75 protein-coding genes and 2 tRNA genes are annotated in these 82,148 nt (G+C 36.4%); 45 read left to right on the top strand and 32 right to left on the bottom strand.

Features of this window, described 5'->3' with window-relative positions:
- The first annotated feature begins 612 nt into the window (after positions 1-612).
- From B3P23_RS02060 to B3P23_RS02050, 3 genes are all read left to right on the top strand, one after another.
- Positions 613-1,905 carry a hypothetical protein gene (locus B3P23_RS02060; protein ID WP_293924122.1) on the top strand — a complete coding sequence of 431 codons (1,293 nt, stop codon included), beginning with the start codon at positions 613-615 and terminating at the stop codon, positions 1,903-1,905.
- A gap of 119 nt (positions 1,906-2,024) precedes the next feature.
- On the top strand, positions 2,025-2,561 hold the full coding sequence (locus B3P23_RS02055) for a dihydrofolate reductase family protein (protein ID WP_045754701.1): 537 nt from the start codon (positions 2,025-2,027) through the stop codon (positions 2,559-2,561).
- A 328-nt stretch (positions 2,562-2,889) separates the two neighbouring features.
- Positions 2,890-5,301 (top strand): TonB-dependent receptor, encoded by a 2,412-nt coding sequence (locus tag B3P23_RS02050; RefSeq protein WP_293924120.1) that lies wholly within the window; start codon positions 2,890-2,892, stop codon positions 5,299-5,301.
- 155 nt (positions 5,302-5,456) lie between these two features.
- On the opposite strand, the gene B3P23_RS02045 is transcribed toward B3P23_RS02050, so the two are convergent.
- The 6 genes from B3P23_RS02045 to B3P23_RS02020 form a co-directional block, all read right to left on the bottom strand.
- The gene (locus B3P23_RS02045; protein ID WP_293924118.1) at positions 5,457-5,717 is read right to left on the bottom strand and encodes a hypothetical protein; all 261 of its coding nucleotides are present in this window, start codon (positions 5,715-5,717) and stop codon (positions 5,457-5,459) included.
- A gap of 188 nt (positions 5,718-5,905) precedes the next feature.
- Positions 5,906-6,745 carry a glycine betaine ABC transporter substrate-binding protein gene (locus tag B3P23_RS02040; protein WP_293924117.1) on the bottom strand — a complete coding sequence of 280 codons (840 nt, stop codon included), beginning with the start codon at positions 6,743-6,745 and terminating at the stop codon, positions 5,906-5,908.
- Between the two features lies 1 nt (position 6,746).
- Positions 6,747-7,574 (bottom strand): ABC transporter permease, encoded by an 828-nt coding sequence (locus B3P23_RS02035; protein ID WP_248755735.1) that lies wholly within the window; start codon positions 7,572-7,574, stop codon positions 6,747-6,749.
- Positions 7,575-7,576: 2 nt separating this feature from the next.
- Complete coding sequence (locus tag B3P23_RS02030; protein ID WP_248755734.1) at positions 7,577-8,818, bottom strand: quaternary amine ABC transporter ATP-binding protein; 1,242 nt, start codon at positions 8,816-8,818, stop codon at positions 7,577-7,579.
- A gap of 602 nt (positions 8,819-9,420) precedes the next feature.
- Positions 9,421-10,560 carry a sensor histidine kinase gene (locus B3P23_RS02025; RefSeq protein WP_045754697.1) on the bottom strand — a complete coding sequence of 380 codons (1,140 nt, stop codon included), beginning with the start codon at positions 10,558-10,560 and terminating at the stop codon, positions 9,421-9,423.
- 416 nt (positions 10,561-10,976) lie between these two features.
- A complete protein-coding gene (locus B3P23_RS02020; RefSeq protein ID WP_045755626.1) occupies positions 10,977-12,281 on the bottom strand; it encodes an ammonium transporter in 1,305 nt (434 codons plus the stop codon).
- Positions 12,282-12,609: 328 nt separating this feature from the next.
- Between B3P23_RS02020 and B3P23_RS02015 the strand changes: the two genes are divergently transcribed.
- From B3P23_RS02015 to B3P23_RS02000, 4 genes are all read left to right on the top strand, one after another.
- Complete coding sequence (locus B3P23_RS02015) at positions 12,610-13,665, top strand: outer membrane beta-barrel protein (protein WP_293924113.1); 1,056 nt, start codon at positions 12,610-12,612, stop codon at positions 13,663-13,665.
- Positions 13,666-14,061: 396 nt separating this feature from the next.
- Positions 14,062-14,538, top strand: a complete 477-nt coding sequence (gene ybaK, locus B3P23_RS02010) for a Cys-tRNA(Pro) deacylase (RefSeq protein WP_293924110.1) — start codon at positions 14,062-14,064, stop codon at positions 14,536-14,538.
- A 193-nt stretch (positions 14,539-14,731) separates the two neighbouring features.
- Complete coding sequence (locus B3P23_RS02005; protein ID WP_293924108.1) at positions 14,732-15,925, top strand: dicarboxylate/amino acid:cation symporter; 1,194 nt, start codon at positions 14,732-14,734, stop codon at positions 15,923-15,925.
- Between the two features lie 340 nt (positions 15,926-16,265).
- Positions 16,266-17,084: a ZIP family metal transporter gene (locus B3P23_RS02000; protein WP_094771377.1), complete on the top strand. Its 819-nt coding sequence runs from the start codon at positions 16,266-16,268 to the stop codon at positions 17,082-17,084.
- Positions 17,085-17,477: 393 nt separating this feature from the next.
- On the opposite strand, the gene B3P23_RS01995 is transcribed toward B3P23_RS02000, so the two are convergent.
- Together B3P23_RS01995 and B3P23_RS01990 are read right to left on the bottom strand one after the other, a co-directional pair.
- Positions 17,478-18,827: an acyl-CoA dehydrogenase family protein gene (locus B3P23_RS01995; protein WP_293924106.1), complete on the bottom strand. Its 1,350-nt coding sequence runs from the start codon at positions 18,825-18,827 to the stop codon at positions 17,478-17,480.
- Between the two features lie 222 nt (positions 18,828-19,049).
- On the bottom strand, positions 19,050-19,313 hold the full coding sequence (locus tag B3P23_RS01990; RefSeq protein ID WP_248755731.1) for a hypothetical protein: 264 nt from the start codon (positions 19,311-19,313) through the stop codon (positions 19,050-19,052).
- A 125-nt stretch (positions 19,314-19,438) separates the two neighbouring features.
- Here B3P23_RS01990 and B3P23_RS01985 point away from each other — a divergent pair, with 125 nt between their 5' ends.
- The 10 genes from B3P23_RS01985 (at position 19,439) to B3P23_RS01940 (ending at position 27,950) form a co-directional block, all read left to right on the top strand.
- Complete coding sequence (locus B3P23_RS01985; RefSeq protein WP_094771375.1) at positions 19,439-19,657, top strand: hypothetical protein; 219 nt, start codon at positions 19,439-19,441, stop codon at positions 19,655-19,657.
- Between the two features lie 126 nt (positions 19,658-19,783).
- Positions 19,784-21,133, top strand: coding sequence for an adenylosuccinate lyase (gene purB, locus B3P23_RS01980; protein ID WP_045753005.1), 1,350 nt, complete (start codon positions 19,784-19,786; stop codon positions 21,131-21,133).
- Positions 21,134-21,207: 74 nt separating this feature from the next.
- Positions 21,208-21,762, top strand: coding sequence for a NifU family protein (locus tag B3P23_RS01975; protein WP_045753006.1), 555 nt, complete (start codon positions 21,208-21,210; stop codon positions 21,760-21,762).
- Between the two features lie 362 nt (positions 21,763-22,124).
- Positions 22,125-22,973: a transketolase gene (locus B3P23_RS01970; protein ID WP_293924100.1), complete on the top strand. Its 849-nt coding sequence runs from the start codon at positions 22,125-22,127 to the stop codon at positions 22,971-22,973.
- Positions 22,974-23,087: 114 nt separating this feature from the next.
- Positions 23,088-24,041, top strand: a complete 954-nt coding sequence (locus B3P23_RS01965) for a transketolase family protein (RefSeq protein ID WP_045753007.1) — start codon at positions 23,088-23,090, stop codon at positions 24,039-24,041.
- A 25-nt stretch (positions 24,042-24,066) separates the two neighbouring features.
- A complete protein-coding gene (locus B3P23_RS01960; protein WP_094771427.1) occupies positions 24,067-24,612 on the top strand; it encodes an RNA polymerase sigma factor in 546 nt (181 codons plus the stop codon).
- A gap of 34 nt (positions 24,613-24,646) precedes the next feature.
- Positions 24,647-25,480 carry a hypothetical protein gene (locus tag B3P23_RS01955; protein WP_045753008.1) on the top strand — a complete coding sequence of 278 codons (834 nt, stop codon included), beginning with the start codon at positions 24,647-24,649 and terminating at the stop codon, positions 25,478-25,480.
- A 23-nt stretch (positions 25,481-25,503) separates the two neighbouring features.
- On the top strand, positions 25,504-25,908 hold the full coding sequence (locus B3P23_RS01950; RefSeq protein WP_228115940.1) for a hypothetical protein: 405 nt from the start codon (positions 25,504-25,506) through the stop codon (positions 25,906-25,908).
- 56 nt (positions 25,909-25,964) lie between these two features.
- Positions 25,965-27,152: an aspartate aminotransferase family protein gene (locus B3P23_RS01945; protein ID WP_248755729.1), complete on the top strand. Its 1,188-nt coding sequence runs from the start codon at positions 25,965-25,967 to the stop codon at positions 27,150-27,152.
- Between the two features lie 36 nt (positions 27,153-27,188).
- Positions 27,189-27,950 carry an SGNH/GDSL hydrolase family protein gene (locus B3P23_RS01940; protein ID WP_045753011.1) on the top strand — a complete coding sequence of 254 codons (762 nt, stop codon included), beginning with the start codon at positions 27,189-27,191 and terminating at the stop codon, positions 27,948-27,950.
- A gap of 52 nt (positions 27,951-28,002) precedes the next feature.
- Here B3P23_RS01940 and B3P23_RS01935 read toward each other — a convergent pair whose 3' ends face one another.
- The 5 genes from B3P23_RS01935 to thrA all read right to left on the bottom strand — a co-directional run bounded on the left by B3P23_RS01935 (position 28,003) and on the right by thrA (position 35,364).
- Positions 28,003-29,205: an MFS transporter gene (locus B3P23_RS01935; RefSeq protein ID WP_045753012.1), complete on the bottom strand. Its 1,203-nt coding sequence runs from the start codon at positions 29,203-29,205 to the stop codon at positions 28,003-28,005.
- 45 nt (positions 29,206-29,250) lie between these two features.
- Entirely contained in the window at positions 29,251-30,438 is a 1,188-nt protein-coding gene (locus tag B3P23_RS01930) for a class I SAM-dependent rRNA methyltransferase (protein ID WP_045753013.1), read from the bottom strand.
- Between the two features lie 128 nt (positions 30,439-30,566).
- Positions 30,567-31,874 carry a threonine synthase gene (gene thrC, locus B3P23_RS01925; protein ID WP_293924092.1) on the bottom strand — a complete coding sequence of 436 codons (1,308 nt, stop codon included), beginning with the start codon at positions 31,872-31,874 and terminating at the stop codon, positions 30,567-30,569.
- Positions 31,875-31,881: 7 nt separating this feature from the next.
- On the bottom strand, positions 31,882-32,862 hold the full coding sequence (locus B3P23_RS01920; protein WP_293924090.1) for a homoserine kinase: 981 nt from the start codon (positions 32,860-32,862) through the stop codon (positions 31,882-31,884).
- A 54-nt stretch (positions 32,863-32,916) separates the two neighbouring features.
- Entirely contained in the window at positions 32,917-35,364 is a 2,448-nt protein-coding gene (gene thrA / locus B3P23_RS01915) for a bifunctional aspartate kinase/homoserine dehydrogenase I (protein WP_293924087.1), read from the bottom strand.
- Between the two features lie 529 nt (positions 35,365-35,893).
- Between thrA and B3P23_RS01910 the strand changes: the two genes are divergently transcribed.
- Together B3P23_RS01910 and B3P23_RS01905 are read left to right on the top strand one after the other, a co-directional pair.
- Positions 35,894-36,478 carry a C40 family peptidase gene (locus tag B3P23_RS01910; protein WP_045753017.1) on the top strand — a complete coding sequence of 195 codons (585 nt, stop codon included), beginning with the start codon at positions 35,894-35,896 and terminating at the stop codon, positions 36,476-36,478.
- Positions 36,479-36,582: 104 nt separating this feature from the next.
- Entirely contained in the window at positions 36,583-37,095 is a 513-nt protein-coding gene (locus tag B3P23_RS01905; protein WP_045755329.1) for a phosphoribosyltransferase family protein, read from the top strand.
- A 77-nt stretch (positions 37,096-37,172) separates the two neighbouring features.
- On the opposite strand, the gene B3P23_RS01900 is transcribed toward B3P23_RS01905, so the two are convergent.
- The 5 genes from B3P23_RS01900 to B3P23_RS01880 all read right to left on the bottom strand — a co-directional run bounded on the left by B3P23_RS01900 (position 37,173) and on the right by B3P23_RS01880 (position 42,980).
- The gene (locus tag B3P23_RS01900) at positions 37,173-38,639 is read right to left on the bottom strand and encodes a lytic transglycosylase domain-containing protein (protein ID WP_248755725.1); all 1,467 of its coding nucleotides are present in this window, start codon (positions 38,637-38,639) and stop codon (positions 37,173-37,175) included.
- Between the two features lie 155 nt (positions 38,640-38,794).
- On the bottom strand, positions 38,795-38,995 hold the full coding sequence (locus tag B3P23_RS01895; RefSeq protein ID WP_045753019.1) for a twin-arginine translocase TatA/TatE family subunit: 201 nt from the start codon (positions 38,993-38,995) through the stop codon (positions 38,795-38,797).
- Positions 38,996-39,090: 95 nt separating this feature from the next.
- Positions 39,091-40,386: a murein hydrolase activator EnvC family protein gene (locus tag B3P23_RS01890; RefSeq protein WP_045753020.1), complete on the bottom strand. Its 1,296-nt coding sequence runs from the start codon at positions 40,384-40,386 to the stop codon at positions 39,091-39,093.
- Between the two features lie 103 nt (positions 40,387-40,489).
- Positions 40,490-41,293 (bottom strand): DUF4292 domain-containing protein, encoded by an 804-nt coding sequence (locus tag B3P23_RS01885; protein ID WP_293924082.1) that lies wholly within the window; start codon positions 41,291-41,293, stop codon positions 40,490-40,492.
- On the bottom strand, positions 41,271-42,980 hold the full coding sequence (locus B3P23_RS01880) for a tetratricopeptide repeat protein (protein WP_293924079.1): 1,710 nt from the start codon (positions 42,978-42,980) through the stop codon (positions 41,271-41,273). The genes B3P23_RS01885 and B3P23_RS01880 overlap by 23 nt, the downstream gene beginning before the upstream one ends.
- 272 nt (positions 42,981-43,252) lie before the next feature.
- Here B3P23_RS01880 and rplM point away from each other — a divergent pair, with 272 nt between their 5' ends.
- The 4 genes from rplM (at position 43,253) to tsf (ending at position 45,942) form a co-directional block, all read left to right on the top strand.
- Positions 43,253-43,696: a 50S ribosomal protein L13 gene (gene rplM / locus B3P23_RS01875; protein WP_045753023.1), complete on the top strand. Its 444-nt coding sequence runs from the start codon at positions 43,253-43,255 to the stop codon at positions 43,694-43,696.
- Between the two features lie 11 nt (positions 43,697-43,707).
- On the top strand, positions 43,708-44,094 hold the full coding sequence (rpsI, locus tag B3P23_RS01870) for a 30S ribosomal protein S9 (RefSeq protein ID WP_021188575.1): 387 nt from the start codon (positions 43,708-43,710) through the stop codon (positions 44,092-44,094).
- Positions 44,095-44,112: 18 nt separating this feature from the next.
- Positions 44,113-44,910 (top strand): 30S ribosomal protein S2, encoded by a 798-nt coding sequence (gene rpsB, locus B3P23_RS01865; protein WP_045753024.1) that lies wholly within the window; start codon positions 44,113-44,115, stop codon positions 44,908-44,910.
- Between the two features lie 195 nt (positions 44,911-45,105).
- Positions 45,106-45,942: a translation elongation factor Ts gene (tsf, locus tag B3P23_RS01860; RefSeq protein ID WP_045753025.1), complete on the top strand. Its 837-nt coding sequence runs from the start codon at positions 45,106-45,108 to the stop codon at positions 45,940-45,942.
- A gap of 73 nt (positions 45,943-46,015) precedes the next feature.
- On the opposite strand, the gene B3P23_RS01855 is transcribed toward tsf, so the two are convergent.
- Positions 46,016-46,846, bottom strand: coding sequence for a hypothetical protein (locus tag B3P23_RS01855; protein WP_281046821.1), 831 nt, complete (start codon positions 46,844-46,846; stop codon positions 46,016-46,018).
- Positions 46,847-47,135: 289 nt separating this feature from the next.
- On the opposite strand from B3P23_RS01855, the gene B3P23_RS01850 reads away from it, so the two are divergent.
- From B3P23_RS01850 to B3P23_RS01795, 12 genes are all read left to right on the top strand, one after another.
- The gene (locus B3P23_RS01850; RefSeq protein WP_045755962.1) at positions 47,136-48,017 is read left to right on the top strand and encodes an SDR family oxidoreductase; all 882 of its coding nucleotides are present in this window, start codon (positions 47,136-47,138) and stop codon (positions 48,015-48,017) included.
- Between the two features lie 86 nt (positions 48,018-48,103).
- On the top strand, positions 48,104-49,663 hold the full coding sequence (locus tag B3P23_RS01845) for a serine hydrolase domain-containing protein (RefSeq protein ID WP_293924073.1): 1,560 nt from the start codon (positions 48,104-48,106) through the stop codon (positions 49,661-49,663).
- Entirely contained in the window at positions 49,647-49,874 is a 228-nt protein-coding gene (locus B3P23_RS01840; protein ID WP_045755959.1) for a VF530 family DNA-binding protein, read from the top strand. The genes B3P23_RS01845 and B3P23_RS01840 overlap by 17 nt, the downstream gene beginning before the upstream one ends.
- 222 nt (positions 49,875-50,096) lie before the next feature.
- A complete protein-coding gene (locus tag B3P23_RS01835; protein ID WP_045752217.1) occupies positions 50,097-50,951 on the top strand; it encodes an NAD(P)-dependent oxidoreductase in 855 nt (284 codons plus the stop codon).
- Positions 50,952-50,959: 8 nt separating this feature from the next.
- Complete coding sequence (locus B3P23_RS01830; RefSeq protein ID WP_248755718.1) at positions 50,960-51,418, top strand: SRPBCC family protein; 459 nt, start codon at positions 50,960-50,962, stop codon at positions 51,416-51,418.
- An 18-nt stretch (positions 51,419-51,436) separates the two neighbouring features.
- Positions 51,437-51,979, top strand: coding sequence for an SRPBCC family protein (locus B3P23_RS01825; protein WP_293924061.1), 543 nt, complete (start codon positions 51,437-51,439; stop codon positions 51,977-51,979).
- A 259-nt stretch (positions 51,980-52,238) separates the two neighbouring features.
- Positions 52,239-52,814 carry a pentapeptide repeat-containing protein gene (locus B3P23_RS01820; RefSeq protein WP_248755717.1) on the top strand — a complete coding sequence of 192 codons (576 nt, stop codon included), beginning with the start codon at positions 52,239-52,241 and terminating at the stop codon, positions 52,812-52,814.
- 56 nt (positions 52,815-52,870) lie between these two features.
- Positions 52,871-53,248: a hypothetical protein gene (locus B3P23_RS01815; RefSeq protein WP_045752214.1), complete on the top strand. Its 378-nt coding sequence runs from the start codon at positions 52,871-52,873 to the stop codon at positions 53,246-53,248.
- Between the two features lie 253 nt (positions 53,249-53,501).
- The gene (locus tag B3P23_RS01810; RefSeq protein ID WP_045752213.1) at positions 53,502-54,278 is read left to right on the top strand and encodes an ABC transporter ATP-binding protein; all 777 of its coding nucleotides are present in this window, start codon (positions 53,502-53,504) and stop codon (positions 54,276-54,278) included.
- 60 nt (positions 54,279-54,338) lie between these two features.
- Positions 54,339-55,958 (top strand): hypothetical protein, encoded by a 1,620-nt coding sequence (locus tag B3P23_RS01805; protein ID WP_293924054.1) that lies wholly within the window; start codon positions 54,339-54,341, stop codon positions 55,956-55,958.
- 13 nt (positions 55,959-55,971) lie between these two features.
- Positions 55,972-56,916, top strand: coding sequence for a hypothetical protein (locus tag B3P23_RS01800; RefSeq protein WP_293924051.1), 945 nt, complete (start codon positions 55,972-55,974; stop codon positions 56,914-56,916).
- Between the two features lie 47 nt (positions 56,917-56,963).
- Positions 56,964-57,377, top strand: a complete 414-nt coding sequence (locus B3P23_RS01795; RefSeq protein ID WP_045752210.1) for an SRPBCC domain-containing protein — start codon at positions 56,964-56,966, stop codon at positions 57,375-57,377.
- A gap of 483 nt (positions 57,378-57,860) precedes the next feature.
- Here the strand turns inward: B3P23_RS01795 and B3P23_RS01790 are convergent, their stop codons facing one another.
- The 4 genes from B3P23_RS01790 to B3P23_RS01775 all read right to left on the bottom strand — a co-directional run bounded on the left by B3P23_RS01790 (position 57,861) and on the right by B3P23_RS01775 (position 65,740).
- Positions 57,861-59,555: a hypothetical protein gene (locus B3P23_RS01790; RefSeq protein ID WP_293924044.1), complete on the bottom strand. Its 1,695-nt coding sequence runs from the start codon at positions 59,553-59,555 to the stop codon at positions 57,861-57,863.
- The gene (locus tag B3P23_RS01785) at positions 59,536-61,455 is read right to left on the bottom strand and encodes a hypothetical protein (RefSeq protein ID WP_293924041.1); all 1,920 of its coding nucleotides are present in this window, start codon (positions 61,453-61,455) and stop codon (positions 59,536-59,538) included. The genes B3P23_RS01790 and B3P23_RS01785 overlap by 20 nt, the downstream gene beginning before the upstream one ends.
- A 480-nt stretch (positions 61,456-61,935) precedes the next feature.
- A complete protein-coding gene (locus B3P23_RS01780; protein WP_293924038.1) occupies positions 61,936-63,915 on the bottom strand; it encodes a UvrD-helicase domain-containing protein in 1,980 nt (659 codons plus the stop codon).
- On the bottom strand, positions 63,899-65,740 hold the full coding sequence (locus B3P23_RS01775; RefSeq protein ID WP_293924036.1) for an ATP-dependent nuclease: 1,842 nt from the start codon (positions 65,738-65,740) through the stop codon (positions 63,899-63,901). Before B3P23_RS01775 ends, B3P23_RS01780 begins: the two co-directional genes overlap by 17 nt.
- 225 nt (positions 65,741-65,965) lie before the next feature.
- On the opposite strand from B3P23_RS01775, the gene B3P23_RS01770 reads away from it, so the two are divergent.
- The gene (locus tag B3P23_RS01770) at positions 65,966-67,453 is read left to right on the top strand and encodes a recombinase family protein (RefSeq protein WP_293924033.1); all 1,488 of its coding nucleotides are present in this window, start codon (positions 65,966-65,968) and stop codon (positions 67,451-67,453) included.
- 336 nt (positions 67,454-67,789) lie between these two features.
- Here B3P23_RS01770 and B3P23_RS01765 read toward each other — a convergent pair.
- Positions 67,790-67,863: transfer RNA gene (locus B3P23_RS01765), tRNA-Met, on the bottom strand.
- A 310-nt stretch (positions 67,864-68,173) separates the two neighbouring features.
- Positions 68,174-68,247: transfer RNA gene (locus tag B3P23_RS01760), tRNA-Met, on the bottom strand.
- A gap of 60 nt (positions 68,248-68,307) precedes the next feature.
- Here B3P23_RS01760 and B3P23_RS01755 point away from each other — a divergent pair.
- The 5 genes from B3P23_RS01755 (at position 68,308) to B3P23_RS01735 (ending at position 73,443) form a co-directional block, all read left to right on the top strand.
- Positions 68,308-68,685, top strand: a complete 378-nt coding sequence (locus B3P23_RS01755; RefSeq protein WP_094771368.1) for an START-like domain-containing protein — start codon at positions 68,308-68,310, stop codon at positions 68,683-68,685.
- A 92-nt stretch (positions 68,686-68,777) separates the two neighbouring features.
- Complete coding sequence (locus tag B3P23_RS01750; RefSeq protein WP_045754378.1) at positions 68,778-70,253, top strand: LptF/LptG family permease; 1,476 nt, start codon at positions 68,778-68,780, stop codon at positions 70,251-70,253.
- A 77-nt stretch (positions 70,254-70,330) separates the two neighbouring features.
- Positions 70,331-71,545 (top strand): bifunctional 3,4-dihydroxy-2-butanone-4-phosphate synthase/GTP cyclohydrolase II, encoded by a 1,215-nt coding sequence (locus B3P23_RS01745; RefSeq protein WP_045754379.1) that lies wholly within the window; start codon positions 70,331-70,333, stop codon positions 71,543-71,545.
- 53 nt (positions 71,546-71,598) lie between these two features.
- On the top strand, positions 71,599-72,000 hold the full coding sequence (locus tag B3P23_RS01740) for a thiol-disulfide oxidoreductase DCC family protein (RefSeq protein WP_045754380.1): 402 nt from the start codon (positions 71,599-71,601) through the stop codon (positions 71,998-72,000).
- Between the two features lie 12 nt (positions 72,001-72,012).
- The gene (locus B3P23_RS01735) at positions 72,013-73,443 is read left to right on the top strand and encodes an NAD-dependent succinate-semialdehyde dehydrogenase (protein ID WP_293924028.1); all 1,431 of its coding nucleotides are present in this window, start codon (positions 72,013-72,015) and stop codon (positions 73,441-73,443) included.
- A gap of 79 nt (positions 73,444-73,522) precedes the next feature.
- Here the strand turns inward: B3P23_RS01735 and B3P23_RS01730 are convergent, their stop codons facing one another.
- Positions 73,523-74,413, bottom strand: a complete 891-nt coding sequence (locus tag B3P23_RS01730; RefSeq protein WP_293924025.1) for a sugar phosphate isomerase/epimerase family protein — start codon at positions 74,411-74,413, stop codon at positions 73,523-73,525.
- A gap of 369 nt (positions 74,414-74,782) precedes the next feature.
- On the opposite strand from B3P23_RS01730, the gene B3P23_RS01725 reads away from it, so the two are divergent.
- The 3 genes from B3P23_RS01725 to B3P23_RS01715 all read left to right on the top strand — a co-directional run bounded on the left by B3P23_RS01725 (position 74,783) and on the right by B3P23_RS01715 (position 75,975).
- Positions 74,783-75,070: a putative quinol monooxygenase gene (locus B3P23_RS01725; protein WP_248755711.1), complete on the top strand. Its 288-nt coding sequence runs from the start codon at positions 74,783-74,785 to the stop codon at positions 75,068-75,070.
- A gap of 61 nt (positions 75,071-75,131) precedes the next feature.
- Complete coding sequence (locus B3P23_RS01720) at positions 75,132-75,458, top strand: low molecular weight protein tyrosine phosphatase family protein (RefSeq protein WP_045754384.1); 327 nt, start codon at positions 75,132-75,134, stop codon at positions 75,456-75,458.
- Between the two features lie 55 nt (positions 75,459-75,513).
- Entirely contained in the window at positions 75,514-75,975 is a 462-nt protein-coding gene (locus B3P23_RS01715; protein WP_293924021.1) for a hypothetical protein, read from the top strand.
- 99 nt (positions 75,976-76,074) lie between these two features.
- Here the strand turns inward: B3P23_RS01715 and B3P23_RS01710 are convergent, their stop codons facing one another.
- From B3P23_RS01710 to B3P23_RS01685, 6 genes are all read right to left on the bottom strand, one after another.
- On the bottom strand, positions 76,075-77,217 hold the full coding sequence (locus tag B3P23_RS01710) for a DEAD/DEAH box helicase (protein ID WP_293924018.1): 1,143 nt from the start codon (positions 77,215-77,217) through the stop codon (positions 76,075-76,077).
- 158 nt (positions 77,218-77,375) lie between these two features.
- Positions 77,376-77,921, bottom strand: coding sequence for a CopD family protein (locus B3P23_RS01705; RefSeq protein ID WP_094771364.1), 546 nt, complete (start codon positions 77,919-77,921; stop codon positions 77,376-77,378).
- 121 nt (positions 77,922-78,042) lie between these two features.
- On the bottom strand, positions 78,043-79,080 hold the full coding sequence (gene hemE / locus B3P23_RS01700; protein WP_045754388.1) for a uroporphyrinogen decarboxylase: 1,038 nt from the start codon (positions 79,078-79,080) through the stop codon (positions 78,043-78,045).
- Positions 79,080-79,598, bottom strand: a complete 519-nt coding sequence (locus B3P23_RS01695; RefSeq protein ID WP_228115869.1) for a hypothetical protein — start codon at positions 79,596-79,598, stop codon at positions 79,080-79,082. The genes hemE and B3P23_RS01695 overlap by 1 nt, the downstream gene beginning before the upstream one ends.
- A 6-nt stretch (positions 79,599-79,604) precedes the next feature.
- Entirely contained in the window at positions 79,605-80,312 is a 708-nt protein-coding gene (locus B3P23_RS01690) for a response regulator transcription factor (protein ID WP_045754389.1), read from the bottom strand.
- Positions 80,302-81,177, bottom strand: a complete 876-nt coding sequence (locus B3P23_RS01685; protein ID WP_045754390.1) for a sensor histidine kinase — start codon at positions 81,175-81,177, stop codon at positions 80,302-80,304. The genes B3P23_RS01690 and B3P23_RS01685 overlap by 11 nt, the downstream gene beginning before the upstream one ends.
- A 133-nt stretch (positions 81,178-81,310) precedes the next feature.
- Here B3P23_RS01685 and B3P23_RS01680 point away from each other — a divergent pair, with 133 nt between their 5' ends.
- Positions 81,311-82,015 carry a YjjG family noncanonical pyrimidine nucleotidase gene (locus B3P23_RS01680; protein ID WP_045754391.1) on the top strand — a complete coding sequence of 235 codons (705 nt, stop codon included), beginning with the start codon at positions 81,311-81,313 and terminating at the stop codon, positions 82,013-82,015.
- Positions 82,016-82,148: the final 133 nt, after the last annotated feature.

The raw sequence follows: 82,148 nt of genomic DNA, 5'->3' as shown, positions 1-82,148 counted from the left end.
TAACTTTTTGGGGGCACTGCATACTGGCAGCCTTTTAAATCTATCCTATAATCTATATCATGAAAAAAGTATTTTTCTGGACAGCTATTGCAATTTGTGTATATATACTAATCAGTATTTTAAATATCCTATTTGTCGGCAATACTCCGATGAGCAGTTTTGATTATGGTTTTTTGGCAGGCAAAATTCTGTTATTGACCATCCTCATTTTTATTATCATAACAATACGCAAAAGAAATTAAGTCCTATATCAGCCTACCTCTATTTCAGTTTTAACACGCTATACCTGACTTGTACCTATCAAAAATAAATTTTTAAATTTAAAATTCTTCTGCACTCCGCGTACTTCACTTTAATAATCCTATTATCTAATTACTTCAAAATCAAACGGTGCAACATCAAGATATCTATTAAGTAATAAACATAGTATATCTTCAGATAAGTATCATTACATCCCCAGCACCCGAAAAAAAAGAAATAGGCTATAAATGTGGCTTGATAAATACGAAGAACTGAAGTGCTTCTATTTTTTTACATTTTTATTATCTTAGATAAAAATTAAATGAGTGAATATTTAACGCCCTTTTTATCTTTTTTATAGTAAAAATGCACATGAATAAACAAACTCTTATACTCGTACTTAATCTGCTTCCTTTTATAGCACTTTGTCAAAAAATGATTGCACCTGGCAGTCCTGATATTAATACGTCTTATCTTAAACCTCAAAAATCTTTATACACGGTATACTATGTAAAGGATACTAGCTGGACAAAGAAAGGAACGATGACTTATGACATCTCTTACGAAAACAATCAATTGATATTCCATTACAAATACACAGACAAAAGTAATGAGTGGTCTAATATCCGAACGTCTGTTGCAGATGCTAAGACCCTAAGATCGATCAGTTACCAATCTGAAAGCAGCGGAAGTAAATTCAACCTCGATTTTGGAGAAACCATAAGAGGGAATTATTATTCAAAAAAAAACAAAAAGGATAAAATATTGAATTTAAAATCACCAGGTTCATTTATTGATTTCAACCTAGCTGATAATATGATGACCACCTTACCTCTCACTGTAGGCTATAAAGGAACTTTTTCGCAGTTTTATTACGATGACAACTCGGATACTTTAACTTCCAACTACATCATCAAAGAGGTTAAAAGTTATGCTTATCGTTCACCTAAAACCGGAAACCATGATACGTGGTTAGCCTCCGTATTGGAAGAAAGCACAGGAGCGATCTACAACTATGTGATTGACAAAAAAGATCACCGTTTATGGCAACGGGAAATGTCCTTGGGCAATGGCATGTGGGAAATCTGTACCAATGAAGAACTAGACTACCAACCGATAAAAAGTCAGTTCAATAAAGAACAGGCGGTACAGCAGATTACAACAGGTAGTAGTGTCATTACAGGAACAGCCTATGCAAAAGATAACACGGGCAAGAAACTGGGCGGACTGGTCAATACGGCCAAAAAACAGTTTGCTCCAAAGGGTACAGAAATCACACTTTTCCCAAATTCTGCATACTACGAAGAGTGGACCGCCGTTAATAAAAAGATAAAAAAACAAGGGAAAATACCTGAGGTACCATTAGATTCAAATTTTGGAGCAGGAATTAAGAAAGCGAAGGTTTATGATGATGAGGGACATTTTGAATTTGCGGATCTTCTCCCTGGGACATATGTGATCATGGCCAGTTTTGATTTTACCAACTCGTATAACTATTCGTATGTAACTGGATATACTAATTATTATAATTACTGGGGATATACCGGATCTAATACTAACTATGCCTCTGCTAGACAGCATTACAGGGATCAGGCTCATATAGAAAAACGAGTGACCATAGACAAAAATGGAGAAAAAAAAGAGGTCAACTTAAAAGATAACTAAGTCCATGATCAAATATAGAAGTTCGTGATTCAACCTACTATGCTAGATCAAAGTAGTGAAACCTGACTTCCATTGTATGTAAATGAAAGAAGTATAATTTTAAAATAAAGAAACAGCATATGGCAGACAGAAAAGTAATCCTATATATTGCCATGAGTTTAGATGGCTATATCGCTAAACCAAATGATGACCTGGGTTTTTTATCCCTAGTAGAACAGGAAGGTGAAGACTACGGTTATGCAACGTTTATAGCATCTGTAGATACGGTAGTGATGGGGAGAAAAACATATGATTGGATCATGAGGCACGTTCCGGAATTTCACCATGCAGATAAGCGATCTTACATCATAACGAGAACTCCAAAACCAGCTATTGGCAACACCAGTTTCTACACAGCGGATCTAAAGGACCTCATATTAAAATTGAAAAGTGAAGCCGGAAAAAAAATTTTTATTGATGGTGGAGCTGAAATCGTCAATGCGCTTTTAAGGGACAATTTAATTGATGAATTTGTGATTTCGATTATTCCGATCTTAGTTGGAAATGGAACCAAACTCTTTCAGGACGGGAGACCGGAGCAAAACCTAAAACTTGTCTCAACCAAACAGTTCAAAACAGGATTAACGCAACTGCATTACAAAAGCATTGGAGTGTAATTGAGTTACTTGCGATATTCTGATTAGATCGTTCATTAAAAAGTAGAGTCAATTTATCTTCCATAGATCATATTGACTCTATTTTCATAGACGACAACAAAATATGAGTATCTTAAATAAAATGATTTTCAACGTATCATCACACTCATTATCTCCATATTAAGCTTTTCGCGCATCTCATACAGCACGATTGTAATCAACCAAAAACTTTATAAACTATCTTTTTTCAATAAAAATAAAGGATAATAAAATTACGCTTTGAAAAGTGTAACATGAATAATATATTTGCACTGTTTATAATTAATCTAAATAAAAAATGATAAACACTATGAATAATATTATCATCTACCTCATGCTGCTGCTTCCATGCGCTCTCCAAGCGCAGGCGCAACAAAAAACAGAAATATATGGGAAGATATTCTCCGCGGATGGAAAGCCAGTTGAAGGCATCACGGTCAAACTACTTCCTCAGGACATCAGCGTTTCTACTAGAGCCAACGGTTCTTATCTCATAAAATCAGTAAAACCCGGTCCTGCACAAATCTATATCTCAGCCATTGGCATTCAATCTCAGACCCGAGAGATCCAGATAGAAGAAAAAAGAAATACCATTGCTGACATCTATCTTACCGAGAACCAATCCACACTAGAAGAAATAGTGATCAATGGCACTAACAAGAATAAGTATACGCGCAAACAAAGCTTATACGTATCTAAAATGCCTCTTCGCAATATGGAAAACTCGCAATCTTATGCTGTTGTTACCAAAGAATTGCTAAAAAGTCAAGTAAATACAAATTATGACGATGCATTGGCCAATGTTTCGGGTATTGACAAATTATGGGCAGCGACCGGTCGCCCCGGAGATGGAGTCTCCTACTACACCTTACGTGGATTTACGACACAGGCAGCGATGGTCAATGGAGTGGTCAGCATTGCCAGCACGAATCCTGATCCCGCTAATTTAGAAACAATCGAGGTGATTAAAGGTCCTTCAGGTTCTTTGTATGGTGGTGCTGCAGTTGGCTTTGGTGGATTGATCAATAACATCACTAAAAAACCGTTGGATACTATAGGTGGACGTGTCAATTATATCTTTGGTAGCTATGCACAACATCGCGTGACAGCAGATGTTTACGGCCCTTTGACAGCAAACAAAAAACTTCTCGGCCGTATCAATACAGCATATTCGCACACTGGGACATTCCAGGACGCAGGATTTAATAAATCATTTTTTGTTGCACCTTCTTTACTTTACAGACCAAATGACAAATTAGACATTCAACTGGATGCGGAAATTTATCAGAGCAAAGCGACTAATCCTATGATGGTATTCCTCAATCGTTCCCGTCAATTGTTTGCAAGAACGCCTGATGAATTACAATTTAACTTTAACAAGTCTTACACCAACAATGATGTAACGTTTAAAAACCCAAGTACCAACTTGCGTGGAAATGTGACCTACCGTATCCATGAGAAGTGGACATCCAACACAACTGTCAATTATAACAGACGTAAATCTGATGGTTACTTTCAATACATTATGTACTTGCAAAATACCAACGACACCTTGATTAACCGATATGCAGCTCTTCAAAATTATGTAGCAACTAACTTCAATGCACAACAAAATTTTACAGGTGATTTTCATATCGGTGGTATGCGCAATAGATTACTTGTGGGCCTAGATTTTCTTTCTCAAAAAACAGAAACGCACAACTCTCCTTATGTACAGACGGATCAGATCAATACTTCATACGACGATCCGGATTACTACAAATTTAACGCTGCTTTTATTGACGCCGCAATTGCTGCTTCCAATGGTTCAAAAACCAACAATCGCGGCCGCACCGAAGTATTTGGTGCATATGTTTCCAATGTATTGGACATAACTTCACAATTGCATTTAAACCTTGCTTTACGCATGGATTATTTCAATAACAAAGGAACTTATAACATCGATAAGGATACGACTACCGGAGCATTTAACCAAACAGCCTTTTCGCCACGCGCCGGTCTCGTTTATGAAGCGATCAAAGATCAGGTTTCCTTCTTCGCAAACTATCAAAATGGTTTTAAAAACGTATCACCTGTGGTACAACCACACCCTAGTATATCTGGTGATTTCAAACCTCAACAGGCTTCGCAGTGGGAAGCTGGTGTAAAATTCAATCTACTTGAGGATAAAATCGGTCTTACTGCCAGTTACTACGACATCAGTGTCGACCACATGATCCGTCCTGAAACAGTAGAAATCGACGGACAAAAATACAACATCAGTGTACAGGATGGAACACGCCTAAGTCGCGGTATTGATTTTGATTTCACTGCAGCTCCTATTCAAGGCCTTAATATCATCCTAAGCTATAGTTTTAATGATAGTAAAACAAAAAAAGCTGCTGCTACTGTGAATAACCTTCGTCCTACTGAAGCTGGCCCAAAACATCTATCGAATATCTGGGCAAATTATACTTTACAACAAGGAACGTTAAAAGGTATAGGTATTGGTTTTGGAATTAATCACGCTAGTGAAAATATCATTACCAACAGTATCCCTACAGGAACTTTTGTACTGCCGTCTTATACATTACTGAACGCCAGCCTGTCTTATGGTTACAAACATATGGAGTTTGCTGTTAAAGCAAATAATCTGACCAACCAAACTTACTTTAAAGGTTGGACAACGGTCAATCCGCAAATGCCAAGAAATATCTTAGGTAGTATCGCCTACCGTTTTTAGTATTAAAACATAGAGGCTGCCAAAGTGCAGCCTATATGTTTTAATACTATCCAATAAAAAAATACGAATACAAAATAAGCATTTTTATGCATTAATAATGAAAATCCAATCTTCATACAAAAAGATCTTTATGCGAAAACACCATAAAAGTATCCTTATGCCGTATCAGCTTTCCTATTTTCAACTATAAATCGATCCAAGAAATCAATTTTAATGTCATGAATTTGTAGAAGACTTATTAATCGATCCATACAACATCCTTCGGTTTCTATACGAAAGATAGAATCTTCGTCATCCAGATCCAAGGTTGCAGATTGTACTTCCGGCATATTAACCTTTAAGATCTGCATTAAAAAGTTTTTCTTTTCGTTTGTTTTTACTGAGCTTTTAAAAATTAATACCTGCTTGACCATCATTATTCTTAATTTAAGATATAACCATACCGCATTATTAATCATCATACATTAACGATGCTGCTAAACAAATCTAGTCTTTAAGGTAGGAAGAAATTTTAATATTATACGAAAGTACTTGCTTTTTATATGAAATTCAAAAATCCAAAGATTAAACAAAATTCAGTCCATTAAAATCATCAAGATCTTTACTATCGCAACCAACTATTGACCAAAGATCGATGGTCTGCAACCCATTGTTTTGCGGTAGATTCTTTATCTTTACTTTCTTCCATTTTCATCAATAAATTGGCCATAGTGCCCATATCAAAATGAACCTGAGAAAAGAAACGTGTCAACTCGGGCTGCTCAGCAGGAAATTCCTTGCGCGTAAAAATCTTGATCTGCTCTGCGGTTCCTAAAGATGCTCTCGGATCTTCTAGAAATTTCAACTTCATCTTGCCAAACATCCAGTGTGGCTGCCATGCCGCGACGACAATCCAGCGTTTTTCTTTAATCGCATTCTGCAATTCAGTGATCATCGCTACGGTGGATGAATTGACCTGTCGATAGTTTAAATCATAGTCTTTTATGGTACGATCTACCGCAGCCGTGATACCAGCTCCTTTTTCAATACCCATGATCTGATGATTAAATTGACCTTCGTGTGTTCTTAACTCTTCTATCGAATTGATAGGCACATAATCGGGTACAACCAGACCATTTCTGGCATGCGCATAACTCGTACCGATATCAACAAGATTGGGAAATTTTGCAATTTTAGAACCATGAGTCAAAGGAAGCCAAACATCCATATAAAGATCTGTATCGCCATTGTTCATGGATGCTAATATCATATCGGGTGTAGCGCGCTGGATCACCAGTTGATAATCCATTTCTTCTAGAACCGCCTTTGCTACATAGGTCATGGCAACACCTTCTGCCCAGCCATCCACCATACCTACATTGATATATTTTTTGTTGCCATCTGGCTGACAAGCGCTTAGCAATAAGATAATGCCCCAGATTAACGCTAATTTTATGTTCTTCATATTATTTTTTATTCTGTACAAAACCCTGTGTTATCCTATCTAAGATAATGGCTAAGATGACGACAGACAAACCACTTTCAAATCCAAGTCCTATATCCAGATTATTGATTCCTTCAAGTACTTTTTCTCCTAAACCTCCTGCTGCGATCATTCCGGCAATCACGACCATGGATAGGGACAATAATATAGTCTGGTTTATACCTGCTAAAATAGTTTTCATCGCTAAAGGCAGTTCCACCTTAAACAAGATTTGTCGATTGGTAGCTCCAAAAGCACGTGCTGCTTCAACAATATCCTTTGGCACAGCATCGATACCCAGAGTCGTCAAACGAACAGCTGGCGGCATAGCGAAAATAATAGTCGCAAATGCTCCAGGAACTTTACCAATACTAAAAAATAACACTGCCGGTATCAGATAAACAAAAGCAGGCATCGTCTGCATCAAGTCTAACATGGGGCGGATAATCTTCGCAGCTAGTTTATTTTTTGCAGCCCAAATACCCAAGGGAACAGAAAGTATCAAAGCTGTAGCCGTTGCAACCAAAACCAATGATAAAGTCTCCATCGTCTCCTTCCAAAACCCCATCATGTAAATCAGCGTCAGTCCTAATAAAGTTGTGATCGCAACTCCTTTGCCGGATTTCCACCATGCCAAACCTGTAAAAAGTGCAATCACCACAAAAAATGGTATCGCTAAAAATATCCACTCTAATCCGATAATGGATGAATTACCCGTATGTTTTATAAAATCGAATAAAGGCTTAAAATTTTCTGTAAGCCAATTAATTGCAACTTCAATATATTGACCTATATCTATTATTTTACTCATTGTTATTGATTATTTGCTTTTTCTTTTAATTCGTTAATTTCCTCTTCGTTAAACTTTGTTGCTTCGATAATGAGCGACGTTTGTGTCACTATGCCCAACAATCTATTCTGATCATTGACCACCGCTATTGGAGATCGTGTCTCAGAAATCAATGGCAACATCTCTTCCACCGTCACATCTTTTGATACAGACGGCACATTCATATGAATAATAGACTCTACAGTTGGATCTTTACGCTTGGCAGCTTGAATAACCTCATTAATATTGACAAAGCCTAAGAAAGTATCATGAATATCCACAACAGGTAATATTTCCAATCCAGTTGTTCTCATCTTACGGAGCGCTCCTTCAGGGCCATCTTTTTTAAATCTGACCAATGTCGGCTTCTCAGTCATCAATGAACCCGCAGTGATAATAGATTTTCGATCGACTTTATCCACAAAAGCTTTCACATAATCACTCGCAGGGTTGGTTAAAATATCTTCTGCCGTACCAATCTGCTCAATTATACCATCTTTCATAATCACGATACGGTCACCAAGCTTGATGGCTTCATCCAAATCATGCGTAATGAATACAATAGTTTTTTGCAAAGTATCCTGAAGGTCCAATAGCTGATCCTGCATCTCGGTTTTGATCAAAGGATCTAGTGCTGAAAATGCTTCATCCATTAACAAGACTTCCGGATCATTTGCCAAAGCACGAGCCAAGCCTACTCGTTGTTGCATCCCACCCGACAGCTGGATTGGAAACTGCTGTTCAAAACCATTCAGACCGACGATGTCAAGCGCTTTTTGAGCTTTCGCTTCACGAGACATTTTGTCCTCGCCTCTAATTTCTAAACCAAAAGCAGCGTTGGTCAAAACGGTATGATGAGGCAATAATCCAAATTTCTGAAAGACCATACTCATTTCAGTTCTCCGCACTTCTAAAAGCTCTTTGTTATTCTTACTGGTGATATCATCATTATTGATAAAAACTTTACCCATAGTAGGCTCGTTCAATCGGTTCAGGCATCTTAGTAAAGTCGATTTACCACTTCCAGAAAGTCCCATAATGACAAAAAACTCTCCTTCATAGATCTCAAAATTAGCTTCATTAATACCGATCGTACAACCGGTTTTTTCTAGAATCTCTTTTTTTGTACAACCTTCACCCAGTAATTTTAGAGCCAACTTCTTTTGTTTACCGAACACAATTGTCAAGTCTTCAACTTTTATCTTAACTTTTCTGTTTTTATCCATTTTTATTTTTTTTGATATGAAACAAATTGTCACGTCACATTGGGCATATTTTAAATAGCAAATACATTCATGTTATTTTTAATAACACAAACATATCCCTAAAGTTGAGTTCGATCGTAGACCTACTTCTTGTTCAATCAACTTGATAATAAATACATTTTACTCTTAGTTCGATGAAGAGCAATCATGAAAAAGAAATGAATCTTTTAAAAGACGAGATATAAAAAAATAATACCTCTTTTATACTTAACAAGTATATGGCGAACAACTCAGACAGAGCTCCAAAAAGGAGACTGTCTTAACGGAAAAAAACATGGCCTCCGTGTCATATGACGGCACAAAGGTACGAAAAATAAAATAAATGACATTTTATGCCATTAAAACACTGGCTTACAGAGCACCCAATATAGCACTAATAATCACCAATTTAAAAAATCAAAACGGTATCAAAACAGTTTTACACCCCGTTTTTTAAACACTATTCCTAAGCTCATCCAAATCAATTCAGCTCTCCATATTTTAATATAGAAATTCCTGTTTGGGTTCAATATTTGAATTGATCTGACCGACGGCAACATCCTGTAACCCGTGCAACCATATACCTATGTATGTTCACTATCATAGGTTACCAATTGGATACTCACGCGAAAAGTATGTTGATCTCTGGTCACCTCTGGAACTTGTTCTCCCAGCAACTGAAAACGGCTTGTAATATTATTAAGCCCTATACCAGTCGATGTAATTTCCGAATGATCAAGAGGTGATAACGTATTTTCGATAACAACCTTGCCGACTTCGGCATTAGAAATATGAATCATTAAAGGACGTCGCTTATTGGTAGAATTGTGTTTAATTGCATTTTCAATGAGCAATTGTAAAGTCAATGAGGGAATATACATATGACGACTATGATCTTGGATATCAATCGTAAAATTGACACCACTACCAACGCGATGTTCTATTAGAAATATATAGGCATTTAAAAATCTAATTTCCTCATCTAGCGTTATCATATTTTTTTTACTATTCACTAATAAAAACCGATACACTTTAGCAAAATTTTCAGAATATTCGAATCCAAGCTGTTGATCTTCCAATATCAATTCGGAAAGTACGCTGAGATTATTAAATATAAAATGAGGATCCAATTGCATCTTCAATGCATTAAGCTCAGCTTCTACAGATGCTTGTTTTAATTCAGCAGCTTTTATTTTATGGGCAGACATTTCCGTAGCTGTTTCAATCCAATTGTTGATCAGATAACTCATGGTATTGATGGAAATAATCATAAAAGAAATCACTAAACTCACGACGATCCATTGCAAAATATCTTTTATTTCCTCCATAGAAGGAACTGATTCTATTTGAGCAGACTGAGGATCTATGATCGCATAGCAAATCATATTCATCAAAATAAGCGTCAGTACAGCGATGAAATTAAGGGTGATTTCAAGGAAAAGCCTTTTCGATTTATTTTGTGTCCAAGGAACGCGCATGTTCAACTTTCGATGGATAAAAATACTTACTTCAGAAATCAGAAAACAAAATAAAAAAGAAACCGCCCATTCTGCTACAATCTCAGAGATGCTTCTTTTAAAATAATCTTGCCAATAGGCAGAATACGGATCGAGGATGTAAGAAACTAAATAATGCAAAACAAATGCAAATACGACCAAAAACATCCGTTTAAAACGGGTAGGCACTAGTCGTCTATTTTTATCAGAATAATTGATTTCTTCCATTTTCCGCAAAGTCTAGATCACACACCATCACATAATAGGGTAATCTTTGAACAAAGTTATCTGAAATTTTCTATTCAAATCGTTTCACCTACCTGAAATTTTATAATTAACAATAACAACAGACATGCTCAAGCGAAAAAGGAAGCAGAAGAAATGTCTCAATGGCGCTTACTGTTGGTTTCTCACAGGGATGTAGATAAAAAAAATAAACTTGGTAAGTTCACCTCCTATAAAAAATATTGGAGCAAGATTAGACCATTAATCAAAGCTATAGAAAAGAAAGATTAATGATGGTCTGTGAGGACTGAAAATTAAAAAAAGGATGATATTAAATTAATAACTGACCTAAAAACAAGTAAGGTGCAGCAAATACTGCACCTTTACAAGAGTTAATATTGGTTCAAATAATGTTAGTGTTACAATTCCTCATCATGTTGAGTAATATCCAATCCAAGTTCTTCTTCCACTTCATGTACACGAAGCGGCGTGATTAGATCTGTTATTTTAATCAAAAGAAGAGATCCGAAAAATGCAAATACAGACACAGCAATAAGCGCCACTACATGCGCGATAAACAAACCCGTTTCACCGAAATATAAGCCATTTGTCGTCACGACACTGTTGACACTGCTATTAGCAAAAACACCTGTAAGGATCATACCAACCATACCACCGACTCCATGACAAGGAAATACATCTAAGGTATCGTCAATACTTGTTTTGCTACGTAAGAACACAACTAAATTACTGACTAAAGCAGCTACAAGTCCAATAACAATGGAATGTGAAATGGTAACAAAACCCGCTGCAGGTGTAATGGCCACCAATCCAACAACAGCTCCAATACAAGCGCCCATAGCAGATGGTTTTTTGCCACGAATGATATCTACAAATATCCAAGCAATAGCCGCTACAGCTGATGCGGTTGTTGTTGTAGCAAAAGCATATGCTGCAAGACTATTTGCACCACCAGCAGAACCAGCATTAAATCCAAACCAGCCAAACCACAGCAAAGCTGTTCCTAAAATCACATAACTAATACGAGCTGGAGAGTGTGTTGGCTTTTTACGCCCCTTAAGATATATAGCTGATGCTAACGCTGCCCATCCAGCAGACATGTGCACAACAGTACCACCCGCAAAATCTAAAACACCAAATTTAGCTAGTATACCTTCTGGATGCCAAGTAGCATGTGCCAAGGGCATATAAATAAAAATACTGAACAAAATAATGAATACCATAAACGAGTTAAAGCGAACACGTTCGGCAAAAGCCCCTGTAATAAGTGCGGGCGTAATAATGGCAAATTTCAGTTGAAACATCGCAAATAATACGAGCGGGATCGTAGGCAGAGCTGACCAAGACACATTACCCAACATGCCTTTCATCATATAAAAAGTTCGAGGATCTCCAATAATACCCCCAATATCCTCTCCAAAAGCTAAACTAAAGCCGAAGATGACCCACAGCACAGAAATAATACACATACAGATGAAACTTTGCATCATCGTGGAGATTACATTCTTCTTACTGACCATCCCACCATAAAAGAATGCTAAACCTGGAGTCATAATCAATACCAAAGCAGACGATGCTAGCAACCAGGCGGTATCACCTGTGTCAATTTCCACACCTGCTACATTAGTGACTTCTAATGAAGGTGTAAGTAAGCCGACAATTGCTAAACATACCAAAATAATAAGAGGAATGAATTTTTTCATAATATTCAAAGATTTAAGTTTAATAATTTCATAAATAATACTATTTTTTGTTACAAAATAACCAAAAACAAATGTAATTGATTTTATTTTATTCAAATATAACTTCAAATAATTAAAAAATCAATAAAATATAAAAAAAATCATATATTTACATTAGGATCCTAAACATAATCAACCTAAAAACACAAAAACAACTAGAATAAATGCTAAAAACTATAAATTTTAATTAAAAAAAATCTACATGCAGCACAAATACATATAACAACTAGAGGTTTTAGTGATTTTAAATGAGTAAAAATTAAAAACAAACATTTAAAAACATTAAAAAATGAAAAAAATCATCTCAGCAACATTATTTTTAGTCATATTTTTTGGAAAAATATACGCGCAAAGTAAAAAATACGACTTATTAGACTTGGAAATATCAGGGTCGGTAGATACATATTGGAAATATGATTTTCAAAAACAACCGAATATCAATACCTATTTTACAGAAGACAACAATTCTGTATCCATTGGAATGGTCGACCTTGCTCTTAAAAAAACGACTGGAAAAGCATCATTCGTAGGTGAACTATCCTTTGGACCAAGAGGCCAGTATCGATCTATATTGAATGGAGATGGTCAAGATGGAGATGACAAAAACAGTTTTCATATTCAAAATCTTTATATATCGTACGCACTTACGGAAAAACTTAGTCTGACAGCTGGATTTATGGGTACGTTTGTGGGCTACGAGGTTATTTGCCCTTCATTCAATTTTCATTATTCTACTTCTTATCTTTTTGGCGCCGGACCTTTTCAAGATGCCGGAATAAAAGCGCAATACGCTTTTTCTGACAAAGTGGGGCTGATGGTTGGAATCTTTAATGACTGGAATGTATACCAAGATCTAAATGGCGTATCGCACATTGGATCGCAATTATCAGTAACACCAAATGAAAAATCAAGTTTTTATCTAAACTTTCTTACGGGTTCTTCACAAGGTGGCGCAGCTAATTATAGCTCGGGAACCTTGATTGATTTCGTAGGAAACTATTCATTCTCCCCTATGTTTTCATTAGGAGCAAATGCGACAAATTACAATAGAAAAGGTGAAGGTGGATATGCGGGAGTAGCACTATATCCAAAGGTGAATATCAATGAAAATATTGGCATAGGTATTCGTGGAGAATACTTCAAAACAAAGGAAATGCCCGCAACCGAAACAAGCAGTAATAAAATTATCGCAACCACTCTAACAGCAAACTTCAAACATCATGGATTTACATTTATCCCCGAAATTAGATTGGACAACAGCGATTCACAAATGTTTGTCAAGCAAGACCTTTCTCCAACAAAAAATGCTGGACAGTTTTCACTTGCACTTGTATATGCATTCTAAAAAATAACATAACCAGACTGTCAACCATACAAAAATCCTTATTTAAAATATAATAGGTTATGTTTTTCGGAATAGTCAGGAGGCTTATGTGAACAATTAAGCATTCCGAACAGGACATATTATTTTGACAATGAAGTAAGATTTTAAATAAAAAAGGGATTGTTCATTTTATTTGTTCAATCCCTTTTTTGTTAATAATTCACAAAAACAATACGATTACTTTTCATAAAACAAACGCTTAGTATTTCAATAAAAACCAAAACACCATAATCATCAAAGTCCAATTTTTAAATTTCACACCATAGATTTACAAATTGTTTTTTTACAAAAACATCGTTACATTCATTTTTTATTACATGGCGCTTATTAGATTATAGAAAAACACATCTCAAAGAAATGGTAAAAACTAACGCTGCTCGCATCCTCGACAACCTGGACATTACTTATGAATTAAAGACTTATGAAGTAAAAGATGAGCACCAAAGTGCAACGGAAGTGGCGAAAACTTTAGGAATTCGAGTAGAAATGATCTACAAGACCCTAGTGCTAACTGGACAGAAAGATCCCTATATCGTCGCTGTTATACCAGGAAATGCACAGGTAGACTTAAAAAAATTAGCTCATATCTCTGGTAATAAAAAATGTGAAATGCTCCCGATGAAAGACCTGCAGCATGTAACGGGCTATATCAGAGGTGGCTGTTCTCCTATAGGAATGAAAAAAGCATTTCCAACATACCTAGAAGAACTCGCCTCCTTAGAAAATAAAATAATCATTAGCGCCGGCAAAAAGGGCCTACAGATTGAAATCAACCCCCATGACTTGATCAAAGTAACACATGCTAATTTTGCTGATATCATCTGTATCGCCTAATGCAATTCAACTGTATAAAAATACAAAAAAAATATTGAAGGATTTCATTTTAAGCCTATAATAGCAACCAATATCGACCACTCATTCCAAAAAGAATAGCAACCTTTTCAATTATAAATTCCTATTTTCGTGACTTCGCCTTTGATTTCTACAACAGGAAAACGGGATAAATGAATATATAATTATGAATCAAATGAAAAAAATTACGGAGAATCTTCTTTTTAAAGTAATCATTGCTATTATTTCTGGAATTCTACTAGGGCTCTATCTTCCTGAATCATTAGGGCGCATATTGATAACATATAACTTTCTCTTTGACCAATTTTTGAAATTTTTGATCCCATTGATTATCGTTGGATTAATTATCCCATCAATTGCCCAACTTGGAAAAACTGCAGGAAAACTATTACTAACGACTGTACTGATCGCATACGGATCTACGTTATTTGCCGGACTTTTTTCATACACAGTCAGTATGAGCATATTTCCATCTTTGCTCCAAAATCAGATCAATACCGAGCTCATTACCGAAAGCACGAAAACACTTAGCCCATATTTTACCATTGAATTTCCACCGCTATTTGATGTCATGTCTGCATTGGTGCTTGCATTCTGTATTGGCATCGGTTTATCAAAATTGGAAAACTCGGCATTAGAAAAAGTATTTATTGATTTTGAAAAAGTGATCAGTTTTATCATTGAAAAAATGATCATACCACTACTCCCCTTTTTTATTCTTGGTATTTTTTACGATATGACTTATACCGGTAAAGTATTCACGATATTACATGTCTTTATTAAAATCATCGGTATTATATTCGTCATTCATATTCTTTTACTTGTCATTCAATTTATCATAGCAGGTATAGCTTCTAAACAAAATCCATTCAAATTATTGATCGGTATGCTACCTGCTTATTTCACTGCCTTAGGAACACAATCTTCCGCAGCAACGATTCCCGTAACGCTAAAACAAGCAAAAAAACTAGGTGTTGATGAGGATATTGCCAATTTCAGTATCCCTTTATGCGCGACAATACATCTTGCGGGTAGCACACTAAAAATAGTTGCATGTGTACTTGCACTCATGATGATGCAAGGCATTCCTATAGATTTTGTACAAATGATGGGATTTATCTGTATGCTGGGGGTCACGATGATTGCAGCTCCAGGTGTACCAGGTGGAGCCATTATGGCGGCTATAGGCATTATCGGCAGTATGCTTGGATTCAATGCTGAAAATCAAGCTTTAATGATAGCTTTATACATCGCCATGGATAGTTTCGGTACTGCCTGCAACGTAACTGGAGACGGCGCAATAGCAATTGTATTAAATACCATTTTTAAAAAAGGAAAAATAGACCAAGCACAGGAAGCAGCTGCTTAAAAAAGCAACTCGGTCAAAACGTGGGACATGGATATTTTAAAAATCAATTCAACACAATGAGACCTCTAAAGGTAATGCAATTGCATGCTAATAATAGCTGAATTAATTATTATTAGCACAAACTAACAAAAATGTTAGAAATATATTTGTTAGTTCAATCTAACTTATTACTTTTGTTAAATACCATCTCGGACTTATTATATTTTTAAGCTTGAAGTTTTAAAACACAGTTAAACTAAAATGTCCAGCAAAATCAATAGATTTTCGCCTTGTTAAAGCGCTGTTGCACCCATAAACGAATAGATCTTAAGATGGATAAAATAAAGAATTAGCATATACTATGATTGAATCAATTATCTCCTACCTTGAAAGCATCGACCCGATTTTAGCAGCTTTGTATGCAACATTGTTTACTTGGCTAGTGACTGCTTTAGGAGCTGCCTTTGTGTTTCTTTTTAAAGAAATGAATAAGAATGTGCTGGACGGCATGCTGGGATTTACGGGCGGGGTTATGGTAGCTGCAAGTGTCTGGAGCCTTCTCATACCGGCGATCGACATGAGTGAGGGAACAGGTTTTATACAAGTTGTCCCAGCTGTCGTTGGATTTCTCATCGGTGCCGCATTCCTATTTAGCATAGACAAGGTTTTACCGCATCTACATATCAATTTTAAGAAAGTAGAGGGTGTAAAGACCCCATGGCAGAAAACGACGCTAATGATTTTAGCCATTACACTTCACAATATTCCTGAGGGACTTGCCGTGGGTGTCCTTTTTGGGAGTGTTGCAGCAGGTGTTCCAGAAGCGACAATTGCAGGCGCAGTTATACTGGCAATAGGAATCGGACTGCAAAATTTCCCAGAAGGTATTGCTGTCGCTATGCCTTTAAGAAGAATGGGACTGAGCAGACGTAAAAGTTTTTTCTACGGACAAGCATCGGCAATCGTAGAACCTATTGCTGGTGTTTTAGGAGCAATGGCTGTAGTCACCTTTACTCCGATACTTCCATACGCACTGGCATTTGCGGCAGGAGCCATGATTTTTGTCGTAGTAGAAGAAGTAATTCCAGAAGCACAACAAAATAAAAATTCAGATATTGCAACAATAGGATTTATTGGAGGATTTATTTTAATGATGACATTGGATGTCGCTTTAGGATAATAATGTCCTGCGTATACAGAAATGACCAACCATTATTTCAGGCAGAAATTTGTTTTTAATTAAAGATTTGTAATAAAATCGACACGATCTACAGAAAATGAACATCATTCAAGGAGTCCTTATCTAAATCGTACATCTGTCAATAAAAAAAGATCAGAGCTTATTAGCCTGATCTTTTTTTATTGATAGAGAATCGCCTAAGTACGCAATCATATAACATTTCTAATCCAAGAACAAATGTGTACAGCCTGATTCTCACTTTCTTTCAGTATTTCTATTTTTTGACAAAAGAATGCAGACTGACAAATTTTACAATTCAATTATACCTAGCAAACTTTTAAGCAATCACAAAAACACTAAAATTATTTTAAGTTTTATTTCATAAATAATGTGTTAGACAAATGCACTGAAACCCGTTATGCTTCGCCCTACAATTAGAGAATTAATTTCTTTTGTTCCTTCATAAGAATATATTGCTTCGGCATCGGCCAAAAATCGAGCAACATTATATTCTAATAAAATTCCATTTCCGCCCATTACTTCTCGTGCTTTGGATACAATATCTCGTGTTCTTAATGAACAAAAAACTTTAGCTAGAGAAGCATGTTCATCTTTTAAATCACCGTTATCTTGCATTTCAGATAAACGATAAACTAAGGTTTGCATTGCCGTTAAATTAGAGAGCATTTCGACCAAATGGTTTTGAATCAATTGAAATGAGGCAATCGGTTTTCCAAATTGTTCACGCTTGCGCGTATAATCAAGTGCATTTTCATAAGCTCCTCTTGCACAACCCACTGCCATCCAAGCCACACCCGCTCTTGTCATCTGCAACACTTTAGCTGTGTCTTTGAAACTATTGGCGTTTTGCAATCGGTCGGATTCTGGTACCACACAATCAGTCAACGTAATCAAGCCATTCTGAACAATACGCAGTGCCATCTTTCCTTTTATCTTTTCTACGGCAAAACCTGGATTTTCCTTACGCACGATAAAACCCTTCACCTGTCCATCATCCAGATCTCGTGCCCAAATAATGGTGATATCTGAAAAAGTACTATTTCCAATCCACTTCTTTTGTCCATTCAAAACCCAACCAGATTCGGTTTTTTTACAGGTACAAGTCAATCCTCCTGCCGCACCGGATCCGACTTCGGGCTCTGTTAAACCAAAAGCACCAATAACTTTCATCTGCTGCATACGCGGCAACCATTCTTCTTTTTGCGCTTCTGAACCACAAATATAAATAGAGCCCATAGCTAAGCCACTTTGCACACCGAAAAATGTCGCTATCGATGCATCTACTCGAGCGATCTCTGCAGCGATCACTCCCTCCATCAAAGAGCTCCCGCCTGCACAACCATAGCCCTCATAGGTATATCCGCAAATATTTAATGCCGCAAACTTTTCAATAATTTCAAACGGAAACTCATCTCTTAACCAATAATTATTAACAATAGGGCTGATTTCTTTCTCCATAAAATCACGCACTTTCAGTTGGATGATCTTGTCTTTAGTAGATAACTTATCTTCAATATGATAGAAATCTCCGTTAATAGGAGGCAACTCTTTTTTCTTACCGGATGCGGTTAGCAGCTTCATCGCTCCCCTCAACTGATGATCGTCCATCTTGGATACCGCATTCAATACCTGACCTAAATCAATTTTTTGAGAAATTTCGTTCAGTTTTTCTAAATCAACGACCTTCAAGAGGTCTAAAATATTTTTCATTTTATCAAACATAGTCTCCTTCTTTAAAATTAACTGTCAACAATTTGTCTCTTCAATATACGGTATTTAAAATAAAAAGTTCTTTCAACAGAAAATCAACAGATAAATTACAAAAAACATAAAATATAAATAACTGATAATCAACGTATAAATATTTAATAAAAAAATAATCCATTTTGAAGGTTACCTTTTATCATTCTAAGTATTAATGTTTAAATAACAATTTTGTTTCCATTAATTTAGAAAAATCAAAATGAAAAATTCATTCAAATTCGCTTTCTTAGGATTAGCTTTAACTGTAGCTTTCGCTTCTTGTGGTGGTGCTGAAACTAAAACTAACGCTTCTGCTGATTCTGCTGCTGCTTTAGTTGATTCTGCTGCTACTGTATTAGATTCAGCTGCTAACAAAGTTGACTCTGCTGCTGCAAAAGTTGATTCTGCTGCTGCGAAAGTTGATTCTGCTGTTACTAAAAAATAATTTAGTACTGTTGACAACATAAAAGCTTACATTTTAGTGATGTAAGCTTTCTTTTAAAAAAAAATAAAAATAAATGGGTTACCTTTTCATATTTAAGGTATAAACCTATGAATAAAAAAATTTAATAAAATTTAATAACATCAAAATGAAAAATTCATTCAAATTCGCTTTCTTAGGATTAGCTTTAACTGTAGCTTTCGCTTCTTGTAATGGTACTGCTAACAAATCAGAAACTACTTCTGATTCATTAGCTATTGATTCAGCTAACACTGTTATTGATTCAGCTAACACAGCTATCGATTCAGCTAAAACTGTAGTTGATTCAGCTAAAGTTGCTATTGATTCAGCAAAAGCTGCTCACTAATTTCAGGGAACTGATTTTAAAAATATTAAAAGCTCCACTTGTTGGAGCTTTTTTTTGTTATATACCTCTGATTTAAATTGATAAGCTCCCCTCATTTTTTTACCTTTGCACAAACAAAAACGTATTATGGCCTTATCATCACTTACCGCCGTATCTCCAGTAGACGGTCGTTATCATAACGCAACTCAAGAATTAGGGGCTTATTTTTCAGAATTTGCCTTAATCAAATATCGAGTTTTAGTAGAAGTTGAATATTTCATCGCACTTTCTGAATCAGGAATTGAACAATTAAGTCATTTTGATGGCTCGTTAAATGAAAAATTACGTGACCTTTATAGAAATTTTACAGAAGAAGATGCAACTTGGATTAAAAATACTGAAAAAGTAACTAACCATGATGTAAAAGCAGTTGAATACTTCTTGAAAGATAAATTTGAAAAATTAGGATTGCATGATTCTTTGGAATTTATCCACTTTGGATTGACTTCACAAGATATCAATAACACAGCAATCCCATATTCATGGAAAGATGCTATTGCACATGTTTACACACCTGCGATTGAAGAATTGATTCAAGAATTAACACAATTGTCTACAGATTGGTCAAACGTATCCATGTTGGCACGTACGCATGGTCAACCCGCTTCCCCAACGCGCTTGGGTAAAGAAATTAAAGTTTTTGTAGAACGTATTGAACGTCAGTTTGAGCAACTGAAAGCAGTGCCTTACTCGGCCAAATTTGGTGGAGCAACGGGTAATTTTAATGCGCACCATGTCGCATATCCACAAACCGACTGGGTCGCTTTTGGAAATAAATTTGTCAATGAATCACTTGGTTTGAGCCGTTCGCAAACAACCACTCAAATTGAACATTATGATAACTTTGCTGCAAGTTGTGATGCATTCAAACGTATTAATACAATTCTGATCGACTTGTGTCGCGATATCTGGACCTATGTATCCATGGAGTATTTTAAGCAAAAAATTACAGCTGGTCAAATAGGATCTTCAGCGATGCCGCATAAAGTCAATCCTATTGATTTCGAAAATGCTGAAGGAAACTTAGGGATTGCAAATGCACTATTTGAACATTTAGCTGCAAAATTGCCGATCTCTCGTTTACAACGTGATTTAACAGACTCAACCGTATTACGTAATATTGGTGTTCCATTTGCGCATACGTTAATAGCAATAAAATCTACATTACGAGGTCTACGCAAATTGATTTTAAATGAAACTGCGCTACAGGCGGATCTTAATAACAATTGGGCTGTCGTTGCTGAAGCGATACAAACAGTGTTGAGAAGAGAAGGATATCCAAAACCTTACGAGGCTTTAAAAGATCTGACACGTACCAATACGCACGTAACGGAAGTTACTATAGCCGAATTTGTGGACAACTTAAAGGTGACAGACCAAGTAAAGGCAGAATTAAAATCAATCAGCCCTGCTAACTATACCGGTGTAAGTCTATAAGCTTTTACGCTTTAATGACTAACATCACCTGATATTTAGCTTATATTTGTTTTTTGAAATAGACACTGATTAATATGGCAACAATTAACGTATATACAGAATCCACTCCGAATCCATCTACGATGAAATTTTTGGTCAATAAATTGTTGATCAACGGTAGTTTGGATTATCCGGATAAGGATAAAGCACAAGAATCTGCTTTCGCAAAGGAATTATTTAAATTTAACTTTGTAAACGGCGTATTTTTCGCAAGTAATTTTGTGACCATTACGAAGAGTGATGATGCTGAGTGGACTGATATCGAAGCGCTATTAAAAGACTTCATAAAAGGTGCTATAGAATCTGAACTTGCTGTAAAACCAATCGAACATACAGAGGATGTTACTTTTGAAGGGTCGGATATCGAAATCAAGATCCAACAGGTATTGCATGATTATGTACGTCCTGCAGTAGAGCAAGATGGTGGTGCTATTGCATACAAATCATTTGATAGTGGTATTGTGACAGTAGAGCTACGGGGATCATGTAGTGGTTGCCCTTCTTCAAGTATCACCTTAAAATCTGGTATAGAAGGTTTATTAAAACGTATGGTGCCAGAAGTTGAAGAAGTTGTTGCTGAATCGATGTAAGTATAAAACGATATCAAATATAAAGCCGTTCCATCTTGTGAACGGCTTTTTTTATGGATTGAAAATACCTTTGGACACCTCTCCCTTGCGCTAATTTTAACCGCCATATATTGGGCTCGGATATGAACAAAAGAAATCATATGGAGGAAGAAATCAAGAAAATCCCAATCAAAGTTATTCCATGGACATTTTTTTGGAAGACTTTTTAATGCCATGTTTTCAAAAAAAATATATGTTGTTCTTATAGGGATCCAGAAGACGTTATTTGAATAGCTATTTTATCCTTAAAATTTACAATTTATAACCCCTACTCTGTTAAAAATGACTAACTTTACGGCTAATTGTGAAATCAATATATTAAAATGAGTGCAGATATCAATAAACTAGAACAAATTGCATCACAAGTAAGACGTGACATCGTACGCATGGTACATGCTTGTCAATCTGGCCACCCAGGTGGATCATTAGGTTGTACGGACTACTTAGTTGCTCTTTATTTCAATGCAATGAAACGTAATCCATCTTTTGATATGGATGGCATCGGTGAAGATTTATTTTTCTTATCAAATGGTCACATTTCGCCCGTTTTCTACAGTACACTTGCACGTGCAGGATACTTTGAAGTAAGCGAATTAGCTACTTTCAGAAAAATCAATTCTCGTCTTCAAGGACACCCGACTACTCACGAAGGTCTTCCTGGAATTCGTATTGCTTCTGGATCTTTAGGTCAGGGACTTTCTGCTGCAATTGGTGCTGCTCAAGCTAAAAAATTAAACAAAGACACAAATTTAGTGTATGTTTTAATGGGTGATGGTGAATTGCAAGAAGGTCAAGTTTGGGAAGCAGCAATGTATGCTCCTCATAATAAAGTAGACAATCTGATTGCAGCGGTTGATTATAATCGTGCTCAAATTGATGGTTCTACAGATCAAGTTCTTTCATTAGGCGATCTTCGCGCGAAATGGGAAGCTTTTGGATGGGATGTACTAGAAGTAGCAAAAGGTAATGATATGACCTCTGTAGTTGCTGGACTTGAAGAAGCGAAATCGCATACAGGTAAAGGTAAACCGATTATTATATTATTACATACTGAAATGGGTAATGGTGTTGATTTCATGATGGGATCTCACAAATGGCACGGTGTTGCTCCAAACAATGATCAATTGGCTTCGGCTTTAGGTCAGTTAACAGAAACTTTGGGCGATTATTAATTATATTAGATATTAGTATTTAAGACATTAGTATTTAGAAATTGACCATCAAACGTCATTAAAAAAAATCTATATACTACCTATTCCATACTAACTACTCCATACTAGTAAAAAATGAAAAAATATACTTTCACAGAATCAAAAGATACCCGTTCAGGATTTGGTGCTGGATTATTAGAAGCAGGTAAACAAAACGAAAATGTTGTTGCTTTATGTGCTGATTTAATCGGTTCATTAAAAATGAACGATTTTATAAATGAATTCCCAGAGCGTTTTTTCCAAATTGGTATTGCTGAAGCAAACATGATGGGAATTGCTGCTGGTTTGACAATTGGTGGTAAAATTCCTTTTACAGGTACATTTGCCAACTTCTCGACGGGTCGCGTTTACGATCAAATTCGTCAATCTATTGCATATTCAGACAAAAATGTTAAAATAGCTGCTTCACACGCTGGATTAACATTGGGTGAAGATGGTGCTACTCACCAAATATTAGAAGATATCGGTTTGATGAAAATGTTACCAGGCATGACAGTGATCAATCCTTGTGATTTCAATCAAACTAAAGCTGCAACAATTGCTGCTGCAAAATTTGAAGGTCCTGTTTACTTACGTTTTGGACGTCCTGTTGTTCCTAACTTTACCCCTGCTGATCAAGAGTTTGTAATCGGAAAAGCGGTAACATTAAATGAAGGAACTGACGTAACGATTATCGCTACAGGTCATTTGGTATGGGAAGCAATCCAAGCTGGTGAGCAATTAGCAGAATTGGGCATTGATGCTGAGATCATCAACATCCACACGATCAAACCATTGGATGAAGAGGCGATCTTAAAATCTGTTGCTAAAACAAAATGTGTAGTAACTGCTGAAGAACACAATCGTTTAGGCGGTTTGGGTGACAGTGTTGCTCAAGTATTAGCGAAAAACTTACCAAGTCCACAAGAATTTGTTGCAGTTGATGATAGCTTCGGTGAATCAGGTACTCCCGCTCAATTAATGGAAAAATATGGTTTGAATGCTGCTGCAATTGTTGCGGCTGCACAACGTGTTATTAATAGAAAATAAAAAACAACGATCACAACGTCACTATATGGAAGATGCTTTAATTATTTCAAAATTTGCTAACGAAAGTACGCGTGAAGAAGCATTTAATCATCTGCTGACTAAATATCAGCAAAAAATATATTGGCATGTGAGAAGAATGGTCATTGATCATGATGATGCGGATGATGTTGTACAAGACATATTTATCAAAGTATGGCGCAATTTGGCAAACTTCAGAGAGGATTCCCAATTGTATACATGGCTTTACCGCATCGCAACCAATGAATGTATCACATTCTTGAATAAGAAAAAACTGAAGCAGAACGTATCGTTGGATGACGATAGTTCTGCTTATTTAGCTGACTCTTTATCAAGTGGTAGTTACTTTAGTGGTGATAAAGCACAAATGAAATTGCAACAAGCTTTATTAACATTACCAGAAAAGCAAAAACTTGTTTTCAACATGAAATACTTCGATGATATGAAATATGATGAGATCTCACAAGTATTAGGAACAAGTGTCGGTGCCTTAAAAGCATCGTATCATTTAGCAGTAAAAAAAATAGAAGCTTTTTTTCATAACAACGATTAAACCTTTTTTGATTAAGATACTCTAATGATTTACTATGAAGGAAAATAACACATATCATGAGGGAATGGAAGCCAATAATCTACCCGATTCACTACGTGTAAATCCTTTTGATGTGCCTGAAGGATACTTTAAAGATCTCCATGAGTCTCTAATTTCCCAGGTCAAATTGGAATCATTACAGAAAAAAAATCTCGATGTACCTGTTGGCTATTTTGAAAAACTTCAACAAAATATTTTAAGTAAAGTATCTGAAGAAAAATTAAAAGATCAGGTTAAAACCGATGGTTTTAGTCATCCAGATCATTACTTTTCTTCTTTACAAAATGATATATTAATAAAAGTAGCGGAAGATAACTTAAAATCGAAAGTAACTCAAGATGGATTTGTAACCCCGTCTTTATATTTCAATGAATTCAATGATCAACTATCCGCTAAAATAACTACGGACAATTTAAGGCAAATCGTTTCTACAGATGGCTTTGAAGCTCCTAAGGGTTATTTTGAAGCATTAAATGCTACAATTACTAAAACGATTCGTGCAGATTTGGATTTAGATATTCCTGTTGAGACTTCTACTGTTCGTTCTATCAAAAGAAAAATTTCTTGGAACAAATATGCGGTAGCTGCATCTCTGGCAGCCGTTTTAAGTATAGGTGGTTACTTTGGAATACAAAATAACAACGTTCAAGATGAACAAAAAAACCTGAGTCATGTTTCTGATCAGGAAATTATTAATTACTTGGCACAAACAGGAAATAGTGACGATCTACTCTATGTTGCTAAATATATCGACGATGAAGATATAGTAGGAACAAATAGTAAAGTTAAGGACGAAGATATTGAGGATTATCTTAAATATACGTTATAATGATGTCGAAAATTAAGAATATAATGATCATATTTTGTTTCTGTATCATAGGTTTATCAACAACTTATGCACAGGACAATGAACGTTTTCAAATCATTGAAAATGAAAAAATTGCTTTTATTACAAGAGAGCTAAATTTATCACGCAAAGAAGCTCAAGATTTTTTTCCTATTTATAATGAATACTCCAAGGAGATGTGGAGCGTTAAAAAAGCTAAAACGGGAAACAGTCCTTCCCGAAATAATCTAAGAGGAGGGTCTCGAGATGTCATCGCTTATGATGCCAAAGAATTGGAGATCAAGAAAAATTACCGTGAGAAATTTTCTAAAGTTATTGGAACTTCGCGATCCTCTCAATTTTTTCAAGTAGAGCAGGAGTTCCGAGAATATTTGATCAAATCTCTCAATAATCGAAAAAACAATAATTAATACGCATATGAGAAGAAGTCCAAAAGACTTCTTCTTTTTTTTAAACAAATCATAAGATGCTAAATAACCGCCAACTTTTTCTTCTCAATACCGCTCAGACATCTAATTCACCTAGAATGATTGAAATAGCTAAAGCAGAAGGAGTTTATTTATATGGACCCAATGGTGAAGAATATATGGACTTGGTGTCTGGTTTCAATGTCAGTAATATTGGACATAGAAATCCTAAGGTAATCCAAGCGATCCAACAACAACTGGAGAAGTACCTACATGTGACTGTATATGGTGAATTTGTACAAGCCCCACAAGTTGAATTTGCAAGCGATTTATTAGCCGTTCTTCCAAAACACTTTGAATCCGTATATTTTACAAATTCAGGAGCTGAAGCTGTTGAAGGAAGCATGAAGGTCGCAAAGCGTTTTACAGGTAGAAGACAAATTATCGCTGCAAAAAAAGCGTACCATGGTAGTACACAAGGAGCCTTAAGTCTTATCGGTAATGAAGAATACCATACGGCTTATGCACCGCTACTTCCGGAGATTGAATTCATAACTTTCAATGATATCGCAGACCTAGCGCATATTACAGATAAAACGGCCGCAGTCATTATTGAAGCCATTCAAGGAGAAGCTGGAGTACGTGTACCAGATGTTGCCTATATGCAGGCTTTACGTAAACGATGCGATGAAACAGGAGCATTACTGGTATTCGATGAAATCCAAACTGGCTTTGGTAGAACCGGCAGATTATTTGCTTTTGAACACTATGGTATAGTTCCTGATATTTTAATGCTTGCCAAAGGTATTGGCGGTGGCATGCCACTAGGTGCATTTGTAGCAGCTAAGCAGGTGATGGATGTGATCAAAGATAATCCTATGCTGGGCCATATTACGACCTTTGGTGGACACCCCGTAAGTTGTGCGGCAGCAAAAGCTTCTTTAGAAGTAATCCTAGAAGATCAATTAGTGGAACAAGTAGCTGAAAAGGAACAATTATTTAGAAACCTCCTGCAACATCCTAAAATTAAAGAAATTAGAGGTAAAGGATTGATGATGTGCCTGCAGCTTGAAAACTTTGAACAAGTATATAATGTCAGCAATTATTGTGCACAACAAGGAATCATGATTGATTGGTATCTACACTGTGAAACAGCGTTGCGCGTCGCTCCCCCTTTGACCATTTCAAACGAAGAAATTGAGAAGGCATGTAAAATTATCCTTGACGGTATTGAAAAGTATGGTTAGTTTTTTTATATTTAAGCTATCAACGTATAACCAAATATGAAAACTAATAGGAGATCATTTATTACCAAAAGTATTGTTGGCGCCACCTTATTAACGAACGCTAATTTGTTTTCTGCTCAGGCTGAAAGTATGACCAGTTTAAAGAAATCAAAAAAGATTACTATAAATCAGAACGATATTATCCTATTTCAGGGAGACTCGATCACCGATAATGGTCGAGATCGAAACAATAAAAATGTGAATGATAATGGTGCCCTAGGATCAGGTTATGTCAATCTTGCTGCTGCAAGTCTGCTTGAAAAATATGCGGACAAAAATCTAAAAATATACAATCGCGGTATCAGTGGCAACCGAGTACCTGACTTGCAAAATAGATGGCAGCAAGATACCATCGATCTTCAACCTACTATTTTAAGTATCTTGATTGGGGTGAATGATTTTTGGAGAACAAAAGATAGTGGAGCAACAAATACACCTGAACTGTTTAAAAAACAATATCAAGATTTATTGCAACAAACACTATCCAAATTACCTCAAGTGAAATTGATCATTGGAGAACCATTTGGAGTAAAAGATGTAAAACATGTTACTGACGATTGGTATCCAGACTTCTTAGCTTATCAAAATGCTTGTGTTGAGATTTCCAAAGAATTTGATGCGGCACTAATTTCGTACCAATCGATTTTTGATCAAGCACAGCGTAAAGCTTCTGGATCTTATTGGACAACAGACGGTGTCCATACTTCATTGGCAGGCGCTAGTCTAATGGCCAAGGGTTGGCTTGATGTTATAAAATAAATAAAGCGCTCTATAGAGCGCTTTATTTATTTTATATAACTGCTAAGCTGATTTACAAAACTTCTTTATATGGAGTCTTTTGCAGATTGGGCAAGAAATAGGCAACTACACCTATCAAAGGCAAATAAGAACAGATATGATAAATAAACTCAATCGATGTGTGATCGGCCTGCCATCCTAACAATGCAGAACCTAAACCTCCCATACCAAAAGCAAAACCATAGAACAATCCAGATACCATACCTAATTTCTTGGGCAACAACTCCTGTGCATACACAATAATGGCAGGAAAAGCGGAAGACAAAATTAAACCAATAATCACAACTAAAACCCCTGTCATGGTATAATCAACATAAGGCAGCAGTAAAGAAAATGGTGCTACTCCCAATACCGAAAACCATATGACGTATTTCCTTCCAAAACGATCGCCAAATAAACCACCTAATAAGGTGCCAGCTGCGACAGCAATTAAGAAGTAAAATAAATATACTTGTGCTTGAATCTCTGTTATACCGAACTTTTCCATGGTATAAAACTGAAAGTAATTGGTAATACTAGCAATATAAAAATACTTAGAAATAATTAATAGCATCAATATAATAACAGTTGACACCACTCGGGCTTCCGAGAGATCAGGTATTTTGATAGCATTTAAAGCATTTTTGGCTCTATTTTTCAGCCTCCTACTATACCAGTTTCCAATGTAAAACGAAACAACCTGACCGATAAGCCCAATCGCACAAAACCAAGCAATAGAAGACTGTCCTTTTGGTAAAACCAAATAAGCAACAATAATAGGAGCTAATGCTGTTCCTGCATTTCCTCCTATCTGAAAAATCGACTGCGCCATACTTCGTTTACCTCCTGATGCCATATAGGCCACACGTGAGGATTCAGGATGAAAGATAGATGATCCTATTCCAACTAGAAATACAGCACATAAAATCAGTGCGTAGCTAGGTGCATAAGCAAACAGCGCCATACCCGCAATTGAAAAGGTCATACCGATAATTTGGGAATAAGGAATCGGATTTTTATCGGTAAAAGAACCAACGACAGGTTGGAAAATCGATGCTGCAATTTGATACACAAATGTGATCATACCAATTTGTGAAAAACTTAATTGATGTTCTTCTTTCAATAAGGGATAAACTGATGGAATGACTCCCTGAATCAAGTCATTTAATAAATGTGCAAAACTAACTGCGAGTAAAATAGAAAACTCAGGTCTGATCTTATTATTTTGTACTTCCATAACGTAAAAAAGAGGTCCCTCATATTAGAAACCTCTTTTGTTTTTTTAAATAACTCTTACTAATAATCCTTTTAAATATTCCCCTTCTGGGAATGATGCTCTCACCGGATGATCATCTGGTTGATGAAATTGTCTGATAAATTGTATTTCTTTGCCCGCATCCAATGCTGCCCATGCCAATACTTGTTTAAAAGTATCGATATCCATGGCTGAAGAACATGAAAAAGTGGCCAATAAGCCTCCTGATTCTAAAAGCAATAAACCTCTCCGATTAAGATCCTTATATGCACGTGATGCACGTTCCAGTGAAGATCTGGAAGGAGCATATTTTGGTGGATCTAAGACAATGACATCAAATTTTTGATGCTCTTCAGCAAAAACTTTCAATTGCTTATTCACATCCGACTGGATCGCGATATGGTTCTCTTCACTATAGCCATTTAACAGTATATTGCGTCTTAACGTTTCAATCGCTAAAGCAGAGCTGTCTACAGATGTAACACTTGCCGCACCTTCATGGAAAGCATTTAACGTAAAACCTCCTGAATAACAAAAGCAATCCAAGACCTTTTTACCTTTCACATATTGAGCTGTTAACGCCCTATTCTCTCGTTGGTCACAATAAAAACCTGATTTTTGGCCATCAATAATATTGACCTGATAACGGATACCATTTTCAATAATTTCTACAAATTCAGGAGGGAGTTCACCAAAAAGTAAACCATTTGTATCGGGCAATCCCTCATGTTCACGCGACTTCAGATCTGAACGCTCATATATTCCCTTAGGACTTAATAATGTATTAAGTTCATCTATAACCACATCCTTGATTTTTTCAATACCAGCTGCATGCACCTGTATTGAAATAAAATCAGCATACTTATCGACAATCAATCCCGGCACAAAATCTGCTTCAGCAAAGATCAACCTTGCCGTATCATTCTTTCCCTCAATTAATAAATGGCGGCGTGCGTCTACAGCTTTTTGAATACGCTTTCTCCACCATTGTTCGTTGATTTGCTGATCAGGGTGCCATTCTAATAAACGAACAGCTACACGAGATGAATCGTGAAAAAGTCCGAAAGCAATAAACTCATTTTCTGCATTAAAAACAGTAACAACATCCCCATTATCGGGTGTACCATCTATCCGTTTTATTGCACCAGAAAACACCCAAGGATGAAGTTGCCAAGCTGCCTTATCTTTCCCCTTATTCAGAATAATTTTTTTCATCGCAACAAAAGTACAGGTTTTCAAGTTATTTGAAACATCTTGCTAATTAAATTTATCAGAAAATTAAATCCAAATTCATCACGAAGAGCATGTGAATTGAAAAGGCCCATCTCAATGGGCCTTTTCAATTATTTATGCGTAATTAAGTAATTCTTAAAAACAGCATAATCAGCAGAAAAAGCTTCTACAACTTTAGGTTTGTTGTGTAACTGTTCTACCCCTACAGGCAATTTAATTTTACTGAATACCTGCTCAGAAATAGCATCCGGAAATTTACAAGGATGCGCTGTGGATAAAAACACCGATCCATAAGAACCTGGATATTCGCCGCGGTAGGCTTGTGAACCTAACCAAGCAATAGCGGTATGTGGGCAAGCAACATAATGATAAGTATGATGTAACTGTTCCATAGCAGCCTTAGTTTCCTTATCCGTATAGGTATAAGTAGTGATCATGCTCTTTAAGTCATCGAGATTATTATCAAATAAATCTTGAATACGAACCCAATTACTAGGATCACCAACATCCATAGCATTGGCTAATGTTTGTACAGATGGCTTGGGTTCATATTTTCCAGATTTAATAAAACGGGGCACGGTATCGTTCGCATTGGTAGCAGCAACAAACTGCTCGACCGGAAGACCCATCTTGAAAGCCAATAACCCGGCACCGATATTACCAAAGTTACCACTTGGAACCGTAAAGACAACTCGATCTGAACCCTGTGCCTTCAACTGTGCATAAGCATAAAAATAGTAAAATGTCTGTGGGATCAAACGTGCGATATTAATGGAATTAGCGGAAGTTAATCTCAGATGTTCATTAAGCTCCGGATCGTTGAAAGCACGTTTAACCAATGCTTGACAATCATCAAACGTTCCATCAATTTCAATGGCTCTTATATTCTGTCCATTGGTGGTCAACTGTAATTCCTGAATTTCAGAAACCTTACCTTTTGGATATAAGATGGTGACACGTGTACCTGCTACCCCCAAGAAACCTAACGCAACGGCTCCACCCGTATCTCCAGATGTCGCGACCAGAACATCCAATAAAGCATCATCTACACCCGAAAAATAAGCCATTACACGACTCATAAACCGAGCTCCAAAATCTTTAAAGGCGTACGAAGGACCGTGAAATAGTTCTAATACCGCAGTATCTGGGCTCAAAAACTTGACAGGTGCTTCAAAATTAATAGCATCCGCGATAATATCCCTCAACACATCTGCAGGAATATCATCTTCAATAAAAGCCTGCGCTACTGTAAATGCAATTTCCTGCAGCGAATATTGCTGTATATTTTTTATAAAATAAGGATCCAGTTGAGGAATGGCCTCAGGCATATAAAGTCCTTTATCGGCAGGCAATGAATTAAAAACTGCTTCTTTGAAAGAAACACGTAATGCTTTATTATTGGTACTGTAAAATTTCATAATAATCTTAATTTAATACTTTAGGGCCATCAACATTTACACCCGATACATAACCATAACTTTCAATTTCTGATTCGGAGAGATGCGCTTTAATCTGATCAACAATCTGCTTAGCAACCTCCTTATCTCGTGTAATAGCTACAACTGAAGGTCCAGAACCCGATATTCCAAAACTCAACGCACCATTTTCTAATGCAATTTGCTTCATCTCATAAAACTGAGGGATCAAGATCGCTCGTGTTGGCTCGATGAGTACATCCTGCATACTTCGCGATATGAGATCATAATCATTTTTAAACAATCCTGCTATTAGTCCTGCAATATTTCCCCATTGGATGACGGCATCTTTTAACAGCACCTTTTCTTTAATCAGTTGACGCGCATCACGTGTGGGAACATCAACCTGCGGAAACACCACAGCAGCAACAAGTTCTTCTGGTACAGGTAAAGGAATTAGATCCAATGGGTCATGTCCTCTGATCAATGTAATGCCACCAAATAACGAAGGCGCTACATTATCTGCATGACCATGTCCACATGCCAGTCGTTCGCCTTCCACACAAAAAGGCAATAGTTCTTCTTTTGAAAGTGGATCACCCAACATTTTATTAATAGCAAATAGACCTGCAACGGTACTTGCCGCACTTGATCCCAAACCTGATCCTATAGGCATATGTTTATGCAGTTCTATTTCCACTCCCACCTCATCATGTAACTCCAGATGCTGCAGTAGAAACTGTACACATGCAGACACTGTATTTTTGTCTGCATCCATAGGAAGACGACCGTCATCACCCGTAATTTTAGTGATGACAACACCTGCAGTACTTTTTCTCCGCATGATTACTTCATCTCCTGGTTCATCTAAAGCGAACCCCAAAATATCAAAACCACAAATCATATTCGCTACGGTTGCTGGAGCGAAAACATGAACGTGATCCAACATATTATCCAGATTTATCTTTTTCTTCGATAGAGAAGTTTTCATATTTAATTTTTATGACTGTTATCCAAAGCAATAACAGGTCTGTGAAACTTTTGATTAAGCGCCTACATTTACTAAATCTGCAAATACTCCTGCAGCTGTTACTTCAGCACCGGCACCAGGTCCTTTAACCACCAATGGTCTTTCTTTGTAACGCTCTGTGGTGAACGAGATAATATTATCACTTCCCGACAGGGCATAGAAAGGATGCTTGTCATCTACGATCTGTACAGAAATAGACACAACTCCATCTTCCAATTTCCCGATATAACGGATCACTTTATTTTCAAGACGAGCCTTTTCTTTTAAGGCCTCAAAATAACTGTTCTCATTTTTAAGTTCTTCATAGAAAGATTCTACTGAATCTGCTTTCAAACATGCCTCAGGCAATATGGCGCCTAAATTGACATCCTCCGCTTCGATGGTATAACCTGCGTCACGCGCTAAAATCAACATTTTACGCATAAAATCGACTCCACCTAAATCGTCACGAGGGTCTGGCTCCGTATAACCCAAATCTTGTGCTTGTTTTACCACATCATAAAAAGATACATCGTCTTTAAAATTATTAAAGATATAAGAGATCGTTCCAGAAAGAATAGCTTCGATTTTAACGATACGGTCACCACTTAACATCAGGTCTTTCAAAACACGCACGATAGGCAGACCAGCACCAACATTGGTTTCATAAAAGAAGTCCACACCATGCTTATGGGCAGTTTCACGTAGTGTTTTATATTGTTCGTACTTTCCAGAATTAGCAATTTTATTACACGTCACGATCGAAATATTAGATTGAAAAATTCCCTCGTAATAAGTAGAAGGCAATCGACTTGCTGTATTATCTATAAATACACAATTTGGAAGATTAAAGCCTTTCATACGTTCTACAAAAACGGCTAGGTCAGCATCTTCCCCTTGCTCCATTAGTTCCGTATCCCAGTTTGCTAAATCAACACCATCTAGTTTAAACAACATTTTCTTGCTATTTGAAATACCGACAACCTTGATCTCAAGATCGTTTTTACTCAACAAGAAATCATATTGACTCTCCAATTGCTTAAATAAAGTAGAACCAATATTTCCTGTTCCCAAATTAAACACATAAAGCGTTTTTTTAAGTTCCGCAAAAAAGGCATCATGCACAGCATTCAGTGCTTTTGATAAATCACTCTTTGAAATAATAACAGATATATTATACTCCGAAGATCCCTGAGCTATAGCACGTACATTGATCCCATTTCTTCCCAAAGAGGAAAATAACCGGCCAGACATTCCTGGAGTTTTTTTCATATTCTCACCTACTATGGCTAAAACAGATAAATTGTTTTCGATCTCTGGTTGGATGAGTTTATTAACTTGTATTTCCAATTCAAACTCATTCTCGATCAAACTCTTGGCGCGTAATGCATCCTCAGGATTGACTGCAAAAGTAATACTGTGCTCAGACGAAGACTGCGTAATCAAAACCACATTGATCTGCTCTCGCGCTAATAAAGTAAATAATCGACCACTAAATCCAGATTTACCAATCATACCCGAACCCGTAAGATTGATAACAGATATTTCTTCGATCGAAGAGATACCTTTTATTGGTAAAGTTGTTTTACCACTTTCAAATTGAATAAAAGTACCTGCAAAATCAGGTTCAAAAGTATTGCGGATAACAATTGGTATTTTCTTTAGAAAAGCAGGAATCATAGTGGGCGGATAGATGACCTTAGCACCAAAATAGGACAACTCCATAGCCTCTGTATAGGATAGAACGGGCAATGAAAATGCTTTTTTAACAATACGTGGATCCGCTGTCAGCATACCATTTACATCTGTCCATATTTCGATCGCTGTTGCATTTAAAATAGAACCAAAGATTGCAGCTGTATAATCTGACCCACCTCTACCTAAAGTTGTCATTCGTCCGTTCTCATTAGATGCTATAAACCCGGTTACAAACATGAGTTTATCGTTATTTGTTAAATACAAAGATTTAACAAGTTGCTCTGTCAACTGGTCATTGACATGTGCATGTCCAAAATGAGAATCGGTTTTAATATAATGCGATGCATCGACAAATAGTGATGCCGCCAAATCTTGTTCCGAAATCTTAGATACCATAAAAGTCGAACAACGTTCGCCATAACTGACGATCAAATCCTTACTTTGTTCGCTCAGCTCCCTTAGCGCATAGATCCCCTGCAATAACTCTTCAATTTCATTGAAAAATAATTTTAGTTTCGTGAATACTGGATTTTGATATTTAACTGTGATTAATTTCTTGATCACCTCAAAGTGCTTGGTTTCGATTAATGCTAAATCTTCATGAAATGATTTTCCTTCAGAAGCATCTACGGCCATTTTACATAATAAATTTGTGACTCCCGACATGGCCGATAAAACTACCAACGGTTGTTCCCCGGAATCATACGATTTCTTCACAATACGAAGTACTGCTTTGATGCTATCTGCAGAGCCTACCGACGTTCCTCCAAATTTTAAAATTTTCATAATGTATACTGTTTAGTTGTTTGTTTTAGAGCATAAAAAAAAACGCCTTCACTCAGAGAGGAAGGCGTTTGCGAAATATCTTGTCTACATTTCTATACAACGAAACTACCTCCTCCTAAGTTTTATCCCGGTGGTAATAATAATCGATGTAATAATTGTAGTCGTTTTCATTCTTTTTTATTTTACTTTCGTAAATATAAGGGATTATTTATCAAGTATCAAAATAAATTAATGTTTTTTTTGATATTTCTTAAGAAAAGATCATCTTATATATAAATAACATATTATTAAGTACTACATGTAATTTTTATAATACACATATACCTGTCGTTGGATGCTTACAATTTATTCTGCCTCGATAAATTGCGTTTCAATAAAAAAAGTGTTAAAAACGTTAAAACTTCGTTAAATACTTGTCATATTTTTTGCAAAGTAAGATGAGTTGTATTATATTCGCAACAGTGATGTCCAAAATAGTTAACATCTAATAATAAAAGAATAAGTTAAAGTTGTACATAAAAGCGATTTAATGAAAACAAAGAAAATATTAGCTTCAATGCTATTTATAGGCTTATGTCTAGTGTCGCAGGCACAATCAACCAAAACCCAATCTAAACCGGAATCAGACCCGGACAATCTCGCTAAAGAATACTTCTCCCAAATCATGGGTGTTGCGGTTTCAGCAACTACAAACACAAAATTATATCAATTTGTTTATGAATGGTTAGGAACTCCTTACCGCTTAGGAGGTGACTCCAAAAGAGGTATCGATTGTTCAAAATTCTCTTTTGAATTGTACGACAAAGTTTTTAATACAACTTTAGGCTATAATAGTCGTAACCAATATTCTCAAATAAAACCAGTAAAGAAAGATGATTTAAAAGCTGGTGACTTGGTGTTCTTTAAGATCAGAAGTAAAAGTATTACGCATGTTGGGGTTTATATTGGTGATAATAAATTTGCCCATGCTTCTTCAAGCAAAGGTGTTATGATTAGCAACTTAGGAGAAGCATATTGGAGACGTTATTATTATGATGGTGGTAGATTACCTGATGATAACAAATCACTTACTGCTGAGATATTAAATGGTGAAAAAGCAGATAAATTCAATTAATTTGATTTTTTCACGCCACGATAAGGAGTCCGAATGTATTGACATTCGGACTTTTTTTTGCAAAGATTTTAGTACTTTTACGCTTAAATAAATTTAATACCATTATGTCGTCAAAGAAAACGCTCATACTAGATAAAGAACAAATCAAACAAAAATCGATACGTATCGCTTATCAGATTTTAGAAGATAATTTTGAAGAAAATACGTTGGTGTTAGTAGGTATTGCGGATAGAGGTTATGTTTTTGCACAACGCTTGCAAAAAATATTAGAAGAAATATCAGATAAAAATATTGAGCTCTTAAAGGTGACGATGAGTAAAACAAGTCGTTCATTAAAAGCAGAGACCGATCAACCCATTGAAGGTGCTAAAAATAAAACCTTAATCTTAGTTGATGATGTATTGAATAGCGGAAGAACGCTTGCTTATGGATTAGGGGTATTCTTAAACGTTCCAATTAAGAAAATGCGTACTGCCGTACTTATTGACCGAAGTCACCCAAAATTCCCTATTGTAAGTGATTATTATGGATTAAAACTATCGACCATCTTGAAGGAACATGTAGAAGTTAATCTGCAAGGTTTTGAAGCAGAAGATGATGCAGCGTGGCTTGTATAAGAGCATAAAACGATATAAAAAATTAAAAGCCTTCCGTATGGAAGGCTTTTAATTTTTTATAAATTGACATCTTGATGCTAACCCTTATTGATTTTCAATTTCATTCCAGGCTTTAGTTTTGTGTGTGATAAATTATTATCCGCTTTCAATTTAGATAGAGACACCCCCTTATTATTCGCTATTTCAGAAAGTGTATCACCTTTCTTGACAGTATATACCAGAACAGTTGACTTTTTGGACGAGCTTGCAGTAGCCTTCTGAGCTAATCGGCTATTTATTCCATTGCTATTGACAACTAAAGAAGTTCCGGCCTTTACAGAAGATCCGCTCACGTTATTCCAAGCTTTTAAATTTTGAACACTAACATCATACTTTCTCGCAATTATAGCCAAGGTTTCTCCTCTACGCACTTGATGGCGACTAGGCTGGGCACTACCTTTACTATTCTTACGAATATCAGCGTCTACAGCCGCAATGGATTGAACAGGAGCTTCTACTGTTGTATTGAGCGCTAGATAAAGTTGATCTTTATTGATGCCGTCACCCAGTGCAGGAATAATTAAACGGCGATGAATTTCATCGGAGCCATTGACTACTCCTTTCTTATAAGCCGGATTAAGCAGTTTTAAGCTCTCTTCTGACACATTTATTGCCTTAGCAACCTCAGCTATCGAAATAAACTTATCAACTTCTAACACCTGCGTATTCAAAGCGATTTCACTTTCCTGAGCTTCGATGCCATGTTCCTGTGCATAGCCTAAGGTATAAGTCATCGCGATGTAAGCAGGAATATAATTTCTGGTTTCCTTAGGTAGATAAGGTGCGACTTCCCAAAATGTAGGTTGAATCTTTCCAGATCTTAAAATCGCACGTTTGACTCCACCCTTTCCACAATTGTAGGAAGCAATCGCTAACAGCCAATCACCAAATTCGGCATAAGCTTCTTTCATATATTTGGCAGCAGCATAACTGGATGCAATAGGATCCTTACGTTCATCAACATACGTATCCATCGTTAAGTTATAAATCTTAGCAGTACCATACATAAATTGCCACGGTCCTGTTGCTCCAACACGTGATACGTCATGAGGATTTAAAGCAGACTCAATAATCGACAGGTATTTTATTTCTTTAGGAACGCCCACTTCAGCCAAAATACGTTCGTAAAGCGGAAAATAATATTGCGCCAGTCCCAGCATTCGGGACATATGCCCAGAATAATTTTTGGAATTGTAAAGATCAATATACTTGCGAACATGTTGGTTGTAGTCTAAGGGGACTTCACGTTCTAAGGAATTTAGTTTTCGAACAACATTGACATCTTCAATATCAAAGACGATCGATTGGGCGTCTTTCTCTCCTATATTAACAAATTTAATGCTGTCAAGCTGTTGTAAGATCGATGCATTTTCACGATCAATACTCGCAGACATAATTGCTTGCGTAGAATTTCTCATCTCATCTATAGACCTTTCTTGTGCACACAAACAATACGTCGTGATGGCTAAGCCTATGGTGAATAGAGTCCTCTTTTTTTCAATCATCTTTTTTAATTATGGTTGACAATTAGAACTAAATCGTCCTAAGAATAAAGTATAATTTTTTTCAAATACGCTTTTCTTTTACAAGATTAGAAATGGTAAAAAATGAAATAAGATTTTACGAAGAGGTAAAATCTTATTTCTAACACACAGCAGAATTATTTATTCTCTGTTGTTTTCTCTTTAGTATCATCTGTAGAATCCTCTTTCTGTCCGTCTTTGAATTCTTTTACACCTTTACCTAATCCACGCATCAATTCAGGAATTTTTTTACCGCCAAATAATAGTAATAATATTACAACGATTATAATTAATTCCTGACCCCCAATACCCATTATTAATAACCCTGATGTCAACATAACTTATGATTTACTGTTTTTCAATATTCTCTTTGAGTATATACACTTATACCTTAAAAACAAATGTACATAATAATTTTTATTTCTATATTTTTTTAATTTGCTAACCAAGATTGTGGATTCATCGGAATTTGACCCTGCCAAACTTGAAAATCCAGTACCGGCGCATCCAGATCAGGATCGTTAGCAACAGTTCCAATAGACTGACCTGCAGACACTTTCTGTCCTTTCGAAACACTAAAACTTGCTAAGTTGCTATACACCGAGAAGAATTCACCATGTGAAATGATGATCACCTTAAGTCCATTCAACGTTAACGTACTTGTTACAGTTCCAGAAAATACCGACTTAACCGTAGCGCCACTTGCTGTTTGTAATTTCAAGGACTCATGGCTCACAGACACGTTTCTTCCTGTCCTATCTGTACCAAAACTTTGTAATATTTTAGCATTGGAAACTGGCCATGGCAATCGTCCGCGATTAGATCTAAAATCAGCCGATAGACGGGCTGCTTCTGGAGTAGCGCGCAACACCTCTGAATCCGACTTACGGGCAGTAGATTTAGATGACTCTTTTTCTTCTACTTTAGTGTCGTTTTTCTTAGCACTTCTTGCCGCAGCAGCTTCTGCAGCTCTACGAGCAGCTTCTTGTCTTCTACGCTCGGCTTCAATCTCTCTTTTAATGATTGCTTGAATGGCAGATCTTAACTTACGCTCCTCTTTTTGTTTCTGCGTAATATCGCGTTTTACACCTCTTTCAGTGGTAATCAAAGAATTTAATTCATTCGAGAAAATAGCACGTTGCTGAGCGATCGTTTTCTTCTCTTGTTCTTGTTCGTTCAATAACTGTTTATGTTTATTACGATCAGCCTGAAGCTGTGCGATCTTTTGTTCAATTTGTTTTTTAGTCCCTTCAATCTCACTCGCCTTTAACTTCCGTGAATCATTGAATTGTTGCAAATATTTTACACGTCGAAACCCTTGATTAAAATCTTTTGAAGCGAAAATAAACATCAATTTATTATAAGCATTACGGTTTCGAAACGCAAACATGATCATTTTCTCATAATCGTTGCGCATCTTTTCCAACTCAGCCTTCAATTTATCAACAGCAGCAGTATTGACATTAATCTGGCGATTAATCAAACTGAGTTCAGAACTAATGGTAGTAATTTTTTCTTGACGAAGATTAATCTGACTACTCAGCGCACTCACCTGCTTCTGCGTCAATATCTTTTCCGTCGTAGTCTCCTTAAGCGTCTTTTGAAGTTCCGCTATTTCACGATTTATTTTTTCACGTTTCTTTTCAAGCTCCGCCCGGGTTTGTGAAAAACCGATTCCAAGCATCAAAAAAAACGCAAGTAGACTTAGTATTATCTTTTTTAAATTCATCTATAGTAATCTTTTACTAGCAGTTGAGTCCGAATTAACATCTTTTCATTAAAAACAGTCCCAGATGCGAAAGTAATAAATCTTAAGGATTATCGTGCTAACATTAATGAATTACTTTGTATTTGTTGGAGATTGTAAAAGGCATTTCCAGTGCCTCATTGAACGATACTCTGCTATAATTAAAGTTAGCGCTTATAGCGGTATCACCTCCCGAAATCAGTAATTCAAGTGCCATCGGAAACAACATCCCTCCGTTATTTGAATAGCCTGCATAATTTGCTTCCAATTTTTGTCCCTTAGCAACTTGTTCTAAGCTAAACGAGTCCAATTTATTTTGTTGGTTCACTACATACCTATAAGTAAGTTCATTCTTTTGACCCTTCAATTGCATCGGTATACTTTTTTGATCCACTTCAAAATTATTGGCATTTAACAGATTTGTAGAAAAATTCGCCAAAAGCAGATCTTGTACATTTGCAAAAGTCAAATCCTCACTTGCATATTGGTACAAGTAACTAAATGGTTTTCCAGTATATTCACCTTGAAATTTATTTAATATCTGAACACTATCCGGTGTAATCAAAACTCGCCCAACCTCAATACCTAACAATGCAGTAATAGAAATCCATATTTTCTTATCTTTCTCTATTCTGATATTCACCGTTGCATCTTGAGAAGATTTTCCAATGCTTATTTTACTCTTAGCTTTGCCCGAGAACGTCGTAAACTCCAAGTTAGATAATAAAAATTTTTGCGCAATTTCGGTCTTAGAATCTTCCTTATCTATCGTCAGAATCTCCACAGGATCACTCTCCACTTTCGCAACTTTCTTCTTCGTACTACAAGACGCAAATATTAAAAGCACGGCCATTATAGCAATAGATCTACTCCACATAAGCTTTCGCATTTATTTTTTCTTTTAACTTATCCAAGTCTATTTCTGATTGACCACCTCTACTTAACGCTAGTTTCCATTGCTTCATTGCTTCTGCAGGTTTTTTATTTTTAATTAGAATATCACCATAGTGCTCTAATAAAACTGCAGAAATCGTATTTGAATTTTTAATAGCTTTTTCGATCCAGACCAAAGCATCAGCATACTTACCCTGTTTAAATAGCACCCAAGCATACGTATCCTCTAAGGTTGCATCATTTGGTCTCAACTTATTTGCAGTTTCAGCAAAATGGGCCGCATCTTCTAAATCCTGATTTCTTAACGACAAATAATAGGCTAAATTGTTCATAGCACTTACATTTGTACTATCTAGATGAATCGCTTCTCTATAGGCCACATCCGACGCTGATTCCATTTTAAGTGAATGGTAGATATCACCCAGTCCGCTATATATATTGGATTGAAAAATAGCATTTTCATTTTGCCCATTATTCAGTGCAGCTTCCATCAAATTACGAGCAAGCTCATAATTACCCTTTAATGTATAGGCAATCGAACTGAAATACAAGATAACAGGATTGTTTGGGATATTGTGTAAAGCCTCTCCCCCATGCGCTATCGCTTGATCATACTGCTCCATGGCCAGATCGACATTGATCAACATCCGCCAAGCGTCAATTTGATAGGGATTGATCCCTACGGCAATCGAAAATGATGATTGTGCACCAACAAGGTCATTACGCATCCAGTTTACTTGCCCTTTTGCGACATGGCTTTCTGCTACACGCGGATGCATATCTACTAAAATATTCGCCAGCTCTTGCGCCTGATCGAGTGTGAAGCTGCTATTCGGAGCCAAGAGGGATAAAATAATTCTATTTTTTTCCGAAAAATCAATAGTTTTAGACGAAAAAGCCTGTTTTAAGTATTCAAATGAAAGTTTTCCTTTACCCGATAAACGATATTCATCAGCTAAATCCAAAAAAAGATAATCATCCTTAGTATTTAAAACACCCGCATTCAAAACAGCAAGTGATTTTTTAGGCTCTTTATTTTCACGATACGCCTGCGCCAATTGACTATATACTTGTGCTAAAGGAGATTTTTTATTAGCCCAAGGTTCCAAAACATTGATTACAGCAGGAAAATCGTTTTTATCCAATAACAAAGTAGCCCCAATGACATCCAATGTATCAGTAGCACCGGCCGATTCACGGACATTTTTATAACGTGCAAAAGCCTCTTCCTTTTGTTCATTATTGAACAATAACATGATTTTTTCCCTATTTAATGCAGCGATATTGACATGATCCTTATTCATTAACATATCCAATGACCGGATTGCACTTGCTAGGTCGCCTTTACCCTTATTGACATCAATACTAAAACTTAAATATTCGTTTTTAGGATCTATTTCGAGCGCTTTATTTACTTCCTCCAGAGCACGATCAGCATTTCTCATCTGTCCAAATAATACTGCCTTCGTAAAATAAACGTCATCTGCTTTGGGATAACGCGTTGTAATCGCATCTAACGAATCCATCGCCTGTTTATAATCACCCTTTCTTAAAAAAGCTTCTATATTTTTTAATTGTTGCGAATAAGGTTTTTCTGGGATACTATTTTGTGCTAATGCTGTTTCTCCAGCTGCAGATAACATTGTTACTAATAGCGCATACTTCAAATATTTTTTAAACATAAATAATCCTTCTCGTTCACCAATTACTGTGTTAATTATGTTGCAATATACTAATAAACGACAATTGTAAATAACGGTATTGCAATTCAATGGGTTATTTTTGACGATCTCCTTATTTTAAACTAGAGTAAAACATACTTTGGATAATGAAAGTCCCTAAAATAAAGTAAAATAGATTTTCGTAATCAAAAAATTAAAAGTACCTTTGCAGACCCTTGAGATACAGGGAAAAGAAGTGAATAAAATATTATTAATTATTTAATTAAAAGCAAGTGAATACGTTAAGTTACAAAACTGTCTCTGCCAACAAGAACACCATCAACAAAGAATGGATCGTTGTTGATGCTGAAGGCGAGATTTTGGGGCGCTTGGCAAGCGAAATTGCGAAAGTAATTCGCGGAAAGCACAAGCCATCGTTTACCCCTCACGTAGATTGCGGAGATAATGTTATCGTTATCAATGCAGAAAAAATTAGATTGACAGGTAATAAATTGGGCGACAAAACTTACGTTCGCTACACGGGATACCCGGGTGGTCAACGTTTCATCACTCCAAAAGAATTATTGGCAAAACACCCTGAGCGCATCATTGAGAAAGCTGTTCGTGGTATGCTTCCTAAAAACCGTTTAGGTCGTCAATTGTTTAAAAATCTTTATGTTTATGCTGGAACTGAGCACAAACAAGAGGCTCAAAATCCAAAACCAGTTAAATTTTAAGGAGAATCGACATGTCAACAACTAATACTTCAGGAAGAAGAAAAACTGCTGTTGCCCGCATTTACTTAACTGCTGGTAGCGGAGTCCTTACTATTAATGGTAAAGACTACAAAGAATATTTCCCAACATTGCCATTGCAATACATTGTTACTCAATCATTAGAAGTAGCAGGTCAAGCTGGGAATTTTGATGCGAAAGTGAACGTTAATGGAGGTGGTGTAAAAGGACAAGCTGAGGCTGTTCGTTTGGCTATTGCGAAAGCATTAGTTGAATTAGACCCAGAAGTTAAACCAGCTTTACGTGCTAAAGGTTTAGTAACACGTGATGACCGTATGGTTGAGCGTAAAAAACCAGGACGCAAGAAAGCTCGTAAGAGATTCCAATTCAGTAAACGTTAATCAAAGGAGGATCAAAAAATGGCAAGAACAACTTATCAAGACTTATTGGATGCAGGTGTGCACTTTGGTCACCTTACTCGTAAATGGGATCCGAAAATGGCTAAGTACATTTTCATGGAACGCAACGGGATCCACATTATTGACTTGAACAAAACGCTTACGAAATTGGAAGAAGCTGCATCAGCTATCAAACAAATCGTAAAATCAGGTCGTAAGGTTTTATTCGTAGCAACGAAAAAACAAGCAAAAGAAATTATCGCTCAACAAGCGAAGGCAGTTAACATGCCTTTCGTTACGGAAAGATGGTTAGGTGGTATGCTTACAAACTTCACAACAGTGCGTAAGTCTATCAAAAAAATGTCTACTATTGACAAAATGCAAAAAGATGGTACATATGATGTATTATCTAAAAAAGAGAAGTTGATGATTCAACGTGAGCGTATCAAATTAGAATCTCTATTAGGAGGTATTGCTGATTTGAACCGTTTACCGGCTGCTTTATTCATCATCGATGTGAAAAAAGAACACATCGCTGTAACTGAAGCAATCAAGTTAAACATCCCTACTTTTGCAATGGTAGATACAAACTCTGACCCTTCAAACATTGATTTCCCAATCCCTGCAAATGATGACGCTAGTAAATCGATTAGCTTAATCGCTGGAATCATTGGTCAAGCAATCCAAGAAGGTTTGGACGAACGTAAACGTGATAAAGAAGACGAAGCAGAAAAAGAAGCAGCTGCAGCTAAAGCTAAAGTTGATACTACTGAAGCTTCAGAAGCTAAACGTCCTCGTAAAGCGAAAGACGGAGAATAATATTTTTTATTCCAAACCGGATAGCGTAGCGTTGGTTTCTGGAAAAGAATTCTTTTCTTGGACTAACCTATCTGTCCGGTTTTTTGGTTTAACATTGCTCTAAAAAGAAATGGTAAACTTTATATTAACTTAACAAGAGTTAGGTTAATATTGTCAAGAAAATAATAAGTCAAAAATTTAAAAAAGAAATATATCATGTCAGTACAAATTTCTGCATCAGATGTAAACAAGTTGCGTCAACAAACAGGCGCAGGTATGATGGATTGTAAAAAAGCGTTAGTAGAAGCAAACGGTGATTTTGAAGCTGCTGTTGATTACTTACGTAAAAAAGGAGCTAAAGTTGCTGCTAGCCGTCAAGACCGTGATTCTAACGAAGGTGTTATCATTGCTAAAGCTGCTACTGATGGTAAATCAGGTATCGTAGTTGAAGTAAACTGTGAGACAGATTTCGTAGCTAAAAATGCTGATTTCGTAGCTTTCGCTGAGTCAGTTGCTGAAGTTGCTTTGGCTAACAAACCTGCTTCTTTAGAAGACTTAAAAGCGTTAGAAATCGGTGGTACTAAAATCGCTGATTTATTAATCGATCAAACAGGTAAAATCGGTGAGAAAATTGACGTTTCTAAATATGAAACTATTTCTGCTGAGAAAGTTGTTGCTTATATCCACGCAAACTACCGTTTAGGTGTTTTAGTAGGTTTATCAGCTGCTGCTGATGGTGTTGAAGAAGCGGGTAAAGATGTAGCTATGCAAATCGCTGCAATGAACCCTATCGCTATCGATAAAGATGGTGTAGATTCACATACTATTGAGCGTGAAATGGCTATTGCTAAAGAACAAATCATCGCTGAAGGAAAACCTGCTGAAATGGCAGAAAAAATCGCTGCTGGTAAATTGAATAAATTCTACAAAGAAACAACTTTGTTGAACCAAGAATTCGTTAAAGATAACTCTAAATCTATCGCACAATTCTTAGATTCAGTTTCTAAAGGTTTAACAGTTACAGCGTTCAAACGTGTTCAATTAGGAGCATAATTAACGCTATTCAATAAAGAAGACCTATTTCCAAAAGAGATAGGTCTTCTTATTTTAATTCAAAACTATATCATTAAAATTCATTTGCAGAAAACCAGTTTTTCAACATCTGCATCTCCTTTTCCTTATTTTCCATCATCACCCGTTCCATTTCTTTCCTATCTTCCTCTCTTAAATTTTTTAAAAACGGATGCTGAACAAAAACATTCAAATCATCTGCTTTTATAGAATCAACCGTTTTAAAATACTTAATCATTATCGGGGTAGCCTCAAAATAGAAATACTCACTCACAGGAATAAAATTTCTTAACATTTTATAGTAAATTTTATTACAGCCCAGATCTTTCAGTAAAGGATATAAAATCTTATCTTTTGATGAATTTATAATTCTAATTTTATAAACATCATCATAAACCCGCTCCCCATACCGGATATATAATCCAAGTAAAAATGAATATTTCCTACTTTCATCTTTATCAAAATTTTCGTCAATCAAATGACCATCATCGGTATAAAACGTATTAAAATGTTGAGCCAATTGTGGATTATTCAATTCGCTTTGAATATCATTATATATTTTTTTTTCAATTTTCACCTGATAATTATCTTCTAAAAATGCAGCTAAATACGTGAACAATGCTTTTTCTGAAGAACCATATTCATCAATATTAATTTCCTTATTACGACCATTAAACCGATCCAAATAATCACTAAAAGTGCCCAACATAAAATAATCAGGTATCACATTTAATTTATAATTAGTAGAATCTTGCCATTTATGTAAATTAGATCTCATTCCAGGTATCGTATTTTTTGCACCTGATCCAAACAGCTGCCGTACATGCTGTCCAAAACTAGGTAGCCCAATAAGCAGGATAGCCATGATAAAGATATACTTCTTCATAATTTTAAAATTTAGGTCAAACAAATATACTTTTTATTTTATATCAATCCATTACAATCTACCTCTTCAATCTACATGATTCACAGTTGCTTATTTCAATTTATTTACCTTTCAAAAACTCATTAAAATGAAGTAAGCTATGTTAAATAGAATAAACAGAATTAATCAAAATCAACTTTAGAAATTAAAGAGATCAAATTATTACGTTTAAAATAAATAGTACCAAAAGCACATATTTTTTGTAAATTGGTTGATAACATTGATTATACATCACTAAATGATATCCAAAATGAGTACGACACAAGGCATGCTTCGTGATGATGCATTAAAAGGAAAAAACATTTTAATTACCGGCGGTGGTACTGGGCTTGGTAAAGCCATGACCAGATATTTTTTACAATTAGGTGCCCAATGCCTGATCACGAGCCGCAAAGATGATGTCATACAGCAAACCGCAACAGAACTAAGTCAAGAAACAAAAGGTAGGTGCATCGCTATAGCATGCGATGTCCGTGATTATGAATCTGTAGAGAAAGTCATCGCTTTTGGTATTCAAGAACTAGGTTCCATTGATGTTCTGGTCAATAATGCTGCTGGAAATTTCATATCCCCTACAGAAAGACTAAGCCACCGTGCATTTGAATCTGTCTTAGGAATTGTCCTACAAGGTACCATTAACTGCACCTTAGCTCTTGGAAAAATCTGGATTGCCAATAAAGATCAAGATAAAACGATTTTGAATATTGTGACTACCTATGCAAGTACAGGTTCAGGATATGTAGTTCCTTCAGCTTGCGCCAAATCAGGCGTATTGGCGATGACAAGATCATTAGCCGTAGAATGGGGACGTAAAGGGATTCGATTGAATGCCATTGCACCAGGCCCCTTTCATACCACTGGCGCTTTTGACCGTCTTTTTCCAAGCAACCTAAGTGAAACCCTCAACCCTATCAATAGAATTCCATTAGGTCGCACGGGCGACTTACAAGAACTGGCCAATTTAGCGGCATATCTCGTATCTGATTATTCAGCTTATGTCAATGGTGATGTCATCACGATAGATGGTGGAGAATGGCTAAAAGGTGCCGGAGAATTCAATGGACTCGATGCGGTGACTGATGAACAGTGGGATACGGTAGAAAAATTGACCCGAGGAGCAAAAAGCACTTAAACTAGCGCGAATAAATACGATTGTTTTTTATACAAAGGCTAGACAATTGTTGTTTTATTTAGATATTTGACAATAATAACACAGGAATGAAAAAAATAGCCTTCATAACACTCCTATTTTTTAGCGGATCGTCTTTATCTGCCCAGCAAATAGCAGAAAATACCGTAGACTCTCTCGTTCAAAAAGCATTGTCCGCTTTTAATGTACCCGGAATTGCAGTAGGTATTGTCAAAGACAATCAAGTCATCTTGGCCAAAGGATACGGTATTGCAGATTTAAACAGAAAAAACAAGGTTTATGCAAGTACAAATTTCGGTATTGCATCTAATTCCAAAGCTTTTACAACATCTGCACTAGCGATCTTGGTTGATGAAGGGAAAATTAATTGGGATGATCGAGTTCAAAAATATATCCCCGAATTCAAATTATATAATGACTACGTCAGTCAAAATTTTACGATTCGAGATTTGCTGACCCATAGAAGTGGTTTAGGCTTAGGAGCAGGAGATTTAATGATCTGGCCAGACGGACATGACTTTAGCCCAAAAGACATCGTCCATAATATCCAGTTTTTAAAACCAACTTCCGCCTTTCGTACAAAATATGATTATGACAATCTTTTATACATCATCGCTGGAGAAGTATTAGAAAAAGTATCTGGACAACAGTGGCAAGAATTTATTCAACAAAGAATTTTTAAACCACTAGAGATGAATCATTCAGCTCCAAACTGGAACTTATTAATGGATCGAGACGATGTCATTTCCCCTCACGTACCGATAGATGGAAAAAATCAAGTTAGCACACGATATACCAATACAATCTTAGATGCGGCTGGTGGAATATACTCAAATGTTGAAGACCTCAACAAATGGATGATCTTTCATCTAAATAATGGGGAGCATCAAGGAAAACAATTGATATCTAAAAAACAACTGAAAGAATTGACGAGTCCCCAGACCATTATGCCGGTGCGGACCACTGCACCATACCACTCCCTATTTAAGAATTACGGACTAGGATTTGTCCTTACAGATGTAGCAGGAAAATTGGAAGTTTCGCATACCGGAGGTTTAGAAGGGATTGTCACTCAAATCGTTATGATTCCACAATTAAAGCTAGGCATTGTCGTATTGACCAATCAACAAGAAGGTGCTGCATTCACTGCCATAAGCAACAGTATAAAAGATTTCTACCTAGGTATTCCAGATCAACATTGGATCACGACCTATCAAGATCTGATCGCAAAAAATAATGCCGATGCCGATCTCATCACGCAAAAAACATGGCAGATCGTAGATGAGCATAAAAATATAAAAAATCAGCACCATCAAACCATAGAAGGCACATATAATGATAATTGGCTTGGGGAAGTAGCCATTCATATGAATAAAAATGGACAGTTAGAATTTATTTCTAAACGTTCGCCACAGCTCACTGGGGAACTATTCTATTATCAAGACAACACCTATGCTGTCAAATGGTATAATCGCTTTATGTATGCTGATGCATTTGTATATATGGACATTCAAGACAATCAGGTCGCTGGATTTACAATGAAACCGATTTCTCCGCAGACAGATTTCAGTTTTGACTTTCAAGATCTCAATTTTAAAAAACAGACAAACAATGGAACAAAAAAATAACCCACTTCATGGACAACGATTGGATACCATATTAGAATACCTAGTTGCCTACTTTGGAGGTTGGGAAGGCTTAGGTGAGCGCATCAACGTCAAATGCTTCAATGAAAATCCAAGTATGAAATCTTCACTCGTTTTTTTAAGAAAAACACCTTGGGCAAGAAAAAAGGTAGAAGAATTGTATCTCAAGATATATCAGTACGAAAGTAAATAGTTGCGATAATGGGATCCACCTTCTTATAAAAAATGTACTAGCAGTAGTATAGAAAAGATAATTTATCCGCTTCATCTCCTAATGGGCAGATACGTTTAGATTATCTTTTTTTATTTTTATAACCTATTGATTTAAAATTTAATATAAAAAAAACCACAACACGGCAGATGATAAAAACTAACTTAAAAATGAGTTGTTATATCTGTTGTAAACTTAGAACATATGCATCATAAAAAGATAGGTTGGATCGGACTCGGAAACATGGGCTTTCCGATGGCAAAAAATCTCGAAAATGCTGGATTTCCGCTTTCTGTTTTCAATAGAACACCCAGCAAATCAGAACCTTTTACAGATCGATCAGAAGTCTATATCAGTGCCCTTGAATTGGTCAAGAACTGTGATATCATTTTTACAATGGTTTCCAACGATGCTGCCATTATAGATCTATACGCAGATATTTTTCAACTTGAAGACATTGAAGGAAAATTATTCGTTGATATGAGTACTATTTCCAAAGAACTTACGCTCCGCACAGCGCGCCAGCTAAAAGAAAAGCAAGCACGCTTCATCGATGCACCTGTAGCTGGCAGTACAGTACCGGCCAAGGAAGGGACATTGATTATTATGGCAGGTGGTGATGAAAAAGATCTTCAGGAGGTACTGCCCTATTTTCAAAAGCTGGGTAAAGCAGTAAAACATCTCGGTCCTACCGGACAAGGTATCTCAGCCAAATTAGCTATCAATTATTTTCTATCCATTATTTACCAGGGACTTGCCGAAACCGTACTATTTGGTGAGCAAAGTGGTATAAAGAGAGAAGACATGCTAGAAATTATCAATGAAAGCGCAAGCGGTAGTGGTGCCACGAAGGTAAAAACGCCACTTCTCCTACAACAAGATTACTCAGCTGCGTTTGCTTTAGATCTCATGTTAAAAGATATCAATCTAGCTAAAAACGAAGGAGCGAATAGTCCGCTGAGCAAGGTATTAATCGAGACTTATCAACAGGCCCACGATGCAGGTTTTGGAAAGCAAGATGTTATCGGCATAATCAATTATCTAAAACAGATTCAGTAATACCCGTGATGAAAAATCAAATATGTGTGACAGCTCAAATGTTAATTAGAAAACCTGTTGAACAGGTTTTCCAGGCATTTATAGATCCTGCTATTACGGTCCATTTTTGGTTTACCAAAAGCTCCGGAAAACTGGAAACTGGCAAAACAATTATTTGGGAATGGGAAATGTATGCTGTAAAAAGTACAGTTAAAGTACAAGATATTATTACCAATGAAAAAATTACAGTACGATGGGGACCGCCCGAAACTTTAGTGGAATTCAATTTCAAATCACTATCTACAGATCGGACATATGTCACGATCTATGAGAAAGATTTTCAACAATCGGGAGATGAACTACTACAAGTTTTAATGGATTCTACCGGCGGATTCACAACAGTACTCGATGGGTGTAAAGCATACCTAGAACACGGAATCGATTTAGACCTAATCGCTGACAAATTTCCAAAACAAGTGATGATGTAAACTCTTAAATCTACTTATATGAAAATTTTAAAAAAAATAGTATTTGTATTACTTTCCATCGTAGTACTACTTTTGATCATCGCACTATTTGTTAAAAAAGACTATGCAGTCAAAAGAGAAATCACCATTAACAAACCCAATCAAGAGGTATTCGACTATATTAAATACCTCAGAAATCAAAACAACTTCAGCAAATGGGCAATGATGGATCCGCTGATGAAAAAAACATATCAGGGTACTGATGGAACTGTCGGATTTATTTCTGCATGGGACAGTAAAGCGGATAGTGTAGGAAAAGGCGAGCAGGAAATTGTCAAAATTGAACAAGGAAAACGTATTGATTTCGAAATTAGATTTATCAAACCGTTTGAATCAAAAGATAAGGTCTATATGATCACCGACTCCTTATCGTCCAATATGACAAAAGTAATTTGGGGATTTGATGGACATATGAATTACCCCATGAATCTCATGCTGCTATTTATGGACTTTGACAAAATGTTAGGTCAAGATCTAGAAGTAGGCCTTCAAAGGTTAAAAACAAAATTAGAAACCGAATAAATTAAAACCACATGACCACAATAACACTACATTCGACAGTTTGGATTAGAAGTGCAGAACAAGTAAACCTAGCTAAAGAATGGCACACTAAAGCAAATGAATTCTGCTTCATCGCAAAATAGCTATGTGTCCCCATTGGACATCAACTCCTTATTATGGTGATGGATGCATAAAGTGACATCGATTAAATCGATCATCTTACCTAAAATAAAGGATGGATTGATCCTATATTCTTGATTTAAATTCTTTACTTTTGAATATGATTAGCGCATATTACGAAGGGGAGAAAATAGTTTCCATTGATTTTAAAAAAAATGTATTTCAACAGGCAGAATACGATAATTGTCGCTTCGAAAAATGTGATTTCTCCAATAACAAATTGAACAACAGCATATTCACAGATTGTACATTTGTAGATTGTAATTTTTCGTTAGCCGAACTTTCTGGAACTACATTCCAACAAGTATTTTTCAAAAACTGTAAATTATTAGGTCTACAATTTCAGCAATGCAATACTTTTGGTTTATCATTTACCTTTGACAACTGCAATATCGATCACGCTTCTTTTTATCAGCTTAAGATAAAAAAGACATCCTTTAAAAACTGTCAATTAAAAGAAGTAGATTTTTCAGAATCCGATCTAACCGGATCATCTTTTCAACACTGTGACTTAAATCAAGCCCTATTCGATCAAACCAATCTTGAACAGGTGGATTTTCGTGATGCATTAAATTTAACTCTTTCTCCGAATAGAAATAAATTAAAAAAAGCCAAATTTTCACTCCTCAGTCTACCAGGTCTGCTAACTGAATATGATATTAAAATTGAATCCTAATTTTTAAACTTTTCGGCTTCTAGTTTGTTTATTTTTTACAGAAAGGAGAATATAAAATGTCGATAGATAAAAATAAAACAACTGAAGACGAAGATATTAACAATTCAAACCCCGATCAATTAGCCTACGACGAGGAAAAAAAATCATTTTCCTTGGATGTAGATGATGATGATCCGGACTATGACCATCCCAGTGATTATGAAACTGTTGCAGAAGGAGCAGCTGATGATGATTCGACGTACGATAACTCAAATCCATATGTTGGTGATGAGTATGCTGATCTGGAAGATCTAGAAGAAGATGAACTTGATGAAGATGGCATGCGTATAGAAGGAGAAGTTAAAGTAAGTGAAATCGATAAATTACTGGCCGAGACACCAGAAGACTTACGCGACGATTTAGATGATGAGGGCTACCCGATCAACTATGACTAATTTAACTCCATAAAATCAGATCAAATCATATGTCAACAATTGCTAAAAAATAGACTAACAGTTATTTTTTAGCAATTGTCAATAAATATACCGATCACCAATAAAATAATATTTTTATCAATTATTTTATTCGCACATCTTGTTCCATTTGGAGCCCCACTTCCTACCCCCTCACAAAACTAACCTTACTTCTCTCTTAAATTAATGTAATTAGCTTTCGAATTTATATCTTTAGCTCATAATAATTTATTTTATGGAAGTAAGCAAACCAATCATCAGAATTTCCAATCTTCGCAAATCTTACGGATCTAAAGAAATATTAAAAGGAATCAACTTAGACATCTACCCGGGTCAAGTCATCGGTTATATAGGTCCAAATGGAGCCGGAAAATCAACAACAGTAAAAATTCTTACAGGATTGATCAATGATTTTGAAGGCGAAGTCATGGTCAACGATATCGATATCAAAGAAAATCCACTAGCTATAAAAAGCCAGATTGGATATGTTCCCGAAAATGCAGAGCTATATGATGTGCTTACACCCCTGGAATATCTTGATTTTGTAGGTCAGCTCTACGGTATGGAAAATACACTGATTCAACAAAGGTCTCAACAATTGCTCAAAGCATTTGGTCTCGAACAAAACATAAACAATAGAATGGATACCTTTTCAAAAGGTATGCGTCAAAAAGTGTTACTGATATCAGGTATTATTCACAATCCACAGATCATCGTCTTGGATGAGCCTTTGTCTGGTCTAGATGCAAATGCCGTCATCATAGTCAAAGAATTAATTTCCCTTTTAGCCAAAGAAGGTAAAACAATATTCTACTGTTCGCATATGATGGATGTAGTGGAAAAAGTATCCGACCGCATCATGTTAATTTCTGAGGGGCATATCATTGCAGATGGCACCTTTGAACAATTGAAAACATACCAATCCGAATCTTTAGAACAAATCTTTTCTAAACTCACGGGCAAAGAAGATGGAAGTGTAGAGGCATCACATATAATTTCAGCAATCCGCTAATATCCTATGCAAAAACTAACGTTAAAATTCATTTTGCTATTTAGCAAATTATGGACAAATATGGGAATTGATGTTGCGCAATTAAAAATAATTATAGAAACAAAATTGATCATCGATGATCGTCGCCCTTTAGCATCATTCACAAAAAATCAAAACAAGAAACCATCCAAATATTCAACATGGTTTCATTTTTTTATTTTTCTCCTAATGGGGTTGATGTTTCTCGCATTTGTTATTGTCATTCCTGACAAATTTCTCGCAACATCATTGTTTTTAACACTAATTTTGTCCATGTTATCGTTATCCCTGATAACTGATTTCTCCACAATCTTACTTGACAATAAAGATCAATATATCATATTGCCAAGACCCGTCAATGATAAAACAGTAGCATTCTCAAGAGTACTTTATATGCTTATCAAGATTTCAACACAGTTGATGGCCATGTCCTTACCTGGGTTAATTTTTGTGTTTACAAGTTGGAGCATTTTAGCCGCTTTTACTTTTTTGATCCAATTAATACTCGTCACCTTGATCGCTGTATTTTTTGTTAATATTTTTTATTCCTTGTGTTTACGGTTTCTATCGATTCAAAAGTTTAAAGATGTCATCAATTACATCCAAATATTTTTTTCCATTTTTATCTTTTTAGGCTATCAAATTGGTCCTAGAGTGATGCAAAGTTTTACAGAAGGACAAACCAGTGTCCATCATATAAAATTACTCTGGCTTTCTCCGGGCACCTGGATCGCTTCATTCCAAGCACTACTTGTACAAGACTTCAGTACGCTTACACTTTCATTCTCTGCACTCAGCATATGTTTACTCATTATAGCCATCTCAGGATCATCACAGTTATTTTCTAAAGATTTCAATTCAAAAATCGCACAATTGGCAGGAGGAGATAACCCAGTGGAGAAAAAACAACAATATCCAGAAGGAAAAGTTCCATTGTATAAGAAAATAGAAAAAATAGTCACCAACAGTCCACTAGAAAAAGCTGGATTTTCCATCATTTGGCTGATAACGGCACGATCTCGAGAATTTAAGATGCAGCTCTATCCCACCATGGCCTATTTACCCATCTATTTTATATTTCTATTTCTGCAAGGGAAAAACGATACATTCGCGGAACGAATCGATAATGTCAATACATCAGGGCTCTATATCATGATTTTTTATCTATCGTTATTTACGGTATTGACCGTCTTCCAACTGATCACTAAAAGTGAAAAATACAAAGCAGCATGGATCTATTATGCCGCACCTATCCAGCAAACTGGAGAGCTAATGTCAGGAGTACTAAAATCTGCATTTCTGAAATATTTTATACCCTTCAATCTGATATTTCTAATCATTTGTGTACCACTTTTTGGCGCACATGTCACCAATGACATTCTGCTAGCTACAGCTGTCGGAGGTATTGAGAGTGTTCTCGTAATGCTCTTTTTGGTTAAATCCTATCCTTTTTCTCAAGCAGCAGAAAATGGGAAAAGTAGAGTGTTGATCAATCTTTTGGTATTAGGGCTCTTAGCCATTGTAGGTTATTTGCATATTGTCATCCACCAATACGAAACAATCATTTGGGCAATAGCTATTATCGCCTGGATTGTATTTTTAATTATGATAAAATACCTAAAAAAAGAAAACTGGAAAAGTTTAGCTTTTGATGACAATTAAAAATTGTATAATAATGAAAACAATAATCACATCTATATTTTTAATAACATTATTTTTCCAAGCCTCGCAAGCACAGGTTAACGTGCAAGACACTGTACGCCATGTACCTATTATTGCTTATTGGGATCAAGGAGATACTTTCAAATTTAAGGTCATTAAAAAAAATACGGATAGCGTTGATCACAAACTTGTAAAACATGAAGAGCGCGCCTATATTGCACAATTTATTGTCTTAGACTCTTTAGAAGATGGATATCGCATCGAATGGAAAATTATTGAAAATTTAAATCCAGAAAAAAAAGATATTCCAGAAGATTTACTCTTGGATGCAATGGCCTTAAATAATTCTCAAATTATCTTCAAAACGGATACATTAGGTCGGTTTTTAGAAATAGAAAATCATAAAGTGATCGGTGAATTCTCTATTAAATATTTTAAAAGTTTGTTGAAGAATAGCCCAAATCAAAACGACAATGAGTTAATATTAGAAAAGTACACTAAAATGTTCGAGTCCAAATCTGGAGTCGAAAACTTTATCTTGCCTGAAATACCATTATTGTGCAGTTTATATGGCGGCGTATACGACACTAAAGATACTATTTATTCAGAAGTTGAATTACCAAACCCGCTATCAAATCATCTTTTAGTCAGTAAATCCGAGTTTTATAACGATTATATCGATGAAAAATTTGTTAGTTTTTATAATAACTACTACGCTGATCAAAACTCTTATATAGAAATGGTTAAATCTATATACAATGATGATGACATCCTGACAGAAGAAATAAATAAAATACAACCTATCATCATATTCACAAATTATTTTAGCTATCATCTCCCATACGGAATTCCAGCAGATTTTTTCGCAGGGAGATTAATAAAAATAATCGATGAAAAAGGTATCCTCAATATTAAAGAAACAACTATAGATGTGGAGATGCTCTATGACGAAGATTAAAAAAGCGTTATATTTAAAGAAGTTTACAATTTATAAATAAAAAAATTATGTCAACAATAACTGTCAGTGCCGATATCAATGCTCCTTTAGAGTTTGTTTGGAAACTATTCACGCTGCCTGAACATATTATGCGATGGAACACGGCCAGCGATGATTGGGAAACTACATCAGCAACCAATGATCTTCGAAATGGAGGCAGATTTAGTTTTCATATGACTGCAAAAGACAAAAGCTCTAGTTTTGATTTCGGAGGACAATACGATGAAGTAAGACCTTTAAGACATATTTCATACAGTCTCGAAGATAACCGAAGAGTAAGCACTACTTTTTTCGAAAATAAAAATGTAGTTACCATCGTTCAAAGTTTTGATAGTGAGACCACACATACAGAAGAGCAGCAACATAAAGGATGGCAAGCTATTCTTAATAATTTTAAAAAATACGTCGAATCACAATTATAAATAACCCATACCGCTTCCCCTCATCATGAAGACTCACTAGCAGTATACTGAATACATTCTCCAATTCGATCATCCCTAGTGGTTAGATCTCCTTAAAGAGGCTCTCATGAAGACAAAAGTTGATACTACCGTACCGCGCTGGCTTATTGTCTATCCCTCATCAATAAACATATTGAAATCTAAGATAGAATCCCTTACTTGTAGAGTGATTAAGAATGATATAAAAAGGGAAAAAGAGACAAAAATAAAAAAAGCTTCAAGTAAACTTGAAGCTTTTAGTAGAGTCCGCACGCCAAAGGTCTAACATTTGCAAAGATTTACAGGATTTAGAATATGCCAAACATTTATTACAAAAAATGGTCTAAATGTAAACCAACCATTGTAAATGTAGTTAACTAAGGGGATATTATAATTTCTAAGTTTTAGGGCTAGATGAACACGTTGTTACCAGAATTAAGTAACGTAGTGGCTCTAACACTATTATTAGGCATTTTGCACGTCATCCCTTAAAAACATTCTCCAGTAATGGGGAAAGATATGTGTCCTAAAATGTCTGGAGGCAATGAGCCCTATCGCCCAATAGTTTTCCTTAATAAAAGAAAACTCCTTCTCAAAGCAATTATGCTCATATTCCCCTTCCACGAGCTGCTTATATTCTGGCATTGATACAGATAGTTCAATACCAGAAAGTGCATATCCGGAATCGTTATTAGCATTTTCAGTAAAGACCTTGTTTTCAGTTTCTTTATCTGGAAACCAAAGCAGCAAGGTGATTTCCTTGAGCAGCTTGTCCTTTATACTCTTTAACGAATCATAAAGGCTTGACGAATCCAATACCAACGACCATTCCAGAAGTACAGTAAAAAGATAGCTCGAATTATAATCGTAACCTGCTCTTACGCTGGTATCAGTTTCAAGCTCGGCGACTGTCCGCAAATCTCTATGGGCGGGAAATATTCTAGAAAAGGAATGTGCTTCGGCAATATGTTTACATAAACCAAAGAGGATGTCAAGAGCCTGCTGCTTGAGTCCAAGCATATATAAAAGCATGAATAGCATATGTAATTCTATTAAATGGTCATCGTACCTTGGCGTATAGAAAATTTGGTTGTTATTCACCAACCTAATCACCTCGGAAGCCAAAATGGTAGCACGTTCTCTATGTAACGTTGCAGCTTGTTGAGCTTTTTCACCTTCACCAGTTACTAGGAACTGGTACATCTGCAGATGGAACAAGCCGGTTTCGCACCATATACCAATCTGCTCATATACCACAGTTCCGTAAGCTAACGCATCTCCCACAGACCTGCCCAATCCATCTTTTACATCGACAACAAATGAAAACTTGGCATTGTACTTCTCTAAGGTGTCACTGTGCAGATAAAAGCCTTCCACCACCTCTTTAGTAAATTCTTTTTCTGCTTTACCAAAGGTAAACATCGACCAAAGACGAAGCACGTACTTTTCCGAACATTTCACCGCGTGTAGCAGGTTATCAACTTCCTCACAATATTTGATCACCACAGCTACCAGAAGTCTCATTTCCTTCAGAACGCGGAGCTTGGTCTTTTTGAACTTCGTCGTCTTGAACTCTTCCTCCAACATATCGAGTACCTGAACAAAATCGCTAAACTGATAGTCCCTGTTTTCTAGATGAATGATAGTCTTGCGCACAGCGGATCTTAGTTTATTAGAGAATCCGCTTTCGTTCAAAAGATTGTGTTGGAATTGTTCCACCAGAAAATCCCCTTCCCAAAGTGCGAAATCAAAATTGGTATGCTGGCTTGTATAACCTTTCCAGTTCTGTTGCAGGCTCTGCTTGATCAACCCATTATAGGCGACAACAATCTTTATGGGCAGTTTTTTATGCTGAGGAGCCAAGTTGTTAGGCACAAATACCTCCCTAATCTCATCAAGCGACTGCCTCACACTGTTGACTTCCCTATCCCAATTCTGCCTATCGAGATCACCCTGCTTTACCGTAATGAGAAAAACCTTTTTCTTGTCATCATCGGTAAAGTCCTTTCCAACCGCATAAATGTCGACGCCGTACTGCCGCCCTCTTTCAGGTCTTGAAAATATCTCCACTCCGTTTGCTCTGAGGATATCCTGGATTACCTTATCCAACTCACCATCTTCTTTCAGAGAATTGATGTACTCAGCTAAAATTAATTTCATGTTTTTGGATTCTTTGATAATTACGCCTTAGTGATTCCTGCCTCGTTGGATCAAGCTTTTCGCCCGATGGAAATTCAAAGGAGTGTTGAATCAGTGCCAATTCTGTAACCTGATGGATCTTTTCTTCTTTTCTCCTTATCGCCCATTTCTTCGCGTGGAGATTGACCGATTTAATCATCGACAGAAAGCCACTTTTATTGGATTCCTTCATCGATGCGGCAAATAGCTGGTTTTTATAGAAACGAGTGAATTCCTCTAGCTTTGCATCTGACTGAAGCTCGTTGAATACCCTGACCGTATTGAGATTCTTAAAGTAGGTCTCATAAGCATCATCGATTGACTGGAGAAAATCCCTTTGGTGGGCAGGGCACTCCGTCTTTTTCAATCTTTCCTTAATCATGTCTAAAGTGGACCTATAGTTGTAGACTAGGTATTCAATGAATATCCCGTGGAGGTTGGTCAATAGCGCGTCATCCTCGGGCAAAGCGGCGTCGAGCACTGAAAACAGCAGGCTTTGGAGATGTTCCATCGAATAGACGAACCCTGCAATCTTTATGCAGATGTATACCTTTTCCTCTATCGTGAGCGTTCTAAAGTAGATTTGCGAAACCTTGAAAACAGCGTAGGAATCCCTCCCAGAGCAAATTCTCAACATTGCCTTGTGCACATTTCGACTCTCTGAATTGAACCATTGGGTCAGGTTAAGCCGAAAAAGTTCATTATTTAAATCAATAATATGATCCAGATTGTCGTCCAAGATATGCTGCTCGCCCATCATCTCGAAGCGCTTAGTCAACAGCTCATAAACCAAGTCCAGGTTATGGTCGGATAGTGAATATATAAAAAGGTTAAGTTGGCCCTCGTACTTGGGTTCATCGGCAGTAAAAAGCTGAATTGCAGATAGCCTATACCAATCTTTATTATGTTCAGATGCGGTCAAGTTGTAAACATATTCATATACCCCTTCAAAATCTCCATTGGTCAAAGGCTCTGTAGCAAGTTCGGTAAGATCCTCCCCCACAAACCTGCAAACCCCACAAAGTTTCAGGTATTGCACCTTATTAAGCTGTCCAGCATCGAACTTAACTTTAGTCATAATCTGGAAATCCACTCGTCTTTCATTGGGGCAACATCTGCCGAATGCCCAAAGCAAAAGGAACAGATTGTCATTAACAAATAGATCCTTCACCCGGTACAACAGACGGTCAAAATTTTCCGCTTTCCCAACAACCAGTCCGGTGATAATCGCGTTCATAAAATCCTTTATATATTTCTCACCTATCAGCACTTCAAGTTCCTTATCGAATGTGGCGGCAAGTTCTGGCTGGACAGACAGCTTTTCTATTAAAGCATTGGAAACCTGGTACGAAGCTCCAGCAAGATCGGTTGCCAAATGTAAACGCTTGAGATAATCCAGAACATCCTTAAAACCAACTTCAAGTACCGAAAAAGCCTTCTGCAATAAATTGAAGTTGTTCCAATCTAACACAGCTTCACCAGCAAAGCTGGACCAGTTCTTAATATTCATTTTGTCTAGATATGCCATAACCATCCCCGAATCGTTCCAATACAGCAATGGCTTATACCGTTCGGAAGCTTTGCTTACCGCACCTCCCAGGGTTATGATACTAGTGGTATCCATTCCTTCTTCGACCAAGTTCTCTATTAGCATCGTCTGAGAGAATATCCTGTCAACCAGTTTAAATCCGTCTTTTTCCTGTAGGTATAAGTCTGCAACTGCGCAGGACTTAAAAAAATCGTAAAGTTCAGGACTTTGGACCCACTTGTCCTTGATATTAAATGTGGCATTTTTCAACACAACTGCTTTTTTGGAATAGCCATCATGCCTTCTCAAACGCTCTAATTCAATGAACCTTTCATTATATTCAATAATTCCCATATCAAAATAGTTTGCCTACGCCCCGAGCAGGATCAATAATTTTTTTCATAGATACAGCTTTTGGAGTACCTAAGATAGCAATATGCCGTCGAAAACCAATTTCCATCTAATTTGTTTTTAAGCATCACATTGAGGAAGAAAAAGCTCAACAACGCAAGCAAAATATCAAACACGCCGGAAGAATATATTTTTGCAATATTTCAAATATCTCCACGAATAAAAAATCTAAAATATTATCGTTACAGTTTTTTTAATCATGCGCCAACCTGTAAACGATAGTAATAGCGATGTTCACTACGGATTATTTTCTGCAACAATATATCTTAGATAAATCCTTGTTTTCAATATCCGAGGTTAAATCATTGTCTTTTAGCACAAAATCCGATGGTCCTTTGGTTATCCAGAACTTATCCTCTTTTGGCTTATCACTTGGCAGCCCATTTGTATTATAAAAAATCATTGCTCTAATGTTAAAATAAACTACTTTGAAACTGCTAATGCTACTTTGTTGGCGGCAGGCACCATTATTACCTTCCACCGGTCCATATTTGGCTTTCCGCTATAAAGTGCATCGAAACGCGACTTGTGAATGGCAAAGCCCAGCAAATGCGTAGATCTTGAAAATCCGACATAAGTCATTTTTAAAGACTGCCTGATATATTCATGTGCACCTTCAGCGAGCGGAGTTCCCTGTAACTGATCTGCAACCCTAGATGACTCATATTGCCCTTTGCCACCTACGTTCTTTTGATAAAAGCTCTCCATATAAAGGGTACTGGTATGCGTCTGCCCTTTAACTGCATGGACTGTTGCCACATCGATATGGATCCCGTTTTTGACAAAGCAATTGCTCTTTTGCCCTGGATCTTCTTTTGCGGAAGCAACAACTGGCACATATTTTTCAGCAACAAAGGTTTTTGATTTTTTGATGGTCTTGCCCAGTTTTGAGAGCACTTCGGTTGCAAGCTTAACCAAAGCCTCCAAAGCTTCATTTATTTTCTTTTCTATATTCAGCACCGTTATCTGATAAAGCTGGAGCTTGAAATTCCGATAAAAATCTGCCTGTTTTTCTTTAATCCAATCGACTAGGCTTCTTTTGGTAAATGTGCGACCCGTCTCTGGGCTTACAACCTCTTCCAATCTCAATATTTTCAATATCCCATTAAGTGCGCTCTTTCGAATCGAGGCTAGCTTACCAGCATCCTTCCGATGATAATGGAGATAAGCTTCTAAGCATGGATAATTGATTTTAAGTTTCGCATGCTCCTTAGAAAAACTGTTGTGGTAATGGTTAAGCTTTATCATATCGGCCTTATCGCCTGGTTTTGCTGCCGTCCAGGCTACCGCCTTATGCACGTTATCACTAGTCAAATCTATTTTCCCCTCATCTACAAGCCTTTTTATCTCATCTGCAAAACAGGATATTACCTCACTAGCTGTATCATTTTCATAAACCAGCATTACCGGTTTTATATCGACTTCCGATCCGTCTGGATTGGTCCTATTTCCAACCACAGCTATAGGACTCAATGCAAGTGATTCTACAATACAGGCTGTGGCAGGATGTAGCCTGTGGCTTCCGTTCAGCTCCTTTACATTACGTTCCTGCCAGATATCAAGCATCTCTGATTCAGAATTGAAGATTGCTTGATTCTTATCGCCAATACGTTGATAGGTGACGTCTTCAGTGTTTCCAAATAAGGCTTCAAGCAGATCATACTGATGCTTATCCATATCCTGCATCTCATCTATGAACACATAGCTGAACCGCTTTCTTAAGATATTGATAATCCCCGGAAATTTTATGAGGTACTCCTGAGCAAGGATATAGGCATCATCAAAGCATAATAAACCACTATCACGCAGCCCTTTTTTAATGGCCAATATTTTCTTGTATGTATCAGAGGTTTCCTTAAACACAAATGTTTCATCTCCAAGACCAAGTCTTAATTTATCGCCCTCCCTCAACCTGTATCCATACAACAGCTTATTTGCATCTTGGCGTTTGCTTAGTACAAAATTTAGTTTGTAGTCTGGATAATGGCTTTCGTAATAGATCTCATCATCAATGCGTACCGGACGCCTTCTATATATCGATTTATAATACGGCACTGCCAAAAATGCATCGACAAATCCCTGTATGGTACCAATAAAATTTGGATAGGCGAACAGTCTCGGGCAGATATGTCCAATTTTGTTTTTTATCTCATCTACTGCAGCATTTGTATGCGAGATAACCAATACTCCAGACCTATCAGAGAATGGAAGGTGCTGTTCAAGCGCTATGAGTTTTGCCAGCAATGCCGTAGTCTTTCCGCTGCCGGGTACGGCATGAAGGTCATGGGTAGATAAATCCTTTATAAATGCTACCCGTTCACCATCAAAGCTCTTTCCATGTGGGAGCAGATACTTTTCTGCCAACCTCACCTGATCATCCGTGATCTCAATTTCCTGAGGCATGTTTGATTGCTTTAATTATATAATCTATTGCATCACTTTTACTATCAGCTTCATTTATTTCTTTTAAGGGTGATGCCGTTCTTTCAGGATCTATTTCCAGTAAATCGAGTAGTTTCTTCGCCAAACGATAGGCGATCTCAGTTTTGTCAAGGCTCTTAACAATAAGCTTTTCTGCTAGTTTCTTCTCAAAGTCTGTTACCCAATCTGTTTTGCTATGGACCTTTTCTGCCGTTTGCTTGAAAAGTTCTGTCATGGATACTGACTTAAACAGGCTGTATTCTAGAGTCCAGTCGTCTGCAATAAAATATTTTACATTATCTTCTGATTTATCTATTGCCGTCTTCTTTGCTGCTGTTTCAGCGGTTACTATAGTCGCATCTCTTATCTGGTAGTCGTAAGTAGATTTGCCATCACCATCAAGGACGGGCATACCTGCACCATCAATGACTAGTTTTTTTTCATATGTCCTGATATCCACGTCGGTAATAATCGCCACGGGTATCTCCATCAGTGGAGAAGATTTTCTCTGGAATATCTTTGCAAACCGCAGATAGGCTGTACTGCCTACATTGATAATGGAAACTCCGCATTCTGTAAGATCTATTCCTATGGCTGAGGCTATAACAGGCACCAGAATTTCCTCTGCCCAGCCTTCTACCAAGATTACCCCTTTTGAGAAAAACAGGTTTGCTTTTGTGGTATCAAGGAATATCTCAAGAAATTTGTAATCATCCTTATCCAGTTTTGTAAAAGTATGTCCTAGGGGATATGCCATGCCTTTATGGCACATAATCAGGTTCTCCAGGGGAATCTTGGATCCTATATTTGGACTATGAGTTGTAAAGATGAGTTGCATATCTTTAGAATGGGATTTCAAGGTTTCTACAACCTGAAGTTGAACCTGTGGATGGAGATGGGCCTCTATTTCTTCTACTAGCCCAAGACGCAGCCCATCCCAGTTCTCCTTTTTCAGGTGTAATAACTCTGATGCTATACATAGAAGATTATGACTACCCAATCCTAAGTTATATCCATCTTCAAAAAGCAGACATAGGGATTCCAAAATACTTTTAAGATCCGAGGAAGTCATTCTAAAGGCTGTATTTTTCCTCGAGAACTGATTAAGGTAAGTATCCATCACATTTTTCACCTCTTTTCCCAGAAGGTCATTTGCTGGGAGATCAACTCCGGCTGCGTCCTTCCCCTTGAAATATTCTGTCACTTCTTTATTTAGCATCTGTGCAAGTCCGATTAAGCGGTGTGTTTTTTTATCGCTGAAGGCGGCATGTGAATAAAGTATCTGTGAAAGACGGGAGTTTCGCTTTGGAGAAAGTTCGCTTTTAGCGTCCCGAAGTGGCCTGAGATATGTAGTTCTGAGCATTTCCTTTGCCTCGGCGGTAAGCATATGTCCGGCATCCCCCACGCCGGCCTTAATATCCGAGGGTATTATCTTACCATCGCGGCGAAAAACATCGTAGTAAACCGTAAGATATGGCGTTCCGACAGAACCTTCGGCAACCCAATCAAGCCACTCTGTAAAGTGCTTGGCCTCTTCATCGTTCATCCCCTTAAAACGGCATTCTATTCTCAGATGATCCGCTTCTTTAAAAAAATCTTCATCCTCTATTTTTATCCACTCGGCGCTATGGGTCTTTAGCACCATTTTAATTGCATCAATAATGGCAGTTTTGCCAGAGTCATTTTCACCGATTAGCACATTAATTCCATCATTGAAATCAAGTGACAGATTGGGTTTAGAGTGATCGAAGGATCCATCAGTTCCGAAGATCCTAAAGTTCCACAATTTTAGGTTAGTTAAATACATGTATATTCTATTGATTAATAAGCAAAACGATTAAAATTAAGAAATTTTATTGATAGCCATAAATAATAATAAAACTATTCCTAACACTTGTAATAGCTTGTTTATTAAGGTTCAATTAAATAAAAGGCTAATTGCATTTTTAGTCCTGCTCAAAAGCAAACATTAATACATATTTGAAATTCTGAAATAAATCGCGATTTTAAAATAACACTTAATAAATTCTAAATGAAAAATGCATATCTATACATTAGAGTCAGCACAGACGAACAAAAAAAGAAAGGATTTTCCCTACCAGAACAGGAAGACCGGCTATTAAAGTACTGCGGTTACAACAATATCGAGGTCAAAGGTATTTTCCGCGAGGACTATTCCGCTAAAAATTTTAATCGGCCAGAATGGAAAAAACTAATCGCGACTATCAGGAACAAATCTCCAAAGCAAGAAAACAACATCCTGTTCATAAAATGGGACAGATTCAGCAGAAACATTGAGTATGCATACGAGATGATTGGCTTGCTTAAGAGATACAAGACAACCGCTATGGCTATTGATCAACCAATTGATTTCTCCGTTCCAGAAAGTACGGTAATGCTTGCCGTTTACTTGTCTGTTCCGGAAGCTGAAAATAGCAGAAGAGCGCTAAACACAGCCAATGGAATACGCAGAGCAAAGCAAATGGGAAGGTACCCCAGCAAGGCTCCAATAGGCTTCATAAATATTACAACAATAGACGGGAAAAAGATAATTGTACCTAAGCAGCCTGAGGCCGGTATAATACGTTGGATATTTCACCAACTCTCCAAAAACATCCATCAAATGGAAGAAATTCGAAAGGCAGCATGCGACAAGGGCCTAATTTGCTCTAAAGGCTACTTTTCGAAAATTGTACGTAATCCCGCCTACTGTGGCTTAATACCTGTAAATATAAATGCTGAGGAGCAATATATGGTAAAAGGAATCCATGACCCCATAATACCCGAAGCTTTGTTCCATGAAGTTCAGCGCATCATTAATACAAAACGAAAAATGAATAGTAGAAAAGAAGAACTGAAAGCAATGTTCTTCCTGACGGGTCTATTGACTTGTCCGCTATGTGGCCGCAAACTTTGTGGTAGCTTCTCCCAGGGATCAACTAGGAAACATCCATACTACCACTGCCGAGGGCGATGTAAGACCAGGATAAAGGCACCTCTACTTAATGACAGTTACGAACAAAAGCTCCAACAATTAATACTCTCTAATAACGCAATTGATCTTTTCAACGAGGTACTAGACGATTGGAACGTTAACACGCAGAACGTAGAGCATCAATATGAGAAAAGACAAATAATACGAAAGCTAAAAGAGCAGGAGTTGACCTTATCACAGGCTAGAAAGCTATTTGTAGCAGCAGCACTAAAGATAGACGACTACACTGAAATGAAAAAAGAATACCAAATTAACTCCAAAACTCTCAAAAGAGAATTGCAGGACATCAATAGCAAGTTGAGTCAGATCAACAAGCAGCGTATTTCAGGTATTAAACCGATGCTAAATTTGCTTAAGGGATTTTCAGACATGGACACTACGGACAAAAAACATATCGCCAATTTAATCCCTCCAGTTAAGATCGACTTTAAAACAGGAGAACTATCATTAGATCTGGGTAAATCACTCTCAAAAATTCTATCCCAAACCATAAAGCACAATAAATCGTATGAATTTTATAGATAAAAAGATTACAGTTACACAAGCAATTACGATATTAGCAAAGAACAATATTGATGCAGACGAGAATGATGCTATTCTGATATTAGACTTTCTTTATCTGATAGCAAAAAACACAAATAAAATAGAAGGAAAAACTAGCGAATCCTTAAGGACAAATCGAACTTCGAAAAAAGCACGTTAAACATCAATACAGCCCACTTTTCAAAGGATTACGCACAAAGAAGAGAACTTTTAGACAGTAAAATGTCGAACTATAAATGATCGAATTATAACAATTTGGATCACAGATTTTTATGCCCATAAAAAAAGGAGACTACCTGTAATTGGTGTCTCCTTAAGTAGCGGGGAGCAGGATCGAACTGCCGACCTCAGGGTTATGAATCCTGCGCTCTAACCATCTGAGCTACCCCGCCGTTTTTCGGTATGCAAATATAGTAATTACCCGTCAAATAAAAAGCTTTTTTTTATTTTTTTTCATTGTTTTAATGCCTTTATGCACAAAAAAAACGCAATTCCTTTATAATGAAACAAATAGTAATCATAAAAAAATAAAAGTGACTAGATAAAAAAACATACCGCCTAAAAAGGCAATATTTTTTATTTTTTTTAATCCAAAACTTTTTTATAAAATAATTGCAAAGACAAAATAAATATGTATTATTACATATAATACTATAAAAGTATAACCCATACGCAATAATAAAGAGGGGCTTTTGAGTTTAGTAGCGGGGAGCAGGATCGAACTGCCGACCTCAGGGTTATGAATCCTGCGCTCTAACCATCTGAGCTACCCCGCCGTTTTTGGGAATGCAAATATAGATTTTTTTTAATAAATAAAAAATAAATATTCATGCAATATGGCAGAAAAAATAAAATTAAACTTAGAATATATTGTAAATTCTTCACCTAGAATTCTGTTCCCATTTTTACAAGAACCTAATGCCCTCTCACAATGGCTCGCTGATGATGTTAATTATCGCGAATCCGTGTATGAATTTGTTTGGGATGATGAAGGTCACAAAGCTAAAATCGTCAATATTAAGGAAAATAAGCTGATACGCTATAAATGGCTTGAAGATGAGCCTTATTACTTCGAATTGGAGATCGACCAAGACGAACTAACAAATGATGTTGCATTGCGAATTACAGATTTCGCAAAAGAAGATGATGTTGAAAACCGTAAAATGATTTGGAATAATTCAATTGAATATCTCCAAAGTGTAATTGGAGGATAAAAAAGTATATCTTTGCATCTAAATTAGGTCTTTAAAAAATAGACCTCTGAAGCTTCAAAAAAAATAAGCTTTAGAAAGGAACATGTGATCGGATGAAAAAGATTTATTTACTTATTCTTAAATCCTTTATAAAGCCATTTTTCGTCACTTTTTGTATTGTGATGTTTGTGCTTTTAATGCTTTTCTTATTTAAATATATCGATGATTTAATAGGAAAAGGCTTTGAATGGTATGTCATACTGAAACTAATCGGCTATCAATGTGCGGTTCAGATTTCTATGGCTATGCCACTTTCTATGCTCTTGTCATCCATTATGACATTTGGTAATTTGGGAGAAAGCTATGAGCTTGTAGCCATCAAAGCTGCTGGAGTATCACTCAGAAAAGCCATGACACCTCTCTTTATCTTAGTTGGTTTTTTTAGCATAAGCTCCTTCCTATTTTCGGATTATATACTACCTATTGTCAATTTGAAAATGGGTTCATTGCTATATGACGTGCGCAATAAAAAGGCTGACTTCCTCATTAAACCCGGTATTTTCAATAACACCATTCCAGGCTATTCCATTCGCGCCAAAGGCAAAAATGAAAATGGAACCATCCTGTATGATTTAATGATTTATGACAATCAAGGTGGAAATGCCGGCAATACCGTATTAATCGCTAAAGAAGGATTTATATACAATTCTCCCGACAACAGCTATATGATCCTAAAGCTCAAAGATGGGATCCGCTATGAAGACGCACGTGTTAAAAGCTCAAAAAGTTATGATCCCCGTCAACAGTTCACCAGATTCAAGTTCAAAGAAACAGAACAAAAATTTGATATGGAATGGAATAAGATGCAACGAACAGACGAAAATCTGTTCAAGAGCCATCATGCCATGTTAAATTTGAAGCAACTAAAAGTGTACACAGACTCCAATAAAATGAAATTGGACAGTGTCAAACACCTGTTATCTAATACGATGGATCATCGTTTTAATCTCTATTCACCTTATTTTAACAATAGACAAGGAAATGAAAAGATTAAACCGGCCAAAATCAAGCCCTTCAACGATCTATTGCAAGATGTGATCCCAGTTGAACAGCGGGCACAAATTACAGGAAATGCACTGAGTCAGTTGAACTACATGAAAGATGATCTGAATAATAAATTGCCTGACTATAAAGACTTAAATGGAAAAGATATTCGCTATCGGATTGAGTTTCATCGAAAATTCACGCTAGCAGTATCCTGTTTATTATTATTTGCCATTGGTGCACCTTTAGGAGCGATTATCCGAAAAGGAGGATTGGGACTTCCGGTTATCATGGCTATTATCTTCTTTTTAATATATCATATCATCTCTACAGTAGCAGAAAAGTCTGCAAAAGATGGAGCCATCTCACCTATTCTGGGAATGTGGATGGCGATTATCGTATTATCTCCATTGGCAGGATTCCTAACTTACAAATCCACAACAGATTCGGCACTATTTGATATCGACCAGTATAAGTTAAAAGCTGAAGCCGGCTTCAATTGGATCAAAAGTAAGATGAGCAAGAAAAAGGCAAAAGCGCAATAATAAGCTCATTTTGACTTATACATTATAAATAAAATAGAATTCTATACTAACTTTGCATATATACATTTAAGATATCCATGGATTTCAAATTAAATACGATTGAAGAAGCAATCGAAGATATAAAAGCGGGCAAAGTGATCATTGTCGTAGATGATGAAGACCGCGAAAATGAAGGTGATTTTGTTACAGCAGCAAGAAATGCTACACCAGAAATAATTAATTTTATGGCTACGCATGGTAGAGGATTAGTGTGCGCGCCGTTGACGAGAGAACGTTGTGAGGAACTGCAACTTGAGCTGATGGTTGGAAAGAATACCGCTGTATACGAAACAAACTTTACCGTTTCTGTCGATTTACAAGGATATGGTTGTACAACAGGTATTTCAGCATCAGATCGTTCAAAAACAATAAAAGCACTTATTGACCCCAATATAGATCCTGTCGAATTAGGACGTCCTGGACACATTTTTCCATTAATTGCCAAAGATGGTGGCGTATTGCGCCGTACCGGTCATACCGAAGCTACGGTAGACTTAGCGCGCCTTGCCGGTTTTGAACCTGCCGGGGTATTGGTTGAAATCTTAAAAGAAGACGGTGAAATGGCTCGACTTCCAGAATTAATGGAAGTAGCTAAAAGATTCGATTTAAAAATCATCAGCATTGAAGATTTGATCGAATACCGTCTAAAGCATGATTCACTTATCGTCGAAGAGGTGAAAGTGGATATGCCAACAGCATTTGGCGATTTCAAATTAAAAGCTTATACACAAAAGGATACAGGTGAGCATCATTTAGCGCTTTACAAAGGTGAGTGGAATGAAGATGAACCCATTCTTGTACGTGTACACAGCTCTTGCCTTACGGGAGATATCTTTGGTTCTTGCCGTTGTGATTGTGGACCACAATTACACAAAGCCATGGAAATGATCCAACAAGAAGGAAAAGGAGTCATCGTTTACATGAACCAAGAAGGTCGTGGCATCGGTCTAGTGAATAAATTGCAAGCCTACAAACTTCAAGAAACTGGAGTCGATACCGTAGATGCTAATATTCAACTCGGATTCAAAGCCGATCTAAGAGATTATGGAGTAGGAGCTCAAATATTACGTAGTCTTGGCGTAACAAAAATGCGCCTAATGTCTAACAACCCATCCAAAAGAGCTGGTTTAGTTGGATATGGATTAGAGATCGTTGAAAATGTTGCGATTGAAATCAAATCAAACCCTTTTAACGAGGTCTATTTAAAAACAAAAAGAGATCGAATGGGTCATACCATTATGAAGAATCTATAATCATACTTGTAAAAGGGAGTTCGTAAGTTCTCCCTTTTATTTTATTACATCAAATGATAAAACAAGATATCAAACAGCTTATTTTATTTGATGGAGTTTGCAATTTTTGCAATAGCACCGTCAATTTTATCATTCATAAAGATAAGAAGGATCAGTTTAGATTTGCTACACTGCAGTCAAAACTGGGGCAAAGTTTCATTCACAGGCTTCCCTCAAATATAGACTCGATAGTTTACGTTAGAAACCAAGAAATTTTAATAAAAAGTACCGCAGCTCTTTATATTGCCCAAGATTTAGGATATCCCTATAAATTAATGGGCATTTTCAAATATCTCCCAACATCTTGGCGAGACTGTTGTTATGATTATATAGCAAAAAATAGATATCGATGGTTTGGCAAAAAGGATCATTGTGAAATACCTACTGAGCAAAATCGAAAAAAATTCATTTCATAAAATTAATAAACGATGAAAAATCCCTTATTGCTTAATCAAGCATATATAAATGGAAAATTCATTTCCGATAAAAAGACATTCGATGTCGTCAATCCTTCCACAGGAAAAGTCATTGATACCGTTCCAGATCTTGAAATTGCTGCGTGCCAGAAAGCGATAGCCGCAGCAGAAGCAGCCTGGACATCGTGGCGTAAAACATCAGCTGGCGAACGTAGCTCCCTCATTCGAAAGTGGTACGAACTTATTTTACAAAATAAGGAGCACTTAGCTGAAATAATAACACTCGAAAGCGGTAAACCATTAAAGGAATCGTTGACCGAAGTCGACTATGGTAATTCATTTGTCGAGTGGTTTGCTGAAGAAGGCAAACGCGCTTATGGAGAGACACTACCATTGGCTCAAAATGGAAATAGACTGATGACGATCAAACAAGGTATTGGCGTGGTCGCAGCCATTACCCCGTGGAATTTTCCTGTAGCCATGATTACACGTAAGGTAGCTCCGGCATTAGCAGCAGGTTGTACCATTATTCTAAAACCAGCCTCACAAACGCCATTTTCAGCAATTGCCCTAGCAAAATTAGCCGAAGAAGCCGGTATACCAAAAGGTGTTTTCAATGTGGTCACCAGTAAAGATAGTGCTGGATTTGGAAAAGAGCTGGCAACCAATTCTGTGATCAGAAAATTATCATTTACCGGTTCGACAGAAGTTGGAAAAACACTAATAACACAAGCTGCTTCTAACATCAAAAAGGTATCGATGGAACTGGGTGGCAACGCCCCATTTATCGTATTTGAAGATGCTGATATCGAAGCTGCAGTAAAAGGAGCTATAGCTGGTAAATTTCGAAATTCAGGACAAACCTGTGTATCGATCAATCGCTTTTATATCCAAGAAAATGTCTACGATACCTTTGCTCAAAAACTTACTGAAGCCGTAAAAAAATTGAAAGTAGGCGATGGATTGGATAAAGGAGTTGAAGTTGGTCCGCTCATCAATAGCAAAGGACTTGAAAAAGTCAAACACCATATTGAAGATGCCGTTAAACATGGTGGAAAAATTGCAACAGGTGGAAAACCTCAGAAAGGACTTTTCTTTGAACCAACGGTATTGACAGATCTGTCCCATGATGCCCTTATAGCACAAGAAGAGACATTTGGCCCCGTGTGTGCTCTGTTTAAATTTACCACTGAAGAACAAGTTATCCAGTTGGCCAATGATACCCCATTTGGTTTAGCCTCCTATTTTTATTCACAAAATGTAAATCGTTGTTTCCGCGTTTCTGAACAACTAGAAGCTGGAATGGTCGGTATCAATACCGGATTGATTTCAAATGCTGCAGCTCCATTTGGAGGAGTAAAAGAATCAGGAGTCGGCCGAGAGGGATCCAAACATGGACTAGACGAATATATGGAGCTAAAATACCTCTGCTTCGGCGAATAATAAATCATTTGATATAAAAAAAAGCACGAGTGATTCGCTCGTGCTTTTTTATAAAATCTTACTCATCTAATCCGAGTAATTATTTAGAATAACTTGTTTGAACATACGGTGCAGCTAAAAGATAATCAATACTTTCTTTGAGACCTTTATCCAGATCAACCGTTACTTCTTCAAGTTCAACAAAAATATGTTTCACTCCAGCAGTTTTAGCATTTTTAAAGATCGCATCAAATCCGACCATTCCACTTTGACCGATTTCACGGTGATCTTTTATATGAAGTGCCGTAAATCGTCCTGGATATTTATTGAAATAATCGACAGGACTAGATTTACCGATAACCGTCCAATAAACATCCATTTCAAAAAATACATCTTCAGGATTAGTATGTTCAATCATATAATCTAACATGATCACTTTATCTTCCACTTTTTGAAATTCATGAGCATGATTATGATACCCATACTTGATCCCATGCTGGCGACATAGTTTACCCACCTCATTTAAGTATTTACACTGTGTATCCAGATCTTTTATTGTCTTTGGAACTTCCATCCAAGGAGTAACAATATATTGCATCCCAGCAGCCTTATGCGCCTCTATCGCCTTAACCCACCACTCCAAAGCTTTAGAAAAATCACCACTAGCCAATTCTTCTTTTGAAAGATTTCTTGTAGCATGCGATGAAATCACTTTCATCCCTGCTTTCTCCACTTTATTCTTAAATTCCTGCGGTGAGTTATTATAAAATTTTCCGTCACTAAAACCTGCCGCCTCAACTGCAGTATAGCCCATAGCGGATAACTTTTTCAATACAGGAAAATAGTCCGTATCGTTTTTGATCTGACTTCTAACAGAATACAATTGTAAGCCTATATCTTTCTTTTTCAATGTTTGTGCAACACTCTCAAATCCACATAGACTAGATCCTGTCACCAATAGAACAGCAACTAAAAATTTCAATTTCTTCATAAAGATTATTCTAAAAATAAGACTTCCTTCTTATTCGATAATAAAGCTGTAGTAAAATATGTTAAATATTCTCGATCTAGCTTTATAATCATTTGGAAGATTAAATGTAATATTATACATTATTTCAAAAAGATCCAACAAGAGCACCTAAATTTTAGATAACAATGCAAGTACAATTGGTTTAGCTATTAAAAAAATCCTATTTTAGAAGATAGGAATAAACGATATTTTTGATATAATATGCACAGGTAAAAAACTAAAACTGGGTTAGTATCTACATTGGTCAAGACAATAGTAAAACCCAATCTGTGTAACATCAAAAAATAAACAATATATCATGTACAACTTATTTATATCATATCTAAAACAATGAAAATTTATTTAACAGTAGTATTACGAGTAAAAGAAGCACATCGTGAGGAGATCAAAACAATCTTACTAGAAATGGTCCGTTTAACAAGACTAGAGCCCGCAGCCGAGCTTTACAATCTACATCAAGGTATAGAAGATCCAAATGTATTTACGTTTTATGAAATATGGACAGATCAAGCAGGTTTAGATGCACACAACGAACAACCATACATCAAAAATTTTGGACCTAACTATGGAACACTATTAGCCGATCAACCCAATGTAATAAAAACGACCTTAATTTAAAATTCCGCAGGAGATTATTAAAATAATTAAATCTTCTGCTTAAAAAAACTTAGAAATGTAAATGCAAAATGTATTATTTATTTGTAGCCGCAACCGCTGGAGAAGTTTAACAGCAGAAACCATTTATAAGAAACATAAAACAATACGAGCAAAATCGGCTGGTACAGAAAATAATGCCCGAATTAAAGTAAATGGAAAACAGCTTTTATGGGCTGACCTTGTATTTGCTATGGAAAAGCATCATAAAGAAAAATTAATACAACAATTTCCAAATGAAACTAAAGATTTAGAAATAATAATTTTGGACATAGCAGATGAATACAAGTACATGGATCAAGAGTTAATCGAAGAAATACAAAATTCAGTTTCATACTATATATCAGAATGATCAGTGTATAGCTTTAAAAATACAACGATCATATACACACCATTTATAAATTTCCATGTTACATATTGATAAGATCTCAGCCAAGCTAATTTTAAGATACTTCTGTCTGAGCATCATACTATTGGTCATAAGTTGCCATTCCAATACAGTAGATTACCCTTCGAAACACTATTTAGCAATTTCAAAAAGAGACACGGCATACCTGAAAATTACCAAACGCGAAAATTATTTTTATGGGCAATATATCGTAAAATACGGAAATAGCGCTAAAGACTCGGGTGAAATCAGAGGAAATATTTTAGGCGACACATTACTTGGAGACTATTTTTACATGCCAAATAGTGGTGGAGTAAAAAAAAGAAAACCATTTGCATTGCTACAGAAAGGAAAGAACTTAAAACTAGGCTCGGGTGCTGTCATGAGTTTTATGGATATACCCTATTATGCCCCCGATGTTTCCATCAACTACGACAGTACCAATTTTGTATTCAACGAAATCGAACAACCTTATTTTTGATTTTTAAACGCATAAAACATATAGCGTTGTTCTCAACATGCGAAGATGCAAAAGCACCAAAAACAGTTAACCCACTAAGAAGTGGGTTAACAAAATCGATTAATATCCATGCAAATTCACATCCTCAGTAGATTTGATCGCTACCGTTTTACCCATTTTCTTTTGGATAACAGAAAAATGATGTAAATCCTCATCTGTCAATAGTGTAATGGCAGTACCGACATCATTTGCACGACCTGTTCTACCGATACGATGTACATAGTCCAAAGGAGAACGAGGTAATTCGAAATTAATGACAACAGGTAAGCCGTCAATATGAATTCCACGACCGATTAAATCTGTAGCCACGAGAACTTGGACATCACCCTTTTTAAAATAGTCAAGATGATCTCTTCTACTCCCTTGTGATTTTTGACCATGTATCGAGATAGCTCTAATTTTATTTTTCAACAATTTATCCACTAGCTTATCTGCTGTACGTGTAGAAGACACAAAGACCAAAACCTGAGTCATCTTGTTCTCTTTGATCAGATAGCGTAAAAATGGACCTTTAGATTCGGCAGTGACATGATAAGCAATCTGATCGATATGGTCAATATTTGCCTCTTCACTTGCAACCTCTATCACCAAAGGTTTAATTCCAAGAAGTTGATTGATTTCTGCTATTTTATCATTTAACGTTGCGGAGAATAAAGTTGTTTGTTTTTTCTGAGGCATTAAAGCTAAAAGTTGTTTCAGCTCATCCTCAAACCCCAATTGAAACATTTTATCAGCCTCATCAATAACAAGATGCTGAATATGACTAATGCTCAATGCTTTACTATTAATGAGATCTAGCAATCGACCAGGAGTAGCGGTCAAAACTTCAACCCCAAGCATACCCTTCATCTGTGGATTGATAGATACACCACCATATACCGCCATCGTTTTGATTTCGCGTTTCAAATTCGTGGTGAAAGCTCTAAAAACTTCATCAATCTGAATCGCCAATTCACGTGTAGGAACTAGAACTAATATTTCAATATTTCGGTCACGTTTAACAACCTCAACTTGCAATTTCTCTAAAATAGGCATCACAAAACATGCAGTTTTTCCAGAACCTGTCTGCGCGATTCCCATCAGATCTTTACCTGATAAGATGACTGGAATGGCTTGTTTTTGAATTGGAAAAGGTTTTAGATAACCCAACTGTTTAACAGAACTAATGATATTGTGTGATAATCCTAAAGACTCAAATGACATAAAAACGTTTTATTTACTTGCAAATGTACACTATTATTTATTCTCAAAAGTTACGGAGCAGGTATCAATAGAGAAGATGAAGTACAAATACTTTTTATTTTTAAAGTAGGTGGGTAATGTTCAACACGTTACAAATTAACCTAGACCGGACATGGGTTTTATTTATCTCCCTTTGAAATACGGTATTTTTTATAAGCTTTAATGAGAACCATCAATAAAATCGCTAACGATATCAGGCCAACAACACCATAGATCCAATTTAATGCTGATTTAAGAACTACCGTAAAGACAATAGAAAACAATAGAACAGTTGATACTTCATTCCACATTCTAAGTTTTGAAGAGCTCAGCGTTGATTTTTCATCTCTTAGATTGAACATCATGCGTTGGCTGACAAAATGATAAACGATCATACCGGCAACAAATAGGAGTTTGACCTGCATCCATCCCATCTGTAATAATCCAGGATTTATATACAACATCACTAAAGCTGAAATCACAGTGATATACATCGCAGGAGTCGTGATTACCCACCACAGTCGATTTTCCATGATGGAAAACTGTTTATGCAAGACATGATAGGCTTCTTTGGATTGATCTTTTGCTTCGGTATGGTAGATAAATAAGCGAGGCATATAAAATAAGCCTGCCATCCAACAAATGACAAATATAATATGAATTGCTTTAGCGTATAAGTACACCATGGTCGTATAAAATTAAGACAAATATAGTCGAATATTTTTATTGCTTAAAAAAGTTCACAGTCTTTAAACAAAACAAGGAACAAAAAATTTGTTCCTTGTTTTGTGTAGTAATTGCCTGTTGTTAGTATCTAAATTCCTTAACAACCTCAATTGCATATTTTACATGATCAAAAGGGATATCAGGCATGATTCCATGACCTAAATTAAAAATAAAGCCATTTTCACCACGCATACGTTCAAATAATTGAAGAATCTTATCCTTAATCACTTTTTTATCCGCATATAGTACAAACGGATCTAAGTTTCCCTGAACCGCAATACCAGCAGGTAAAGATTGTTTGATATTTTTCAGATCAGCATTCCAATCTACAGAAATTACATCTGGTTTTGCTTCAGCCATAATTGGAGCAAAGACAGAAGAACCTTTACAGAAAGAAATTACAGGAACATCTTGACGATTCAATCTCGAGATGATTTGATTATTATAATAATGAGCAAACTCTTTGTAATCGTTCCAAGATAATGCCAAAGCCCAGCTATCAAAAAGCTGAACAGCATTTACACCAGCAGCGATTTGCATATTTAAATATTCAACCGTTACATCAGCAATCTTTTGAAGAATAGTGTGAGCCAATTTTGGTTCATTATTCAACATTAACTTAGTCAGCTTAAAATCTTTTGAAGACGCACCCTCGACCAAGTAACTTAAAATAGTAAACGGTGCACCAGCAAAACCAATGAGCGGTATACTTCCATTCAAACGTTGTTGAATAACTTTAATAGCATCAGCAACGTATTCCAATTTAGGTAGACAATCCGTCGCTAATTTATCCGCATCCGCAAATGAACGTACTGGATTTGCAAAACGAGGACCAACCCCTTGTTCAAAACTTAAATCTCCCCCCATTGCTTCCGCTGTAACCAAGATATCCGAAAACAAGATTGCGGCATCAATTCCTAATAGATCAACAGGTAACATGGTTACATCTGCAGCAATCTCTGGAGTTTTGCACATTTCCAAAAAGGAATATTTATTTTTTATTGCCCAATACTCTGGCATAAATCTTCCTGCTTGACGCATCATCCATACAGGTGGGCGTTCAGTTTGCTGCGAAAGCGCAGCTCTAATCAATAAATCGTTTTGTAAAGTAGTAATCACTATATATGTTTTGAAATTTCGTTTTGTATTTTACCAATTATACTAGCTTGGCGCTCGGTCAAGTTCAACTTTTTAGCAACATCAATATACGTCTGAGCACGTTCATACTCTTCCTTTCTTAAACTGATATTGGACAAATTGATCAAGATCATTCCCTTTTCATTATCCTTTTTCCATGGCAATCGAGATGCTAGCTGAAAATGATATTCTGCCTCATCGATCCGATCTTCATGTAAAGAAATAGTACCCATCATATATTCATAAATATTACGACGGCCTTTTCGCAATCGATCCGGATTCTTCACTTCAGCCAGTAATGCTTTTGCTTTAGCATAATTCTGCTTATGAAAAGAATCACTAGCCATCGCAACAGAACTCTCACGTAGATGGCTCCAAACAAGATAACAAACTCCCCCAGCTATAAGGATCGAAGTCTGATAATGTCCCGCATATACACCATAACCAATTAACAATAATGCAATAATAATAACAGCTACGCGAGCCTTAAATGTCATCATAGAGTACTAGTGGTTATTGTCCGTAAATTTATATCCAACGCCACGAATGGAATGGAAATAAATAGGATGCTTTTGATCAGGTTCAAAATATTTACGGAAAGTCAATATGAAATTGTCGATAGTACGAGTCGACGGATAAACATCATAATTCCAGACCGTTTCTAATATTTGTTCACGAGAAACAGCTTCGTTGCGACGCTCGATTAACAGCTTCAACAACATCGTTTCTTTTTTGGTCAATGATGTAATCGTACCATCTGCATGGTGCAACTCATAGGAATTAAAATAAATGGTCTTATCACCGATTTGGTAAGAGTTAATCTCTTTCAGATCATCTGGTTTCAAACTTCTTCTAACCAAATTACCCACCCGAAGAATAAGCTCTTCCAGATTAAAAGGTTTGATTAAATAATCATCAGCCCCTTTTTTAAGACCTGTGATACGATCTTCACTACTGTTTTTAGCTGTTAAAAACATAATAGGGACTTCCGTATTTTGAAGTCGAATAGTTTCGGCCACTTGGAATCCATCGATCTCAGGGATCATAACATCCAAGATAATTAAATTAAAACGTTCTTCCTTGAATATTTTCAAAGCCTTTTTTCCGTCTGTAGCTGTTGTCACACGGTAACCTTCTAACTCCAAATTCAACTTGATAGCCTCTAACAAGTGTTCTTCGTCCTCTACGAGTAGTATGCGTTGTTTACTTTGCATTTTTATCAAATGTTACTTCAAAAATACTCCCCGAAGGAGTGTTATCTTTTACCTTAATAGACGCGTTATGCTTTTGCAAAACCGTCTTCACTATATACAACCCCAAACCAGTACCTTTAGTTTTACGTGTTGCTTCACTTCCAACACGATAAAATTTATTAAAGATAAGTTTTTTCTCCGCATCACTGATACCAATTCCATGATCAGAAACAGAAAAAATAATTCCTTGAGCCTCATTTGTCAATTTGACAACAACATTGGCACATGGAGGAGAATATTTAATGGCATTTTCGATCAAATTAGTCACCACATTACTAATAGCAAATTTATCAGCATACAACATAATATCAGCATCCAATTTAGGCTTCAGCACCTGTGTTCTACAAGCATTCTTTTGAAGACGGTCGACAATCTGTTCGACTAATTCAGTTAAGTTAAACTTCTCCTTAGGAAGATTATAGTTACGGCTTTCAAGTTTTGTTGTGATCAGCACATTTTCAACCAAATCGTCCAGTCGTTCGATATCTTTCAAAGAATTTGTCAAAAAAACCTGTTGCTGTTCTTTATCCAGATCTCTTTTCAAAATGGTCTGAATGTACAATTTTACAGAAGCCAATGGAGATTTCAGTTCATGCGTTATCGCCAGCAAAAAATTCTGCTGCTGTTGCTGTAATTTCTGCTCACGTACAAAAAGCTTTTTTAATCGCAAAGCTCCCCACAAAAAGATCAGTAAGAAAAAAATACCCTCACCAATAATCATCGACTTTCTTTCAGGTTGAAATCGAGCAAGCATAACCCCCCACCATATCAACTGAGAAGTCGCATAAAATACTAGAAAATAAAATAAAACAAGTGCTTTTTTCATACGATATATTGCAACGGAACAAAAATAACGATAATGGGAGGTATAAAAAAATGTGTTAGACTTTATGACACTAAGAGGAAAATCGAATTTTCGATATTTCTTGCAATCAGTCCTTTTACCCTATATTTGTACTATGTTTCAACAAGAAAAAAAAGATATATTCTTCGATTTAGATCATACCATTTGGGATTTTGACAAAAATGCGGAAGAGACATTGGATGAACTCTATTACCACTACCAATTTGATCAACTCTTTCAACAAGAATCCTCTACGACATTTATTAAGACCTATACGATCAATAATCATCGACTATGGGACTTATACCATCACGGTAAAATCGATAAAGCAGAACTGCGCCGTGCGCGATTTGCAGACACCTTCACACAGCTTGGTGTAGACCCTTCCCTTTTCCCAAATGATTTTGAGGAAGAATATTTATTGATCTGTCCGCAAAAGACAAATCTATTTCCTCATGCACATGAAACATTAAGCTATCTGTATAATAATTATAACTTACACTTGATATCAAATGGCTTCAAAGAAGCTTGTGAAGTAAAACTTGCAACAAGTGATCTCCATAAATACTTTAAAAACATATTCATATCGGAAGTGGTGGGAGTCAATAAACCGGATCCCAGAATATTCAATTATGCACTAGATAAAGCCCATGCAAAAACTGATCATTCCATCATGATCGGTGATAATATCGATGCCGATGTTCGCGGAGCTATGCATGTAGGAATGGACGCGATATTCTTCAATCCAACACAAATTGAAAAACCACAGGATATCAACCATATGATCCATAATCTTAAAGAACTACAAGAAATCCTCTAGCAAGGATTGACCGCCTATCACTCGTTTCCGAAAACGGTTATAGCAATCAAAAGAGTGAAATAGCGACCAGCATGGCCAGCCTTACTCGATCTTAATATAGAAACGCAAAATGATATAAACAAAGAGCGAGCTT

The organism is Sphingobacterium sp. UBA6320, from assembly GCF_002440335.1.
Lineage (GTDB): Bacteria > Bacteroidota > Bacteroidia > Sphingobacteriales > Sphingobacteriaceae > Sphingobacterium.
Note: the sequence above shows the minus strand (reverse complement) of the source record. Positions and strands in the feature narration are given on the sequence as shown.

Excerpts from the sequence above, each read along its gene's own strand:
- B3P23_RS02060 (WP_293924122.1), top strand. The coding sequence starts at position 613 with ATGAATAAACAAACTCTTATACTCGTACTTAATCTGCTTCCTTTTATA.
- B3P23_RS02055 (WP_045754701.1), top strand. The coding sequence starts at position 2,025 with ATGGCAGACAGAAAAGTAATCCTATATATTGCCATGAGTTTAGATGGC.
- B3P23_RS02050 (WP_293924120.1), top strand. The coding sequence starts at position 2,890 with ATGAATAATATTATCATCTACCTCATGCTGCTGCTTCCATGCGCTCTC.
- B3P23_RS02045 (WP_293924118.1), bottom strand. The coding sequence starts at position 5,717 with ATGATGGTCAAGCAGGTATTAATTTTTAAAAGCTCAGTAAAAACAAAC.
- B3P23_RS02040 (WP_293924117.1), bottom strand. The coding sequence starts at position 6,745 with ATGAAGAACATAAAATTAGCGTTAATCTGGGGCATTATCTTATTGCTA.
- B3P23_RS02035 (WP_248755735.1), bottom strand. The coding sequence starts at position 7,574 with ATGAGTAAAATAATAGATATAGGTCAATATATTGAAGTTGCAATTAAT.
- B3P23_RS02030 (WP_248755734.1), bottom strand. The coding sequence starts at position 8,818 with ATGGATAAAAACAGAAAAGTTAAGATAAAAGTTGAAGACTTGACAATT.
- B3P23_RS02025 (WP_045754697.1), bottom strand. The coding sequence starts at position 10,560 with ATGGAAGAAATCAATTATTCTGATAAAAATAGACGACTAGTGCCTACC.
- B3P23_RS02020 (WP_045755626.1), bottom strand. The coding sequence starts at position 12,281 with ATGAAAAAATTCATTCCTCTTATTATTTTGGTATGTTTAGCAATTGTC.
- B3P23_RS02015 (WP_293924113.1), top strand. The coding sequence starts at position 12,610 with ATGAAAAAAATCATCTCAGCAACATTATTTTTAGTCATATTTTTTGGA.
- ybaK (WP_293924110.1), top strand. The coding sequence starts at position 14,062 with ATGGTAAAAACTAACGCTGCTCGCATCCTCGACAACCTGGACATTACT.
- B3P23_RS02005 (WP_293924108.1), top strand. The coding sequence starts at position 14,732 with ATGAAAAAAATTACGGAGAATCTTCTTTTTAAAGTAATCATTGCTATT.
- B3P23_RS02000 (WP_094771377.1), top strand. The coding sequence starts at position 16,266 with ATGATTGAATCAATTATCTCCTACCTTGAAAGCATCGACCCGATTTTA.
- B3P23_RS01995 (WP_293924106.1), bottom strand. The coding sequence starts at position 18,827 with ATGTTTGATAAAATGAAAAATATTTTAGACCTCTTGAAGGTCGTTGAT.
- B3P23_RS01990 (WP_248755731.1), bottom strand. The coding sequence starts at position 19,313 with ATGTTGTCAACAGTACTAAATTATTTTTTAGTAACAGCAGAATCAACT.
- B3P23_RS01985 (WP_094771375.1), top strand. The coding sequence starts at position 19,439 with ATGAAAAATTCATTCAAATTCGCTTTCTTAGGATTAGCTTTAACTGTA.
- purB (WP_045753005.1), top strand. The coding sequence starts at position 19,784 with ATGGCCTTATCATCACTTACCGCCGTATCTCCAGTAGACGGTCGTTAT.
- B3P23_RS01975 (WP_045753006.1), top strand. The coding sequence starts at position 21,208 with ATGGCAACAATTAACGTATATACAGAATCCACTCCGAATCCATCTACG.
- B3P23_RS01970 (WP_293924100.1), top strand. The coding sequence starts at position 22,125 with ATGAGTGCAGATATCAATAAACTAGAACAAATTGCATCACAAGTAAGA.
- B3P23_RS01965 (WP_045753007.1), top strand. The coding sequence starts at position 23,088 with ATGAAAAAATATACTTTCACAGAATCAAAAGATACCCGTTCAGGATTT.
- B3P23_RS01960 (WP_094771427.1), top strand. The coding sequence starts at position 24,067 with ATGGAAGATGCTTTAATTATTTCAAAATTTGCTAACGAAAGTACGCGT.
- B3P23_RS01955 (WP_045753008.1), top strand. The coding sequence starts at position 24,647 with ATGAAGGAAAATAACACATATCATGAGGGAATGGAAGCCAATAATCTA.
- B3P23_RS01950 (WP_228115940.1), top strand. The coding sequence starts at position 25,504 with ATGATCATATTTTGTTTCTGTATCATAGGTTTATCAACAACTTATGCA.
- B3P23_RS01945 (WP_248755729.1), top strand. The coding sequence starts at position 25,965 with ATGCTAAATAACCGCCAACTTTTTCTTCTCAATACCGCTCAGACATCT.
- B3P23_RS01940 (WP_045753011.1), top strand. The coding sequence starts at position 27,189 with ATGAAAACTAATAGGAGATCATTTATTACCAAAAGTATTGTTGGCGCC.
- B3P23_RS01935 (WP_045753012.1), bottom strand. The coding sequence starts at position 29,205 with ATGGAAGTACAAAATAATAAGATCAGACCTGAGTTTTCTATTTTACTC.
- B3P23_RS01930 (WP_045753013.1), bottom strand. The coding sequence starts at position 30,438 with ATGAAAAAAATTATTCTGAATAAGGGGAAAGATAAGGCAGCTTGGCAA.
- thrC (WP_293924092.1), bottom strand. The coding sequence starts at position 31,874 with ATGAAATTTTACAGTACCAATAATAAAGCATTACGTGTTTCTTTCAAA.
- B3P23_RS01920 (WP_293924090.1), bottom strand. The coding sequence starts at position 32,862 with ATGAAAACTTCTCTATCGAAGAAAAAGATAAATCTGGATAATATGTTG.
- thrA (WP_293924087.1), bottom strand. The coding sequence starts at position 35,364 with ATGAAAATTTTAAAATTTGGAGGAACGTCGGTAGGCTCTGCAGATAGC.
- B3P23_RS01910 (WP_045753017.1), top strand. The coding sequence starts at position 35,894 with ATGAAAACAAAGAAAATATTAGCTTCAATGCTATTTATAGGCTTATGT.
- B3P23_RS01905 (WP_045755329.1), top strand. The coding sequence starts at position 36,583 with ATGTCGTCAAAGAAAACGCTCATACTAGATAAAGAACAAATCAAACAA.
- B3P23_RS01900 (WP_248755725.1), bottom strand. The coding sequence starts at position 38,639 with ATGATTGAAAAAAAGAGGACTCTATTCACCATAGGCTTAGCCATCACG.
- B3P23_RS01895 (WP_045753019.1), bottom strand. The coding sequence starts at position 38,995 with ATGTTGACATCAGGGTTATTAATAATGGGTATTGGGGGTCAGGAATTA.
- B3P23_RS01890 (WP_045753020.1), bottom strand. The coding sequence starts at position 40,386 with ATGAATTTAAAAAAGATAATACTAAGTCTACTTGCGTTTTTTTTGATG.
- B3P23_RS01885 (WP_293924082.1), bottom strand. The coding sequence starts at position 41,293 with ATGCGAAAGCTTATGTGGAGTAGATCTATTGCTATAATGGCCGTGCTT.
- B3P23_RS01880 (WP_293924079.1), bottom strand. The coding sequence starts at position 42,980 with ATGTTTAAAAAATATTTGAAGTATGCGCTATTAGTAACAATGTTATCT.
- rpsI (WP_021188575.1), top strand. The coding sequence starts at position 43,708 with ATGTCAACAACTAATACTTCAGGAAGAAGAAAAACTGCTGTTGCCCGC.
- rpsB (WP_045753024.1), top strand. The coding sequence starts at position 44,113 with ATGGCAAGAACAACTTATCAAGACTTATTGGATGCAGGTGTGCACTTT.
- tsf (WP_045753025.1), top strand. The coding sequence starts at position 45,106 with ATGTCAGTACAAATTTCTGCATCAGATGTAAACAAGTTGCGTCAACAA.
- B3P23_RS01855 (WP_281046821.1), bottom strand. The coding sequence starts at position 46,846 with ATGAAGAAGTATATCTTTATCATGGCTATCCTGCTTATTGGGCTACCT.
- B3P23_RS01850 (WP_045755962.1), top strand. The coding sequence starts at position 47,136 with ATGAGTACGACACAAGGCATGCTTCGTGATGATGCATTAAAAGGAAAA.
- B3P23_RS01845 (WP_293924073.1), top strand. The coding sequence starts at position 48,104 with ATGAAAAAAATAGCCTTCATAACACTCCTATTTTTTAGCGGATCGTCT.
- B3P23_RS01840 (WP_045755959.1), top strand. The coding sequence starts at position 49,647 with ATGGAACAAAAAAATAACCCACTTCATGGACAACGATTGGATACCATA.
- B3P23_RS01835 (WP_045752217.1), top strand. The coding sequence starts at position 50,097 with ATGCATCATAAAAAGATAGGTTGGATCGGACTCGGAAACATGGGCTTT.
- B3P23_RS01830 (WP_248755718.1), top strand. The coding sequence starts at position 50,960 with ATGAAAAATCAAATATGTGTGACAGCTCAAATGTTAATTAGAAAACCT.
- B3P23_RS01825 (WP_293924061.1), top strand. The coding sequence starts at position 51,437 with ATGAAAATTTTAAAAAAAATAGTATTTGTATTACTTTCCATCGTAGTA.
- B3P23_RS01820 (WP_248755717.1), top strand. The coding sequence starts at position 52,239 with ATGATTAGCGCATATTACGAAGGGGAGAAAATAGTTTCCATTGATTTT.
- B3P23_RS01815 (WP_045752214.1), top strand. The coding sequence starts at position 52,871 with ATGTCGATAGATAAAAATAAAACAACTGAAGACGAAGATATTAACAAT.
- B3P23_RS01810 (WP_045752213.1), top strand. The coding sequence starts at position 53,502 with ATGGAAGTAAGCAAACCAATCATCAGAATTTCCAATCTTCGCAAATCT.
- B3P23_RS01805 (WP_293924054.1), top strand. The coding sequence starts at position 54,339 with ATGGGAATTGATGTTGCGCAATTAAAAATAATTATAGAAACAAAATTG.
- B3P23_RS01800 (WP_293924051.1), top strand. The coding sequence starts at position 55,972 with ATGAAAACAATAATCACATCTATATTTTTAATAACATTATTTTTCCAA.
- B3P23_RS01795 (WP_045752210.1), top strand. The coding sequence starts at position 56,964 with ATGTCAACAATAACTGTCAGTGCCGATATCAATGCTCCTTTAGAGTTT.
- B3P23_RS01790 (WP_293924044.1), bottom strand. The coding sequence starts at position 59,555 with ATGAAATTAATTTTAGCTGAGTACATCAATTCTCTGAAAGAAGATGGT.
- B3P23_RS01785 (WP_293924041.1), bottom strand. The coding sequence starts at position 61,455 with ATGGGAATTATTGAATATAATGAAAGGTTCATTGAATTAGAGCGTTTG.
- B3P23_RS01780 (WP_293924038.1), bottom strand. The coding sequence starts at position 63,915 with ATGCCTCAGGAAATTGAGATCACGGATGATCAGGTGAGGTTGGCAGAA.
- B3P23_RS01775 (WP_293924036.1), bottom strand. The coding sequence starts at position 65,740 with ATGTATTTAACTAACCTAAAATTGTGGAACTTTAGGATCTTCGGAACT.
- B3P23_RS01770 (WP_293924033.1), top strand. The coding sequence starts at position 65,966 with ATGAAAAATGCATATCTATACATTAGAGTCAGCACAGACGAACAAAAA.
- B3P23_RS01755 (WP_094771368.1), top strand. The coding sequence starts at position 68,308 with ATGGCAGAAAAAATAAAATTAAACTTAGAATATATTGTAAATTCTTCA.
- B3P23_RS01750 (WP_045754378.1), top strand. The coding sequence starts at position 68,778 with ATGAAAAAGATTTATTTACTTATTCTTAAATCCTTTATAAAGCCATTT.
- B3P23_RS01745 (WP_045754379.1), top strand. The coding sequence starts at position 70,331 with ATGGATTTCAAATTAAATACGATTGAAGAAGCAATCGAAGATATAAAA.
- B3P23_RS01740 (WP_045754380.1), top strand. The coding sequence starts at position 71,599 with ATGATAAAACAAGATATCAAACAGCTTATTTTATTTGATGGAGTTTGC.
- B3P23_RS01735 (WP_293924028.1), top strand. The coding sequence starts at position 72,013 with ATGAAAAATCCCTTATTGCTTAATCAAGCATATATAAATGGAAAATTC.
- B3P23_RS01730 (WP_293924025.1), bottom strand. The coding sequence starts at position 74,413 with ATGAAGAAATTGAAATTTTTAGTTGCTGTTCTATTGGTGACAGGATCT.
- B3P23_RS01725 (WP_248755711.1), top strand. The coding sequence starts at position 74,783 with ATGAAAATTTATTTAACAGTAGTATTACGAGTAAAAGAAGCACATCGT.
- B3P23_RS01720 (WP_045754384.1), top strand. The coding sequence starts at position 75,132 with ATGCAAAATGTATTATTTATTTGTAGCCGCAACCGCTGGAGAAGTTTA.
- B3P23_RS01715 (WP_293924021.1), top strand. The coding sequence starts at position 75,514 with ATGTTACATATTGATAAGATCTCAGCCAAGCTAATTTTAAGATACTTC.
- B3P23_RS01710 (WP_293924018.1), bottom strand. The coding sequence starts at position 77,217 with ATGTCATTTGAGTCTTTAGGATTATCACACAATATCATTAGTTCTGTT.
- B3P23_RS01705 (WP_094771364.1), bottom strand. The coding sequence starts at position 77,921 with ATGGTGTACTTATACGCTAAAGCAATTCATATTATATTTGTCATTTGT.
- B3P23_RS01695 (WP_228115869.1), bottom strand. The coding sequence starts at position 79,598 with ATGATGACATTTAAGGCTCGCGTAGCTGTTATTATTATTGCATTATTG.
- B3P23_RS01690 (WP_045754389.1), bottom strand. The coding sequence starts at position 80,312 with ATGCAAAGTAAACAACGCATACTACTCGTAGAGGACGAAGAACACTTG.
- B3P23_RS01685 (WP_045754390.1), bottom strand. The coding sequence starts at position 81,177 with ATGAAAAAAGCACTTGTTTTATTTTATTTTCTAGTATTTTATGCGACT.
- B3P23_RS01680 (WP_045754391.1), top strand. The coding sequence starts at position 81,311 with ATGTTTCAACAAGAAAAAAAAGATATATTCTTCGATTTAGATCATACC.